Origin of the sequence: Pseudomonas sp. PDM16 (assembly GCF_014851865.1) — a bacterium.
Classification (GTDB): Bacteria; Pseudomonadota; Gammaproteobacteria; order Pseudomonadales; family Pseudomonadaceae; genus Aquipseudomonas.
In genome coordinates this window covers 618,145-733,487 of record NZ_JACVAM010000002.1, presented here as the reverse complement: position 1 = coordinate 733,487, position 115,343 = coordinate 618,145, and the positions used below count along the sequence as shown (strand labels likewise).

Sequence of the window (115,343 nt, the reverse complement as noted above, 5' to 3'; positions counted from 1 at the left end):
ATCATCCATTGTTCAAGGCCACGGCTGCGGCCAGGACCGCATCGACATGGCCGGCAACCCGCAGGTTGCGCCACTCCTGGCGGAGCACGCCGTTGGCGTCGAGCAGGAAGGTGCTGCGCACTATGCCCATGTATTCCTTGCCGTAGTTCTTTTTCAGCTGATAGACGCCAAAGAGGTCGCACAGCTCGTGCTCCGGGTCGCTGATCAGCTCGAAAGGGAAATCCTGTTTGCACTTGAAGCTTTCGTGCTTCTTCAGGCTGTCCATCGATACGCCGAAAACCTGGGTGTTGGCGGCCTGGAATTCAGCGTAGCGGGCTCGGAAGTCCAATCCTTCGGTGGTGCAGCCCGGGGTACTGTCCTTGGGATAGAAGTAGATCACTACCTGTTGGCCCTTGAGGGCGCTGAGGCTGACCTCCTGGCCACTGGTGGCGGCGGCACTGAAATCGGCGACCGGCTGGTCAAGGGAAACGGCCATCTCGGATTCCTTATGGGTTCTGCGGGCGCCAGGGTTCGATCAGCGCGTCCAGGTTGAGGGCGTCGGAGAAGTCGAGGAACTGGTCGCGCAGCCAGCTGATCTGGGTGCCGGGCGGCAGGGTCACGGTCAGCGTGGCGTTGAGCAGGGTGCCGCCGGTCTGCGGGGCCTGGTAGGTGTCGCAGGTGATGCTTTCCAGCTCCACGCGGTGGTCGCTGAAGAACTGGCACAGCTCGTTGAGGATGTCCGGGCGATAGGCGCAGCTGACATAGGCCACATAAGGCAGCGAATTGGGGCGAGCCTCTAGGGCGCCGCTGCGGATCATGTTGACGCTGAAGCTGTGGCGCTTGGCCAGGGCGGGGAGCACGCCCTCCAAACGAGCAAGAGCATCCCAGCTGCCGCTGATCTGCAGGGTCAGAGAACTGTACTCACCGTGGCGGGTAAGACGGCTACTGACCACACCGCAACGGTTTTCCTGGCTGGCCCGGCAAAGGACGCTGGTCAGCTCCATGGGGTTGGCGCCGAGGGCGCTGATGACGAGGAATTGTTCGCGAACCTGGGGGGTGGACATTCAGCTTCCCTGAAACGATGAGGTGCGGTGCCATGAGGCGCCAAGCAAAGATGAAAGGGTATCGAAAAGCGCCGCGCAGGGGAATGCTGGCGCTGCTCCGCTCGCTTGTACAACACAGGTGGCGCCAGTACCATTACCGCTCTCTTTTTCCGGCAGGAGCGGTTGCATGATTTCGGGCAGTATGGTGGCGCTGGTCACGCCCATGGACGCACAAGGCGGTCTGGATTGGGCTGCGCTGAGCAAGCTGGTCGACTTTCACCTGCAGGAAGGCACCAACGCCATAGTCGCCGTCGGCACCACCGGCGAATCCGCCACTCTGGATGTCAACGAGCACGTCGAAGTCATTCGCCGCGTGGTCGATCAGGTTGCAGGCCGCATCCCGGTCATCGCCGGTACCGGCGCCAACAGCACCCGCGAGGCCATCGAGCTGACCCAGAACGCCAAGAGCGTCGGCGCCGATGCATGCCTGCTGGTCACTCCCTACTACAACAAGCCGACCCAGGAAGGCCTCTACCTGCACTTCCGTCATATCGCCGAAAGCGTGGCGATCCCGCAGATTCTCTATAACGTACCGGGCCGCACTGCTTGCGACATGCTTCCGGAGACTGTAGAGCGCCTGTCCAAGGTCGCCAACATCATCGGCATCAAGGAAGCCACCGGCGACCTGCAACGCGGCCAGGAGATCCTTGATCGCGTCAGCACCGACTTCCTCGTCTACTCCGGTGACGACCCAACCGCCGTCGAACTGATGCTGATGGGCGGCAAGGGTAATATCTCTGTGACCGCCAACGTCGCGCCCCGCGCCATGGCCGAACTGTGCGCCGCGGCCATGGCTGGCGACGCCGCTACCGCCCGCGGAATCAACGAACGCATGATGCCGCTGCACAAGAACCTGTTCATCGAATCCAATCCGATTCCGGTGAAGTGGGCCCTGAATGAAATGGGCCTGATGCAGGACGGCATCCGCCTGCCGCTGACCTGGCTCAGCCCGCGCTGTCACGAACCGCTGCGTCAGGCCATGCGCCAGTCCGGCGTCCTGGCTTAATCGAGGAATATTTGCGCATGAAGCGACTGGCTGGACTCTCCGCCCTTGCCCTTATCATCTCCAACACCAGCGGTTGTGGTTGGCTCTGGGGTGACGAAGGCTACTTCCGTGACCGCTCTACCGATTACCTGGAGGCACGCCGCACTGCACCCATGCAGACGCCTCCGAATGTCGATGCCAAGCGCCTCGATCCCCTGCTGCCAATTCCTGCGCATGTGGCCGACAGCACCGCCACGCCACAGGAATTCGAAGTGCCGCGTCCGCAAGCCCTAGGCGCCACAGGTGAAGCCAGCGAGTTCAGCTTGCAGAAGAGTGGCGACTCCCGCTGGCTGGTCGCTCAGCGCGCTCCCTCGGAAGTCTGGCCGGTGGCTCGCTCCTACTTCGAGAACAGTGGCTTCCGCGTAGCGGAAGAACGCCCGCAGACGGGTGAGTTCATCACCGAATGGCAGGGCACGAAGGACCTGGCCCCGTCCATGGGCCGCCGACTCGGCAGCCTGATGTCGGACAGTGACAATCAAGTGCGTGTACGCGTGCGCATCGAGCCTGGCGTGGTGCGCAACACCAGCGAAGTATTCGTGGTCAGCGCCGAGCGTGAAGAAGGCAGCACCGCTGACGCGGCCTTCCCGGCCCGCACCGGCAACGCTAGCCTCGAAGCGTCGCTCCTCGACGGCATGCTTGCAGACCTCAGCAGCACCGCCGAGCACGGCTCCGTCTCGCTGCTGGCGGCACGCAACTACGACGCCCCCAATCGCGTCAACCTCTCGCAGGATGGCGCCGGCAATCCCGTTCTAAACCTCAGCACCGACTTTGATCGCGCATGGTCGAGCATCGGCCGCGCTCTCGAATTGGGCAACGTACGCGTCGATGACATCAACCGCAGCCTGGGCGTCTACTACGTCAACCTGGCGGAAGGCGCAAGCAACCCGAAAGAAGAGAAAGGCTTCATCAGCGGCCTGTTCAGCAGCGAACCCTCCCAGGAGGAGATCGACGCACGAGCCGAACGCTATCAGGTGCGACTGACCAGCAATGCAGGTGGAGATATCCAGGTCACGGTAGAGAAAGACATCAATACCGCAGCGCCTGAAGATGTAGCCCGCCGCGTACTGACACTGATCCAGCAAAATCTCGGCTGATCCCACAGGGGACCACAGCGAAGATCGATAGGCGAAACCCGACCGGGTTTCGCCTGTTTCGTTTGAACCAGGCGGAAATTCGACATGACCACCCCCACTACCCTTAGCCTGAAGAAAATCTACTCCGGCAAAGTCCGCGACCTCTACGAGATCGATGCCAAGCGCATGCTGATGGTCGCCACGGATCGGCTCTCCGCCTTCGACGTCATCCTCGAGCAACCCATCCCGGACAAGGGCAAGATCCTCACTGCCATCTCCAACTTCTGGTTCGACAAACTCAAGGATGTGGTGCCGAATCACTTTACCGGCGACCAGGTCGAGGACGTCGTCGCAGCTGCCGAGCTTCCTCTGGTGAAAGGGCGCGCGGTAGTCGCCAAGCGACTCAAGCCAGTCGCGGTAGAGGCCATCGTACGCGGCTACATCGTTGGCTCCGGCTGGAAGGAGTACCAGAAGAGCGGCACCGTCTGCGGTATTCAGCTACCCGCGGGCCTCAAGGAGGCAGCCAAGTTGCCTCAACCGATCTTCACACCATCGACCAAGGCTGCCGTCGGCGACCATGACGAAAACATCAGCTTCGAGCAATGCGAGGCCATCGTCGGCGCAGACCTCGCGGCCAAGGTACGCGACACCGCCATAGCCCTGTACAGTGCAGCGGTCGAATACGCGGCCACCCGAGGCATCATCATCGCCGACACCAAGTTCGAGTTCGGCGTCGACGAGGACGGCACTCTGACCCTGATGGACGAGGTGCTTACACCCGACTCGAGCCGCTTCTGGCCTGCTGACAGCTATGCCGAAGGCAGCAACCCTCCTAGCTTCGACAAGCAGTTCGTGCGCGACTGGCTGGAGTCCACAGGCTGGAACAAGCAACCACCAGCACCCGCAGTGCCAGCCGAAGTCGCCCAGAAGACCGCCGACAAGTACCGCGAAGCGCTGACTCGGTTAACCCAGTAAGGGAATGCAAAAACAACAAAAGGGAGCCACGGCTCCCTTTTTTCATAAGCGCAACGCAAGCGCCTGATCACACAAGAAAAAATAGCTGGACTAACGAACCTTAACTGGTATCATGCGCCCGCCTTGGGAAGATGCCGGAGTGGTCGAACGGGACGGATTCGAAATCCGTTGTGTCAGCAATGGCACCTAGGGTTCAAATCCCTATCTTCCCGCCATAGTTATCGCGCGAGCCCCTGAAATTCATAGAGTTTCGGGGGCTTTTGCATTTCAGGCCGGCCAACTGTCGAAGAAGTGTCGATAATCCGTAACTGGCCCCAGCCTAACCGCATCCTTCAAGTGATCCGGTGCCAGGTGCGCATGGTCATGGTCAACGAGGTATGGCCCAGAATTTTCTGCAGAGTCAGGATGTCGCCCCCATTCATCACGAAGCGGCTGGCGAAAGCATGCCGAAGCACGCGCGATGACTGGCCATTCGGCACTTGCGGACCAGACACGACCAACGTCTTGTCGAAGCGGTTTAAGAACTTGGATAAAGGACCATACGCCTTAAGGTGCTGCTGAATCCTGACTTCCAACTCTGGGGCAATTGGTATTCATCAGTTGCGCTTGCCTTTGGTGCTCATGAAGGCAACCAGGTGGTTACGCACTCGCTCCGACCTCAGTAACTGCACCCCCCTCCCCCAGTGTGCGCCAGTGACCATCGCGACATGCGGCCCCAACAGCGCTTATAGAATCGCTGAAAACAGCACATCGATCTGATCAGCAGTCAGATAGCTCAGCCCCCTATCCTGCAAACGAAGTGGCTTCACTCTCGCCAGCGGATTGGGATAGCCCCCTATCTGGTACCGCACATTGAACACTATCGGAGATAGGCGAGGCGCTTGAGCGCCTGACCGAATGGGAGTACTAGCCGGTAATCCAAGGCCCGCTAGAAGAGCGGCATGTTCGGTAAGAGCGTGCTATATGATTGCCGTTCGGCTGAACGGGTAGAGCGGCGCCATGGGAAACAAGCACACGCGTTGCTCAACCTGCGGGGGAGATTGGCCTAGTCCATGCAATCACTGCCAGGGATGCGGTCGCAAGCTGCACCCCTACCACCATCGTATTTTGCTCTTGGGCGTTCTCGGTTTGTTTGTCGTTGGCTGTACGCAAATCTCTGTCGATGATGTCCGGTGGCTGGAATGGCTGTTGATCAGCTATCAGACAGCCTATAGCGGGTCGTTGTAGAGCTACGCTTCCGCATGATGCCAAGGCCGAGGCTCTGCGATTCGAAGCTATCTGCAGAACCAGATGAATCAGGAAACCCCTAATTAGAGATAAAGCAAAGTCAATATGAAACCGAAGCATCATATAAATATAATTATATTTTTCGAGATTCTTATCCCCTTCCTGGCGACATTATGGCCAATCCTTGCTCAATCCAACCCCGGCTTCGGCAAGACTCTAATAGCAATGCTATTACTACACCTACTAGGGAGAATAATTAGTCGAAACATCCCAACAACATGCTACTCATGTTTCGAAAGAATAAAACCCAGGGGCACCTCAATAATCTATTACGAGTGCAAAGATTGTGGACTTAGGTACGCCAAAAGTCTTAATAGAAACCACTACAATCATGATTAGTATTGACACTTACGAACAGCAACTCGAAATTGACCGCACCCGGCGCGATATCAAGTGAAGCCAAGAGGCAGCAAGACCTGATTCAACTATACCTAGGCAAGAGACCGGCGTGAGCACGCACAGTAGCAAGGCTTGATGCGTGCTCGATCAGGAAAACATTCCTCCACTACAAGAACCCCAGGGAGCAAGCCCCTCTCAGCGCTCGAATGGTCTGTAGCGGCACTGGCCTGCATTAGCATTACAGTAGGGGCCATCTACTTCACTGACAGAAACCTCGCCCGATTGACACAGTCCATCAGGATCAACAGCACCCCATACCATGAGCCAAGAATAGGCTAATCAAGCTCATGAGTAGTCTTTATCGGCGGAACCTTTAATACTCCGCCCACCACCTTTGAATAAACATCTTTACGCAAATCATCTATCGAAGTAGAGCTAGGGCCAGAGCAGCGATTTTGCATGTCGTTGTTTGCAATAAAGCCCGCCGAACTAACACCACCAAATACATTTTGAATCCGATCGTTTTGGCATCGATGGTATTCACCAGAAACCCTACCACGTATTAATTCATCATATATCGTCTTACCGTCTGCAGCCGCAGAAATCACATAGCCATACTCAACCTCCGCCCCTCCTGACACAACCTCATAGAGAAAAGAAGCATTACGCGGCATCAGGAGTGCAGCACTTATAAAATTAACTTCACCATGAGAGTAGGTGATAGTCTCTGTTCGCTCAGGCAAAACTCTCTCATCATTCCGCAGCCGCTCTATGACCAATGTAACGACCTTAGGGCCACCAGAAGAAACCCACTCAACTCCACGAACCCTGCTACGCAGCATCTGGAGAAGATCATCACTAAGTATTCGATCTCCATTTTTGACCTGCATAAATACCCGAGTGGTCATTTCTTCTTTTCTAGCAGCAGCAAACTTAGGAAACGTTCTAGCCACTATTCCAAGCTCATCACGCCGAATATTCATTGTAGGAAGCAAAGACTCTATTCTTACCCCCTCCACAGAATTTGCACCAATCCGCTGAACATAGTCCATTAATTCCGAAATCGGCCGATTTGTAGCGCTATGCCCCTGAAGAACCTTGATTGCACGATTGACTATGAACTGCTGATGCACAGGAGACTTAAGCTCTGGAAAAAAATCAGTTCTATCATCAAGCTCAAACGGGACCGCACCAGAAGCATTTCCACTAATAACCAACTTCGTCAAAGCAGTGAAAAAATCGTTCATCTGATCTTCAGAGAAAACACCCGCAGCTTTCACGAGCGAAAGCTTTTTGAACACTTCCTGCGCTTGATAGCCACTTGAGACATCAGCAATCCTACCCTCTAAATAAGAGCGATAATAGCCTCGAGCTGCAGGATACTCATCGAACAACTTCTTAACCTTAACATCGCCTGTTGGACGAATAAGAACGGCATCAATCTGATAGACAGCACTAGCACTGTCACCCCTAGAAAGTGATACCGCTGCCTGATCCGCATGGTATACGGCCTGACCTTCTGGATTTTGTGGATAGGTGGCGCAGGCATTCAGAAGAATAGAAAATCCAAAAACTGATAAGGTCTTGCAGAAGTCCATAGAGACGCCCTAGCACTGAGCAAAAAAATTTTGTATTTTTAGAAATAACTCACTTAAACACTAATACATAGCAATTTATCCAGCCCCACATTAAACATCTACCTGAGACACATCAAAATCATAAGCCATGCCAGACATCTACGATGTCAGTGGCACAAGGCCAGTCTGCCTGAAAGCTCAGAGGCTATGTCTGAGCGCAATGGCTGTCTAGAGGGGCGTGTAAAAATGCGTCAAAACCACAGCAGGGAATATCGGTAGGAAGCGACCGAGCTTCCGTAGAGTAACTAGGAAAACTAGGCCTGGAGTGAGTAATACGGGGCCACAGGCAGAGTCAAAATCTACATATCCCCCTCATCTTTGACTTCATACCCCCCGTAGACCAATACCTTGGAAATACCCGGTAGCTGCACATGCCGCCGGCCACAGCCTTTGTTGCATGATGATTCACATGACAGAACTGTCATATTCGCCCCCTAGGCTCTGTTGCTCCCCAGCAAGCACGCGAGCCACGCCAATGATCTCTGCAGCCAAGGGGGCGCTAGGACGGCTGCCTGCCATTAGTCCATGGATATGGGCGCTACTGATCCTCCTATTCCTACTCTATCAGGCACACGAAAAGCGTCTGGATGAGCGGCTGTACTACTGGGTCGCAACCTCTTTGCAAGAGGGCCACCAACCACTAAGCGCTCTGGCTCAGTCCGCCTACCGAGTGCAGATAGAAGCCAAGCCTGTAGATGGCATCGGCAATAACCTCTCCGGCCTGACCTACGACGACCAGCGCGATCAGCTATGGGCAGTACTCAACAATCCCGAGACGCTGCTCGCCATGAGCAAGGACGGGGATGTGCTCGCGCGGTACCCCCTTGCCGGCTTTCAGGACGTAGAGGGAATTACCTACCTGGGAGATGACCTGTTGCTGCTCGCCGAGGAGCGCAGGCAGGCTCTGGTGATCGTGTCGCTCCCGGAAAGCCCTGGGCAGCTTACTAGACAGAACTACCCCTCCCTCACACTGAGCCTGGGCGACGGGGGTAACCAAGGTTTCGAAGGGGTTGGCTATGACAGGGAGGCGGACCGCCTGTTCGTCGTCAAGGAGCACTCGCCGCGTTCGCTCTATGAAGTGAGAGGCCTTAAATCCAGCCTGAATGGCGGCAGTTTTGCGTTGGAAATCATCGACCACAGCGAATGGATAGAGCGCAACGTATTCGCCACGGATCTATCCTCGGTTCACTACGATGAGAAGTCCGGCCACCTGGCGTTGCTCAGCGACGAATCCGGGCTACTGATTGAACTCAGCGACAGTGGCGAGCTGATCGGCTTCCAGTCCCTGCGCGCCGGCTTTGGCGGCCTCAGAAAGGAGATTCCCCAGGCGGAAGGCGTCACTCTGGACGATCAGGGGGATCTCTACCTGGTCAGCGAACCAAATCTGTTCTATCGCTTCGAGCGCACACCCTGATCAGCCAATCCCACCACTCGAGAATCAGACCCACTGATCGCTGCGCTTGCGTCGCACCCGCAGCATGGTCGGCAGGATCAATCCAGCCAACAGGCCGCCGCCGGCGATGCTGCCGCCATAGACCATATAGCGCATCAGGACCTGCTGGTTCTCCTCGCCCAACTGCGCCTGCACCTCGCGCAGCTCGGAACGTGCCTGACTCAACTCGATATCGAGCGTCGAACGAGCGGCCTGCAGCTCGTCAATGAGCGCCTTGCGCGAATCCAAGGTCTCCTGCATGCCCTGCACTCGGGTTTTCCAGCTGTTGTCGATGCCATCGAGCTGAGTGGTGAGCTCGGTTACCTTCTGCTCCAACTGAGGCAGGCGTTCGGCCTGACCCGGCACTTCCTGCAGATCTCGGCTGGGAATCCACACCGTGCCGCCGTCCTCGCCCCGCACCTGGCTGTAGTCACCCTGGGTACGCAGCACTTCAACCTTGTGCCCGGAGGTGAGCGTACCGACGATGCGGTAGCCGTCGGTGGGACCGCTACGCACATAGGTGTTCAGGCTGTCGCTCACCCAGCGCACGTTGTCAGCCTCCTCCGCCTGAGCCGGGCTACCCGCCATCAACATCCCACCCAACAGGCAGGCTCCGAGGGGGCGAGTGTTAAAGGGAGATACACGAAGCAGCGAGGAACGAAACAGAGACATAAGCAATCTTCACTTGGCGGTGGCACTTGGCACGGCGGATAGATGTTGCGCTGCCGTGCAGCCGATCGAATGGGGCTGGCCCGCGCTGGCGAATGCAGCCTTCGCTAAGGTGGCGAAGGACCATGCAGACTGCCGAAGCGAGCCGACAGCAGACAGACTGCCAGCAACCGGTCGAGTTCACTGATGGCCGAGAAACGGGATGGAAGGTAAATCATGGCTACGACGCCAGCCGTACGCCCATCTCGCACTGCCCACTTGCAGTACTCCCAGAGCGCCCCCTAGTCTTACCATCACTCTCGGTTTGGCGCGCTCGCCGCCCTCGTTATTCTCGACCAGCCCTCCTGTGCACTAAGGAAACGCTCATGCTCCGCTTCGCCACCCTCACCGCCGGCCTGCTGTTCTCAGTCAGCTCCTTTGCCCTATCCCTCTCCGACCTGACCCAGAGCGATGCCAGCGGCGGCCTCAAGGATGCCCTGACCCAGGGTGCGCAGGTTGCCGTGAAACAGCTCGGCAAGCCGGGCGGTTTCAGCAACAACGACGAGGTGCGCATCGAACTGCCTGGCAAGCTGGGCAAAGCCGCCAAGAAGATGAAGCAGCTCGGCATGGGAGCCCAGGTGGAGGAGTTGGAGGCCGGCATGAACAAGGCCGCCGAGACCGCCATGCCACAAGCTCAGGCGATTCTGGTGGACGCGGTGAAGAAGATGACCGTGGCCGACGCCAAGGCGATCCTCGCTGGCGGTGAGGATTCCGCCACCCAGTATCTGGACAAAAGCAGCCGGGAACAGATTCGCGCCAAGTTCCTGCCCATCGTCAAGCAGGCCACCGACAAGGTCGGCGTTGCCCAGCAGTTCAACAGCTTTGCCGGCCAGGCCGCCGCGTTCGGCGTGGTCGACGCGAAGAGCGCCAACGTCGAGAACTACGTGACAGAGCAGGCCCTGAACGGCCTGTTCAAGATGATCGCCGAGCAGGAAGCCAGCATCCGCCAGAACCCGGCCGGCGCAGCAACCAGCCTGGCGAAGAAGGTGTTCGGCGCGTTGTGATGACCGTATGCGAGCCACACGAACTGCGAGGCTGACGCCTCGCTTTCTCCCGATCGCTGTACGGAAAAGCAAAAGCCCGGCAAATGCCGGGCTTTTTTGTGGCCGGGCTTGTGGCCCTGCCGGGTGCCGGAACGAGCCGGCCTCGGGTAGTAACGCATCGTACCGGGCGGGTAGCCCCCACTACGGGCGTACGACACGTGGTGCCAGGCAGAAACTCCGCTGACACCTGGGGTGAGCGCCATGGACAGCGCTCGGTCATTGCAGGAGTCGCCTGACAGCCAGTACAGCATGTCAGGCGAATCTTTCAGCCAGCTTTCGCCAGCGACTCGATCAGCACACCATCGCCCCATCACGGCACAGCGAAGGTGCTGCTTGTTGGATCAACCGATGGTCATCAGGCTGGCGTTACCGCCGGCTGCCGCGGTGTTCACGCTCAACGCGTGCTCGATCAGCAGACGCTCCAGCGGAATGTCGGTCTCGCCCTTGTTCAGACCATGCACGCTAACGATGGCGCCCTTGCGCTGGGCAGCCCGCTGGCTGACTTCACGTAGCTGGTCGGAATCGCCGTGGTGCAGGATGGCGTCGAACTCGGCCTCCACACTGGTCCAGTCAGCCACCGTGGCGATGCGTTTCTGCACCTCCTTGGGCAGCTTGCCGATCAGCTCGCGCTGGGCTTCCGGCAGCACCGCATGGCTACCGACTGCCAGCGTGGCGGCCAGTTGGGCCAGCAGGTCACCGCGATCATCCGCCAGGCACAGCACGCGCTCACGCGGCAGCAGGGTGTAGGTGTTGCGCTCGCCGGTCGGACCGTTCAACACGTGGCTGGTGTAGCTCTGCGACAAGGCACCGAACTGCTCGAACAGCGCGGCCACGGCCGGCTCTTCCTTGGTCGCCCAAGTGGCGAAGGCGGCACGCGCCTTGTCCAGCTCAGCTGGCGCACCGAGGGCATGCACGTTGTCCCCCTTGAGCTGCTGGGCCACGGCGTCCTGCGGGCGGGTCGACAGCAGGCGGTACAGGTACAGCGGGCCGCCGGCCTTCGGACCGGTGCCGGACAGGCCCTCGCCACCGAAAGGCTGCACACCGACCACGGCGCCAACGATATTGCGGTTGACGTAGAGGTTGCCGACCTTGGCGCTATCCACCACCTGGGCGATGGTCTCATCGATACGGGTGTGCACGCCGAGGGTCAGGCCGTAGCCGCTGTCGTTGATCTGCTGCAGCAGGTTGCCCAGCTCGGCGCGCGGGTAGCGCACCAGGTGCAGCACCGGGCCGAAGATTTCGCGCTTCATTTCATCGAAGCTGTCCAGCTCGATCAGGGTCGGCAACACGAAGGTACCGCGCTTGATTTCGTCACCATCGGCGCGGGCAGCCTGGAACACCTTGCGGCCCTTCTCGCGCATCGCGTCGATGTGCGCCTCGATGCCAGCCTTGGCCTCGGCGTCGATCACCGGGCCGATGTCGGTGCACAGGCGCTCCGGCGAACCGATGCGGTATTCGGCCATGGCGCCCTTGAGCATCTCGATCACGCGGTCGGCCACGTCGTCCTGCACGCACAGCACGCGCAGGGCCGAGCAGCGCTGACCGGCGCTGTCGAAGGCGGAGCTGACCACGTCGATCACCACCTGCTCGGCCAGGGCCGAGGAGTCGACGATCATGGCGTTGAGGCCGCCGGTTTCGGCGATCAGCGGCACGGTGCGGCCCTGGGCGTCGAGGCGGCCGGCGATGTTGCGCTGGAGGATGCCGGCCACTTCGGTGGAACCGGTGAACATCACGCCACGCACGCGCTCGTCACCCACCAGGCGTGCGCCGACGGTCTCGCCACGGCCCGGCAGCAGCTGCACGGCGCCAGCGGGTACGCCGGCCTCGAGCAGGATGCGCACGGCTTGTGCGGCGATCAGCGGAGTCTGTTCGGCCGGCTTGGCCAGCACGGTATTGCCGGCAGCCAATGCAGCAGCGACCTGGCCGCTGAAGATCGCCAGCGGGAAGTTCCACGGACTGATGCACACCACCGGGCCCAGCGGGCGGTGGCTGTCGTTGCCAAAGGCGCGGGCCTGGGCGGCGTAGTAGCGGAGGAAATCCACCGCCTCACGCACTTCGGCGATGGCGTTGGCGAAGGTCTTGCCGGATTCGCGTACCAGCAGGCCCATCAGTTGCTGGATCTCACCTTCCATGCGGTCGGCGGCACGTTCCAGTACGGCGGCGCGCTCGGCAGCCTGGGTCGACTGCCAGATCTGCCCGCTGGCCTGAGCACAGAGGATCGCGCTCTTCACGTCAGCCTCGCTGGCTTCATGCACATGGCCGACCAGGTCGCGGTGATCAGCCGGGTTGCGCACCGGCTCGGCCGGACCCGGGTTCGGCGTGTCGCCACCAAGCATCGGCGCGGCGACGTAGCTGGTATTGGTCGACGACAGCAGCGCCGAGGACAGCGAGCCCAGACGATGTTCATTGGCTAGGTCGATGCCTTCGGAATTCAGGCGGGCATCGCCGTACAGGTCACGCGGCAGCGGAATACGCGGGTGCGGCAGGCCGAGGGTGCCTTCCTGCGCAGCCATGCGCTCGACCTGCTCGACCGGGTCCAGCACCAGCTCCTTCAGCGAGATGCTCTGGTCGGCGATGCGGTTGACGAAGCTGGTGTTAGCGCCGTTTTCCAGCAGGCGACGCACTAGGTAAGCCAGCAGCGTTTCGTGGCTGCCGACCGGGGCGTAGATGCGGCACGGACGGTTGAACTTGCCGTCGGCGACCTTGCCCACTACCTGCTCGTACAGCGGCTCGCCCATGCCATGCAGGCACTGGAACTCGTACTGGCCCGGGTAGTAGTTCTGCCCGGCGATCTGATAGATGGCCGACAGCGAGTGGGCGTTGTGGGTGGCGAACTGCGGGTAGATGGCTTCCGGCACGGACAGCAGCTTGCGCGCGCAGGCGATGTAGGAAATATCGGTGTACGGCTTGCGGGTGTAGACCGGGTAGCCTTCCAGGCCCTCGACCTGGGCGCGCTTGATCTCGCTGTCCCAGTAGGCGCCTTTTACCAGGCGGATCATCAGGCGGTGGCGACTGCGCTTGGCCAGGTCGATGACGTAGTCGATCACGTACGGGCAGCGCTTCTGGTAGCCCTGGATGACGAAGCCGATACCGTTCCAGCCGGCCAGCTCGGGGGCAAAGCACAGGCGTTCGAGCAGATCGAGAGAGATTTCCAGACGGTCGGCTTCCTCGGCGTCGATGTTGAGGCCGATGTCGTACTGCCTGGCCAGCTTGGTCAGGCCCAGCAGGATCGGGTACAGCTCGTCCATCACGCGGTCGTACTGGGCGCGGCTGTAGCGCGGGTGCAGGGCGGAGAGCTTGATCGAGATGCCCGGGCCTTCGTAGATGCCGCGACCGTGGGAGGCCTTGCCGATGGCGTGGATGGCCTGCTCGTAAGAAGCCAGGTAACGCTTGGCGTCTTCCTCGGTCAGCGCGGCCTCGCCGAGCATGTCGTAGGAATAGCGGAAGCCCTTACTCTCCATGTTGGAGGCGTTGGCCAGGGCCTCGCCGATGGTCTCGCCGGTGACGAACTGCTCGCCCATCAGGCGCATGGCCATGTCCACACCCTTGCGGATCACCGGCTCGCCGCTCTTGCCGATCAGGCGGTTGAGCGAGGACGACAGGCCGGCCTCGTTATGGGTGGCCACCAGCTTGCCGGTGATCAGCAGGCCCCAGGAGGCGGCGTTGACGAACATCGACGGGCTCTGGCCCAGGTGCTGGCTCCAGTTGCCGTTGGCGATCTTGTCGCGGATCAGGGCGTCACGGGTAGCCTTGTCCGGGATGCGCAGCAGCGCCTCGGCCAGACACATCAGCGCTACGCCTTCCTGGGAGGACAGAGAAAATTCCTGCAGCAGGCCCTGCACCAGGCCCTGGCGGCCACCGGCGTTCTTCTGGTTGCGCAGTTTCTCGGCAATGCCGAGGGCCATTTTCTGGGTGGCCTCGGCCTGCTCTTTCGGCAGGCGGGCCTGCTCCAGCAGCATCGGCAGCGCCTCGGTCTCCGGACGACGGTAGGCGCCGGTGATGGCGGCACGCAGCACAGATTGCGGCAGGATGCTTTCAGCAAAATCAAGGAAGACCTGCAGGCCCTGCTCGCCCAGATTTTCCACCGCCTCTTCGCCAACCGCCGCAGCAAGACCGGAATGCTCGGCCGGGGCCAGGCCACCTTCTACCTGCTCCAGATAGTTGAAGATCGCCTGCTTGATCAACCAATGGGGGGTGCGATCAAGGGATTGGGCAGCTTGCTTCAGACGTTCACGGGTGGCGTCGTCGAGTTTCACGCCAAGGGTGGTGGTGGCCATTTCTTATCCTGTTTCGGTTGATTGCGCTGCGGCGCGTGGCAGGAGAGTAAACCTCCGCAAGGAAAAGGTGCAACTAAGTGCAACCACTTATTCCGACGAGAGGTACAGCCTGTGCAACCTAATGATTGGCACTGCGTACAGACAACCTTAGACCTACCTCGCCAGCCTGCCGCTCAAACCGATGACACAGCAGAATGAAAAAGCCCGGCACAAGGCCGGGCTTTTTCATTCTGCAGACGCTTAACGCTCCACTTCCTTAACCCTGAACCAGGCCGCGTACAGCGCCGGCAGGAACAGCAAGGTGAGCGCCGTGGCGACGATCAGGCCACCCATGATGGCCACCGCCATCGGTCCGAAGAACACGCTGCGCGACATCGGAATCATCGCCAACACTGCCGCCAGCGCGGTCAACACGATGGGGCGGAAACGCCGCACGGTGGCCTCGATGATGGCGTGCCAGCGATCCAGGCCGGAGGCGATGTCCTGCTCGATCTGGTCCACCAGAATCACCGAGTTGCGCATGATCATCCCCGACAGAGCGATGGTGCCCAGCATGGCGACGAAGCCGAACGGCTGCTGGAACAGCAACAGGAACAGGGTCACGCCGATCAGCCCCAGCGGAGCCGTGAGGAACACCATGGCCGTGCGCGACATGCTCTTGAGCTGCAACATCAGCAGGGTCAGCACCACCAGGATGAACAACGGGATGCCGGCGTTGACCGACTTCTGCCCACGGGTCGAGTCCTCTACCGTGCCACCCACTTCCAGCAGGTAGCCGCTGGGCAGCTCGGCACGAATGGACTCCAGCGTCGGCAGAATCTGCTTGGTCAGGCTGGCCGGCTGCTCGTTGCCATAGATGTCGCCGAGGATGGTGACGGTCGGCAGGCGGTCACGATGCCAAATCACACCCTCCTCGAAGCCGTACTCCAGAGTGGCAATCTGCGACAGAGCCACGCTCTTGCCACTGCTGGTCGGCACCGCCAGGCTTGGCAGCAGCTCCAGCGCTTGGCGCTCACGCACGGTGCCGCGCAGGAGGATCTCGATCAGCTCGTTGTCTTCGCGGAACAGGCTGACGCTGGAGCCGGTCAGCGAGCTCTGCAGGAACTGCGACAGGTCGGCGCTGCTCACGCCCAGGGCGCGGGCACGCTCCTGGTCGATGTTGAGGTAGACAACCTTGCTCGGCTCTTCCCAGTTCAAGTGCACATTGGACACATGCGGGTTCTCGCGCACCTTGGCCGCCACCTGACGAGCGATGTCGCGCACCTCGTCGATGTGCTCGCCACTGACCCGCAACTGGATCGGGAAGCCCACGGGCGGACCGTTCTCCAGGCGCGAGACACGGGTACGGGCGAACGGGAAGTCCTCGTTCATCACCTCGATCAGCCAGGTACGCAGCCGCTCGCGGTCCTCGATGCTCTTGGCCAGGATGACGAACTGGGCGAAGCGGGTCGCAGCCAGCTGCTGGTCGAGCGGCAGGTAGAAGCGCGGCGAACCGTTGCCGACATAGGCCACGTAGTTGTCGATGCCCGGCTGGTCCTTGAGCTTGGCTTCCAGGCGCTTGACCTGCTCCTCGGTGGCCTTGAGCGACGAGCCCTCGGTGAGCTTGATGTCGACCATCAGTTCCAGGCGCCCGGAGGCCGGGAAGAACTGCTGCGGCACGAAGCGGAACAGCACGATGGAGGCGATGAACAGGCCGACGGTGACCAGAATCACCGTCTTGCGCCGGCGCACGCACCACTCCACCACTTCGCGCACGGTCTGGTAGAAGGTGGTCGAGTAGGGATCATGCCCTTCCGGGTTGCCGCCATGCTTCTTCGCATGCAGCTTGGCCAGGTCCGGCAGCAGGCGGTCGCCCAGGTACGGCACGAACACCACGGCAGCGACCCAGGACACCAGCAGAGCAATGCACACCACCTGGAAGATCGAGCGGGTGTATTCGCCTGTACCGGATTGCGCGGTGGCTATCGGCAGGAAGCCGGCGGCGGTGATCAGGGTGCCGGTGAGCATGGGGAAGGCCGTGCTGGTCCAGGCGAAGCTGGCCGCCCGGAATCGGTCATAACCCTGCTCCATCTTGATCGCCATCATCTCTACGGCAATGATCGCGTCGTCCACCAGCAGCCCCAGCGCCAGCACCAGCGCGCCCAGGGAAATCTTGTGCAGGCCGATGCCAAAGTAGTGCATCAGGGCGAAGGTCATCGCCAGCACCAACGGAATGGACAGCGCCACCACCAGGCCGGTACGCAGGCCGAGGGAGAAGAAGCTGACCAGCAGCACGATCACCAGCGCCTCGACCAGCACCTGGACGAACTCGCCCACGCCAGTCTTCACCGCCGCCGGCTGGTCGGATACCTTGTGCAGCTCCATGCCCACTGGCAGGGTCTGCTGCAGGCGGGCAAACTCGTGCTCCAGAGCCTCGCCCAGCACCAGGATATCGCCACCGGCCTTCATCGACACGGCGATGCCGATGGCGTCCTGGCTCATGAAACGCATGCGCGGCGCCTGCGGATCATTGAAGCCGCGATGCACCTCGGCCACATCGCCGAGACGGAAGGTGCGGTCGCCGACGCGGATGGGGAAATCACGAATCTCGTCGACCGACTTGAAGCGCCCCGATACGCGCATCTGCACGCGATCGGTTGGCGTCTCGAAGAAGCCCGAGTAGGCCACTGCGTTCTGCTCGTCCAGCGCCTGCTGCACGGCCGCCAGCGGCAGGCCGAGGGTCGCCAGCTTGACGTTGGACAGCTCGATCCAGATCTTCTCGTCCTGCAGGCCGAGCAGTTCGACCTTGCCCACGTCCTTGACCCGCTGCAGCTGCAGCTGCAGGCGGTCGGCGTAGTCCTTCATCACCGCGTAGTCGAAACCTTCGCCGGTGAGCGCGTAGATATTGCCGAAGGTGGTGCCGAATTCGTCGTTGAAGAACGGCCCGCGAATACCCGGCGGCAAGGTATGGCGAATGTCGCCGACCTTCTTACGCACCTGATACCAGAGCTCGGGAATATTCTTCGAGACCATGTCGTCGCGGGCCATGAAGGTGACCACCGACTCGCCCGGGCGCGAATAGGAGTTGATGAAGTGGTAGTCACCGGTCTCCATCACCTTCTTCTCGATGCGCTCGGTGATCTGCCGCGAGACCTCCTCGGCAGTGGCGCCCGGCCAGTCGACACGAATGACCATGGCCTTGAAGGTGAAGGGTGGGTCCTCGCTCTGGCCCAGCTTGGTGTAGGACAGCGCGCCGATCACCGCCAGCACCAGCATCAGATAGCGAACGATGCTGCGGTTACGCAGCGCCCATTCGGACAGGTTGAAGGACATGGCTTACTCCTTGTTCGCCAGCGCGACCAGACGGTTATCGCGATCCACCGGACGCACCTTCTGCCCATCGAGCAGCACATGCACACCGGCGGCGACAACCCAGTCGCCCTCCTTCAGGCCTTCCAGGATCGACACGCGCTCCTGGCCGTAGGCGCCGACGCGCACCGGAGTGCGCACGGCCTTGGATTCCTTGGGATCGATGACCCAGACGAAGGGCTTGTCCTTCTCCGCACTCAGCGCGGACAGCGGCACCGACAACGGCACCTCGCCATCGGCGGTGATCGAGACGCGGGCGCTCTGCCCTACTTCAGCCTTGACCTTGGGATCGCTGAAGGTGACGCGAGCAGCAAAGGTGCGCGACTGGGCGTCGGCGGCCGGCGACAGTTCGCGGATGCGTCCGGGGAACTGCTTGTCCGGCTGCGACCACAGTTCGATGCTGACCTCCTGGCCGATGCGGAAGCGCTCCAGGGCGTGCTCTGGCACGCTGATCAGTACTTCGCGCTCGCCATCGACAGCCAGGGTGAACACGGTCTGGCCGGCGGCCACCACCTGACCCACCTCAGCCAGACGGCGCGCCACCAGTCCATCCTGGGAAGCACGCAACACCGAGTAGCCGGCCTGGTTGCTGGCCACGTCGAACTCGGCCTTGATCTGTTTCACCCGCGCCTCGCCAGCACGGTATTGGTTCTCGACCGTGTCGTACTGCGACTGGCTGATCAGCTGGCGGGCCAGCAGGGTCTTGTAACGATCACGCTCGGAGCGCACCAGCTTGAGGTTGGCCTCAGCGGCGTTGACCTGAGCCCGGGCCGCCTCCAGTTGCAGCTTGACGTCCTGCGCATCCAGCTCGGCCAGCGGCTGGTCCTTGCGTACCCGATCACCGGCGTCCACCAAACGCTTGGCGATCTTGCCGCCGATGCGGAACGCCAGCTCCGGCTCGAAGCGCGCGCGAACTTCGCCAGGGTAGGTATCCACCGCATCCGCCGCCGGCAACGGGTGCACCACCATGGCCGGTCGCGCCGGTGCCTCGACGGTTTCACCGTTGCCACAGGCAACCAGCAGGGAGATCAACGACAGAGGCACAGCGAGGGACAGGGCATGACGGAGCATGGTGAACGACCTTTCGCAAAAAGATGCTTGGAATACTTATACTGGCCGGTATAGTAAAAATAGCGAACTCGCCAGTCCAGTATTAAAAAGCCAAATGTCCGACAAATCTTTTCAATCCTCCGGCGGCCCCGGACGGCCCAAGGATCCCGCCAAGCGCCTGGCCATTCTGGAAGCCGCCAAGCGGCTGTTCATGCAGAACGGCTACGACGGCAGCAGCATGGATGCCATCGCGGCCGAGGCCGGGGTTTCAAAGCTCACGGTGTATAGCCACTTCACCGACAAGGAGACGCTGTTTGCCTGCGCGGTGGAATCCAAGTGCTCGGAACAACTGCCGCCGCTGTTCTTCGAACTGCGCGCAGACATGGCTATCGACAAGGCGCTACTGGCCATCGGGCGCGGCTTCAACAGCCTGATCAACAGCGAAGAATCGATTGCGATGATGCGCCTGGTGATCACTCAGGCAGTGCAGAACACGCCGATGGCCGAACTGTTCTACAGCGCCGGCCCACACCGCATGCTGCTGGCCATGGAGCACCTGCTGGAACAGGCCAACGCCCTCGGCCAGCTACAGGTGGAACATCCGCAACGCGCCGCCGAGCACTTCTTCAGCCTGATCAAAGGGGGATGTAACTTCCGCCGCCTGATCGGCTGCAGCGAGCCGCCCAGCGGCCAGACAGCCGATGAGCACGTGCAGGAAGTAGTGAGGCTGTTCGTCCGCGCTTATCGCCCTTAAGGCTTCAGCGCCTTCTTCGGATAGATGTCGTAGCGACTGGACTTGCCCTCCAGCGCATAGCTCGGCTTGGCGCCGTCGATGACCGGTGCCTTGCGCGGACGCTTGACCACCACCCGGTGGGTCGCCAACACAAGAGCTGCCTCTAGCAATGCCGGCGCGTCCAGATCGTCGCCCACCAGCGGGCGGAACAGACGCATTTCCTTCTTCACCAGCGCGCTCTTGTCGCGGTGCGGGAACATCGGGTCGAGGTAGATCACCTGGGGCGGCTCACCCTGCCAGTTGCGCATCAGCTCGATGGCATTGCCGTGCAGCAGGCGCATCTGCGCGGCGATAGGCGCCACCTCGGCATCGCGCAGAGCGCGCTCCAGGCCGTCTTCCAGCAATGCGGCGATGATCGGCTGGCGCTCGCTCAGAGTCACATTGCAGCCCAGTGAGGCCAGGACGAAAGCATCTCGCCCCAGGCCAGCAGTGGCATCCAGCACAATGGGACGCACACCAGGCTGCACACCGACTGCCTTGGCAATCATCTGCCCGCTGCCGCCACCATACAGGCGACGATGGGCAACTGCCCCTTCGACGAAATCTACCCGTACCGGGCCTGGCGCCTGCGGCCCCAACTCGGTGAGCTGCAGGCCATCCGAGCCCAGTTGCAGGACAAAATCGGCCTCGCCCTCCAGCGGCAGGCCAAGGCGCTCGGCCCAGGCTCGCACCGCCTCGCCACAGACAGGCTGCAGAGCCTCGACTCGGATTCTGGTAGACCGTTCGTCACTCATAAGGAAAAAACGCTCAATCGAAGCGGCGCACGGCCGATAGCAGGGGGGATGCCCTATTCTGCCAGACGCGGCCAATACCGACCGCACCGAGTTGGATAATGATCGACAGCCTATCCGCCCCCCGTCCTTCCTCGCTGGACAAGCAGCTGGACGCCGGTCTGCGCGACTCACTCGACTACCAGATCCTGCGTCGCACCCTGATGCCCAAGAGTGAGCAGCCAGCCCCCGGTGAAGCCACCGCCGAGATCGAACAGACCGGAAAGGCCCAGACAGCAGCCCCGCTCAATGAAACCATCGAAGCTCAGTCCACCAGCTTCCAGCAGGTGCTGCAGCAACGCGAGCTACAGCTCAACGTCACCACCAACTCCAGACCACAGCAGGTCGACCCATTGGTACTCGACCTCGCCGGTAACGGTTTCACCACCCGAGGCCTGGGCGATGCGGTGCGCTTCGATCTGGACGCAGATGGCCGTACCGACAGCATCAGCGCCCCCAGCGGCGACGATGCCCTGCTGGCCCTGGATCGCAACGGCAATGGCCGCATCGACGATGGCCGTGAGCTGTTCGGCGACCAGCATGGCGCCGCCAATGGCTTTGCCGAGCTGAGCAAGTTCGACGACAACGGAGATGGCCGTATCGATGCACAGGATGCGGTGTTCGAGCGCCTGCGCCTGCTGCGCTTCGACGCCCAGGGCCAGCAGCAGATTCAGAGCCTCAGCCAGGCCGGCGTCAGCGCCATCGAGCTGCAGGCTCGCGACGTCAAGCAGACGGTCGGCGCCTATGACGAGATCGCCCAGCTCGGCCGCTTCGAGTTCAGCGACGGCCGCAGTGGCCAGGCCGCTGACCTGCTGCTGGCCAAGCGTTAGCGGCAGAGTCGGAACAGCCCCATATCCAGATGCAGGTGATCGCGATGGGCGGCGTTGTACTCCGGCCCCAGCGTGACCCTGAAGCTGTCGCAGGCCGCGTCACGCACCTCACGCAGGAAGAGCGCTTCCGCCCCCTCTCCGGCCCAGTGCCGCGCCACGCTGATACGTCGCCCATCCTGCAGGCGGAAACCGGCGATATCCAGCGCATTGGCCGTGGCGTGCTGGCTGCGACGCTGGCTGTTGCCGATATTGCGACAGGCGAAGCTGCCGAGGTGGTCGACTCGCGCCACCGGCTGACCGAACACCTTTCGCGCGGCTGGCTGCAGGCCGTGCTCCTCGAACAACGCGTAGGCCACGGCCAGCTTGCAGCTGGCCAGGAAGCTGGAACTGAACTGCACACCCGCACGTTGCACCCGCACAGCACTCTCCACAGCACAACCCGCCGCAGACTCACTGTTCGCCACTGCGGTGTAGCGCAGCACACTACTGTCCAGCGCCAGACGACACAGCTCAGGCTCCTGCTGCAGGCGCATCAGCTTGTAGCCGGTCAGCAGATTGGGCGGTTGGCGAACATCCAGCGGCGCCCACGGATTCCATGCAGGCGGCACTAACAACCAGCCCCTGTAGACGACCAGGGGCGCGCCGAACAGCGTCAACAGGGCCAGCACCCAGAATGCCCGAAGCATGCGATCAACCGAACAGATCGTTGATCTCGTCGAATGGTATGGCTTCACCCATCGCCACCAGACTCCCCCGCGCCAGTTCGCCGGCGGCAAGGAAGAACTCTCCGTAGGCCACGCGCGCCAGGTTGGAGCCGACACTGACCCGCTTTACGCCCAGCTCCGCCAGCTCGGCCAGAGAAAGGCGCAGGTTCGGGGAGCCGACCAGCACGTTGACCGGACGTGGCGCTACCGCCTGGACCACTGCCTTGATCTCGTCTCGGCTGCGCAGCCCGGGCGCGTAGAGCACATCTGCCCCCGCTTCGGCATAAGCCACCAGGCGGCGAATGGTGTCATCCAGATCGGCGCGGCCATGCAGGAAATTCTCAGCGCGGGCCGCCAGGGTAAAGGGGAAATCCAGGGCGCGAGCGGCAGCGACGGCGGCACGAATGCGCTCCGTGGCCAGCTCTACGGGGTAGATGGGGGTATCAGGGTGACCGCTGGCATCCTCGATGGAACCACCGACCAACCCAATCTCCGCGGCCAACCGAATCGTCGTCGCGCAATCTTCCGGCGTATCACCGTAGCCATTCTCCAGATCGGCCGCCACCGGCAACGGCGTTGCCTCGACGATAGCACGGGCATTGGCCAGGCACTCATCGCGGCCCACCGCGCCCTCAGCGTCGCGCCGTCCCAGCGAGAAGGCCAGGCCGGCACTGGTAGTGGCCAGCGCCTGGAACCCTAGATGGGCAAGCATCTTCGCCGAGCCAGTATCCCAGGGGTTGGGCAGCACCAGCAGCCCCTCGCCCAGATGCAGGGCCTGGAAGATTTCGCCACGCTCTCGCTGGGTACTCATGGTGCAGCTCCTTGCATCGAGTGAAAGGAATTAGCCTCGGTTTCTGTATGAAGGATATCGGCGCTCGGCGGTACGTTGTTAAAACGGCTCCGAATGCTCATCTGCAGCTAGTGAGCGCCGACTCCTCACCGATCGTTGCCTAGTTTCGTCCTGGCTCGACGGCTTCTCATAGAGAGCCTGGCCAAAAATGTGAGAACTGAAAACGTGGCCCCTGTCAGAGCAGACCGAGTTGCTCGACTTCCGGTTCAACCTGTGCAGTCGCCAGTGCCGGCAACCCTGGCAGACGCTGCGTCAGACAGGCATGGAAGCGCAGCGCCTGGACGGCGGCGAGGTGGTTATCCGGCGTGTGCAGGAAGACATAGGGTGCCAGGCCCTGTTCAATCCAGGCCGCCACCTTGTCCAGCCAGGGCTCGAGGAATGGCTGGTTGGCCTCGAGGTCTGGGCCGCCGATGAAGCGTACCTGCGGGTTGGCACTGAACGCCGTTGGCCGCAACGGCAGGCGCGGCTTCTTCGACTGCGCATGCAGCACGGCAGGATCATGCGAGGTGCAGGCGAATAGCGCCCGCGAGTCCAGGCAGATGCGCTCGACGCCACGCTCCTGCAGGCTGCGGTTGAGCAGGCGCTCATCCTCTTCCCGGGCGAAGAACGCGGGATGGCGCAGCTCGACGGCAATAGCGCGGCTGGAAAACTCGTCGAGCCAAGCCAGCAGCTCACCCAGGCGCGACGGGCCGAAGCTGGTCGGCAGCTGCAACCACAGGGGTGCAACTCGCTCGCCAAGTGGTGCCAGCAATTGCAGGAAGTCGGTGGTGGCGGCGAAGTGATCGCGCAGATCACCGTCATGACTGATATCGCGGGGCATCTTGGCACAGAAGCGAAAGCCATGTGGCATCTGCTCCGCCCAACGCTGCACGGTCAATGGCGCCGGCCTCGCATAGAAGGTGGTATTGCCTTCTACCGCGTTGAAGGTGACTACGTAGTGCGCCAGGGTATCCGCAGGACGAAGATCAGAGGGGTAGAAGCTGCCCCGCCAGGCTGGCTCGTTCCACGACGGGCAGCCCAGAAAATAGGGAAGCATCAGGCGTAAAGATCGAGACCGAGGACTTCGCTGGCGTCGCGTTCGTCGGTGTAGCCGGCGGTGTTGCCGTAGGCGGCCAAAGCCTGGCTGGCCTTGGCGCTGAATCCGCGTTGCTGCTGGGTGAGATTGTCCTGATAGCGTGCCGGCAGGCTATCGCTGCTGGCGTTGCTGGCCTGTACACGACGAGCCTGAGCGAGCTGCTCATAACCCTGGGTGGAGGATGGTGATACCGGCTGCTCGCGGCGCTGCTCGACCTCGCGCTGATCCTCACGCAGGGGCGTGACCGCGCTGCCCGCCCGGGAGCCGCGATCCAGAGGATATGTTGAGGAGAAGCCGTCGATACGCATCTATTACTGCTCGATATACGTGGGTGGCAATGTAGCGGCGCCCGATACAAATGGCAATTTGCTCACGCCGGCAGCGGACAGAAGGCCGCCGGAGCACAGCGGCATGCTCTGAATCAGGGCTTGGGCGCCTTCGGCGTGGCCACGTTGTCACGCAGGTACACCGGTTGGGCCTCATCGGCCGGCAGCGCCTGACCGCGAGCCCAGGCGAACGCCGCCAGGCTCAGCAGATCCTGGGCGTGCGGCAACATCGCCTCATCGCTACCGGCAGCAGCCAGGGCAATACGCGCCCCATAGGTTCCCCATCCTGTACCAGCTGCGAACCAATCGCCACTGGCGCCACGCGGCAACTCGGCACGCTCCGGCGCCAGCACAGCCTCGACGCCCTGAAGGCGCATCTCGCCCTGCTCGGCGGCGTAGCAGCCCCAGTACACCTCGTCCATGCGCGCATCGATGGCCGCAGCCACTTGCTGAGCGCCATGCTCACGCAGCGAACGCTGAGCCAGCACCGCCAGGTTCGAGACCGGCAGCACCGGCTTGTCCAGAGCGAACGCCAGGCCCTGGACCACGCCGATGGCGATGCGCACGCCAGTAAAGGCCCCCGGGCCGCGCCCGAAGGCGATGGCATCCACAGCAGTCAGGGCCACCCCGGCTTCGCCAAGCAGATCGCGGATCATCGGCAGCAGACGCTGGGCATGCAGGCGCGGCGCCACTTCGTAGTGGCTGAGCACCTTGCCGTCGTGCAGCAAGGCGACGGAGCAGGCTTCGGTGGCGGTATCCAGGGCCAGCAGCGTGGTCATCGGGGCATCCGGTCGGGCAGAAAAAGGGCGGCATTATAAACGCCAACGGCCCGCTATTGCGGGCCGTTGGACAGCACGATCAGCGATCAGCTAAGGGCAGCGAGCACCTTGGCGGTGATCTCGTCTACCGAGCCGACACCGGCGATAGCGCTGTACTTCGGAGTGCCTTCAGCAGCGGACAGCTTCTGGTAGAAGTCCACCAGCGGCTTGGTCTGCGAGTGGTAGACGGACAGGCGGTGACGCACGGTCTCCTCGGTATCGTCCTTGCGCTGGACCAGCTCTTCACCGGTCTCGTCGTCTTTGCCTTCAACCTTCGGCGGGTTATAGACCACGTGATAGACGCGGCCGCTGGCCTCATGCACGCGGCGACCGGCGATGCGCTGGACGATCTCTTCGTCGTCGACGGCGATTTCGACCACGTTGTCGATGGTCACGCCGGCTTCCTTCATGGCTTCGGCCTGGGGAATGGTGCGTGGGAAACCATCGAACAGGAAGCCGTTGGCACAATCCGGCTGAGCGATGCGCTCCTTGACCAGGTTGATGATCAGATCATCGGAGACCAGACCACCGGCATCCATCACGCTCTTGGCCTGTAGCCCCAGCTCAGTACCAGCCTTGACCGCGGCACGCAGCATGTCGCCAGTGGAGATCTGCGGAATACCGAACTTCTTGGTGATGAAACCAGCCTGGGTACCTTTGCCGGCACCGGGCGCCCCCAGCAGAATCACGCGCATCGAAGTGCTCCTCAAGAAAAGACAGGAAAGTCGTCGGATTCGCCTCGTGGGGCCAATCTCACTATTGGGTTTCGGCGTCACTGAGCGGCCAAAAGGAGGGCCACAATACACAGCGCTTCGGTGCCGCACAAGCCACCGAAAGTCGGGGGTGGCGGGGCCTCAGCCGGTGTTGCGCAAGCCCGCTGCGATCCCTGCGACACTGACCAGTAAAGCCTGTTCCAAAGGGCTATCCACCGGACTCTCACGCACTCTACAACGAGCCAGAAGCTCCGCCTGGAGCAGGTGTAGCGGGTCCAGGTAGATATTGCGCACGGTGATCGCCTCACGCGTCTCAGGGCTATGGGTGAGCAGCTCCGACTGATGGGTCAGGCCTAGTACCAGAGTGCGACACTGCGACAATAGGTCGCGTAAATGCGCCCCCAGTGGTCGCAACTCGGCCTCGACCAGGCGCTCGTCGTACAGCGTGGCGATAGCCAGGTCAGCCTTGGCCAGTACCATTTCCAGCATGTCGATACGCGTGCGGAAGAATGGCCAACGCTCGCGCATGTCCTCCAGCAGGGCCTTTCCACCGCCCTGAAGCGCCTTGTCCAGCGCGGTTTCCCAACCCAGCCAGGCGGGCAGCATCAGGCGCGTCTGGGTCCAGGCGAAGATCCAGGGAATCGCTCGCAGACTCTCCACTCCTCCGGCACGGCGCTTGGCTGGCCGGCTACCCAGCGGCAGGCGCCCGAGCTCCTGCTCGGGCGTGGCCTGGCGGAAGTATTCAACGAACTGCGAATGCTCACGTACCACCGCTCGATAGGCAGCTACACCTTCCGCGGCCAGGCGATCCATGGCAGAGCGCCAGGCCGGCTCGGGCGCGGGAGGTGGCTGCAGCGTGGCCTCGAGCACGGCGGCCAGGTAAAGGTTTAGGTTCTGCTCGGCCAACTGCGGCAGGCCGAACTTGAAGCGGATCATCTCGCCCTGTTCAGTGGTGCGGAAACGCCCGGACACGGAGCCCGGAGGTTGCGACAAAATGGCCGCATGAGCGGGGCCGCCGCCGCGCCCTACGGTGCCGCCACGACCATGGAACAGCAGCAACTCCACATCGTGTCGGCGGCAGATATCCACCAAGGCCTCCTGCGCCCGGTACTGGGCCCAGGCAGCAGCCGTGGTGCCGGCATCCTTGGCAGAATCGGAGTAGCCGATCATCACTTCCTGCGGGCCGTGCAGGCGTGCACGATAGCCATGCAGGCCAAGCAGGCGATCGATGGCAGGACCGGCGTTATCGAGGTCAGACAGGGTTTCGAACAGCGGCGCAACCCGCATCGGCCGCTGCAGTCCGGCCTCTTTAAGCAAGAGTTGCACCGCCAGCACATCAGACGGAGCACCGGCCATGGAGATAACGTAGGTGCCGAGCGAAGCCGCTGGCGCCGCGGCGATCACCTTGCAAGTGGCGAGCACTTCCGCGGTATCGGCGGACGGCCTGTGCTGCGCCGGCAGCAATGGGCGGCGGTTATCCAGTTCACGCTGGAGAAACTCGAGGCGCTGCTCCTCGTCCCACTCGGCGTAGTTGCCCAGGCCGAGGTAATCGGTGATCTCGCTCATGGCCGCGGCGTGACGGGCAGCATCTTGCCGGATGTCCAGACGAACCAGAAACAGACCGAAACAGGCCGCGCGACGCAGGCAGTCGAGAAGCTCACCCTCGGCGATCACGCCCATGCCAGAGGCGTGCAAGGATTGATAACAGAGCTCCAGCGGCTCCAGCAGCTCGCGATTGTCATGCAGCACTTCGGGACCGGGAGCCACCTCATCATCCAAGGCCGACTCCGCCCATGCACGGGTGGCACGCAAGCGATCACGCAGTTGCTTGAGCACCGCTCGATAGGGTTCTGGATGTAAGCCGACATGCACACGCAGCTCATCGCTGGCCTGCTGCATGGAAAGCTCGGCCGCCAGCCGCTCGATGTCACGCAGATAAAGATCGGCGGCCATCCACCGCGCCAACAGCAGCACCCTGCGGCTGACCTCGGCAGTGACGTTGGGGTTGCCATCGCGGTCGCCTCCCATCCATGAGGCGAAACGCACCGGTGCGGCTCCGAGCGGCAGGCGCAAGCCACAGGCGTGGAGCATGGCCTGGTCAGCCTTGCGCAGAAAGCTCGGCAGCGCCTGCCACAGGGAGTGTTCGATTACCGCGAAGCCCCATTTGGCTTCGTCCACGGGGCTTGGACGGCTACGGCGGATTTCCTCGGTATGCCAGGCCTCGGCGATCAACCTGCGAAGCTTGAGTTGCGCCTGGTCGCGCTCGTCCGGCAACAGGTCGACATGATCCAGTGCGGCGAGTTGCGCCGAGATGGCATCGTACTTCTGGATCAATGTACGCCGCGCTACCTCGGTGGGATGCGCAGTAAGCACCAGTTCGATATCCAGGCGGCCCAACTGGCGGGCCAATGCTTCCGGCTTGTGGCCTGCCGAGGCCAGGCGCTGCAGCAGCTCAGCCAGCACACGGTCATCGAAGGGTTGCGCCTCACCCACATGGCGACGGCGGATGCGGTGGTACTGCTCGGCAATATTGGCCAGGTTGAGGAACTGATTGAAGGCCCTCGCCACCGGCAGCAGCTCGTCGTCGCTCAGGGCATCGAGTGTCTCGAGCAACTGCTTCTCGCCGGCCGAAGACCCCTTGCGCCCGGCCTTCGAACCTTGGCGGATCAACTCGACCTTGTCGAAAAATCCCTCGCCGAGCTGATTGCGAATGGTGTCGCCGAGGAGCTCACCGAGCAGGTGAACTTCCTCCCGCAGACGCATATCGATCTCTGCCATGACGCTTCCCTCCGCCTCGGGGTAGAGCCGTCAGCTTGCACAGGGCGACTCATTCTTACAAGCACACGACGAACGGCCGCTAGCATCGTGCCAACGAGCTAGTCTGAACCCTGCAGGTGTCAAGAATGCCTGCGTCCGGGCAGCACGCCGTACCCGGGGCCCTTATCCGCCCACCACGAATGGGCAACCGAGGTGCATATGAAGATCCGTGAACTCACCCGCCATTGGGAGCAGAACGCCAAGGGTCGCCTGACCCAGAGCCAGTACCACATTCATCTCGACCTGGAATCGGCCGCCCGGCTCGCCGCTCTGTCCGAGATGTACCCGAAACGCAGTGCCGAGGAGCTGCTCGGAGAGCTGATCGGCTCGGCACTGGAGGAACTGGAGGCTAGCCTGCCCTACGTGAAAGGCAGCAAGGTGGTGGCTACCGACGAGCAGGGCGACCCGTTGTATGAGGACATCGGCCCAACGCCACGCTTCCTTGCCCTGGCGCGCAAGTACCTCCAGCAGTTGAGCCACCAGCGCGACAGCACTCAGCACTGAGCTCCCTGCTGACAGAGGCCCCTCAAGGGGCCTTTTTCATGCCTGTGAAAAATCTTGAACGTTCGTTTCCAGACGGCAGTCACAGTTCCAGGCCGGAGAAAACGATGGCAATTGGCGATCTTCTTCGCCAATCCACAGACATCCGGCAGGTAACTTGTCGATGGATTGCATGGAGCTTGAACCATGAACAACAGCCCGAGAACGCTTCTGCTCACCCTGGCACTGGGCAGCAGCCTGGTCCTAGCCGGTTGCGCCGGTAACCCACCTACCGAGCAGCTCGCCTCTGCCAGCGCGGTAATGAAAAGTGCCGAAGCCGCCGGCGGCGCCGAATACGCCCCCGCCGACATGAAAGCCGCACAGGACAAGATGAGCCAGGCCCAGTTGCTGATTCAGGATCAGGAATACGAGCAGGCTCGTCGCCTGATCGAGCAGGCCGAGGCAGATGCCCGCGTTGCCGAACGCCGCGCACTGGCAGGCAAGGCTCAGCGTAGCCTGGAAGACGCCCAGCAGGGCGTGCAACAGATTCGCGAGGAAGGATCGCGTACGCCGATCATCGTGCAGTGACCATGGAGGAGCGATGCTCATGAACCGCATGACCAACCTGTTTACCCTTTCCACACTGGCCCTGGTGCTCGCGGGCTGCGCCCACGATCCGAACCCCAACTTGGAGAAAGCCCGCGTCGGTTACGCCGAGCTGCAGGCCAACCCGCAGGCTCTAACCTTGGCCGGAGTGGAGACCAAGGAAGCCGGCGACATGCTCACCCGCGCCAACCAGGCCTACGAATCCGGCCAGGGCAGCGTGCAGGTGGACCACCTGGCCTATCAGGCCAACCGCCGTATCGATGTAGCCAAGGAAACCATCCTGCAGAAAAACGCCGAAGAGGCGCTGAAGACCGCCCCGGCCCAGCGCACCCAGGCCCAACTGGATGCGCGTAACCAGCAGGTGGACATCCTTCTGCAGCATCTGCAGGCCAAAGAGACTGAGCGTGGGTCGGTAGTGACCTTGGGCGACGTGCTGTTCGAGGTGGACCGCGCCCAGCTGACCGGCACCGGAATGCGTAACGTGCAGGAGCTGGGTAACTACCTGCTGCAGAATCCAGAGCGCCAGGTGGTAGTGGAAGGGTTCACCGACAGCACGGGCACCCGCGACCACAACCTGCGCCTATCCCAAGCCCGAGCCGACTCGGTACGCAGCGCCTTGGTGGCCATGGGTGTTGATCCGCGTCGTATCACCACTCACGGCCTAGGCCAGGACTACCCAGTGGCAAGCAACGCTACTCCTGACTCGCGCACCCTCAACCGTCGAGTGGAAGTGACCATCGCTCACGGTCAGGGCCCGGTGGCGCCCCGCGCCAGGCTGTAAATCGGAGCCGTAAAAATCTGATGCCGGGCAGCCCGGCATCGGATTTTTCGTTTCTGGCGAACCCGCGCCTACAGCGGCGGTGCGCAGGAAAGAGTCAGGATGGTAGTTTCCCCCTGGATCAGCGCCGGATCGCTGGCGAGCACCAGGGTCTTCTTCCCGCCGATTTTCAGGTTGACGAGGCCTTGCTGCAGGACCTGTTCGACGCCCTCGACCTCCACGCTGCTGGTGTAGCGGGCGAGCGCCGAGAAGCAGGCGCAGTCGCCTATCGGCTTGCTCAGCTCGACATCACCCTCGACCGTGACCAGGTTGCCCTGGGCGGCCAGGGGTGCAAGCCTCACCGCCGCGCAGTCGGCCAGTTCGTTGTTCAGGCGTATGCCTTCGGCCGAGCAGGCCAGCGGGCTCAGCAGGCACAGACCAACCAGCAGCCTAGTTCGCAACATAGGTACCTCCATTGGTCTCGCGACCCGCCACGTATTTGACCTTGATGATCAGGTGCCCACGTGTTCTGGCAAGGCTGCTCGACTTCAACACCGTGAAAAACCCAGGATCGACTTCGATGCAACCGTGGCTATAGCCTTTGGTCGAGTCATGCATATAGAAGCCACCGCGCCTGATGGCACATGCCTGGCGCGTCTGAGGATCCGCGGGTTCCATCCTGGCCCGGTTGTTTCCCCAGTTCGCCCAGAAGGGCTCGCAATCCCCCGCCGCACCGCCTCGCGGGATTCGCTGCATACCCCATGCAGGAGACAGATTGCACCGATTCTTGCCGTCGTCCCGCGCATCGCCCATGTCGCGGATAAAGACCTTGTACAGTCCCTCGGGCACCGGTCCCTTGTCCGGCACACACTGAAACTCCGGCCTCTGGAAGCCCGGCATGGCCGTGCTGGCCTTGAACCGGCCGACCCCGCCCCACCTCACTTCCTGCCCATCGAATTCCAGATCGATATTCATCGCCAACTCCCTGTCTGCTCTTGAGATACCGAACGCAGACTAAAGAGAAGCCAGGCCGCTGCAAACCCGTCTCCCTTGCGGCTGAGAAACAGGTCTCAGCCGCCGGCCAAGGTGTCAGCGCGATGGATTTCCGGGTGGGACAGCCCAGCAGTAGAACCGGTGCATCCACGCCACCGGGTTTCAGTGGCTACTGCTGCGGCGCCTGCGGGGTTTCCTGGCCGAGGCAGCGCACGGCCTGCTTCTTGTTGTCCACCAGTACGCCGGTCAGGCCCTTCTGCTGGGTATCAAACAGCACCAGCACGCCATCGATGCACTGCGCCACCTGATTGGCGGGCTTGAGTGAGACTTTGTAGTCCTCGCCGGCGACGGTCTTGAGCATGGTGAAGTCGGACAGCAACAGGGCATCCTGCTCCTTGGCGAAATGCAGGTACCCGTAGTACCAGAGCACGACCACGGTGCCAACGATGCTGGCGATGCCGGTAAGGATCATGGGGATGACGTTGCGTTCTTCGCTCATGGGGAGGGCTCGTTGTCCGAAGGGCGCACAGTTTAACCGCTGCCCGGCCGCCTGGCGCGGCCTGGATGTCGCACGGGTTACTCGCTCAGGAAAAAGGCAATGTTATTTGCCAGCCAAGGCGCCACGACACGTCATGGCAGGAAATGATGCCTGCAAGGTTAAACAGGCGCTTTCGGTCAGTGCACCTGAACTACTTGCCGCCGGCACGCACCTCTTCGCGAGCCTTGAAGGTAGCGCCATAGATGCGCTCGGCCAGACGCGAGAACGGCAGGCTCTGCACCCAGACGGTACCGGTGCCCTTGAGCGTGGCGAGGAGAATGCCCTCACCGCCGAACAGCATGCTACGCAGCCCGCCGGCCAGACCGATGTCGTAGTCAATGCCGCTGGTGAAGGCCACCAGGCAGCCGGTGTCCAGGCGCAGGGTTTCGTTGTTCAGTTCCTTGCGGATCACCGTGCCGCCTGCATGCACGAAGGCCAGGCCATCGCCCTCCAGCTTCTGCAGGATGAAACCCTCGCCGCCGAAGAAGCCGGCACCGATGCGCTTGTTGAAGCTGATGCCGATCTCGGTGCCATAGGCGGCGCAAAGGAAAGCATCCTTCTGGCAGATCAGCCGGCCGCCGACCTGGGCCAGGTCGATGGGCACCACGGTGCCCGGATAGGGTGCAGCGAAGCCGACCCGGTGCTGGCCATTGCCCCGATTGCTGAAGTGGGTCATGAACAACGACTCGCCAGTGAGCAGGCGCTTGCCGGCGCCCCACAGCTTGCCCAGCACACCGCTGGACGAGCCGTCGCCCATGCGCGTCTCGAAGCGTATGCCCTCGGTCATGTAGTTCATCACTCCAGCCTCGGCGATCACCGTCTCGCCTGGGTCGAGGATGATCTCCACGGTTTGGGCCGAGGCGCCGAGGATTTCGTAGTCGAGCTTGTGGCTGGGCATGGGCAACTCCGGACAAGAAGAGGCCTGACGGGCATGGCCCGGCAGCGACCGGGCCCAAGCAACGTCAGAGGATGTTGGCGTAGTCCGCTTCGATGCGGTCCAGGCTCAGATGGTTCAGGAAGTTGGAGAAACACATCCAGGCTGCCAGGGCGTTGAGGTCGCGGAACTGCGGCGGCAGGTATTTGGGCGGCGCCACCAGGCCCTCGTCAACCAACTGGCGCAAGGTACGCATGTCTTCCAGGGTGGTCTTACCGCAGAACAGCAGCGGGATCTGCTCCAGCTTGCCCTTGCGCACGGCGAGCTGGATGTAGTTGTAGATCAGAATGAAACCCTTCAGGTACGACAGGTCCTTGGTAAAGGGCAGGCCGTTTGGCGTTGAGCCGCGGAACACCCGACTGGCATTGCCGTAACTTTCCTCCAGGCCATAGCCTTGCTCCTTGTAGAACTCGAATACCTGCAGGAAGTCGGCGCCCTCCTCGGCCATGTGGATGGCGCGGGTGCGGTTGGTCAGCTTGCGCAAGCGATAGGGGTAGGAGGCGAAGGCAATCACCTCCATCAGGATGGCCAGGCCCTCCTGAGTCACGGTCGACGAGGGCGGGCCCTTGGCCAGGAAGGTACATACCGGCTGGTTGAGACCGTTCAACGTGGTGCCGACATGCACCATGCCCTCGTGCACTTCCAGCGCGCGCACATCGCGCTCGTTGAACATCGCATCGGCGCGCACCTTGATGTAGTCGGCACCGGCCGCCGCATCGGCGACAATGCCGTCGGATTCGAACACACGGATGGTGTCGTCACCGAACACCTTGGCCAAGCGCTCCTGCAGGATGCCCACGGCATCCTTGGCGGTCAGCGTCTTGGCTTCGTCCTCCAGGTCGCCGCGGGCGGCGATGTTGTTCAGGTAGCCGGAGAGCATCAGGCCGAGGTCGGCCAGAGTCGGGTCGCCAGCATGGAAGGCGTCCGAAGCGGCGCCGTACAGCTCCTGAGAAATCAGACCGAAATCGGCAGTGCCACGCGCCTCGAGCATGCGGATCACCATGCGGTATTCCTTGCACATACGCCGCATGATCTGCCCGACCGGGTTGAACTGCCCCAGGTGGCGGGTAATGTCGCGCTCGATGTTCTGGAACTCCAGCTTCTTCGCCGTGGCATCGAAGGCCAGCGGTCGGCTGTCATAGTAGCTACGGTCCACCACCGGCATCTCGCGCCCCTTGGCCTTGAGGAAACCCTGGCGAATGCTGTCGTCCCACTTGATGGCATCGAGCACGCGGATAGGCGTCTGTGCCTCGACCAACCGATCGGACAGGGAGCGGATGATCTCGTGGTAATCGTCCTGCGACTTACGGCGACTCATGACGGCCCCTTACTCGGCGCTGCGCTGGTAGCGTGCCACTTCGACGAATACATCGGCGTTGGCCTGATCGTCCAGATAGGCGAACACCCGATCCAGCGGGCTGGTCACCAGCACAGCCTCGCCTTCCGGCGTCTCGACGGAATTGCCCTGCAGCGCACCGTCGCCCATTTCCTGAAGGATGCGTTCGACATCGAGGTTGTAGATCACCAATTCGTTGCCGGTGGTCAGCTCGAAACCGGCGATGGCGAAATTGGCGCCCAGGCGCTTGGGCAGGCCGGCGGACATGTACCAGCGGCGGCCGTGGTGGGCCACGGTGAAGCCATACTCCTCGGCCACCTCGTCCTCGGAGCCCTCACTCCAGGCCTTGGCGCGGTACACGTTGGAGCCCGAGCGGGCGATGCTCAGGTACTGCTGATCGCCCCATTCATCCTTGCGCTCCCAGTCGCCGAGCAACGGTATCGGTGCCGCCTCGTTGGCCGGTATCGGGTCCTTGAACGTCACCAGGCAACCGCTCAACAGCAGGCAACTCAGGGCGGCTATTGCAACGCGCCAGGCTTTCATCAACGCACTCCTCGTGAGGTTCGATCGACTGCCGCACAAACGAAAAACCCCGCCTAGGCGGGGCTGGGATTCATGATCCTACGACCAGGTCCAGGAAGCGCTGCAGCACCGTGCGCTGGGCCCCCAGGTCGAAATCATCCACCCCATCGACAATGGCATGATATTCCATCCGCAAAACAAGCGTAGTCAACACCTGCGCATCCTCGTAGGGCGCCGTAGAGCCCATGGCGAGCACAGCTCGCTCGGCGAAGCGAAAGCGCAGGCTCTGATGGGCGAGGCACAATGGGCGCAGTACGGCATTGGTCAGCGCCTCCTGGCGGAAGGCCAGCTCGACCAGCAACTCGTCATCATGCTCGCGCATCTTGGCCTGGACGTGGGCCACCGTCAGGTCGATCACGTGGGCGACCAGTTCGCGACGAGCCGCCGGGTCGCCCTCGATGGCAGCGGCGATACGGCGAAAATCATCTTCCACACCAGCCCAGAGCGTCGCCAGGCTGGTCGAACTGCGCTTGACGAACAGCGCGAAGCTGTCAGCGATCAGATCCTGAATATCATTGAAGTAATAGGTGGTGGCCGACAACGGCACTCCGGCCTCGGCAGCCACCGCGCGGTGGCGAACGCCCCGCAGCCCTTCACGAACGATGATGCGCAGAGCAGCGTCGAGAATGCCCAGACGGCGCTGCTCACTGCCCTGGCGAATGGCCTTGCGACCACGATACTGCACGGATTCGGCTAACTCGCCAGCCAGATCGACCGGAGACTTCGAGGCAGAGCTGAGGTTCACTGCGGGACGTTCCTCGCAAAGACAGCGGACAAAAAACAGGGGCCTGTCATGACGACAGCCCCCTGTTTTCAAACAGCGAAGTGGCCATCTGCCACTTATCGCTAGACGTTGCCGGCGCAAGGCTCCGCGATCAAGCCTGCGGACGCATATGCGGGAACAGGATCACATCACGGATCGATGGCGAATTGGTCAGAAGCATTACCAGCCGGTCAATACCAATACCCTCGCCCGCGGTCGGCGGCATGCCGTACTCCAGGGCGCGAACGAAGTCGGCGTCGTAGTGCATGGCCTCATCGTCACCGGCGTCCTTGTCGGCCACCTGCTGCAGGAAGCGCGCGGCCTGGTCTTCGGCGTCGTTCAGCTCGGAGTAGGCGTTGGCGATCTCGCGGCCACCGATGAACAGCTCGAAGCGGTCGGTAACGCTCGGATCGTCGTCGCTGCGGCGGGCCAGCGGCGAGACTTCGAACGGGTAACGGGTGATGAAGTGCGGCTGCTCCAGCTTGTGCTCGACCAGCTCCTCGAAAATCATCACCTGCAGTTTGCCCAGACCTTCGAAGCCGAGGACCTTGGCGCCGGCCTTCTTGGCGATGGCACGGGCCTTGTCGATGTCATTGAGGTCGGCGGCGGTGATTTCCGGGTTGTACTTGAGGATCGAGTCGAACACCGACAGGCGCACGAACGGCTCGCCGAAGTGGAACACCTTGTCGCCGTACGGCACGTCGGTAGTACCGAGAACCAGCTGGGCCAGCTCGCGGAACAGCTCCTCGGTCAGGTCCATGTTGTCTTCGTAGTCGGCGTAGGCCTGGTAGAACTCGAGCATGGTGAACTCGGGGTTGTGCCGGGTCGAAACGCCTTCGTTACGGAAGTTGCGGTTGATCTCGAAGACTTTCTCGAAGCCACCAACCACCAGGCGCTTGAGGTACAGCTCCGGGGCGATACGCAGGAACATTTGCATGTCCAGGGCGTTGTGGTGGGTCTCGAACGGCTTGGCCGCGGCGCCGCCAGGAATGGTCTGCAGCATCGGCGTTTCGACTTCGAGGAAGTCGCGCTTCATCAGGAAGCTGCGGATGTGCGCGATCACTTGGGAACGCACGCGGAAGGTCTGGCGCACGTCTTCGTTGACGATCAGGTCGACGTAGCGCTGGCGGTAGCGCTGTTCGGTGTCGGACAGGCCGTGGTGCTTGTCCGGCAGTGGGCGCAGGGACTTGGTCAGCAGGCGCACATTGGTCATCTCGACGTACAGGTCGCCCTTGCCGGAACGAGCCAGGGTGCCTTCGGCGGAAATGATGTCGCCCATGTCCCAGGTTTTCACCGCGGCCAGGGTTTCTTCCGACAGGGTCTTGCGGTTGACGTAGACCTGGATGCGTCCGGTCATGTCCTGGATCACCATGAACGAGCCACGGTTGAGCATGATGCGCCCGGCAACCTTGACCGGAATGGCAGCGGCTTCCAGCTCTTCCTTGCTCTTGTCGACGTACTGTTTCTGCAGGTCGGCGCAGTAGTTGTCGCGGCGGAAGTCGTTGGGGAAGGCGTTGCCCTGCTCACGGATGGCAGCAAGCTTCTCTTTGCGCTGGGCAATCAGCTTGTTTTCTTCCTGTTGCAGTTCGTTCTGGTCGAGTTGTTGGTCGCTCATGTCGTCGTCATTTCCGTCACAGTGTCGTTGCCGCCCTCCTCGGGAGGGCGGAATCGAAAGGTATTACAGGCCTTGCTTGAGGCTGGCCTCGAGGTACTGGTCGAGGTCGCCATCGAGGACCTTCTGGCAGTCGCTACGCTCGACGCCAGTACGCAGATCCTTGATGCGCGAGTCATCGAGCACGTAGGAGCGGATCTGGTGACCCCAGCCGATATCCGACTTGGAGTCTTCCAGGGCCTGGGACGCGGCGTTGCGCTTCATCATCTCCAGCTCGTACAACTTGGCCCGCAGCATCTTCATGGCGGTGTCCTTGTTGGCGTGCTGGGAGCGTTCGTTCTGGCACGCCACCACGGTGTTGGTCGGTACGTGGGTGATACGCACCGCCGAGTCGGTGGTGTTCACGTGCTGGCCACCGGCGCCGGAGGAGCGGTAGGTGTCGATGCGCAGGTCGGACGGGTTGATCTCGATCTCGACCTTGTCGTCGATCTCGGGCGAGGCGAACACCGCGGAGAACGAAGTATGGCGACGGGCGCCGGAGTCGAACGGGCTCTTACGCACCAGGCGGTGCACGCCGATCTCGGTACGCAGCCAACCGAAGGCGTATTCGCCCTTGATATGCACGGTGGCGCCCTTGATACCGGCGACTTCGCCCTCGGACAGCTCGATGATGGTGGCGTCGAAGCCGCGCTTGTCGGCCCAGCGCAGGTACATGCGCAGCAGGATGTTGGCCCAGTCCTGGGCCTCGGTACCGCCGGAACCGGCCTGGATGTCCAGGTAGCAGTTGTTCGCGTCCATCTCGCCGCTGAACATGCGGCGGAATTCCAGCTTTTCGAGGATCTCGCGCAGGCGCTCGATTTCGGCAACGATGTCGCTCACCGCACCTTCGTCGTTCTCTTCGGCGGCCATTTCCAGCAGGTCGCGGGAATCAGCCAGGCTGCCGGTGAGGTCATCGATGGTTTCGACGATCTGCGCCAGCATGGCACGCTCACGGCCCAGGTTCTGGGCATACTCGGGATTGTTCCAGACGCTGGCGTCTTCCAGCTCGCGGTTTACTTCGACCAGGCGATCATGCTTCTGATCGTAGTCAAAGATACCCCCGAATCGACAGGGTGCGCTCGGACAGGTCCTTGATGCTGTTGAGGATCGGATTGATTTCCATGGTGGGCAGCACTCTCGGGCAAAGGCGCAGAACGGCCTACTTCGGCCCTGTCGGAGCGGCATTGCGCCTGGCTCGACTGGGCACGGCAAGGGCCGCGACCGCAAAGTTTCTGAAAAGCCGGCGAGTATACCCGACTCGCAGCGCCCTGGCAGCCCGCAGCCTGACCGGCGGGACGACCTCAGAACTTCAGACTGAGCCGCGCCGCCAGGGCATTATCGCGGGCATCCTCGGCGTAGTGGCCGGCGTAGGTCAGGCCGAGATAGCAGCGCTCGCTCAGCTCGTGATCCAGGCTCAGGTCCAGGCGCAGGGTGCTGCGCTCGAACTCGCGGCCCTGCAGGCGCAGCGCGTCGCCCTCCTCGCTCCAGGCACGGCTGGCCAGCTGGTCGCTACCAAGGTCCTGGCGCAGCGCCAGGCTGGCACGACCGACCCATTTGCGCTGCTGCACGTACCAGGGCGCCGCCAGGCGCCAACCAAGGGTGAGATAACCGCTCTCCTCGTCCGCCCCCGGCAGGCGCAGCCCGCGCTCACGCTGGCTGGGGGCATCCAGCTGTACATAGGCCAGGCCGGCGAAGGGCTCCAGGGTGAAGTCGCGGAAATCCAGGGCCAGGCTGCTCTCGCCGAACAGCTGCCAGCTGCGTGCCCGCTCGCCATGCTCCAGCTCGTGCCAGCCCTGCAACGCGCCGAGCTTGAAGCCCAGCTGGTTGTAGATGCGCGTGGCGGCGTACAGGCCCAGGTGTACGCTATCGCTGTCGGCGTGACCGGCATCGGCGTCCAGCCGAGTGCGGGACACACCGGCCAGCACCCCACCGATCCACTGCCCGCCCAACGGCCGATCCAGGCCCAGCATCAGCCCCTCGCCATCGCGCTCCAGCCCACCATCCCAGGAGCCATGAATGCCGTAGGCCCGCGACCAGAGCGGCCAGTCGCCCTCCTGCGCCTGCTTCTCGCGGAAGGCGAAACGTACCTGCTGCAGGCGATCCAGCGCCGCCTCGCGCGGCAGCCGACTGTCGTCCAGCAGCACGGCGCGCTGATCGAGCAACAGATCGTCGGCCAGCGCGGCCTGACCGATGAGTGTCAGCACCAGCGCGCCCAGTGTCGTTAGCCTTGCCATATCCGCCCTCCCGCTGGCCTGGCCGGAGTCTATCAGGGCAGTGGCTGCGCCGTGGTCACCGCCAGCCAGGGGCCGCGCGACTCGCCGGCCAGCGCACTCCAGTACCAGGCCGAGTGGTCACTGAAGCTAGCGCCGGCGGCATCCTCGATGTACTCGCAGACCCGCAGCGGGCCACCAGGGCCCTCGGCAACGAAGCAGCGCTGCACGCCGGAAGCAGCAACACGCCGCTCCAGTGCCTGCGCGCCGATGCGATAGCCGAGCCCGCGGAAACAGTCCGCCGCCGGGTGCAGCTTGCGTGTCGGGCGGGTGACATGACGCAGGCTGATGATCCGCTCGCCGTCGCTGAAGCGGCCGATGGCACCGGGAAACTGTGCGGCAAAACTCAGCTCCACCGGCGACAGCGCCAGCGGGCGCAGCTCGCGCCCGGCAAATTGCTGCGGCCACTCGTATGAACGAGCCAGGGACTGCGCTGGCTCCGCCTCCCCCTGCAACAGCGGCCAACCGCCCAGGCCGACGAAGACCAGCGCCAGCGCAGCCTGCCAGCGACCACGCGCCTGCCTGGCCAGCGCAGGCGTAGCCGGCACGAGGGGCGACCAGTGGCCGGCAGCGACGATGCGCAGCACCAGGGCGCAGACCGCGACGAACACCAGCAGGCCGATGCCTTCATGCATCCACGCCGGCCAACCCAGACGACCGGTCTCCTGCAGCACCAGCAGGCTGTTACGCAGGATATTGCCAACCAGCACCAGCGCGCCGAGCAGCGGGATGCGGCGCAGCAGCAGACGGTCCGGCAGACGTAGCCAGGCGGCACTGGCGAAGGCGGTGAAATACGCGACCCAGGCCATCTGGATACCGGAGCATGGGGCATCGACCATCACCAGTTGGCCGCCAACCTCCAGCGCGCTGCCCTGCCGCTCGACGAGCAGGCCGCCGCCGCGCAGCAGCCAGGCGCTGGCCTCGGCGGTGAGCAAGCGCAGCGGATAGCCGAGGTAGAACTGCAGCGACGAGAGCAACGGCAGCGCCAGCAGGCCGAGCCCGAACCAGGCCAGGCGCGGCTGCCCGGCACCGCGCAGCGCCATGGCCACGGCGAGCACCGCCAACACGCCGAGAGCGGCGCGTGGCAGCGGCGGCCAGGTACCCTGGCTCAAAGTCGCCAGAATGGCCAATACGGTGCCCGCCAGCAGCCAGCCCAGACGCGGAGCACCGAGGAAGCCCGCGCGCTCGCGCCACAGCACCAGCAACAAGGCGGCCAGCGCGACGATGCCGTAGGGGTCGTCCGAGCCATCGCCCAAGCGTCGCGCGCTCCACAGCCACAGCGGCCACAACGCCAGCGCCGCCAGCACCAGCCAGAGCCAGCCCGGCAGTTGGCGCAGCGCCTTCTCAAACGGCATGGCTACGGCGCCGGTTCGCCCAGAACATGCCCAGCGCGGCGATCAACAGCATGGCCCAGGCCGCCGGCTCCGGCGTGCTTGGCACCAGCGCGCCGATTGCCTGATTGCTCACGCCCTGGGGCAGAGGTAGTGGCTGCTGGACCTTGGCCGCCGCCCCCGGATTGGGATTGCGCACCTCTTCATCCACGGCGATGAACGAGGTGTAGGGCGTCAGCAGGCCGTACTTGAGGCCGAGGTCGAGAATCGCCTGGCTGTGCTGGTAACCACCCTCCAGGGTTTCCTGATCCACCAGGCTGGCAACCCGCCGGCGCGCCCACAGGTGGGTCAGTGCCTGGCTGCCCTTCTGCACGGCGCTCGCCACGATAGGCACCTCAGCGTGGAACGGCCCGCCGCTGCCATGCCCGTCCACCCGCAGATGCCCCTTAGCCGGCCCGCGCCATTTGCCGAACACCGCCAGTGGCCGCTCGGCGAACAGGTCCGGCAGCACCGCCGGCTCCACGTCGTACACGTCCAGACCCTCGAATGTCAGCTTGGGGCTGGCCAGCAACGGAGCATCGATCATCCGCCGCAGGCGCTCGGCCTCCAGCTCCGCCGACTCGGCATCCAGCACCACGAACGGCTCGCCCTGCCCCGCGCGAGCCAGCCCCTCGATCAACTGGCGATTGACCGAGCTGCCGATGCCGAAGGCGAACAGGTTGGCCTTATCCAGATTTTCGCGGACCAGTTGGAACGCCTCGCGCTCCACCGCCACGAAACCATCGGTGACCACCACAAAGCTGCGCGAGCGCTCGGCATCCACCGGTATCGCCAGGGCCTGGCGCAGCGCCGGCAACAGCTCGGTGCCACCGGAGCCCATCTGCGTGTCGAGCATCGCTAGCGCGGTATCGATGTTCTCCGGGCTGGCCGGCTGCGACTGCGGCGCCAGCATGCTACTGCTGCCGGAGAACAGCAGGACGTTAAAGCTGTCGGCCGGGCGCAACCCGCCGATCAGGTTGCGCAACAGTTGCTTGGTGGTGTCCAGCGGGAAGCCGTGCATCGAGCCGGAGATATCCACCACGAAGATGTATTCGCGCGGCACGATCAGGCTGCTGGGCGCATTGCGTGGCGGTGCCACCAGGGCCAGGAAGAAGTCCTCCTGCTCGCCCTCGCTCAGCAGCACGCCGCTCTGGAAGTCGGCACCGGACAGGCGATAGTCGAGCACGAAGTCGCGGTTGTTGGCCGGCCGACCGTCGTTGCCCAGGCTCAGGCGCAGCCGGTTGGCATCCAGGCGTTCACGCTGCAGCGGATGGCTGGGTGAGGCGACATCCGCCAGCGGGGTCGGCGCCATCAGGTCGATGGCGAGACTGAAGCCTGCATTCGACGGCGCGCCCTCACCCAGATGGGGCGTGCCGATCCACGGCTCGGCCTTGTGGCTCGCGGCACCCGGCTTGCCGTTGTAGCGCGGCCCGACCACCGTCGGGAAGACGAAACGGTATACGCCCTCCTCCGGCAGCAGCAGCTCGGTGTAGCGCAGCTCCACGTCGACTTCGTCGCCCGGCAGAATATTGGCGACCTGCATCTGGAACACGTTCTCGCGCTGCTGCTCCAGCAGCGCCGCAGTCTTGCCGGCGCTCTTGGCCTGCTGGTATTCCACCTTGGCCTTCTGCTTCTCGCGAATCTGCGCCCGCAGCTCGCGCTCGCCCAGGCGCACGGTCATGCCGTACACCGCCGCGCGGGTCGAGCCGGGGAACACGTAGCGCGCCTCCAGCGCCTGCTGGCCCTCGTTGCGATAGCGCTGCACTACCCGCACATCGGCCATCACGCCGAGAATGCGCACCTGAACATCGGTGGATTTCAGCGGCAGGGCGTCCACCACGCCATCGCCGCCTTCCACGGCGAAATATGGACTCTCGCCCTGCTCCTGCTGCGCCAGCACCAGGGTCGAACAACCCAGCAACACCAGCCCCAGGGCCGCGCGAACGGCCCGCCTGCAAACTCCCGGCAACATGTGCTTCTCCCACTCACGGTTACTGATGGCCGGGATGCTGCGAGCGCAGAGTGGGAAAATTTTGAAGATTGCATGGGCTTTCTATGGAATGCTGGCGAGACGGCCTGAACTAAGCTGAACCAGGCCTTTCCGCTACAGCCCGCGCCAGGGCGAACAGCCACCGTCACGCATTCGGAGTCGCCGTTCATGCGCCCAGCCTTCAGCCTGCGCAGCCATATCGCCCTGCTTATCGCCCTGTTGGTGACGTTGCTCAGTTGGCTGTTCGGCACCCTGATCGGCAACGACTCCAGTGATCGCATCCGCGAGGAAGTTGGCCGCGACCTCACCGAGGTCTCGCTGCAGATGATCGACCGTCTGGACCGCGACATGGCCAGCCGCGCCGCCTACCTGCAGGTACTCGGCAGCCTGAACGTACTGCACCAGCCGGACGACCCGAAGCAGATCCGCGAACTGCTCGACCGTCTGCAACAGGAAATTCCCAGCATCGCCTGGATCGGCTTCACCGATCCCAAAGGCATCGTGCTGGCCTCCAGCGGCGGCATTCTCGAAGGCGTCAGCCTGGCCCAGCGCCCGGTCTACATTCGCGGCTACAAGGAGCTGTTCATCGGTGACGTGCACGAGGCCGTTTTGCTGGCCAAGCTGCTGCCCAATCCGAGCGGCGAACCAATGAAGTTCGTTGATATCAGCCTGCCGGTGTATGGCCCGGACAACCAACTGGCCGGCGTGCTGGCCACGCATCTGTCCTGGGCCTGGGCCGACGAGGTGCGTCAGTCGCTGATGGAGCCGATCCAGAAGCGCCGCGCCGTAGAATTCCTGATTCTCAGCAGCGATCACACGGTGCTCCTGGGGCCCAAGACCATGATCGGCCAGAAGATCGACCTGCCGGAGCTGAGAAAACCACTCAACCCTGATGGCCAGTGGGCCGTGCAGCAATGGCCGGACGGTACGCACTACCTGACCGGCTTCGCCGCCAGCCAGGGCTACCAGAACTACGCCGGCCTGGGCTGGATCGTAGTGGCGCGCCAGGCCCTGGAAGAGGCTTACGCCCCGGCTCGCGAGATCGGCGAGCGCATCGTGCTCTGGGGCATCGGGCTGGCTCTGCTATTCGCCGCCCTCGGATGGCTGCTGACCGGCTATTTCACTCGACCGCTGCGGCACATCGCCGAGGCCGCCGACCACTTGAGCGCTGGGCAGGCCGCCGTGATTCCCGACCTCGATAGCCCTCGCGAGTTGGCCCTGCTCAGCCGCTCGATCCGTCATATGGTGGAAAGCCTGACCCACCAGCAGAACGCCCTTGGCCTGATGGAAGACAAGGCCTACAGCGACCCGCTCACCGGACTGGCCAATCGTTCGGCGCTGGAGAAATACCTGCTACTGGCACGCTCTCACGAACGGATACTGGCCCTGCTGTATCTGGACCTGGACGGGTTCAAGCCGATCAATGACAGCCTCGGTCACAAGGCTGGCGACCAACTACTCAAACATGTGGCCGTGCGTCTGCGTGGCTACCTGCGCGACGGTGATCTGGTGGCACGCCTGGGCGGCGATGAATTCGTGATGGTATTGCGGGTACCGGAAGACGAAGCTCTGGAACAGGCCCAGCAAGTGGCCAGCCGTGTGCTGCACGGCCTGCAGCAACCCGTGGTGATCGATGGGCACGAAGTGCGTATTGGTTGCAGCGTGGGCGGCGCCTTGTGGCCGCAGGACCATGCAACGCTGGAGGGAGCCCTGGAACTGGCCGACCAGGCGCTTTACCGCGCCAAGCAGACCGGGCGTAATCGGGCGGAGTTCCAGGCAAAGGCCCACAACCCCGCCTGATATCTCAATTGACCACCAGTTCCTGGCGCACCTGGGCTTCCAGCTCGGCCTTGAGCGACGGTTCCAATTTGAGCTGACGGGCCAGCTCTTCCAAGTAGGCGCGCTCCATGAAGTGCTCCTCATCCACCATCAGCACACTGGCGATGTACATCTCTGCAGCCATCTCCGGGGTAGTAGCGGCGCGCGCCACCTCGCCCGGATCGAGCGGCTTGTTCAGCTCGGCGTCCAACCAGCGCATCAGCTCCGGATCGTTGGCCAGCGCGCCGATCTGCTCCTCGATCAGTTGGCGCTCCTTGGCATCCACGTGGCCATCGGCCTTGGCCGCCGCCACCAGTGCCTTGAGAATCGCCTGGCTGTGCAGCTCGGCCTGGGGTGCTGGCAGGCGGTCAACGGTCTGCGGTTCGACGCGCGGCTGCGCGGTGCCCTGCTGCTGGGCCTGCCAGTTGCCGTAGGCCTTGTAGGCGATCACCCCGAGGGCCGCCAAGCCACCGTAGGTCAGCGCCTTGCCGCCCAGCTTACGGGCACTCTTGTTGCCCAGCAGCATGCCCAGTGCGCCAGCTGCCAGCGCGCCGCCACCAGCGCCCTTGAGCAGGGTGCCGAGGTCGCCACTACCGCCCTTGCTGCCACCGGCCACGCGGCCAAGCAAGCCACCCAGACCACCGGACGACGAGGAGCCGGACTTCTGCTGCAGCAGCTCCTGGCCGGATTTGAGCAATTGGTCGAGCAATCCACGGGTATTCATCTGAGCCCTCCTTCAGGGTTAGCCAATCCTTGGAAGAGACCGATTCTAATCGCGACAGTCGCTGCTCCGCTCGCGGCGCAGTGCATCCAGATATTGCGTGGGCCGCATAGCGTGATCCAACGCATGAATCGGCACGGAACTCGGCGGGTTCGCTCGCAAAGGGTGTGGGCCGTCACATTTGCCGGCCGGGTGATCTTTCAGGATCGCCCAACCCCGCCAAGCCCGGCGGCCAGAGCAGCCATTCATGCCCCAGCCCTTCTGGTTCCGACTACTCCCCCGCCGCCTCGTGCTCGGTGCGCTGGGGCTATTGGTCGGTCTGGGCGGCACGCCGAGCAACGCAGAGAGCCCCTCAGCCTCTGCGTTGGCCGAAGCGATCAGTGCCAGCCGTCTTCAAGCCTGGCAGCAACTGCTGGAGCAACCGCAGCAGGGCGACGAGCGTGCATTGCTGGAACGGATCAACCACTTCGTCAATCGCAGCGTGCTACATGGCGAGGATATGGATATCTGGGGTGAGGCCGAATACTGGGCCTCGCCGCTGGAGACGCTGGACAGGGGGCGCGGCGACTGCGAGGACATCGCCATCGCCAAGTACTTCGGCCTGGTTCGCCTCGGTGTTCCCAGCGAGAAGTTACGCCTGACCTTCGTCAAGGCCCTGGAGCAGAGACGCGCGCACATGGTGCTGGCGTACTACGCCGAAGAGAGCGCCGAGCCTCTGATCCTCGACAACCTCAAACCGCAGATCCTGCCCGCCGGCCAGCGCCGCGACCTGCTGCCGGTGTATGCCTTCAACAACCACGGCATCTTCCTCGGCAGCGCGCCGCAACGGCAGTCGAAGCAATCACCACAGCTGCTGGCCCGCTGGCAGGACGTCAGCGCGCGAGCGCTGGTCGAAGGCTCGGAATCACCCGGCACGCCACGCAGCTGAGACCTAGCGTGGCGCCAAGTGCGCCACCATCAGTTGCACGCTCTCGCGGCCCTGGTATTCGTTGACGTCCAGTTTGTAGGCCAACTCCACCCAGCGCACATTCGGATTCGGCCAGGTATCACGGTCGACGTTGAAGGCGATGCCGTCCAGGGTCTGACCGCCACACTCGGTCTTCAGCACCAGCTTGAGATGCTTCTCGCCCACCACGCGCTGGGTGACGATCTGGAACACGCCATGGAACAGCGGCTCGGGGAAATGCTGGCCCCAGGGCCCGGCATGGCGCAGCGACTTGGCCAGCTCCAGGTGGAACTCCTCGACGCCCAGCTGGCCGTCGGAGAGCAGGCGCCCGGTGAGGTCATCCTCGCTCAGTTGGCGGCGTACTTCGGCATCGAAGGCGGCGGCGAAGGCCCCGTAGTGCTCCTGTGGCAACGACAGGCCGGCGGCCATGGCATGGCCACCGAACTTGCTGATCAACCCCGGATGGCGCGCGGCCACGGCGTCCAGCGCATCGCGGATATGCAGGCCGGGCACCGAGCGTGCCGAGCCCTTGAGCAGGCCGTCACCAGCGTCGGCAAAGGCAATGGCTGGGCGGTGGTAACGCTCCTTGAGGCGCGAGGCGAGGATGCCGATCACGCCCTGGTGCCAGTCCGCCTCGAACAGACACAGGCCGAACGGCATGTCCTCCAGGCTGAGGTCCTTGAGCTGGGCCAGCGCCTCGCGCTGCATGCCCTGCTCGATGGCCTTGCGGTCCTTGTTCAGGTCGTCGAGCTGCTGGGCCATGTCCGCCACCAGCGCCTGGTCGTCGCACAACAGGCACTCGATGCCCAGGCTCATGTCGTCCAGACGACCTGCCGCATTCAGACGCGGACCAAGAATGAAGCCGAGATCGGTGGAGCTGATGCGCGCCGCCTGGCGCCCGGCCACGTCGAGAATGGCCTTGAGCCCTGGGCGCGCCCGGCCGGCACGGATGCGTGCCAGGCCCTGGTGCACCAGGATACGGTTGTTGGCGTCCAGCGGCACCACGTCGGCCACGCTGCCCAGCGCCACCAGGTCGAGCAGTTCACCCAGGTTCGGCTCGGCAATGCCGGCGCGGGCAAACCAGTCTACCTCGCGCAGCTTGGCGCGCAGCGCCAGCAGCACATAGAAGATCACCCCGACCCCGGCCAGCGACTTGCTGGGGAAGTCGCAGCCCGGCTGGTTGGGATTGACGATGGCGTCCGCGGCCGGCAGCTCCGGGCCTGGCAGGTGGTGATCGGTGACCAGCACCTTGAGACCCGCGGCCTTGGCTGCGGCCACACCCTCGACGCTGGAGATGCCGTTGTCCACCGTCACCAGCAGATTGGGCTTGCGCTCCAGGGCCACGGCGACGATTTCCGGGGTCAGGCCGTAGCCGTACTCGAAGCGATTGGGCACCAGGTAGTCGACATGCGCCGCGCCGAGCATGCGCAGGCCGAGCACGCCGACCGAGCTGGCGGTGGCGCCGTCGGCGTCGAAGTCGCCGACGTAGAGAATGCGCTGACGTTGTTCCAGGGCCTGCACCAGCAGCGCCACCGCGCCATCGATACCTTTCAGTTGCTGGTACGGAATCAGCCGCGCCAGCCCTTTATCCAGCTCTGCGGCAGACTGCACGCCGCGGGCGGCGTACAGACGGGTCAGCAGGGGCGGCAGCTCGCCCAAATCAGGCAGCGTGGCAGGTAGCGGGCGAAGATCGATGCGCATGAAGGAACCATGTTGATTCGTAGGATGGCTCCCTCTCCCGCTGGGAGAGGGCTGGGGTGAGGGTAATTCAGGCAACCCGGAGCGACTTGGTAGCCCCTCCCCCAGAATTGGAAGGGAAAACTCAACGCTCGCCGTGCAGCCACTCCAGCGGAATCTCGTGCTGGCCGCGCTCGTCGGTGACGTAGAGCAGGCCGTCGCTGATCATCACGCTCCAGCTCACCGAACGCGGCAGGTCGCGGGCTAGGTTCTCCAGTGCTTCCTGGTCGACACCGACCACGTTGATGTTCTTCAGGCTGCGCACACTGTCGAGCACTTTGTTCTGCCACACGCGCAGGCTGCCGTAGGCCACCAGGCTGAAACGCTCGGCACGGCGCGAGCACCAGGTGATGCGTTCGGCATCCGGCTGGCCGACTTCGATCCAGTGCAGCACGCGGTCGTCCAGGCTCTTCTCCCACAGCGCCGGCTCGTCGACGTCGGACAGGCCGCGACCGAACGCCAGTTGCTCGTGGTACCACAGGGCGTAGGCGATGAGACGCACGCACAGGCGCTCCTCGGTCTCCGATGGGTGCCTGGCCACGGTGAAGCGCAGGTTCTCGTAGACGTTGCGGTCAATGTCGGTGAGGTTGAGTTCGACTTTATAGGGCGTGGATTGCAGGGCCATGGACAGGCTTCTTGGCTGATCGGGAAGGCGGCAAGTCTACCCGATTCACCTAAGAACCTGTTCAAAGGCTCGCAAGCTGGAAGCATGCATGGACCAAGACAGGCGAGGAAGCGCAGTTACGAGCGACGAGCAAACATCCTGAGGCTGCCCTAACGCGGTACAGCGAGGCCTGGACAGGCTCTCAGCGCGGCTCCGCCCTGTACAACTCAACCCGATTGCGTCCGGCAGCCTTGGCGGCATAGAGCGCCTCGTCCGCCAGCGACAGCAGGCGATCGAGCTGGTAGTTCGCCTGCAGTGCCTCGGCGATACCGATGCTTACGCTGAGCTGACCCTCAGCGACGAATGGAAGCTCAGCAAACTCGTGGCGGATACGCTCGGCAAGAGAAAGAGCCGCGGCGGCATCGGCACCGGCCAGCAGACAGACGAACTCCTCACCGCCGATACGGGCGCAGAGATCATGCTGACGGGAACGATCCATCAGGATCTGGCCGAAATCGGCCAGAGCCTGATCACCAGCCGCATGACCGAAGCTATCGTTGACCCTCTTGAAGTGGTCCAGGTCGCACAGTAGAAGCACCGCGGGCCTGCGCAAGCGGGCGCAATCGGCTAGCAGGCGACCAGCCGCACCGACGAAAGCTCGGCGATTGCCGATGCCGGTCAGCGGGTCGCGCAGTGCTGCACTCTTGTAGAGCAGCTCGGCGCGCTCCTTGACCATCGACAGGGTGACGAAGGCTAGGCCGATGGCGTACAGCAGGGTCTCCAGCACCACGAGGGAAAAGAAAGGAGTGCTCTGCCCCTCGGGGTCGAACGGCAAGTCCCTGTCGAGAAAGGCCCGCACGACATAGAAGCCCGCATGCAACAGCATCAGAGCGAGAGTGGGCCGATAGTCCACCTCCAGCTGCAACCGGCTGCGCCACAACTCCCAGGCACCCAGAACCGCGTACAGCGCCATCAACAGCGACCCTACCGTGATACGGACCGACAGCGACTGGTGAAATGCCGGCAGCAGGCATAGACCAAGCCAGAGCAATCCGCCCGCGGCCATGCCCCATCTACTGGGTGGGTGCCCGACAAAGACCCGCAGGGCCGTCCAAGCCAGAGCTGCACTGAACAGGACCAGCAGATTGCTGAATACCACCGGAACCCAATCGAAACCCAGACCACGCAGCGTGCCGACCAGCGCCCCGAGAGAGCCTACCACCAGCGCCGCTGCCAGATAGCCCAGCGTACGGTCGCGCCCACGAGTCCAGGCGTGCAGCATCAGCACGCTGACCAGCAGGAGCACATAGATGTCCAGCATCACTAGGGTGGCGAGGTTCAGTTGCATGATGCGCCTATGCGGCACTCGGATAGAAAGAGCATGAAACTATATCTAAACGGTCGGTCAGAAACGGCGAACACTTTACGTCGCCCTTCTCGGCGATGCCAGAAAAAGCCTTCAAATTGCCATCATTCAGCGTGCCATTCGCTGCCACAAACATGCGACGACATTTCGCGCCCCCACTCGAAAGCCTCACGCATCCCGACAGCCGGCAGTGCCCGGCACAGTTCCTCGCCAAACCAGTCCATCAGCCCGGCCTATCGGCTAGGGCGTCGGCGCCGACTCAATGCAGCAAACAGCACGCCGCACAGGGCACCGAACAGGTGGTATTCGAAGGAAATGCCCTGGCTCGGCAGCAGGCCGAGCCACCAGCCGCCGTAGTAGAACAGCACCAGCAGGGCGATCAGCAAACTAGCCAGGCTGCGCTCGAACCAGGTGCGGGCCAGCAGCAGGCCCCACAGGCCGAACACCCAGCCACTGGCGCCCAGGTGCAGGCCTGGCCGGGCGAACAGCCAGACCAACAGGCCACTTCCGACGATGATAAAGGCGCTGGCGGCGAGGAACTGGCGCAGCGAACCGAGCAGCGCCAGCCAGCCCAGCAGCATCAGCCCCGGCAGGTTGTTGAGCAGATGCCACCAGCCGGCGTGCAGCCAGGGCGCGAAGAGAATGCCGGGCAGGCTGTCGACACGGCGAGGCAGCACGCCCCACAAATTGAAGGCGTTGCCGCTGAGGCTGTTGCCGACCTGCAGCACCAGCATCAGCGCGGCGATGCCGGCCAGCAGGCGCAGGCGCGGTACCAGCCAGGCCGTCACGCTTTCTCCGGCCCCTGCTCGGTAGGTGGCTGCGGCGCACCGAGGAACTGGCCCAGCTCACGCAGGCGCTGAGCCATATCACCCATGCGATTGTGCGTGCGCAGATCGATTTCGATCTTCTTGTCCATGGCGTTCATCAGCGGCAGGAAGCTGTTCTGCAGGGTGCCGGCCACGCTCTCCAGCAGGGTTTGCATGCCCGGCTGCGGCGGCGCCACCACTTCCACCTCGACCTGCGGCTGCAAAGTGCCAAGGCGCTGTAGACCGGCCAGCAGTTCGTTCCAGGGAATGTCCTGCTGTTTCTGCGGCTCGCGCTGCAGATTGCCGCCGAGGGCACGGAGACCCTCCACCAGGTCGTTGAGCTGGGCCACCACGCGGGCACCGACATCGCTGTCGCTGCCGCCCATGGCCTTGTTGCGCAGAAAGTCGCGCTTGATCTGCGCCCAGCGCTCGCTCTGCTCCGCCGTCATGTTGCCGCGCAGCTCGGCCAGCTTGAGCAGGTTTTCCTCGGCACCGGTGGTGAGCAGTTGCGACTCGCCCTGGTAGTGGTCGGCGATCAGCTGCAGCAGCTCGGCGTCGTTCATCACCGCGCTGATCTTCTCGGTCATCTTGTTCATGTTGCGGTAGCTGCCCTGCAGCTTGAACGGCGGCTCACTGCGGTACTGATCGGCCTGGGCGGCGCTGGCGATGTACTGCTGGTTGACCCGTCCGACCACGTCGCGCACCTGCATCAGGCGCTGCAGGGTGCTGACGATCTCGTTGATCTCGGCACCGCTGTAGCCGTGGCTCAGCTCGTTGGCGGAGAACGGCTTACCCTCGGCCTTGGCGACGAAGCGATAGACGTCGGCCATGTCGCGGGTGGCCAGCGGTGCCAGCACCGGGTTGGAGGTCAGGCCGTTCTCGATGTAGCTGAGGGAGAAGGCTTCCTGCATGCCACCCAGGGTGTCGCCGAGGTTATAGATGTCGGCGCGGTTGGCCAGCATGTCCGGGATTTTGAAGACGTCACCGGACTCGGTATACGGGTTGCCGGACATGATCACGCAGAACTTCTTGCCGCGCATGTCGTAGGTCTTGGTCTGCCCTTTCCACACGCCTTCGATACGTCGCGTTCCATCACACAGCGAGATGAATTTCTGCAGGAATTCCGGGTGGGTGTGCTGGATGTCGTCGACATACAGCATCACGTTGTTGCCCATCTCCAAGGCCAGGTTGAGCTTCTCCAGCTCCTGGCGCGAAGTGGCGTCCGGCGCCTGGGCCGGGTCGATGGAGCGCACCTCGTGGCCGAGGGCCGGGCCGTTGATCTTCATGAAGATCAGGCCGAGACGATGAGCCACGTACTCCATCAACGTGGTCTTGCCGTAGCCGGGCGGCGAGATGAGCATCAGCAGGCCCATCAGGTCGGTGCGCTTGTTCTCGCCGGCGGTGCCCATCTGCTTGGCCAGGTTGTCGCCGATAAAGCCCAGGTACACGTCGTTGATCAGCTTGTTGCGCACGAAGGAACTGAGCGGCTTGGCCTTGAACTCGGACAGGCGCAGCGCAGCGCGCTCGCGACCGATCACTTCCTGGCGTAGCGCCTGGTAACGCTGCAGGTCAGGCAGGAAGGATTCACGGTGGCGGCGCAGGCGAGCGAACAGGTCGTCCACCGCCAGCACCAGCTGACGCTCCTGGATGCGCGAGTGCTCACCCATCAGATTGGCAACGGTGAAGCGCAGATCCACTTCGGTGACGCGGCCGGGGAAGCCCTCGGCCAGCAGTGACAAGGCCACCGCCTCGGCGACATAGCCAGCCAGCGGCGCGAACTCATCTTGGGCGCAGAGGCCACGCAGCCAGTTGTCGGCCAGCGCCCATTGCGCCGCAGGGCGACCGTCAAGATTGGCCAAGGCTTGCTGGTAGTCGTCCCACATGCGCGCGCCCTGCAGGCGCAGCTTGAGACCCTCTTGCAGTTGCTTGGCGTACTTGCTGAAAACGAACTCGATACGCTCGGCAGCCAGTTCCTGCACCAGATACTCGGCGGCCTCGCCCACCACAGTGGCGGCCAGGCCCAAAGGCTGCTCGGCGAGGAAAGCCTGCAGCGCCTCGGCGATCTCGCCCTGCAGTTGTTGCAGGCCTTCGCGACGGCCGAACAGCTGCATGATGTGGCGGCTAGTGCGCGCCCGCTCCGGCCACTGGGTGGCGCTATCGGTATTGCGCTGCAGATACCAGAACAGGCAAGCCAGCGCACGCGCCTCGGCGCCGTAGCGCATCAACCCGGCGCTGTCGCGCAGCGGCAGCAGCTGGGCGAGGATGGCGGCGGCATCGTGGTCGTGGATGCCCTTCTCGTAGCCTTCCTTGTAACGCGGCGCGGCGAAGTCGCGGATCAGCCGGGCCAGCTCGTCCGGCTGCGCCAGCAGGGATTTCAGGCGTTCCAGGTCAAGGCCTTCGCGCCCCTCGTCGGCGGCAGTCAGTACTTCGCCCGCCAGGTATTCGGCGCGGTACAGGTGCTCGGATTCGGACTCCAGCGCCACCTGCCAGAACGGCTTGAGCGCCTCCAGCTCGGCATTGGCCAGCGGCTCGAGGAAGTCGGTGCCGGTCAGGTGCAGGTACAGCTGATCGCCGCGCGGCAGCAGGGTCAGGTCCAGCTCCTGAGTGTTGACGCTGAAGCGATGGCGCGGGCCGAGCTTGATGACGTTGCCGCCCTCTTCGAACAACTCGCTCTTGTCACGCAGCGCGCGCACGGCCTGGTCGCGGGCACCCTTGAGGCGCGCCTCGATATCGTCGGCCTTGACGCTGTCCTTCAGCTCGCGCAGGCGGCCGGTCATCTCGCGCAGCTTGAGAATCAGCGGGTCGGCAGCGAAGAAGGCGTTAAGCTCCTCGGCCTGGGTGAATTTGGCTGTGCGCCGGGCCAGGCTGTCGAGGATGCGCTTGGCCGCGTCCAGCACGCTCTGCGCCTTGCGCTGGCGTTCGTCGAGCAGTGCCTGCTTGTGCGCCTCGAAGGTCTCCAGCAATTCCTCGCGCTTGGCCAGGATGTCGCCGATGAACTGCTCGTGATCGCCGAACTGGCTCTCCAGCTCCTCCAGTTGCACCAGCAGACGGGCCAGCTGCTCGTCGCAGCGCTCCGGGTCCTGGGCCTGGCCGAGGGCGTTGGTGATGCCCTGGCTGAACAGTTTGAACTGGGCACCGAACTGCGCCACCGTCTCGCTCGAACCCAGACCCTTGCGCCGTTGTTCGGCCCGGGCCTTGGCCTGGTTGAGACGGGCGTAGATCTCGGAGATGGACTCGACGATGCGCGTGCGCTGGGTGGCATCGTCGATCTTCAGCGAGGCCATCAGGCCAGACAGCATGTCCAGGTCGGCGGCCATGGTCTGCAGCGCAGCCAGCGGTTCGGCCAGCTGGGCCACGGTCTCGGCCTTCTGCGCCTGCTCGTCGAGGCCCTGCAGGCGCACGACGAAGGGTTGCAGCGCGGCATCGCCGGCAAGGAAAGTGGCGGTGGCGGCGGAAGTGCGCTCCTGGGCGGCCAGCAACTCGGCTTCCATCGCATCCAGGCGCGGCAGATCGATATAGCGGTATTCGCGGATGGTCAGCAGCAGGCCGCGCTGGGCGGTGATGCCGTTGAGACCGTCGACGAAGCTCTGCGCCTGATCCCAGCTGTCCGGCAGCAGGCCATCGAGCAGCGTCTTGTGGCGACTCTCGGCATCGACCATGGCCTGGGCCGACTGCTTGCGGATGCTCTCGACCTTCTCGTATTCGTCCAGCACCAGCTCGGAGGTGGCGGCGATCTCGCGCAGCAGCGGCGCCAGGCCGGCCAGCGGCTCGCCGCTCAGCCAGTGATAGCTGTCGAACAGGCGGCGGGTGTTCTGGCACAGCAGGCTGTAGCGCTGCACCGATACCGAAGGCGCGTCGATCTCGCGGCACAGGTCGTAGAGATCGGAGACACCACGCACCAGCTCGGCATTGCCGATCTTACCGAGGAAGCCGCTGCGCGCCGGCTGGCGGGCGGCGAATTCATCGCTGCAGAACGGCGTCTGCCAGATCTGCATCGGGTGGATGCGGGTCGGCTCCTCGCCTTCGGCGGCGAAGATCACCGTGCGCCCGTCTTCCAGGCGCGCGTAGCCGTGGCCGAACAGCGGGTTCTGCAGCTGGCGATTGATCATGTTGTAGGTCAGCAGCACCGCCCGCCCCTGCTCGGGGTGGTAGAAGATGTACTGCACGTCCTCGCCATTGGGCGAGCGCACGGCGCGCTTGAAGCGCATGCCGGCCATCGACTGCTCGAAGGTCTTGTACTCGCCGTTCTGCAGGTAGTAACCGCCGGGGAAGATGATCCCGTGGTCTTCCGGCAGCTGCACGCAGGCCTGGCCGATGGCGTCGATGCGTTCCACCTTGCCGGTGAGGCCGTTGTACACCAGGTAGCGCCACTGCTCCTCGCGGTACGGCAGCACCTTGAGCAGCACCAGGCTGCCGAGGCGGGCGAACTCGACCTGGGCGTCGTCCAGCGACTGGGTCTTGTCCAGCACCTCCTCGCGGTAGATGCCCAGGCCGTCCTCGGTGTTGTTCTCGACCTTGATGGTGAGGTCGCCGCCGATGGTTTCGACGAACAGGGTGTCGAGGATGTTCAGGTGCGGATGGCGGCCTTCCACCACCATCTCGCGGGTGGCCTTGGTCCACTCAAAGTCGAACGGCGCCGGCAGCGCGATATCGCGCTCGCCGCGGTTGTCGATGTAGCGCACGTCCTTGCCGTCGAGGGAAATCGACCAGCGGAACACGCGGATATCGGTGATCCGCTCGCCGATCTGGAAGCTCGCCAGCAGCTTGCCGTCGCGGATGGCCAGCTGCAGCAGGCGGGTGTTCTTGTAGTAGCTGTACAGCTCGTTGAAGTCGTTGACGAAACCGGGCGCGGCCAGGAAGGTCCCCTCCAGCGGCACCGGTTCGGCCTCGTAGGCATCGCCCTCGCCCACCAGGCGATAGAGGGAGAACACGTCGGCGACGCCGGTCTCCTTCTTCAGGCCGAGGAAAACGTTGTAGCCGAACAGCAGGCAGTCGCCGACCTGGACGATGTCGCGGGCGATGCAGTTGTTCTCGGTGCGGATACGCACCCGCCCGACCACTTCCATCTGGCTGCTGCCGAACTCCTCCAGGCGCTGGCCGTTGAGGTTCTCGGTAATCTGCCGCAGGCGTTGCCCCTGATCCAGCAGGCGCTTGTGCAGCACCTCGTAGGCGCCGCCTTCGGCGACGGCCTTGTCCAGTACGTCCTGTGTTTGGGTTGCGGCTTGTGCGTCCGACATCGTGGCCTTCCTGGATCTGCGCTGTCTGCGGGCAATGGTGCGGGGGAATGAAGCTAACGGGCTGAGCGGAAATCTGTTGAGCGAATCGGCGAGAGCGGGCGACTGGACATCAGCCGCTCGCTATCACCTTCCCGAGCTCCGCATGCGTCGCGCTCGGGAGCTGGCGCTGCTCAGGCGCCGATTTTCTTGGCGACCTCGGCCAGCTTGTCGCGCATGGCCTGATCGATTTCTTCCGGTTTGACTTGGGAGATGATCTTCTTCAGCACGCGAACCTCGTTGTCGTCGATGGCACCGTCGCGCTCGGCGATGTCCAGCAGCGCGTCGAGCTCATGCACGTCCAGGCGGCCGTCATTGGCGAAGCACTGGATCGAGCGGAAAGTCATTTCCAGATAGTCCCTGGGCTCCAACATGGCATCTCTCCTTGGTCGGTAGTGGGCTCATGCCCGCGAAAACAACGGGAGCGAGTCTGCTCGCCCCCGTACAACTGGTTACCCGATCAGGCCTCGGCGGCCGGTGTCACGACTTCCAGGTCAGGCTTGCGCTCGGCCGGCTTGCCGTTGAGCAGGCGTGCCAGCACGTCCTGCACCACCGGGCTCTTGCCCACCACGCCCTCGATGGCCTTGCCCACCGAGAGCGACTTAGCGAAGGAGTTGAAGAAGTCGCCTTCGCCGCCGACGATCTCGATCTTCGCCTTGGCCAGCGCGGTGGCGAGCACCTCGGCCTGGTCCTTGGCGATCTCCTTGTTGGCGGCGATGGCAGCCATGGCTTCCTCGAAGCTCTTCTCCAGCTGCATACGGAACTCCTCGTGCTGGCGCGCGCTGTCGCTGAGGGCGTCGAGGGCACCGAACTTCTTGCCCAGACCTTCCGCTTCCGCGTTCAGGCGCTGCAGCAGCACATCGGCTTCCGACGTACCCAGATCCTTGGTCGCCTGGGCCTTGGCCGCACCGAGCTGCTGCTCGCCGCGGGCCTGAGCGCCCAGCTTCTCTTCCAGCACCTTGGCTTCGGCCAGGCCGTCCTTCTCCTTGGCCGAGGCCTGAGCCTCCAGCACCCGCGCTTCGGCCAGGCCTTTTTCCTGCTCGCCCTTGGCTTCGGCGATCAGCTGTTCGGCACGCACGCGGGCCGCCGCCAGACCGTCCTTCTCCTTGGCTGCCGCCGTCACTTCCAGCACACGGGCGTCGGCCAGGCCAGGCGCAGCGCGCTCGGCCTCGATACCTTCGGCCATGCGTTTCTTGGCTTCGGCCTGCTTGGCTGCAGCTTCCAGCTCGGCCTGGGCCAGGTTGTTGATCTCCACGGCCTTGTGCTTGGAGCGGGTCTCGTCGGCCTCGGCCTGCTTGACCTGGCGTACCAGCTCCTGCTCGGCCTGAGCCTGCGCCTGCAACACGATGACCTGCTTGGCACGCTCGGCCTCGGAGATTTCACGCACTTCCTTGATGCGCTCTTCTTCCTGGGCCACGGTCTTCTCGACCGCGACACGCTCGCGCACCACATTGGCGATGTTCTTGCGCTGCTCTTCCAGGGCCTTCTCAGCCTCGATGCGCTGCAGCTCGACCTCGCGCTCGCGGGCCACCACTTCCAGATCCTTGGCCCGGGTGACTTTCTCCACCTCGATGACCACGGCACGCTGGCGGTTCTGCTGGGCCACTTCGACTTCGCGCTGATGGTTCTCGGTGCGCACGTCGATTTCCTGCTGCGACTGGATGCGCGCCTGCTCGGCCTTGAGGCGTTCCTCTTCCTTGACCTTGATGGTCTCGGCTTCCTCACGGGCGCGAATGGTCTCGACCTCGCGCTTCTGCCGCGCTTCGGCGTCGGCCTGCTGGCGCTCGAGAGCCAGGGTCGCCTCGCGGGTCTCGACGTTCTTCTTCTTGATCGCCAGCTCTTCGTTACGCTCGAGGTCGTTGGTGATGACGTTCTGCGCGGCGGTCAGCTCGGTGATCTTGCGGATACCAGCGGCGTCGAGGATGTTGCTCGGGTCCAGCGAGCTCTTGGCAGTCTGTTCCAGGTAGTCGATGGCGACGTCTTCCAGCACATAGCCGTTGAGGTCGTTGCCGATGGTCTCGACGATACGGTCGCGGAAGTCCTGGCGGTTCTCGAACAACTGAACGAAGTCGAACTGCTTGCCAACGGTCTTCAGCGCCTCGGAGAACTTGGCGTTGAACAGCTCGTTGACCGCGCCGCGGTCGGAGGCGCGATCCACACCGATGGCCTTGGCCACCTTGAGCACGTCTTCCTGGGTCTCGTTGACGCGCAGGTAGAAGGCCACGGTGATGTCGGCGCGCATGTTGTCCTTGCAGATCAGGCCGTCCTTGCCACGGCGATCCACTTCCAGGGTGATCAGAGAGATCTTCATGAACTCCTTGAGGTAGATCACCGGGTACACCAGAGCGCCGGTGAAGTGCACCTTGGGCGTGGAGGACATGTCGTTGACAATCAGCGCCGTGCCCTGCGGGACCTTGATATAGAAGGCCTTGAACAGCACGAAGAAGCCGAAGATCAGCAGGAATACGACACCGACGCCGATCAGGAAGGGCATCACCAATTCGAGGCTCATTGCAATCAATCTCCTTTGATTCTGGGTGAGTTCAGGGATCAGAAGCCCTTGAACTCGTCCTCGGTAATGACCCGGTAGGCGTGCTCGCCTTCCAGGTACTCCAGCAACACGACACGGTCGCCACGTTTGAAACCACGCGCCTCATCGGCACGTACGCGCAGGATAAGGCCCGCGCCACCGTCTTCCAGTACCGCCTCGCCATGGCTCAGGGTCACCCGGCCACTGCGCACCACGGCAGTCTGCCCCAGCACCGACTTGCTGCTGGTGGCTTCCAGCTTGCGGAACAGCGGACGCAGCGGACGGCACAGGGCTGCCGTGATCGGCACGGCCAGCATCAGCGCACCGAACATCAACACCAGACCCAGCGGGTAGCGCAGGATGCCCAGCGGCAGGTGACGCAGCAGCAACAACTCGACGAAGTAGCTGGCGATCCAGGCGAAGAAGAACAACAGGGTCAGCACCAGCGTTACCGGCACGCCGTTGAGGCCCAGCTTGAGCAGCAGGCCGGCGAGCCCCTCGGGCTGGACCGATTCCAGCGCGGAGTCGGCCTCGATATCAAGTACGTCGACTTCGAGGATGCCCAGTGCGGCGACGCACCAGTAGAGCACCGCCAGGCACAGCAGGAAGCTGAAGATGACGGTGGGAAAAGCAAAAGTGCTGTGCAGGAAGTTTTCCATCGAATTCCTATCCCTGAATCAGGCGGCGGAGCGAACTCCGCCGCAATGCACAACGGTCAGGACTTGGCCTTGTCCTTCAGACGCGCCAGCACGCTTTCGGCGCTGGCGTTGTCGGCCTTGATGCCGGCCGCGCGCAGCTTGGCCTCCAGCGAATCGTCAACATTGGCCGCCTCGGCCAACTCGGCCGCCGCTTCCATCTTCGCCGCCCGCTCGGCCTGCTGCTGCTTGATCCGCTCCAGCGACTCAACCGCAGTGTGCAACTTGGCCTGAGAGCCGCCGTAGCGTTGGGCCACAGCCATCTGCGCTTTCTGCACGCTCTCGGTGGCCTTGACGGTATCCACCTGTTGCTTGAGACGCTTGATGTTGGCCTCGGCCTGAGTCACCGCCTTGCGCAGCTGAGCGACGCTGGCGGCATAGCTGTCGGCCTGCTCGCGCTCGCTGTTCAGCTCGACTTCCAGGTTGGCGATCTTCACCGCCACTTCCTGGGCCAGCGATTCATTGCCAGCTTCCAGGGCCTTGAGCGCGTACTGCTCGTATTCGGCGACCTTGGCCGAACTCTTCTCGGCACGATCGGCGGCCAGCTTCTGCTTGGCCATGATCTCGGCCAGCGCCTCCTTGGACTTGCGCAGCTCCAGGTCGGCGTCGCGGATTTCCTGGTCGAGGATACGCAGGGCCTGGCTATCCACCATAGCCTCGCCCACTTCGTTGGCGCCGCCGCGCAGGGCGGTCAACAGTTTGCTCCACACGTTCATGGCAATCTCCTTATGCACCGGCCTTGAGGAAGCCTTCATAGGCTTCGGTGGCCTGAATCACGTTGTCCGCCAGCATCTCGATTTCCTGCACCACGTTGGACAGAACCGAGGATGCACTCAGCGCGCCGAACATGGTGTAGCAGGCCTGCCCATCCGGCAGGGTTTCCAGACCAATCGAGGACAGAGGGAAGAGCTTGTGACTGCGCAGCACCTCCTCGTTGAACGCCGCGCCATCGCGCACGTCAGCGGCCGGCCAGAGCAGCGCCTCAACGATGATCTGCTCACCGAACACGGCGATGAACAACGGCAGGTCGCCGTACTCGTGCATGGTCACGTGCAGGCTGGCGTCGGCGCCCTGAATCAGCTCGACGGCCGCCTTACCGTCCTTGAACAGTTCCGTCGCGGACAGCGCATCGAACAAACCTTGTGCAGTCCAAACCTGAGGCATGGCACCTCCCTCCTTCTCCATAGAGGCCGACCCCGACAGAGGCTGGCGCAGTTTCCGCTCGAATGCCGCGAGCGCTTGCGCATGCTCGGGCAGTATCCACACCTCTTTCTTGATCAGACCCTGCTCGCGCAGGCGCTGACGAAAGAGACGCTGGTAGTGGGCTGATGATTTGCTTTCCATGAGCGAGAGATTAGGCAATCACATGTAATGAATCAATAACTCACATGTAATATTTTAAAACGCACGTATGATACCCAGGCGAGCGAACCAGAACCGATCGACAGGTCACTAGAAGGAATGGTTTGCAGAGAGACGCGATAGGAGGGGAAAGCCTTTCCAGGCCAGAGAGGGGACGCACATCCTTTCGCCCGTCGATTTAACCGCAGATACTTCACACACGAAAGCTCACGGCGCGCCAACCAGGTCGCACCCAACAGGAGTCACGATGATCCCCAGCAAACCCCTCGCCGGCCTGAAAGTAGTCGAGCTCGGCACCCTGATCGCAGGCCCGTTCGCCTCGCGCATCTGCGCCGAGTTCGGTGCCGAGGTGGTCAAGGTCGAGTCGCCGGATGGCGGCGATCCGCTGCGCAAGTGGCGCAAGCTGTACGAGGGCACTTCACTGTGGTGGTTCGTGCAGGCCCGCAACAAGCGCTCGATCACCCTCAACCTCAAGCATGAGGAAGGCCGTGAGGTGCTGAAGAAGCTGCTGAGCGAAGCCGACATCCTGATCGAGAACTTCCGCCCCGGTGTGCTGGAAAAGCTCGGCCTGGGCTGGGACGTGCTGCACGCGCTGAATCCCAAGCTGGTGATGGTGCGCCTGTCCGGCTTCGGCCAGAGCGGCCCGCTGAAGGACCAGCCGGGCTTCGGCGCGGTGGGCGAATCCATGGGCGGGCTGCGCTACATCACCGGTTTCGAGGATCGTCCGCCGGTGCGCACCGGCATCAGCATCGGCGACTCCATCGCCGCATTGTGGGGCGTGATCGGCGCGCTGATGGCGCTGCGGCACCGCGAGGTGAATGGCGGCAATGGCCAGGTGGTGGATGTGGCTCTGTACGAGGCGATCTTCGCCATGATGGAGTCGATGGTGCCGGAGTTCGATATGTTCGGTTTCATCCGCGAGCGCACCGGCAACATCATGCCCGGCATCACGCCCTCCTCCATCCATACCTGTGCGGATGGCAAACATATCCAGATCGGCGCCAACGGCGATGCGATCTTCCAGCGCTTTATGCGCGCCATAGATAGAGAGGATCTGGCGAGCGATCCGGCGCTGGCCGACAACGCCGGCCGCGACACCCGCCGCGATGAACTCTACGGCGTGATCGACCGCTGGGCCGCCAGCCTACCGCTGAGCGAAGTAGAAGCCGTACTGGTGCGCGCCGAGGTACCAGCCAGTCGCATCTACTCCGCCGAGGACATGTTCACCGACCCGCAATTCCTCGCCCGCGAAATGTTCCTCAGCGCCAGGCTGCCAGACGGCAAGCCGTTCAAGATGCCCGGAATCGTGCCCAAGCTTTCAGAAACCCCAGGCACAGTGGAATGGACAGGCCCGCAGCTAGGCGAGCATAACGACGAGGTACTAGGCGAGCTTGGCTACGACGCCGCCACCATCGCCAAACTGCGCGCCAGCGGCGCCATGTGATGAAGTAGAAATCCTCTGAAGGAGCCTGCCTGACAACGCGCCGGCACGCTCAGTCCAGCTGGTCGTCGCGAATCAGCACATAGCTGCGGTCGGCCTGATCGTAGACGTAGTACATCTCCACCTTCATGCCGCGCACCACCGCCACGTAGTCGCCAGGCTCGGCGACGAACCAGTCGTTGCTGTCGGCCTTGGCCGGGCTCTCTATGCGCGCAGTGACGAACAGCGCCGGATCGCTACCGTCGAAGTAGTCTTCCAGCTCGGCGGCGTCCCACTCGGACGGTGCCACGAAGGCCCCCTCGAACAGCACATGGCCGTCACCCAGTTCCAGTTCCTCGGCATCCGGATCGTTCTCGTCCGGGCGGTACAGGGTGCAGTCCAGGGCGTCTGGATGGTCTTTCAGTTTCATGTCTTGCTCCGTGGTGCGCGGTCGCGCAGATAGTCCAGCACTGCCGATTGTTCGCCGGCGAATTCGATACGCGCGGACTTGCTCTCGCGCTGGTAGACGTACATCGGGTCGTAGTACTCGCTGAGCAGCCCCTCGATCCAGCCACGGTGGGTATCCACCAGACCGTCGCGCTGCTGCTCGTCCAGCGCCTGCTGCAGGATGGCACGCAGACGCTGGTAGCGCTCGCCGCCGAGGCGCTTCTGGATGTTCTCCATGCTCTGCAGCATGCGCTGGGCGAACAGGGCAAAGCCGTTCTCCTCGCCATGCTCGCGAACGAACTCGGCGGCCAGGTCGATCACGTAGTCCTTGAGGATGCGTTCGACGCGACCCTCGACGCTGTCCTCCAGCCACACCATGGGGTACTGCTGCATGCCCTGGTGCAGCGCCAGCGGCAGCGAGCAGGTGCCGATCAGGCGACTCTCGTCCTCCAGCACGAACTGCTGCTGGCCGCGCGCGCGACGCTTGAGCAGGTCGACGGCCAGACGGTTCTCGAAGTCGATCTGCGAGGGCTGGCCGGTGGCGCGCTTGCCGAAACTGGAGCCACGGTGGTTGGCGTGGCCTTCCAGATCGATGCTGTTGTTCAGGGCGGCGACCACCTCGGTCTTGCCGGTGCCGGTCATGCCGCCGACCACCACGAAGTCGCACTCGGCCACGGCGCGGTCAAGCGTCTCGATCAGGAAGGTACGCATGGCCTTGTAGCCGCCGATCACCCGCGGATACTCGACCCCGGTTTCCTTCAGCCACTGCTGGACGATCTGCGAGCGCAGGCCGCCGCGAAAGCAGTACAGGTAACCCTCGGGGTGGGCCTTGGCGAAAGCCGCCCAGGCCTCGATGCGCGCGGCCTTGACCTTGCCGGAGACCAGCTGGTGGCCCAGCTCGATGGCCGCCTGCTGGCCGTGCTGCTTGTAGCAGGTGCCAACCTTCTGCCGCTCGATATCGGTCATCAGCGGCAGGCTGACCGTGTGCGGGAAGGCGCCCTTGGTGAATTCCACCGGGGCACGCATGTCCATCATCGGCAAGTCGCCCAGGAAGATTTCGCGGTAGTCGGCGGTGTTGTCGCGCATCACAGCACCTCTACCGCGTGACTCTGTCGCTCAACCAGTTGGCCGATGGCAGACAGTTGCAAGCCCAGTTCGGCCGCCACGGAGAGGAACTCGGCCTCGGCCTCCGGCGCCACGGCCACCAGCAGGCCGCCACTGGTCTGCGGGTCGCACAGCAGGTGCAGCTGTTCCTCGGAGATCGGCGTGATCTTCTCGCCGTAGCTGTCGAAGTTGCGCAGGGTGCCGCCGGGAACGCAGCCCTCGGCCAGGTAGTGTTCGACACCCGGCAGGCGCGGCACGCTGGCGTACACCACCTGGGCGGTCAAGCCGGCGCCATCGGCCATCTCCACCAGATGACCGAGCAGGCCGAAGCCGGTGACATCGGTCATCGCCTGCACGCCGGCCAGCTTGCCGAAGCGCGCGCCGGGCTTATTCAGGGTGCACATCCAGTCGCGCGCCAGGCCCACGTCCTGTTCGCGCAGCTTGGCCTTCTTCTCGGCGGTGGTGAGGATGCCGATGCCCAGCGGCTTGGTCAGGTACAGCTTGCAGCCGGCCGTGGCAGTGTCGTTGCGCTTCATGTGCTTCTTTTCGACCACGCCGGTCACGGCCAGGCCGAAGATCGGCTCCGGCGCATCGATCGAGTGGCCGCCGGCCAGCGGAATACCAGCGGCGTCACACACCGCACGGCCGCCACGGATCACCTCGCGGGCCACCTCGGCCGGCAGCAGGTTCACCGGCCAGCCTAGGATGGCGATGGCCATCAACGGATCACCGCCCATGGCGTAGATATCGCTGATCGCGTTGGTCGCAGCGATGCGACCGAAGTCGAAGGGATCGTCGACGATGGGCATGAAGAAGTCGGTGGTCGAGACCACGCCACGCTCCTCATCCAGGGCGTAGACCGCCGCATCGTCCTTGGAGGCGTTGCCAACCCACAGCTTGGGGTCGAGATTCTGCGCGCCGCTGCCAGCCAGGATCACCTCCAGTACCTTGGGGGAAATCTTGCAGCCGCAACCGGCGCCGTGGCTGTACTGGGTCAAACGGATCGGCTCGCTCATCGACAACGCTCTCGGCAAATCGGAAAACAGGCCGCGGATTCTAGCAAAGCTGTTCTTTGCCCCGGTCGCTCATATAATCGCCGGCTTTCTACTACCCTGACGAAGCTCAGGCCCAGCCTAGGCGGGCCGGCTCCCTCGAACCTTTTCCGCTATTGAACCGGAGAATCTTCATGCTCAAGCGCATCCTGGCCCTGACCGCCGGCCTGACCCTGTCCCTGTCCGCCCTGACCAGCCACGCCGCCGACGTGCTCAAGGTCAGCGCCATCCCCGACGAGGCCCCCACCGAGCTGCTGCGCAAATTCAAGCCGCTGGGCGAGTATCTGGAGCAGCAGCTGGGCATGAAGGTCGAGTTCGTCCCGGTAGCCGACTACCCGGCAGTGGTCGAGGCGCTGTCCACCGATCGTCTGGACATGGCCTGGCTGGGCGGCTTCACCTTCGTTCAGGTGCGCCTGAAGACCGGCAACGCCATCCCGCTGGTACAGCGCGAGCAGGATGCCCAGTTCACCAGCAAGTTCATCACCGCCAACCCGGACGTGAAGTCGCTGGCCGATCTCAAGGGCAAGACCTTCGCCTTCGGCTCCATCTCCTCGACCTCCGGCAGCCTGATGCCGCGCTACTTCATGCTCAAGGACGGCATCAAGCCGGAAACCTATTTCAGCCGCATCGGCTACTCCGGCGCGCATGACGCCACCGCTGCCTGGGTGCAGGCCGGCAAGGTCGACGGCGGCGTGCTCAATGCCAGCGTGTGGGACAAGCTGGTCGCCGCCGGCAAGGTCGATACCAGCAAGGTCAAGGTCTTCGCCACCACCCCGGCCTACTACGACTACAACTGGACCGTACGTGGCAGCCTCGACACGGCCCTGGCCGAGAAGATCAAAAAGGCCTTCCTCGCACTCGACCCGGCCAACCCGCAGCACAAGGCGATTCTCGACCTGCAGGCCGCCAGCCGCTTCATCGAAACCAAGCCTGAGAACTACAAGGGCATCGAGGACGCCGCCCGCGCCGCCGACCTGCTGAAATGAGCCTGCGCCTCACCGGCGCGACCCTGCAGCACGGCAACGCAGTCCACGCCCTGCGCGGCGTGGACCTGGCCATCGCCAGTGGCGAACGGGTCGCCATCATCGGCCCGTCCGGCGCCGGCAAGTCCAGCCTGCTCAATCTGCTCGCCGCCGCCCTGCGCCCCTCTACGGGTACGGTCGAGCTGCTTGGCGCACAGCCCTGGCAACTCGCCGCCGGTGCGCGCCAACGCCTGCGCACGCGCATCGGCCTGATCCACCAGGCGCCGCCATTGCCACCGCGGCAGCGGGTGGTCACCGCCGTGCTGGCCGGCAAGCTCGGTCAGTGGGGGCTGGGCAAGAGCCTGCTCAACCTGCTGCACCCCGTCGATATTCCCGGCGCCAGGGAAGTGCTCGCCCGCCTGGACCTCACCGACAAGCTGTTCGCCCAGTGCCAGCAGCTCTCCGGCGGCCAGTTGCAGCGTGTCGGCATCGCCCGCGCGCTGTACCAGGGCCCCGAGCTGCTGCTGGCCGACGAGCCGGTGTCGGCCATGGACCCGGTGCTGGCCGACCACACCCTGAGCGTGCTCTGCCGGCATGCCGAGGCCCACGGCGTGACCCTGGTCGCCAGCCTGCATGCGGTGGACCTGGCCCTGGCGCACTTCCCGCGCATCGTCGGAGTGCGCGACGGCCTGGTCGCCTTCGACCGTCCGGCGAATGAAGTCACCCAGGACTTGCTCGACGCTCTCTATGCCAACGAGCAGTTGGTCTCGCCGCAGGCGCCGGCGGCGACGCTGACCCTGCAGATTCCACGATGCTGAGAACCGACAGCCGCGACCCCGCCGCCCTGCCCCGTCTGCTGCTGACAGTGCTGGCCGTGGCCCTGTTATGGCCGGGCATCCAGCTCGCCGAGCTGAACCCCGGTGTGTTGCTGCAGGCCGACAGCCAGAGCGAGATGGGCCGCTTCGTCGCCGCCTTCTGGCCGCCAGCGCATAACGCCGAGTTCCTCGATCTGCTGCTACAGGCCACCCTGCAGACCCTGGCCATCGCCACCGCCGGCATGGCCCTGGCGCTGCTGGTGGCGATACCGGCAGGCCTGGCCGCCAGTCGCGGCCTGTCACTGTCAGCGGCCTCGCGCGGCGGCCGCCCGAGTGCACTGGGCCAGGCCCTGCGCTGGCCGGTACGCGGCCTGCTGATCTTTCTGCGCAGCGTGCCGGAGATCGTCTGGGCCCTGCTGTTCGTCCGCGCCGTCGGCCTCGGCCCCACCGCTGGCGTGCTCGCCATCGCCATCACCTACGCCGGCATGCTCGGCAAGGTCTATGCGGAAATCCTCGAGTCGGTCGACCAGCGCCCCATGCACGCCCTGCTGCAAAGCGGCAGCGGCCGACTCGCCGCCTTCGTCTATGGCCTGCTGCCGAATGCCGCCGCCGAGCTGACCTCCTACACCGTGTACCGCTGGGAATGCGCGATCCGCGCCTCGGTGGTGATGGGCTTCGTCGGCGCCGGCGGCCTGGGCCAGCAGATCGACCTGTCGCTGCGCATGTTCGCCGGTGGCGAGGTGGCCAGCATGCTGCTGACCTTCCTGCTGCTGGTACTGCTGGCCGATGCCCTCAGCCGCGTACTGCGCGGGAGACTGGCATGAGCCGGCTGGTCAATCTCGCCCTGCTGCTGGCGATCCTCGCGGCCGTGCTCGCTTCTTTCGCCTACCTGGGCCTGGAGCTTGCCGCACTGGGCGATTCGGACAACCTGCGGCACATGGCCAATTACGCCTCGCGCTTCCTGCAGCCGGACCTGAGCGGCGGGCATCTGCTGGCCATCGGCCGTGGCGCGCTGGAGACCCTGGCCATGTCGGCCCTCGGCACCCTGCTCGCCGCCGTGCTCGGCCTGCTCCTGGCGCTACCGGCAGCCGGGCGCTTCGGCAACCTCGCCCAGGGTCTGGTGCGCCTACTGCTCAATGGCCTGCGGGCGATTCCGGAACTGGTGTGGGCAGCGCTGATGGTGCTGGCCGCCGGCCTCGGACCCAATGCCGGCACCCTGGCCCTAGCCCTGCACACGGCCGGCGTACTCGGCCGGCTGTTCGCCGAAGCACTGGAGAACACGCCCACGGCGCCGGCCGAGGCGATCCGTCTGCAGGGCGGCGGCCAGGTCGCGGCCTTCTGCTACGGCACCCTGCCCAACCTGTGGCCGCAGCTCTTGGCCTATTCGCTGTATCGCTGGGAAAACAATATCCGCATGGCCAGCGTGCTCGGTTTCGTCGGCGCCGGCGGCCTGGGGCAGATGCTCTACGTCAGCCTCAGCCTGTTCCAGGAGGCACAGGCCAGCACGGTGATCCTGGCCATGCTGGTACTGGTGTTCGCCGTGGATGCGCTGAGCGGCTGGACCCGTCAGCGCTGGGTGCGCGCCTAGGCCTGGCAGGCTTCGGTTTCACCACCACTACAGTGCCCATGCAGCAGGCGATCACGGCCCTGCTGCTTGGCCTGATAGAGCAGGCGGTCCACTGCCTCGATGAAGACCAATGACGAATCGCCGACCTCCGGGATGATGGTGCCAACGCCGAGGCTGACGGTTACCAGTTGCGCGACGTTGGATTGCTCATGGGCAATACGCTCCTTGCGCACCAACTTGCGGCAGCGCTCGGCGATCTGCTTCGCCGACTCGCCGTCGGTCTCCGGCAGCACCAGCACGAACTCCTCACCGCCGAAGCGCGCCACACAGTCACGCGGGCGGGCCGCTACGCCGTGCAACACCTGGCCGATGCGCTTGAGGCAGTCGTCGCCCCGGATATGGCCATAGTGGTCGTTGAATTGCTTGAAGAAGTCGATATCCAGCAGGATCAGCGACAGTGGTCGGCGAGTGCGCTGAGCATTGCCCCACTCGATCTCGATGATCGAGTCGAACATGCGCCGATTGTTGATGCCCGTGAGACCATCCTTGTAGGAGTACTCCTCCAGCTGCTTCTGCAAGACCAGCAGCTGCTCCTCGGTCTTCTTGCGCTCGCTGATGTCGAACATGAAGCCAACCAGCGCCTCGGTCTCGCCGTTGGCGTCACGCATCACGTGCACCACGTCGCGAATCCACACGTAGTCGCCGTCCTTGGTCAGCGCGCGGTAGTCAGCCTCGTGGTCGATGCCGCACTGGGACTGGGCGATGCAGAAATTGACCACCCGCTCGCGGTCTTCCTCGTGGATGCGTTCGGCCCAGTCGTTGGCGCTGATCCAACTCTGCTGCGTCCAGCCCAGCAACGGCTCGATCTGCGGGCCGATGTAGGCGAAGGTCATGCTCTTCCAGTCGATCTTCCAGGGGATGGCCTTGGTCGACTCGAGCAGAGTCTTGTACACGGCGCTATCGGTTTCCACGGTTCAGGCCTCGGCTTGTGCAACGAGAGTCTCGCACGCACGCACGGCGCGGGCGTACAGCTGCATCAGATTGTCCGGCTGATCGTAGGCGATACGCTCACCGGCGCGCAGGTCACGACGCATGATGAAGATCATCTGCTCCAACACGGCCTGGGGGAAGTCCCCCGCCGGCCGGCCACAGACCTCTTCCAGACGACCGGCAATCACTGCCGTGTCGCTGACCAGCGGGCAGATACGGTAGCGATAGGTGCCACCGATGGCTTCCGGCGGCAGGTCCATGAAGCGTCCGGGAATCTGCCGGAAGAAGCTCAGCGGCAGGCGGTAGGCGTTGTGACCGAGGATCGGCAGATCGTCTGGCACCTGCGCTTCGTCGTCCAGCTCCTGCAGGTTGGTAGCCAGCGGTAACAGGCGATCCAGCTGGTACTGCTGCATGTGCGGATTGCCGACCCGCACCAGGTTGGCGATCAGCTCGCCCAGCGAAGCGTGGCCGATGATCGCCGCCCGCTTGGGCAGGCCACCCCAGGCGCCGTCCGCGCCATTGAGCAGGGCCTCGATCAGCGAGGCGTTCTCGAAGCCGCCACCGGCATGCAGGTGCACCACGATCTTCAGCGGTGCCGGCAGGAAGGCACGGGCCGCACCGACGAAGGCGCCGACCTGCAGCGGCAGGTAGGTGCCACGGTCGTCCTCGATGCTGATACCCTCGATGGGCTGCTCGGCGAGCATGGCCAGCACCTCGAACACGCCGTCCGGGTTCTCGGCGAAGGCGTCACAGCCATCGACGATGTTGATCAGGATGCGCGGCGCGCCACCGTGGTCACCACGGATGTTGTCCTGCAGCCACTGGATGCTGGCCGGCAGGCTGCGCAGCACGGTGGCCAGGTCGTACTGGCCGGCCATGCCCTCCTTGCTCAGGTAGATCTCGTGCAGGGTGTTGGGCACCTGGTAGTCACGCAGCTTGAGCTGCGATGGATCGGGCACGAAGTGGCCGGCGGCATCCACCAGGCCCATGGCGGTGAAGGCAAAGCAGCCAGTCGTGTCGATCTGGTGATCGCGCAGGTACATCATGAAGTCGTCGTCGACCTCCAGCTCGTTCGGGTAGGAATAGTCGAGCGTGCCAAGGAGGATGTTCCGGAAACCGAACTCGCGCAGCTTGGGCAGGATCGCCAATTTGTCCGCCAAGGTCTGGCCAATGCGCGCACCCACCGGGTTCTCACGCAGGGAAAGGTCGATCAGATAGGGCTCGATGTGTTGCAGCCGCTCGATCTGCTCCTGGGCGGTGGCAAGCAGTTGCTGGGCGTTCTGGCGGGCGGTAAGCGATTGAGTCATGAGGCAACATCCCTGTGTTGACGAGCGGAACCGATGCTCGGTTATACACAGGCGAATTGCGCAGTGGCAATTAGCTACACCCTCGCCCGACGAACAGGCGACCTAGAAGTCCACCTTGCCGCGTCCAGCCTTGATCGCGCCGCGCTTGCTCTTGCCTTCCAGGCGGCGTTTCTTTGAACCCAAGGTGGGCTTGGTCGGACGGCGCGCCTTCTCGGTCTTGCCGGCGCTGCGGATCAGCTCGGACAGGCGCTCCAGGGCATCGGCACGGTTCTGCTCCTGGGTGCGGTACTGCTGGGCCTTGATGATCACCACGCCGCCCTCGGTAATGCGGCTGTCGCGCAGTTCCAGCAGGCGTTCCTTGTAGAACGGCGGTAGCGACGAGGCCTGGCTGTCGAAACGCAGGTGCACGGCGCTGGAAACCTTGTTGACGTTCTGCCCGCCGGCGCCTTGGGCGCGGATGGCGGTCAGCTCGACCTCGTCATCGGGCAGGTGGACGCTGTTGGAGATCACCAGCATGGGAAATGGGCGCCGCAAAGAATGGGACGCCCAGCATACCGCACCACCGCTCGAAACCCCTGAGCCGCGATGACGGCATGGGCGACAGATAGCCGCCCCGCTTCGCCCGTCAAGACTCCTGGCAGTCGCCGGAGAAGTTGATCATCCACGGCACGCCGAAGCGGTCAGTGAGCATGGCGAAGCCTTCCGCCCAGAAGGTCTTCTGCAACTCCATTTCGACCGAGCCCTGGGCCGACAGAGCCCGATACACACGCTCGGCATGGGCCATGTCGTCAGCCTGGATGGAGATATGGCAGCCCTTGATGCCCTCGTAGGGGTGGCCCGGCATGGTGTCCGAGCCCATCAATAACTGACCATCACGATTGAGGCTGGCGTGCATCGTGCGGTTGCGGTGCTCCGGCGCCACATCGTCGCAGACCGGGCTGTCGCCGAAGGTCATCACCATCAGCTCGCCGCCCAATACCTCGGCGTAGAAGCGGAAGGCGTCGGCACACTGGCCGTCGAAAATCAGGTAGGCATGAATATGCATGTGCGGCTCCTTACTCGGTGGCCATGCGGGCGCGCAGTCGGTCTTCCTGCTCGCGCAGTTCCGGGGTGAATTCCTCGCCGAAGTCCTCGGCCTCGAAAACCTGGCGAATCTCGATTTCCGAATCACCGGGCATCGGGTTCGGGCAACGCTTGACCCACTCGATGCACTCGGCCAGCGACGCCACTTCCCACAGCCAGAAGCCGGCAATCAGCTCCTTGGTCTCGGTGAAGGGTCCGTCGACCACACTGCGCTGGCTGCCGGAGAACTGCACGCGCACACCTTTGCTGCTCGGGTGCAGGCCCTCGCCGGCCTTCATCACACCGGCCGCCACCAGTTCTTCGTTGTATTGGCCCATGGCCGCCAGCAACTCCTCACTGGGCATCACGCCGGCTTCCGAATCGGCGGTGGCTTTGACTATCACCATGAAACGCATCGTCCTTCTCCTCGTCTTTGGCGGAAGCGCCGGTCGGCGCTCCAGGGTCCCCCGACATGGGGTACTGCTCTCTGGTCGAGCGGCGCCCCGGCATTTCGACAAGCCACGGTAATTTTTTTGCCGGTGCAGAGGCCGCGTGCGTCATCCGCACCGATGACACCGACGCGGTGCGCACAGCGCACCCTACGTCCACAGCTGCGCTACGGGCACCAGTGGATCTGCAACGGTGCCTGTAGAAAGGCTCGAATTGGCATATCGGTCGCCGGACCAGGCTGCAGAACCCGGTTCAGCGTAGCCAGCTTGGTCGTGTCCTGTATCGCCAGCAGCGACAGGCGTGCGGCGGTCAGCGGCGGCAGGGTCTGGGTCAACCGTTGACGGGGCTCGGTCGGTGCCTGCATCGGCAGCACGCTACGCGGGCACGTTGGACTCAGGGCCTCGACCAGCAACGGGCTTTGCGGGAACAGCGAGGCGGTGTGGCCATCATCGCCCATGCCCAGCACCAGCACATCGATGGTCGGCAGCGCGGCCAGCGACTGTTCGGCCAGGCGTGCGGCCTCCTCCAGGTTTTCCGCCGGGTGGTACAGGCCGAGCATCGTCGCCGGGGCCGCCAGCCCCTGCAGCAGGTGGCGGCGCACCAACGCCTCGTTGCTGTCGGCATGGCTTGGCGGCACCCAGCGCTCATCGGCCAGGCTCACCTGGACCTTGGCCCAGGGCAGCTCTTGGCGAGCCAGGCATTCGAAGAACGGCACCGGGCTGCGCCCGCCGGACACCACCAGCAGCGCCCGGCCCCGTTCGCTCACGGCAACGCGCAGCGCCTCGGCCACCTGCAGCGCCAGCGCCTCGGCCAGGGCCTGGCCGTCGGCATAGGCCTGCCCCTCGACACCCTCGGGCAGAATCAGATCGGCCAATGCATTCATCGCAAGGCACTCAGGCTGGCGGTGAAGGCGCTGGCGCCCTGCTCCGCCGGGCTGAAGGCGGCGCGCATGAAGGCAAACAGCTCGCGGCCGCAGCCGATCTCCGCCGGCGGCGGCGTGGCCAGCTGGCGGGCCTCCCACTCGGCCGCATCGACCAGCACCCGCAGCTCGCCGCTGCGGCCGTCGATGCGGATCGGGTCGCCGTCGCGCACCTTGGCCAACGGGCCGCCGTCGAAGGCCTCGGGGCAGATGTGGATGGCCGCCGGCACCTTGCCGGAGGCGCCGGACATGCGCCCGTCAGTGACCAGCGCCACCTTGTGCCCACGGTCCTGCAATACACCGAGGAACGGCGTGAGCTTGTGCAGCTCGGGCATGCCGTTGCAGCGCGGGCCCTGGAAACGCACCACGGCGACGAAGTCGCAATCCAGCTCGCCAGCCTGGAAGGCCTCGGCCAGCGACTGCTGGTCGTGAAACACCCGTGCCGGCGCCTCGATCACATGGCGCTCCGGCGCCACGGCGGAGAGTTTCATCACCCCGCGGCCGAGGTTGCCCTGCAGCAGGCTGAGACCGCCCTCGGCGGAGAATGGCTGCGCCACCGGGCGCAGGATGCTGGCATCCAGGCTGGCCGCAGCGCCCTCGCGCCAGACCAGGCGTTCGCCATCGAGGAACGGCTCCCGGGTGTAGCGACGCAGGCCACGGCCGACCACGGTGGCGACGTCTTCGTGCAGCAGGCCGGCATCGAGCAGTTCGCGAATCAACACGGCGGTACCGCCGGCGGCGTGGAAGTGGTTGATGTCAGCCTTGCCGTTCGGATAGACGTGGGCCAGGGTCGGCACCACTTCGGACAGCTCGGCCATATCCTGCCAGGTCAGCTGGATGCCGGCGGCCTGGGCGATAGCCGGGATATGCAGGGTGTGATTGGTCGAGCCGCCGGTGGCATGCAGCGCCACCACCGAGTTGATCAGCGCGCGCTCGTCGATGATCTCGCCGAGCGGCAGGTACTGCCCTCCCTGGCGGCTGAGGCGCACCACCTGCTGCGCCGCCTCGCGGGTCAGCGCATCGCGCAGCGGCGTGTTCGGGTTGACGAAGGAGGCGCCGGGCAAATGCAGCCCCATCACCTCCATCAGCATCTGGTTAGTGTTGGCGGTACCGTAGAAGGTGCAGGTGCCGGGGCTGTGGTAGGCGGCCATTTCCGAGGCGAGCAGCTCGTCGCGGCTGGCCTTGCCCTCGGCATAGCGCTCGCGTACCTCGGCTTTTTCCTTGTTGGACAGGCCCGAGGGCATCGGCCCGGCTGGCACGAAGACGGTCGGCAGGTGACCGAAGCGCAGTGCGCCGATCAGCAGGCCGGGGACGATCTTGTCGCACACGCCCAGGCACAGCGCAGCGTCGAACATGTTGTGCGACAGCGCCACGGCGGTGGCCATGGCGATGGTCTCGCGGCTGGCGATGCCGATCTCCATGCCCGGCTCGCCCTGGGTCACGCCATCGCACATGGCTGGCACGCCACCGGCCACCTGGCCGACCGAGCCGACTTCGTGCAGCGCCTGGCGGATTAGCGGCGGGAAGCTCTCGTAGGGCTGGTGGGCCGAAAGCATGTCGTTATAGGCAGTGACGATCGCCACGTTGGCCGCATCGGGCAGGCGCAGGGTCTGCTTGTCCACGCCGCTGCAGCCGGCCACACCGTGGGCGAAGTTGGCACACTGCAGCTTGCCGCGCTGCGGGCCCTTGTCGGCGGCTGCGGCGATCATAGCCAGGTAGCGCTGGCGGGTGGCGCGGCTACGCTCGATCAGGCGCTCGGTGACTTCGAGAACGCGGGGATGCATGGGAAAACTCCTGGTGCGTTGCAATACCGACACTGTAACGCCGCACGCGGTTGAAATCTTTCGTCGGAATTTCCCGGCTGCCGCTGAACGTGGCCGGCGATAAGTTAGCGACCTGCTTTTTTTACGGGACAACTCATGGACTCCATCACCCAGGCGGTCCTCGGCGCCAGCATCCAGGGCGCCCTGCTCGGCCGCTGGCAAGGCCGGCGCGCCCTGCTCTACGGCGCCATGCTCGGCACCCTGCCCGACCTCGACGTGATCATCGACTACGGCGACGCCGTGGCCGACATGACCTACCACCGCGGCTTCAGCCACTCGTTGCTGGTGCTCAGTCTGCTGGCCGTGGCGATTACCCTGCTGGCACGCTGGCTGCGGCCCAACCCGGCCTATTCCACGCGACGGCTGTTCTTTGCCGTGTGGCTGGCGCTGATCACCCATCCATTGCTAGACGCCTTCACCAGCTACGGGACCCAGCTGTTCTGGCCATTACAGACACCACCAGTGGCCTGGTCATCGATCTTCATCATCGACCCGCTGTACACCGTGCCGCTGTTGGTGGCGGTGATCGTCGGCCTGGTCCGTGGCCTGCGCGACCGGCCGCAGTGGTTAGCTATCTCGGCGCTGTGCCTGTCCAGCATCTACCTGGCCAGCACCCTGGCCGGCAAGTGGATGGCGGAACAACGGGTACAGGACGTGCTGGCCGAGCGCGGCATCCAGTCCGATGTGCTGTTCAGCACACCGACACCGTTCAACAGCCTACTGTGGCGCGTCACGGTGGTGGACGGCGCGGACTACCACGAGGCGCTGGTGAGTTGGTTCGACGACCGACCGCCCCGGCTCGAGCGCATTCCCCGTGGTGCCGAACTGGCCGAGGTGCTACGTGACTCGCCGCAGCACCAGCGTCTGGAATGGTTCACCCACGGTGTGCTGCGCTACGACCAGGTCGGCAACGAGCTGATCGTCACCGACCTGCGCCTGGGCATGACCGGTTTCCATCCGTTCCGTTTCATCATGGCCGAACGACGCGGGGAGCGCTGGCAGGCACTACCCTGGGTCGACCGCCTGCCGTTCAGCCGGGGTTCGGCGGAGCACATGCTGGTGCTCTGGCAACGCATCTGGAATCAGCGCCAACCAGTGGAACTGCTGGCCTGGGCCAGCGCTCTGCAAGGCAAACCCTGATACCTCTCACCCTGCTGTCTCTGAACTAGGCTTGACGAACACTCAGCCGTTGGAGACAGCAGCATGAACATCCGCCAGAAAATGATCGCCTGCGGCGCCATCAGCGTGGTCGCCGCCGCCCTGCTCGGCGGCGTCGGCTACTGGGGGCAGGTACGCCTGGCGGAGGTGCTAGCCAGCAGCGAGCTGAGCGTCAGCGCCCTGCGCAATCATCTGGAGGGCGACATGATGCACGACGCCCTGCGCGCCGACGTGCTGGCCGCCTTCTATGCCCCACCCGGCGACACTGCAGCAGCCAAGCAGGTCCGCACCGACCTGCAGGAACACAGCCAGTGGTTCCAACGCACCATGGCGGCCAACGCCGCGCTGCCGCTGAGCGAGGAGATCCGCCAGGCCATCGGCCAGTCGCAACCGGCGCTCAATGCCTACATCGCCCAGGCCGAGCGCATCGTCGGCCTGGCCTTGAGCGACCCGCAGGCGGCACGCGCCGAGATGCCTGCCTTCGAGCAGAGCTTCGGCGAGCTGGAGGAGAAGAACGAGGCACTCAGCGAGTTGATCGAACAGCACGCCGCCCAGGTGCGCAGCGACAGTGAGGTCGCCACCCAGCACGCCGCCTGGCTGCTGATTGGCGGCATCCTGCTGGTGTGCCTGCTGCTCGCCCTGCTCACCAGCCACCTGATGAAGACCGTGCTGCGCCCACTCGGCAAGACCATCGCCGTAGCCCGAGCCATTGCCCAGGGCAACCTGCGCAGCATCATCCAGATCGACAGCAACGACGAGGCCGGCCAGCTGCAGCAGTCCCTGGCCGAGATGCAGAACAACCTGCGGCAGATGATCGAGACCATCCGCCGCGAGAGCGAGCAGTTGCAGAACACCGCGCAGAACCTCAGCGGCGCCTCGCAGAGCATCGTCCACAGCGCCCGCGAGGAATCGGACAACGCCACCAGCATGGCCGCCGCCATGGAGCAGATGATCCACAACATTGCGCAGATCGCCGACCACGCGCGCAACGCCCAGGACATCTCCTCACAGTCCGAACAGCTGGCCAGCAACGGTGGCCAGGTGATCCTCGGTGTGGTCGACGGTATGAGCCGCATCGCCGAGGCGGTCAACGAGTCATCCAGCACCATCACGGCGCTGGGCCAGTCGTCCGAGGAAATCCACTCGATCATTCAGGTCATCAACAGCATCGCCGAGCAGACCAACCTGCTCGCGCTCAACGCTGCCATCGAGGCGGCGCGTGCCGGCGAGGCAGGTCGCGGCTTCGCCGTGGTCGCCGATGAGGTGCGCAACCTGGCTGCACGTACGGCGCAGTCGACCCAGGAAATCACCGGCATGATCGAGCGCATCCGTAGCAGTACCGTCCAGGCGGTGAACAGCATGCAGGCTGGGGTGACACGGGTGAACGACGGGGTCAACCTGGCACGCCAGGCTGGCGAGTCGATCAGTGAGATTCGTGGTGGCGCTCAGCGCGCCGCCGAGGTGGTGGAGGAGATTTCCCACACCATCGGCGAACAGAGCAAGGCGTCCAGCGAGGTGGCCCAGCGCGTCGAGCAGATTGCCCGCATGTCGCAGCAGAACAGCCACACGGTGGACGAGCTGGCCGCCGCCGCGCAGCGCCTGGACAGCGTGGCGCGCAGCATGCAGGGCTCGGTACTGCAGTTCCAGACCTGAGCCGACCCCGTAGCGCCGCACGCACCGAATACCGATGCGGCCTGCAAGGTGCGCCTGGCGCACCCTACAGGAAGCAGCCAGTCAGCCCTGACTGGCGACGGGCGCCGCGCCTGCTACCAGCTTGATGCGGTAGCAGACCCAGAGCAGCAACAGCCAGACCGGGATCGCGTACACCGACACCTGGATGCCTGGGATCATCAGCATCACGCCGAGGATGAACAGCACGAAGGCCAGGCACAGGTAGTTGGCGAAGGGGAACCAGAACGCCTTGAAGCTCGGCTGCACACCCTTGGCGACCATGGCCTTGCGGAACTTCAGGTGAGCCAGGCTGATCATCGCCCAGTTGATCACCAGGGAGGCCACCACCAGCGACATCAGCAGCTCCAGCGCGCTCTTCGGCGCCAGGTAGTTGACCACCACGCAGAGCAGGGTCACCGCCGCCGACAGGGCAATGGCCAGTACCGGCACGCCACGCTTATTGACTTTCATCAGCGCCTTGGGCGCGTCGCCCTGCTCGGCCAGGCCGTAGAGCATGCGGCTGTTGCAGTACACGCCGCTGTTGTAGACCGACAGTGCGGCGGTCAACACCACGAAGTTGAGTACGTGCGCCGCGGTGTCCTCGCCGATCAGCGAAAAGATCTGCACGAACGGGCTGCTGGCGTAGGCGTCGCCACCGGAGGTCAGGGTCTTCACCAGATCATCCCAGGGGTGCAGGGACAGCAGGATGGTCAGCGCGCCGATGTAGAAGATCAGGATGCGCCAGACCACCTGGTTGATCGCCTTGGGGATCACCGTCTTCGGCTGGTCGGCCTCGGCGGCGGTAATACCCACCAGCTCCAGGCCACCGAAGCTGAACATGATGATCGCCATCATCATCACCAGCCCGGACACGCCGTTGGGGAAGAAGCCGCCGTGCGTCCACAGGTTGCTGATGCTGGCCTGCTCGCCACCGGAGCCGCTGAACAACAGCCAGCCACCGAGCAGGATCATGCCGATGATCGCAACCACCTTGATGATGGCGAACCAGAACTCGGTCTCGCCGAAGGCCTTCACGTTGACCAGGTTGATCAGGTTGATCAGCACGAAGAACGCGGCCGCCGTGGCCCAGGTGGGGATTTCCGGGTACCAGTACTGCACGTACTTGCCCACGGCTGTGAGCTCGGCCATGCCCACCAGCACGTAGAGCACCCAGTAGTTCCAGCCAGAGAGGAAGCCGGCGAACGGCCCCCAGTAGCTATGGGCGAAGTGGCTGAAGGAGCCGGCAACCGGCTCCTCGACGATCATCTCGCCGAGCTGGCGCATGATCAGGAAGGCGATGAAGCCGCCGATGGCGTAACCCAGGATCATCGACGGGCCAGCGCTCTGCATCACCCCGGCGGAACCGAGGAACAGGCCGGTGCCGATGGCGCCACCGAGGGCGATCAACTGGATATGGCGGTTCTTGAGGCCACGCTTGAGCGGGCCGGTGTGCAGCGGCTCGGACATCAGCGAGCGCTCCAGGTCAGGCGGAAAGAAAGGCGGGGCATGAGGCACCTGTCTGTCGAAGTACGCCGCCGGACTCGTGATCCGGCGACAGGGGTATGGGCGATTGGCCGTGGCCCGCAAGCCAGGGAGGCCGGGGCGCGGCGAGTATACACCCGCACGGCGCGACTCCGGCAGGCGCTGCGCTTAGCGGCCCAGGCGCTCCCGCGCCATCTGATCGGCAATGGCCGAGGTGGTCGCGCCTTCGGCCTTGGCGCGCTGGAATATCTCGTCCAGGGTCGCTTCGATGCCCTCGATGTGCGCCTTCAGCTGCTCGGCGCTACCACCGGTGCGCTCGTAGCACACGTCGATGATGCCGCCGGCGTTGATCGCGTAGTCCGGCGCGTACAGGCAGTCGCGACGGCGCAGCTGCTCGGCCAGCTCCGGGCTGGCCAGCTGGTTGTTGGCGGCGCCGGCGATGATCGGCGCACGCAGCGCCTCCAGGGTCTGCGGGTTGATGATGGCGCCCAGGGCGCAGGGGGCGAAGACGTCCACGTCGAGGCCGAAGATCTCCTGCTGACCCACGGCGCGGGCGCCCAGCTGCTCCACGGCGCGACGCTGGTTGGCTTCATGGATATCGGTCACCCACAGCTCGGCGCCGGCGTCCTTGAGGTGCTTGGCAAGGCCGAAGCCGACCTGACCAACGCCCTGGATGGCCACCTTGAGGCCGTTGAGATCGTTGCGACCGAGGCGATGGCGCACCGCCGAGCGAATGCCGACGAACACGCCATAGGCGGTAGCCGGCGACGGATCGCCGTCACGGGTGCCGCCGCCAAAGGCCTCGCGCTGGCCGGCACCCGCTACGTGGCGGGTGCGCTCGGCCATGATCTGCATCTCGGCCACGCCAGTGCCGGAGTCGGCGGCGGTGATGTAGCGCCCGCCGAGGCTGTCGACGAAGTCGCCCATGGCCTGGAACAGCGCCTCGCTCTTGCCGGTGCGCGGGTCGCCGATGATCACCGCCTTGCCGCCGCCCAGCGGCAGGCGCGCCAGGGCGGATTTATAGGTCATGCCGCGGGACAGGCGCAGCACGTCGCGCAGGGCCTCCTCGTCGCTGGCGTAGTTCCACATGCGGCAACCGCCCAGGGCCGGGCCCAGGGTGGTGTCGTGCACGGCGATGATGGCCTTGAGGCCGCTGGCCTGGTCGTGGCCAAAGACCACCTGCTCGTGGTGGTCGAAGTCGATATGGGTAAAGACGGGCATGGGAATTCCTTGAATCTGGGTCGAAAAAAGCCGCCCTCTCCCATCAGGGAGAGAGAGGGCGGCAATGGGGTGACAGGGTTAGGCGGCCGGCGAGAACAGCTGGACGGCGGAGATCTCGCTGAGCAGCAGGCGGGCCTTGAGTTGCTCGGCCTGCTCGCGGGTCTTGGCCAGGGCCTTGTCCTTGACGTGGCCATAGCCGCGGATCTGCTCCGGCAGCTCGGCCAGGGCCACCGCAGTGCGGTAGTTGTCCGGGCGTTGCTCCTTGAGCAGCAGCTCCACCAGCTCCTCGTACTCGCCGATCAGCTCACGCTCGACCTTGCGCTCGGCGCTGTGGCCGAAGGGGTCGAGCAGGCTGCCACGGAGGAACTTGAAGCGCGCCAGCACGGCGAAGGCCTTGAGCATCCAGGGGCCGAAGGTGCGCTTGATCGGCGCGCCGGTGCGCGAGTCAGGCTTGGCCAGCCAGCTCGGCGCCAGGTGGAACTGCAGGCGGAAGTCACCTTCGAACTGCGCTTCCAGGCGCTGGCGGAAAGCCGGCTCGCTGTACAGCCGAGCCACTTCGTACTCGTCCTTGTAGGCCAGCAGCTTGAAGTAGTAGCGCGCCACGGCGCGGCTCAGGGCCTGATCGGCACCGCTGTCGGCCTGGCGCACACGGGTCACCAGGTCCAGGTAGCGCTGGGCGTAGGCGGCGTCCTGATAGGCGGTGAGACGGGCCATGCGGTCGGTGACAATCTCCTCGAAACTCTCGCAACGTGGCGCCTCGGGGTTCTTCGGCTTGGCCAGCTGCTCCACGGCGGACAGGTCATGGCCGGCGCGGCGCCCCCAGAGGAAGGCCTGCTGGTTGAGCTTGATCGACACGCCGTTGAGCTCGATGGCCTTGTCGATAGCCTCGGCGGACACCGGCACCAGGCCCTTCTGGTACGCATAGCCGAGCATGAACAGGTTGCTGGCGATGGTATCGCCGAGCAGCGCGGTAGCCAGGCGGGTAGCGTCGACGAAATGAGTTTTGCTCTCGCCCACCGCCTCTACCAATGCCTCGTGCATGGCCGCGCCGGGCACCTGGGCGTCCGGATTGCGGGTGAACTCGGCAGTGGCCGCCTCGTGGCTGTTGACCACGGCGTTGGCGATCTTGTCGTTGAGCTTGGCCAGGGATTCCTCGCCAGCCGCCACCACCAGGTCGCAGGCCAGCAGCAGGTCGGTCTCGCCGGCGGCGATGCGCACGGCGTAGATATCGTCCTGCTTGGCGGCGATGCGGATGTGGCTGATCACCGGGCCGAACTTCTGCGCCAGGCCAGCCTGGTCGAGCACGGTGCAGCCCTTGCCTTCCAGGTGCGCGGCCATGCCCAGCAGCGCGCCGACGGTGGTCACGCCGCTGCCGCCGACACCCGGCAGGAGGATGTTCCAGGGCCGTGAAAGATCCGGCTGGCGCGGCTCCGGCAAGGCCACGAACAGCGCCTTGGCACCCAGCGCCTCAGGCTTGCGCAGGCCGCCGCCGTGCACGGTGACGAAGCTCGGGCAGAAGCCTTCGACGCAGGAGAAGTCCTTGTTGCAGGCGTTCTGGTCGATCTCGCGCTTGCGCCCCAGCTCGGTCTCCAGCGGCAGCACGGAGAGGCAGTTGGACTTCACGCTGCAGTCGCCACAGCCCTCGCACACAGCCGGGTTGATGTAAGCACGCTTCTGCGGATCAACCAGCTTGCCGCGTTTACGGCGGCGACGCTTCTCGGTGGCGCAGGTCTGGTCGTAAAGGATCACCGAAGTGCCCTTGACCTCGCGCAGCTCGCGCTGCACGGCATCCAGTTCACGACGATGGTGGAAGGTGACGATCGGGGCAAAGGTGGCGCGGGTCGGGTACTTGTCCGGCTCGTCCGAGACCAGGGCGATGCGTTTCACGCCCTCGGCGAACACCTGCTGGCTGAGCTGGTCGATGCGCAGCTCGCCGTCGATCGGCTGGCCGCCAGTCATGGCCACCGCATCGTTGTAGAGGATTTTGTAGGTGATGTTGACACCTGAGGCGACCGCCGCCCGCAGGGCCAGCTGGCCGGAGTGGAAGTAGGTGCCGTCGCCGAGGTTCTGGAACACGTGCTGGGTTTCGGTGAACGGCGCCTGGCCGATCCAGGTAGCGCCCTCGCCACCCATCTGGGTGAAGGTATCGGTATGCCGGTCCATCCATTGGGTCATGTAGTGGCAGCCGATGCCGCCCAGGGCGCGGCTGCCTTCCGGCAGCTGGGTGGAACTGTTGTGCGGGCAACCGGAGCAGAAGTGCGGGGTGCGCTTGGTGTCGTGCTTCGGTGCGGCCAGCGCGGCTTCCTTGGCGGCGAGGAAGGCCAGGCGCTCGTCAATGGTGGCGCTGGTGTAGATCGGCGCCAGGCGCTTGGCGATCACCCGGGCGATCATCGCCGGAGTCAGCTCGGCCAGGTTCGGCAGCAGCGAGTTGCCCTCCTCGTCGAATTCACCAACTACACGTGGGCGCTTGCCGACCGGCCAGTTGTACAGCTGGCCGGTGAGCTGGTCTTCGATGATGCTGCGCTTCTCCTCGACCACCAGGATCTCGTCCAGGCCTTCGGCGAACTGATGCACCGATACCGGCTCCAGCGGCCAGCTCATGCCAATCTTCAGCACACGCAGGCCGACCTTGGCGCACAGCTCGTCGTCCAGGCCCAGGTCGTTCAGCGCCTGGCGCACGTCCAGATAGGACTTGCCGGTGGTGATGATGCCGAGACGCGGGTTGGGCGAGTCGAGCTTGATCTGGTCGAGGTGGTTGGCCAGAGCGAAGGCCCGGGCGGCGTAGATCTTGTACTGGTTGAGGCGCTTTTCCTGGGCCAGGGGCGGGTCCGGCCAGCGGATGTGCACGCCGTCTTCCGGCAGCTGGAAGTCGGTCGGCAAATTGATCTTCACGCGCAGCGGATCAACCTCCACCACGGCCGAGGAATCGACGTTCTCGGCGATGGTCTTCAGCGCCACCCAGCAGCCGCTGTAGCGCGACAGCTCCCAGCCGATGATGCCGTAGTCGAGGATCTCCTGGACGTTGGCCGGGTTCAGTACCGGCATCGACGCAGCAATGAAGGCATGCTCGCTCTGGTGCGCGATGGTTGAAGACTTGCAGCCATGGTCGTCGCCGGCCAGCACCAGCACGCCGCCCTTCTCGGCCACGCCGGCCGAGTTGCCGTGTTTGAAGACGTCGCCGCAACGGTCCACGCCCGGGCCTTTGCCGTACCACATGGCGAACACACCGTCATAGCGTGCACCGGGGAACAGGTTGGCCTGCTGGCTGCCCCACACGGCGGTGGCGCCCAGCTCTTCGTTGACGCCGGGCTGGAAGTGAATGTGGTTTTCCTGGAGGAACTGCTTGGCCTCCCACAGGCTCTTGTCCAGGTTGCCCAGGGGTGAACCCCGGTACCCGGAAATGAAGCAGGCGGTATTCAGGCCGAAGGCGGCATCACGCTGTTTCTGCAGCATGGGCAGGCGGGTCAGGGCCTGGGTGCCGGTGAGGTAAAGCTGACCTGTGGCTACACGGTACTTGTCGTCCAGGCGGATTTCGGCCAGAGACATGGTGCGCTCCTTTTATTGTTGTGGTGAGCGGCGCGACTTCTCTTGGAGGTCGCCATTAGCCCAGCCGCGGGATCGCCGCAGCAGGACGCATGGCCAAAACTATGACCGAGGGGTTCTGGGATTTTCTTTCTTTTTTCGGGCTACCAGCGGGATACTGCGCATGAGTTATCCCTTCATGACCAATAAAGAGAAAAAATCATGCAGGAAAATCTGAGCTCCATTGACCGCCGCATTCTTCGCCTGCTGCAACACAACGCCGACCTCTCCGCTGCCGAAATCGCCGAGAAGGTGGAGTTGTCGCAATCACCCTGCTGGCGACGCATCCACCGCATGCAGGAAGAAGGGCTGATCGAGCGCAAGGTCGCCCTGCTCAACCCGAAGAAGCTCGGCCTGGGCATCACCGTATTCGTCGACATCAAGCTATCGGCCCACGGCCGCAGCAACCTGGAAGAGTTCGAGCAAGCAGTGGTCGGCTACCCGCAGGTGCTGGAGTGCCACACCATGGCCGGCGGCTCGGACTACCTGCTCAAGGTGGTGGCCAAGGACATCGCCGACTACGAACGCTTCCTGCGCGATCATCTACTGCAACGCCCGCATGTGCACGAGGCGCACTCGCATATCGCGATGAGCGAGGTGAAGAGGACTACGGAGTTGCCGTTGGATTGAGAATGCCCCCTTCGGCGGAGGACGGAGCCGAGCGTTTGGGACATGCGAGATGACTGCTATCAACCAATACGCTCATCTAGCGCCTACGAGCTCAGGAAATTCAAAGCGAACTTGGCCTGAATCTGCTGCCTATCACTGCTGGATACGAACTCCGGTCGCATCGTGCTTACGCTTAAGATCTAGATCGATCTCTGCAACGAACTTATCTGGTTTCCCGGCTAGCGTTTGTCCTGTCAACTGATGCACGGCAACTACTGTTTCTGCCCGAATAGCTTGGTTGCTGACAAGTTGAACGGTCAGCACCAGATTTGACAGGTTGAGAAAGTCTTCCAGTAGCTTGAACTGAGACTCAAGCTCTCTCTCAATGCCCTTGATAGCAGCCACACTGTTAAATGTGGTCTCAGCATGGTCGATCTCTGCACTAGTTAGGTGCCCCTTAACGGGGATGAGTTCGAGCTGCTTACGGAAGTCAGAGATCTGCCCCGCATACTCCTGCGCCCCAAGCTGAAGCCATATGCCCAAGCCCTGGAGCTTGCCGTAGGAACTTGGGTACCAAGCCCTTTCTGTGACCTTTCTGCCGTTCTCGTCGACGCCTACCTTGGTTGTCTGGTACTCCCAGATCACCTCTAGACTGTTGCTCTTCCAGCGCTCGACCAGTTTGTGCCAGATTTGCCGAGGGAGAGCGCTCTCTACCTCATACACTCGAGCTTGCAGTTCCCTGTGCCGCATGTGCACAGCCTTACCCTGCTCAATGAAAGCCTGCCTTTGCTCGAGCAGGGCCTCTACCTTACGACGGCGGCTGGCTTGCCTCTCGGAGGCGTCAAGCATCTTGAAGCTTGCTCTGAGCGATTCGTCATCCAAGCTAAGGTGCTTATGGGCACAACAGTGGCCAATCAGAACCACTGCACCATCTTTGCAGGCAACGATGTAGCCTTTCTGGTGCTGCTGGGAGCACCGCTTGCCATGCTTTTCATACTGACAGCTGACCTCAGGCTGATAGAGGTTGTAAGGCCACACGCCACGGCTGAAATTCTCTTTGTTCAGTAGCAGATCCAAAGCGATGTCAAAGCGTCCTTGAATGTCGGAAAAGGTCTTGAACTCCGAAAAGTCTGTCAGTGACATCATCAATTACTCCTAGATTGCAATCGGGCTAGAGATGGGAGCGGCACGAAATACTGTATATAAATACAGATAAATAGGAAAAAGGGATAGGTTTATCCCAAGCCACTGTGCTGAACGAGCCATCCCCTTTCGCCCTTACGGCGAGTCACTTTCTCTTGTTTGGCCAAGAGAAAGTAACCAAAGAGAAGGCCACCCCCGGCATCCGGCCCCGCCTGCGGCGGGGTTCCCTCCTCCGGTGCTGCTCCGGGGGCCGGCTTACAAGGGCCGTCCTGGCCCTTTAAGCCTCTCGCCGCATCCATGCGGCTCGTCCCCCTGAGCAACACCTCCACTCGACCTACTGACGGGGATCGGTTCCGAGTTGCTTGATGGTTCTTTTAAGCGCTGCGCGCCCGCCCGGAGTTAGCAGGAGTCGCTTTCGTAGGGTGGTCTCGCCGCAGGCAGCCCACCACACCGGAACGGTGTACTGCCCTTCGGGCGAGTAGCACCCTACAGAAGCGACACCGCGTCCCCAGGCAACTCCCCGCCCCTTCAGGAGGGTGAGCGGAATCGTTGTGGAAGGGGTTGAGCGGCATGGATGCCGCGAGAGGCGCGATGGGCCAAGGATGGCCCTTCGCGCCGTGCCCCTGGAACGGCGATGGAGCGAACAAACCCGGAGCGAAGCGCAGGGCCGGATGCAGGGGCAAGCGTTTTTGCTTACTTTTTCCGCGACTGGAAAAAGTGAGCCGCCCAGCAGGGCGGAACCAATGCAACATCAAAATGCGGAAACGAGCAGCGGCATGGAAGCGCCACACCACAGCTCAGGAGCTAAAGCGCCCTCTCCCTAACCCTCTCCCGTAAACGGGAGAGGGGACAAGAGCTAGAACACTGCATCTGGCTGAACTTCGGGGGCAGCGGCCTTGAAGGCGTCCAGCGTCTGGCAACGATCTTCCATCTCTAGCAGACGAGGGAATGCCTCCAGCGAGCAGGCAAACCGCCGAGCGTTATACAGCTGTGGAATCACGCAGGCCTCCAGATAGCCCGGCCGGTTGCCCAGAGACAGCCCACCCTTGAGCCCACCCAGCCCCTGCTCCACCGCCGCCAGGCCCTTCTCCACCCAATGGCGATACCAGGCGTTCTTCGCCTCATCGTCGACACCCAGCTCACCGCTGAGGTACTGCAGCACCCGCAGGTTGTTCAGCGGGTGGATATCGCAGGCGATATGCAGGGCGAGCGCCCGCACCTGGGCGCGATGGGCCGGATCGCCAGGCAACAACGCCGGCACCGGGAAAACCTCGTCGAGGTATTCGAGGATGGCCAGCGACTGGGCAATGCGCGCCCCGCCGTTGGCGTCGTCCACCAGCAGCGGCACCAGTTCCTGCGGGTTCAGCTCACAGTACTTGGCCGCGTGCTGCTGGCCGCCGTCCTTGACCAGGTGCACCGACTCCTGGCGGTAGGCCAGACCCTTGAGGCCCAAGGCGATGCGCACCCGGTAGGCGGCGCTGGAGCGCCAGTAGCCGTAGAGCGTCAGCTCACTGCTCATAGCGCTCCACCGCCTGGTCGATGGCGCCGAAGATGCTCTGGCCGGCGGCGTCGAACATCTCGATGCGCACCCGGTCACCGAACTTGAGGAAGGGCGTCTTGGCCTCGCCCTGCTCGATGATCTCCAGCATGCGTTTCTCGGCCAGGCAGCTGGAGCCGGCGCTGCGATCATAGTTGGACACGGTGCCGGAGCCGATGATGGTGCCGGCGCCCAGCGGGCGGGTCTTGGCCGCGTGGGCCACCAGGGTCGGGAAGTTGAAGGTCATGTCCGTGCCGGCATCCGGCTGGCCGAACAGCACGCCGTTGATGTGCGAGACCAGCGGCCGGTGCACCTTGCCGTCCTTCCAAGCCTCGCCCAGTTCATCCGGCGTCACCGCCACCGGCGAGAAGCTCGACGATGGTTTGCTCTGGTAGAAGCCGAAGCCCTTGGCCAGCTCGCCGGGGATCAGGTTGCGCAACGACACGTCGTTGACCAGCATCAGCAGCTGGATGCGTTCGGCCGCCTGGGCCGCCGTGGCGCCCATCGGCACATCGTGGGTGATCACCGCGATCTCCGCTTCCAGATCAATACCCCAGGCCTCGTCAGCCATCTGGATCGGTGCGTGTGGCGGGATGAAGCTGTCGGCGCCACCCTGGTACATCAGCGGGTCGTGCCAGAAGGATTCCGGCATCTCCGCGCCACGGGCCTTGCGCACCAGCTCGACGTGGTTGACGTAGGCGCTACCGTCGGCCCAGTGGTAGGCGCGCGGCAGCGGGCTGTGGCAATCGGCTTGATCGAAAAAGAAGGCCTCGTCGATCAGCCCATCGTTGAGGCGCTGATAGACCGACTCCAGCAGCGGGCGCTTGACCTCCCAGTCGTCCAGCGCTGCCTGCAGGGTGGCGGCGATCTGCGGCACCTTCACGGCGCGGGCCAGATCGCGGGAGACGACCACCAGTTCGCCATCGCGGCCCAGGTTCAGTGATGAGAGTTTCATGCTTCAGCCTCGTTAGGCGCGCTATGCGCACCAGAGAATTCGTTGATCGGGTGCAGGCGGCCAAACGGCCCGCGCACCTCTACTTCAACCCCGGCGCACGCCAGGAGTTCACGTATTCGGGGACGTCCACCGCGGCGGCGGCCTCGGCCACCTCCAGCGCGCGGCGGGTGTCGATCATCACCGCCACTTCCTCGGCGAAGGTGGCCGGGTCTTTTTGCGCCTTCTTCAGTGCCTTGGGATGCGGGCCGTGGGGGAAGCCGCAGGGGTGCAGCGTCACCATCCCAGCCTCGATGTTGTCGCGGCTGAAGAAGTTACCCCGGTGGTAGAACAGCACCTCGTCGTAGTCGTCGTTGTTGTGGAAGAACGGCACCTTGAGCGCGCCGGGGTCGCTCTCGACCGGACGCGGGGTGAAGGTGCAGACCACGAAGCCGTTGGCGACGAAGGTGGTGTGCGCCGATGGCGGCAGGTGGTAGCGGTGGCTCATCAGCGGGCGGATGTCGCGCCAGTTCAGACGCACCACGGTGTTGTCGCCATGCCAGCCCAGCGCATCCAGCGGGTTGAACGGATAAGTGACGGTGCTGATCTGGTTGCGCCGCTTGATCCTGATCTGCCAGCTGCGCTCGTCCTGCTGGGCCTTGAAGGCGTCATCAATGCGCGGATGGTCGAGCACCGCCGGGTCGAAGATCGCCTGCGGGCCGAGCAGGCCCTTGTCCGGTAGCTGATAGGCGCCGTCGCAGTTCTCGATCAGCAGGAAGTGGCTGGGCGCGCTCGGCTCGATACGCCAGGCGGTGCCACGCGGGATCAGCAGGTAGTCGCCGTCGCGGTATTCCAGATGGCCGAAGTCGCAATAGAAGTGCCCGGCGCCGTCGTGCACGAACAGCAGCTCGTCACCGTCGCTGTTGCGCACCAGATGGCGCATGGCGCCGTGGGTCTTCCACACGCGCAGCTTCACGTCGGCATTGTGCAGGGTCAGCGGCGCCTCCAGCGGGCAGTCGCGCTCGCTGGATATCTTGTTGAAGTTGAAGGCGTGCGGGCGCAGCGGCCCTTCCCAGTCGACCCAGCCGGTCGGCGGGTGCTTGTGGTGCAGGTGGGTCACCGGGCCGAAGAAGCCCTCGCGGCCCATCTCCCGCTCGTAGGTGCCTTCGGGAAAGTCGCAGTGGGCCTGGCGCGAGTGCTCGCCCTCGCGCAGGGGGAAGCTGATCCATTTGCGGCTCATCGCGGAGCTCCTGTCATGTATCGAGTTTCGTAGCGAGCGCAGGCCTGGCTGGGCGCCGCTTCGCGAAGGTGCGCAGTTGACATGCCGGTCAACGAGCAACCTGAGCGGAGCCGCAACACCGCCAGGGCAAGCGCAGTAGAAAATCGGTACATGACTACTCCTCGGAGATCACGCCACGACGCAACTGGTCCTCTTCGATCGATTCGAACAGCGCCTTGAAGTTGCCCTCGCCGAAGCCCTGGTTGCCCTTGCGCTGGATGATCTCGAAGAAGATCGGGCCGATCACCGTGTTAGTGAAGATCTGCAGCAGGATGCCGTCATCACCCGGAGCACCATCGATCAGGATGTTCAGGTCGCGCAGGGTAGCGGTGGGCTCGCCGTGGCCGGCGACGCGGCTGTCGACCTTCTCGTAGTAGGTGTCCGGCGTGGTCATGAAGTCCACGCCATTGGCGCGCAAGCGGCGCACCGTCTCGTAGATATCGTCGGTGCTCATGGCGATGTGCTGGATGCCCTCGCCGTGGTACTCGCGGATGAATTCCTCGATCTGCGACTTGTCATCGGCCGATTCGTTGATCGGGATGCGGATCTTGCCGCAGGGCGCGGTCATGGCGCGGGAGAACAGGCCGGTGAGCTTGCCCTCGATGTCGAAGTAGCGGATCTCGCGGAAGTTGGCAATGCGCTCGTAGAAGCCAGACCAGACGTCCATCTGCCCGCGTTTGACGTTGTGGGTTAGGTGGTCGATCTGCTGCAGGCCAACGGCGTTGTCGCCCGGCTTGCGGCCTTCGAGGTATTCGAAGTCGACGTCGTAGATGGTCTTGTCGCCGTAGCGATCCACCAGATACAGCAGCGAGCCGCCAATGCCTTCCACGCAGGGGATGTTCAGCTCGCCGAAGTTGGCATGGCTGCCGACCAAGGTCGCGCCCTGCTCTTCCACGTAGGCGGCGGCCTGGGCGGCGTTCTTCACGCGGAAGGCCATGGCGCAGGCGCTGGGGCCGTGCTTTTCGCCGAAGACGCGCACGTGGCCGCTGGGGCTGCCGTTGAGCACGAAGTTGATGTCGTTCTGCTGGAACAGCCAGACCTGCTTGGAGCGGTGCTTGGCCGTTTCGGTGAAGCCCATGGCGCTGAACAGCTGACGCAGCTGCTCGATGCCCTCGGCGGTGGGTGCAGTGAATTCGACGAACTCGAAGCCGTCGGTGCCTATGGGGTTGTGCTGCTCGATCTTGGCCACGGCGTTCATCCGGCCTCCATGATTGTTGTTGTGGGCAGTCGCCCGCCTTTGCGGCGGTGCGGATGGATGCCCTCATCACAACTTCTGCGCAGCCGCCCCGCAAGGCGGAGGTAGGCCCGCCACCTCTCGACGAGGCAGCCTCTCCGGCAAGATTTCCTTACAGCTGACTCCACCCAAGATATCTACGCGAGATCACCAGACAACTCGTAAATATTTTCTGCCAGGGTGGTTCATCCGGCTGCCACATTCGGTAGAGGCCTGCCCGTCATCAGAAGTTCGCCCAGCGGCTGCGGCTTGCCGATGTGGTAGCCCTGAGCGAAATCGATACCCATCGTGCGGAGCACGGACAGGATCTCGGCGCTCTCGACGAATTCGGCAATCGTCCTCTTGCCCATGACATGGCCGATCTGGTTGATCATCTCCACCATCGCGCAGTCGATGGGGTCGCTCAGCAGGTCGGCCACGAAGCTTCCGTCGATCTTCAGGAAATCCACCGGCAGGTGGCGCAGGTACATGAAGGACGACATGCCCGCACAGAAGTCGTCCAGCGAGAAGCGGCAGCCGAGGGCCTTAAGCTCATTGATGAAGTGGGTGGCGTCCACCAGGTTGGCGATAGCGGCAGTCTCGGTAATTTCGAAGCAGACGTTCTGCGGGTCCACGGGCTGATCAGCCAGGCGTTCGCGAATGAAGGCCAGGAACTCGTGGTCACCAATGCTCGCCCCCGACAGATTGATGGCGCAGCACAACTGTGGCTCCTGCGGATACTCGGAGGCGAAGCGCGACATGGCTTCCAGCGTGCTGGCCACCACCCAACGGTCTATCTGCGGCATCAGGCCATAGCGTTCTGCCGCGGGGATGAACAGCGCCGGGCTGACCAGTTCGCCCTGCTCATCCTGCATGCGCAGAAGTATCTCCAGATGCCCTCCGCTCTCTTCACCCTGCAACGACACTATCGGCTGGCCGAACAGGCGGAAGCGCTGCTCGGCCAGTGCCGAGTGAATGCGTTGCACCCAGCCCATTTCCCCGACCTTGCGGGACAACTCGGAGTCATCCGGCTGGGACGCATGCACCCGGTTGCGCCCCCGCTCCTTGGCCGCATAGCAGGCCATGTCCGCGGTGCGCAGCAGCTCCGCCAGGCTTGCCTGACCCGGTGGCACCTGCACTAGGCCGATGCTCGCGCTGATAGAAAACAGCCGACCACCCCAAGCGAAGCGCAGGTCCTGCACGGACTGGCGCAACGACTCGGCCACCCGCAGAGCCGCCTCCGGCGGGCAGTTCTCCAGAATCACACCGAACTCGTCTCCCCCCAGGCGCGCCAGGGTGTCGCCTTCGCGCAGGTTCTGCTGCAGTGCCTCGCAGACCTGGCGCAACAGCTCATCTCCGGCGGCGTGACCGCAGGTGTCGTTGACCAGCTTGAACTGGTCCAGATCGATGAACATCAGCGCGTGGCGTCCGGGCTGGCGGAGCATCCGCGCCAGCAGCTGAGCCATGCGGTATTCGAACTCACGGCGGTTGGCGAGACCGGTGAGCGCATCATGGCTGGCCTGCCAGGACAGGCTGGCGACGAACTGGCGCTCGCGGGTCATGTCGTGCAACACCATCACCACGCCACTGACCAGGCCACGGTCGCGAATGGGCGCGCCCACCAGGTTGATCGCCACCTTGCTGCCATCCGGACGCACCATCAGTTTGGCGAAATCCCCGGCCTCGGCCGGTTCGCCCGCCAGGATGCGCTGCAACGGCGTCTGCTCTTGGGAGAGAGCCTCTTCGTCGACGATGGAGAACAGCCGTTCGAACGGCGTGCCCTCCGCCTGCCCTGCGGCGCAGCCGGTGAGCTGCTCGGCCGCGGCGTTCATGTAGGCGATGCGACCGTCACGGTCGAGACTGATCACCGCGTCGCCAATGGAAGCCAGAATGGTCTGAGCCCGCTGTTTGACCGCCTCCAGGGCACGGTCGGCCTCCTCCCTCTGGATCAGAAGGCGGCGGGTACGCAGCAATGCCAGGCTGATCAACAGTGCACCGGTCAACAGATTGCCCAGTACCAGCCACAACACTACCGCGCGTGATGCCTCGCCGAGTATCTGGGAGAAAGCCTCGGCGGCCGGCGTGGCGCCACGGTTGATCGCCTCGATGCGGACGCGCCAGCCACCCACCTGCGCTTCGGTAGGCTGGCTGCGCTCGCGTACTTCCACGACCTCGTCGGCCAGCGCGGTGAGTTGGAACACATACTGGTCACCCACCTTCCACTGGTCGATGGCCCGGCTCAGATAGCTGATGTCACGGAAATAGAGGAACAGCCAGGTCATCACCGCCACATCGTCGGGGTGATTCTTGCCTTGCAGGATGCCGGCGCGCGCCGCTGCCAGATCAGGTTCGGCACGATCCAGCGCCATGCGGAAGGCATGATCACCAAGCGGAACGGCAATGGCCTCGCGATAGCCGGCCAGATAACCCGCCTCCCCCGTGCGCGCGTACAACCCCAGGTAATAGATGCCGTCCTTGAGGCCCTTGGACCACAGGCTCTCGCCGGCGACGTAGCCGCGCACGGCAGAATGCAGGTAGAGGCTGCCGCAGGCCAGCAGCGCCTGCACCACGACCACCACCACGAACGGCCATACCAGGCGCAGCAATCTGGCGCGGATATGCGTCTCAGGCGTGCTCATCTCCTCAAGCATCTGAACCTTGTCTCCATGGATACGCCAAGCGGGCGCGACGAACCCGCGTCAGGAAATGACGCTTACTCCATCAGGTATAGTTCGCCATGAAGCAAATGTCGGAAACGCCGGCCATCGACACCTAGACGGCAACCCAGGTGGAGATACCCAGGGGGCCTTACTGCGGAGTTGGCTGGCCGCTGTTCGTGCATCTTGAGCGGCCATGCCCCGGCGACAGCCAGGCAGCGGTACAGCAACTCGACGCTCAGCCTGGAGCTCAACGGCGGCGGAACAATGGGCGAGGTTCGATCACCGAGCGGCCATACAGCACGCTCATACCGGCCAGGCCCTTGAGTGCATCCTCAGCGGACTTGTCGGCGCGTACGGCAAAGGCGTCGAAGCCGCATTGGCGCATGTGACTGAGCTGGTCACGCAGCACATCGCCTACTGCACGCAATTCGCCAACCCAGCCCAGGCGCGTGCGCACTACGTAGGCCTGGCTGTAGCCGCGACCATCGCGGAAGCTGGGGAAGTCCACGGCAATCAGCGGCAGATTCGGCAGCAGTTCGGCGAGGGCTTCCGCGTCGTCGTCCGGCGCCAGCCACAGGCCATGTGCCGGGTCGCGCTGCTGCAGCCACTGCGCCAGCGGCAGGATCAGCGGCGCGCCTTCGGGTGCAGGCTCATCGTTACGCAGCAGGTGCCAGGGATCGTTGTCGACGATGTGAGCCTGGCCGTCAAGCAAGCGGATCAGGTTGTTCATGCCGGTTGCTCCTGGGCGCGGTAGACGCGCTGCTTGAACGGCTCCAGGCCGATGCGCGCGCAGGTATCCGCAAAGGGCTCGCCCTCGCCGCGCTGCTGCAGGTAGGTCTCGATGATCCGTTCGATCACTGCGGGCACTTCGTCGGCGCCGAACGACGGGCCGATCACCTTGCCCAGCGCAGCGCCGTGGCCCTGCGCGCCGCCGAGGGTGATCTGGTACCACTCGCTGCCGTTCTTATCCACGCCGAGGATGCCGATATTGCCGATGTGGTGATGGCCGCAGGCGTTCATGCAGCCGGAAATGTTCAGGCTCAGCTCGCCGATGTCGTGCAGGTAGTCGAGGTCCTCAAAACGCTGCTGGATGCCCTGGGCAATAGGGATCGACTTGGCGTTGGCCAGCGAACAGTAGTCGCCGCCTGGGCAGGCGATGATGTCACTGAGCAGACCGATGTTCGGCGTCGCCAGGCCAGCCTCACTCGCCAATTGCCAAAGGCGGTACAGGTCGGCCTGGCGCACGTCCGGCAGGACCAGATTCTGCTCGTGAGCGACGCGTATCTCACCGAAGCCGAACGCCTCGGCCCAGTCGGCCACCGCCACCATCTGCGCAGAGGTAACGTCGCCCGGCGGCAAGGCTGCACCCGGCTTGGTCGACAGCACCACGCTGGCGTAGCCCGAGACCTTGTGCGGATGCACGTTGCGCGACAGCCAGCGCTCGAAGGCCGGATCGTGCAGCACCGCATCGGGATAGATGACGCCCTCCTCCAGCATCGCGTACTGCGGCGGCTGGAAGTACGTGGCCACGCGCTGGTATTCCTCGACGGTCAGCTCGGCCGGGCCGTCCTTGATCTGCAGCCACTCCGCTTCCACCTCGCGGGCAAAGGCCTCGATGCCCAGCGCCTTGACCAGGATCTTGATCCGCGCCTTGTACTTGTTGTCGCGCCGGCCGTGGCGGTTGTACACGCGCAGGATGGCTTCGACGTAACTGAGCAGGTGGCGCCACGGCAAGCCGTCGCGGATCCGCACACCGATGATCGGCGTACGCCCCAGGCCACCGCCAACCAATACGCGCAGCAGCAGTTCGCCGTCGGCATCGCGGTACACCTGCAGGCCGATGTCGTGCACCTGCACCGCCGCACGGTCCTCGCCAGCGGCACACAGGGCGATCTTGAACTTGCGCGGCAGGAACAGGAATTCCGGGTTGACCGTTGACCACTGGCGGAGGATTTCCGCCAGCGGGCGCGGGTCGAGCAGCTCGTCAGCGGCAACCCCGGCGAAAGCCTCGGTGGTGACGTTGCGCACGCAGTTGCCGGAGGTCTGGATGGCATGCATCTCCACCGCCGCCAGCTGTTCGAGGATGTCCGGCACCTGGGCCAGGTCGATCCAGTTGAACTGGATGTTCTGCCGCGTGGTGAGGTGACCGTAGCCACGGTCATGCACGCGGGCGATGTGCGCCAGGGTGCGCAACTGTCTGGACGACAGCGTGCCGTAAGGAATCGCCACCCGCAGCATGTAGGCATGCTTCTGCAGATACAGGCCGTTCTGCAGGCGCAGCGGCAGGAACTCTTCTTCGCTCAGCTCGCCGCTGATGCGCCGCTCGACCTGGTCGCGAAACTGGGCGACCCGTTCGCGCACCAGCGCGTGGTCGTATTCATCGTAGTGGTACATGGCGCGCCCTCCCGCGGCGGAATGCTGCGCACTATGGGCAAGGGCCAGCCGCTAAAACAGCGGCAGATAAACCGGAAAAAAGCGGATCAGACGGATACCCAAGCGAGAGCGGAACGCCAACGGGCGGCCGTTGCGCCAGGTAACGGGAGACGCCAGACGGTTGGACGAAAATCTCGGCTCAGCCTCGAAGGAAGCGCGGCGCCCATGGGCACCGCGGCGTGGCACATCAAGCATCCACCAGCTGTATGTTGCTGTCGTTCAACTGGTCCGCCACCACGCCCAGCAGGAATATCTTGCTGTGCTCGTGCACAGTCAGCAGCGTGCCGGTCTCGCCGGCGGCGGTCGTGTGCTCGCTGACCGTCATGGCGTTGAAGGTACGCGGGGTACCGATGAAGGACAGCAGGTCTTCCTGCGGGTTGAAGTCGAGCACCGTGTCCAGGCCGATATGGGCGTACAGGTAGCCGCCCCAGTCCTGCCAGTAGTTGAGCGTGAACTCGAAGGTATCGTTGCCGGCGCCGCCGCTCAGGTAGTCGTTACCATCCGGATGGTTGTAGCTCATGCCGCCGTTGAGACGGTCGTTGCCATCGCCACCGTAGAGGTGGTCGCTACCGCCATTGCCGAACAGGCGGTCGTCGCCCTCGCGCCCGTACAGTCGATTGTTGCCCTGGTCGCCGGCCAGGCCGTCGCTGAAGCGGCTGCCAGACAGGTTCTGGATATTCAGCAATACGTCGCCGGCTGCCTCACTGCCGCCCACCTGTGCGCCCAACGCAATCAGGCTCACACCCACGCCTGAAGATGCGCCACTGTAATCGGCAGTATCTTCGCCTTCGCCACCGTCGAGGTAGTCTGCCCCCTCACCACCCCGCAGGATGTCGTTGCCCCAGCCACCGAACAGGCGATCATCCCCGGCATTGCCCGAAAGACGATCATCGCCGCCGGACTGCCAGCGTGAATCACCGTAGATCACGTCGTTGCCGCTACCGCCGCTGATGCGATCGGCACCGCCTTCGCCGTGCAGCACATCGTCGCCACCACCGCCACTGATCACATCGTCGTCATAGCCACCATACAGCCAGTCGCGACCGCCGCTGCCGATCAGCTGGTCATTGCCGAAGCCGCCCCAGGCATAGCCGGCAGCCTGCAGCAACAGCGAGTCATCCCCGTCTCGGCCGAACAACAGGGCCAGCCCCTCGCCGCCCTGCAGTGTCTCGCCAGCATCACCCCCGACGACCTCCTCGACCGCCACGCCGACCGGCACCCAGGCGCCGTACATGTGCAGCTGGGTGTCGTCGTCATCCCTGAAGAAGAAGCCACCCGCATCTGCCTGGCTCATCCAGAAATTGGGGCCATCCGGATCGTTCTGGGAAAACAGGAAGGCCTGGGCATCGGCCAGTGGCATGTCCGCCCCTTGGCTGGTGAGGGTCAGCGTCGGTGCATCCCAGGGTGTGAAGTCGGCGTCATCCAGCCCGCCTACCCGCGGCAGCGGTAGTGAGAACGTCACCCCTGCGCTGGCATCCAGCATCACGCTGCCCTGACCCGCTCCATCGAGCCCGGCAAGATAGGCAACCAGCGCGGCATCGCTAAGCAGCAGTTGCCCCTGCACCTGCTGGCCAGCCGCGAAGCCATATGCGCTCGGGTCGATACGCAGGTAGCCGTTGCTGTCGTCGAAGAAGTCGTCCTCCACCAGACCGTGAAAGGTCCAGCCCACCGATGTTGCGCCTGCCATGTCGATCTCCCGTTGTCATGAAACTGATCCGGGTCGGCGCATGATCCGTAATGCACCCGGCTGAACCACTTCATGCTCGCTTGCGACAGATGGCCGCAGGCCAATACCAGCGTATTGGACCGGAGGCCCGGCACAGTTGATCGGAGCCGCCCGACGGAAGGTGGATGGAATCATCTGATACGGTTTTTTCAGTAAAACCTGAGACTGTTATCGGCTCAGTTCGGCGCGCACAGTTCGCTCAGCCTGAATTACCGCCCGAAGAGGCCCACCATGAGCGAGCGCATCCCGGCGCAGATCATCGAGACCATCGACTCTCGCCAACCCATTCGCCTGACGCCTTCCCAGGCCGGCGGACCGATCCACACCCGCAGCTTCACCGGCCGCTTCCGCAACTTGCGGCTGTACGGCGCGGGGCTGCTGTTCCTGATCTTCTTCGGCACCGCCTGGTTGAACTGGGAAGGCCGCCAGGCCGTGCTGTGGAACCTGGCCGAGCACCGTTACTACATCTTCGGCGCTACCTTCTGGCCGCAGGATTTCATCCTGCTCTCGGCGTTGCTGATCATCGCCGCGTTCGGCCTGTTCACCATCACGGTGTTCGCCGGCCGCGTGTGGTGCGGCTACAGCTGCCCGCAGAGCGTGTGGACCTGGGTGTTCATGTGGGTGGAGAAAGTCACCGAAGGCGAGCGCAACCAGCGCGTCAAGCTCGATGCCGCCCCCTGGGGCGTGAACAAGCTGCTGCGCCGCAGCACCAAACACCTGCTGTGGCTGGCGGTGAGCCTGCTCACGGCGCTGACCTTCATCGGCTACTTCACACCGATCCGCCCACTGGCGGTCGAGCTGTTCAGTGGCCAGCTGGAAGGTGCCGCGCTGTTCTGGATCCTGTTCTTCACCGGCGCCACCTACCTCAATGCCGGCTGGCTGCGCGAGAAGGTCTGCGTGTACATGTGCCCCTATGCGCGCTTCCAGGGGGTGATGTTCGACCAGGACACCCTGATCGTCACCTACGATGCGGCGCGCGGCGAAGGCCGTGGCCCGCGCAAGAAGGACAGCGACTACAAGGCAGAAGGCCTCGGTGACTGCATCGACTGCACCATGTGCGTCCAGGTCTGCCCCACCGGCATCGACATCCGCGACGGCCTGCAGGTGGACTGCATCGGTTGCGCCGCTTGCATCGACGCCTGCGACAGCATCATGGACCGCATGGGTTACGACCGCGGCCTGATCCGTTACGGCTCCGAACGCGAGATGCAGGGTGGCTATACCCACCTGCTGCGCCCTCGCCTGATCGGCTATGCGACAGCACTGGTGCTGATGATCGGCGCCTTCGCCTGGGCCTTGCAGGATCGCTCGCTGGTGTCGCTGGACGTGGCCAAGGACCGTGGCATGTACCGCGAGAACGCTGCCGGGCAGATCGAGAACGTCTACCGCCTGAAGGTGATCAACAAGACCCAGCGACCGCAGCGCTACTTCCTCGGCCTGGTCGACGGCCAGCCGTTCAGCATGAGCGGCCCTGGCGACCTCAGCCTGGCCGCCGGCGAGATACTGGAAGTACCGGTAAGCGTGGCCCTGATACGCGAGCCGCTGGCTAGCAACCCGACACCGGTCGAGTTCGAGGTGGTCAACCAGGCCGACGTCAGCGAGCGCAGGGTGTCCGACAGTACCTTCCTCGCTCCGCGCGGGCGTTGACGATGGCCGACGCCCGGCCAATGCCCGTAGACTGTGGCCCGACGCTGGCCACAGTCATGGACAAGATGAAGCGCTACGAGCAATTCGCCGACCAGATTGCCGAACTGATCCGCCGCGGCGTACTCGCCCCCGGCGAGAAGGTGCCCTCGGTGCGCCACGCCAGCCGTACCTACGGGGTCAGCCCCTCCACCGTGTTCCAGGCTTACTACCTGCTGGAGGACCGCGGGCTGATCCAGGCCCGTGCCCGCTCGGGCTACTTCGTCCGCGAGCTGGCCCGCCACCCGTTGGCCGAGCCGCAGGTCGGCGCCACTCCGGCCACCAGCACCGAGGTGGACGTCAGCGAGCTGGTGTTCTCCGTGCTCGGCTCGCTGAAGGACCCACACACGGTACCCTTCGGCTCCGCCTTCCCCAGCCCGGACCTGTTTCCCCTACCGCGCCTGGCCCGCTCCATGGCCCATGCCCTGCGCGACATGCCCGGCCATGCGGTGATCGCCGACATGACCGCCGGCAACCCCGACCTGCGCCGGCAGATCGCCCTGCGCTACATGGTCGCCGGCGTACGCCTGCCGCTGGAAGAACTGGTGATCACCAACGGCGCGCTGGAAGCGCTGAACCTGTGCCTGCAGACGGTGACCCAACCCGGCGACCTGGTGGCCATCGAGTCGCCGGCTTTCTACGCCACCCTGCAGGTGCTGGAGCGTCTCAAGCTCAAGGCCGTGGAGATTCCCGTGCACCCGCGCGAGGGCATCGACCTCGGGGTGCTGGCCGAGCGCCTGGCACAACTGCCGATCAAGGCCTGCTGGTTCATGAGCAGCCTGCAGAACCCCATGGGCGCCAGCCTCTCCGACACCAGGAAGGCCGAGCTCTACGAGCTGCTGCACCAGCACCAGGTGCCGCTGATCGAGGACGATGTCTACGCCGAGCTGTACTACGGCGCCCATCCGCCCCGGCCAATGAAGAGCTTCGACCGCGACGGCCTGGTCATGCACTGCGGTTCGTTCTCCAAGAGCCTGGCGCCGGGTTATCGCGTTGGCTGGGTGGCCGGCGGCCGCTACGCCGAACAGATCAGCCGGCTCAAGCTGATGACCACTATTTCCCCGTCCGTGCCGGCCCAGGCGGCTATCGCCGACTACCTGCAGCACGGCGGCTACGACCGCCACCTGCGCAAGCTGCGCATCGCCCTGGAGACCCAGCAGGCGGCCATGCTCGCCTCCGCCGCCCGCCATTTCCCCGCGGAGACGCGGGTCACCCGCCCGAGCGGCGGCTACTTCCTGTGGTTCGAGTTTCCCGAACAGGTGGACTCGCTGCAGCTGTTCCAGCTGGCGCTGGCCCAGGGCATCAGCCTGGCGCCGGGGCCGATCTTCTCCGCCACCCGTGGTTTCCGCCATTGCGCCAGGCTGAACCATGGCCACCCCTGGGATGCCCAAAGCGAACGGGCGATGGAGCTGCTGGGTCGCATCATCGCGTCGTTCTAGAGCCTGTGGCTATGCTGCAGGTAGGCAGCAAGCGGGTTGCGGGCAATAATGGCACCGCGCCATACAGCACAAGGACCGATGACCATGAGCGACGACAGCGAACCCGTCAGCGTCGGCGAAACTCTCAGTGAACAAGACCGCCTCGCGCAACTGGAGAAGGCCGGCAAGCTCAACCGCCTGCTGATCTTCGGCCTGGCCGGCGCCCTGGTGCTCAACCTGATCGCCTGGGTGCTGGTCGCCATTCTCGGCGGCTCCGATTCGCCCGACGAAGAGGAGCAGACGGCCATGGCAAGCATGGCCAGCGTCGAAGCGCTGCAGAAGGAGATCGGCGCCTTGCAGCTGCTGATCGCGCCCCTGCAGCAGCAGATCAAGGATCAGCAGAAGCTCATCCTGCTCCAGGCCCAGCAGCAGGCCACGCCCTCCCCTGCTCCCGTTGCACCCGAGCAAGACAGTACGGAGACCCGCAAGCAGGACCGCGACAACGTCCGCATGCTGGCGCGCACCCTCATCGGCCAGGAACACAACTACCAGCACACCCTCAACGCGCTGAAGAACGGCATGCGCGAACTGGCCGGCATGACCCCGGGATCACGCAGCTGGCTGGACTTCTACGAGGAGTCCCTCGCCAAACCGATGGCAGACAGCCAGGCGCGGGTCAAGGCTCTGCAACAGTGGTCGGGAGAACAGAGTGCGCCCTGAGCACTGTCTTAGACAGGTGAAACGCCCTGCGCCGGGCCGCAGTGAATAGCACCGGGAGGAAGCGCCGTCGGGACTTTTGCGTCACCGCGCTTCTTCCGTACACTGCGGGGCATAGAACAAGGGATTGCCAACATGCCTCACCCCCTGTGCCGTACCGGCATCATCCTGGGTCTGCTCTGCTCCCAGGCGGTCCACGCCGCGCCCGAAAACGACCCACTCCTCGACACTCCGGTAGCCGCCCAACAGGCTGGCGAGCGCTCGGCACGTGGTGTACTGCGCGCTCGCGATCAGGCCGTGCTGTCCAGCGAACTGGCGGGGCGTATCGTCGACATGCCCTTCGCCGACGGCCAGGACTTCAAGCAGGGTGATGTGCTGGTACGCTTCGACTGCGGCGCCTACCAGGCCCAGCTCAACGCTTCACAGGCCGCTGCCCGGGCCGCCAGAGAAGAGCTGAACAACAAGAAGCAGCTGGCATCGCTCAACTCGGTCGGGCGGTTCGAAGTGGCATTGGCAGAGGCTCGCCAGGCTCAGGCCGCTGCGGAATCCCAGGTTTACCAGGTACAGGTCAAGCGCTGCAGCGTCACCGCCCCCTTCAGTGGCCGCGTGGTACAGCGCAAGGTCCAGCGGCACGAGAGCGTCGCCAGCGGCACGCCTCTGCTGGAGGTAGTGGACAATCGCACCCTGGAGGTCCACCTGCTGGTTCCCTCCAGCTGGCTTTCGCGACTCGCCCCCGGCGAGCGCTTCGAGTTCACTCCGGACGAGACCGGCCAACCGCTGCAGGTTGAAATCAAGCGCCTGGGTGCCCGCATCGATGAAGGCAGCCAGACACTTCTGCTGATCGGCAGCCTGCCCGAAGGCACCAGCGGCCTGCTGGCCGGCATGAGCGGCAGCGCGCGTTTCCCAGGGTCGCCATGACCGCGCAGGTACCGGGGCTGGCGGAGCGCATCTTTGCCCAGTTCCTCGCCCTGGAGCGACAGGCACGTGCCGCCAGGGACATCGACAGCCTGGCCTATGTGCTGGCCAATGACGCCCAGGGCCTGTTCGGTTACCGGCATGCAGCCCTGCTGATCGCCGGCAAGGTGCGCGCACTGACGGGTATCAGTGTGGTAGAGCCCAACGCCCCCTTCGTGGCATTTGTCGAGAATGCGGCCGCCCAGCTGTTTGCCCAGGAGCTCTCGGCGCAGGCCCATGTGGTCGAGCGCCAGTCGCTCAGCCAGCAGGCGCAGAGCGACTGGCAGAGCCTGTCAGCGGCATCGGTCTACTGGTTACCGCTGCTCGATCGACAACAGAAGCCTTTCGGCGGCTTGTGGATAGCACGCGAGCAACCCTGGAGCGAAGCGGAGCAGGCTCTGCTGGCGCAACTGGGTGACAGCTACAGCCACGCCTGGCTGGCCTTGCAACCGCGCAAGCCTTGGCGCCTGCGCTGGCCGCGCAAAAAGGTGCTCGCCGTGGCTGCCGCTGTTTCGTTGCTGCTGCTTGCACCGATTCGCCAATCGGTCCTGGCACCGGCTGAAGTGGTGCCGAGGAACGGCCAGGTCGTGACGGCGCCACTGGATGGCGTTATCGCCGAGTTTATGGTCAAGCCCAACCAGTCCGTGAGCAAGGGCGAGGTACTGCTGCGCTTCGATGCCACCAGTATCAAAGCCCAGGCCGATGTTGCCGAGCGCAGTCTCAACGTGGCCGAGGCCGAGCTTAAAACCAATACCCAGCGCGCCTTCAGCGATGCCGAATCCAGCTCGCGCATCGATCTTCTCGCCGCACGCGTGGAGCAGAAACGTGCCGAACGCGACTATGCGAGTCAGCTCCTTGCCAGGACCGAAGTACGCGCCGAGCGCGACGGCATCGCCGTGTTCGCAGATGCCCAGCGCTGGACCGGAAAACCCGTGCAGACGGGTGAGCGGCTGATGGAGATCGCCGACCCACGCCAGGCCGAGCTACGCATCGAACTGGCCGTCGGTGATGCACTGGACTTCAAGCAGGGCGCGGAGGTAGCGCTGTTTCTCGACAGCGACCCGCTCAACCGCCACACAGCACGCCTGCAACGCAGTGCCTACGAGGCACAGCAGACGGCCAGCGGGCAGCTGGCCTACCGCCTCGATGCCGAGTTCGAGGAGGCCCCGCCGCGTATCGGCCTGCGCGGAACGGCGAAGATCTTCGGCGAACGCGGCCCCCTGGCCCTCTACCTGCTGCGCCGGCCACTCGCCGCGCTGCGTCAGACGGTCGGGCTGTAAATGCAGCTGCCACCGCTGCGCGCCGATCTGCAACTCTCCCAGGCAGGCCCCACGCTTGATGGAGCGCCGCAATGGACACTCGCCGACCCGCTACGGGGGCGCTATTTCAAACTGGGCGTACCGGCCATGCGTCTGCTGCGACATTGGCATCTGGGCGATGCCGAGCAGGTACTCCGAGCGGCAAACGGCGAACCAGGCATTGCCCTGAGCAATGACGACCTCGAAGAGCTACTGCGCTTTCTGCGCGGCCATGACCTGATCGCCGCCCAGGATGGGGATCAGCGCGCCAGCTACGCGAGCAAGGCCGCCCAACAACGCCATGGGTTGTGGCACACCCTGCTGCACCAGTACCTGTTCTTCCGTATTCCACTGTGGCGGCCGGACGCCTTCCTCGACCGCACCTGGCCCTGGCTGCGCCGCTACGGCCCCAACCTGCTGCGCTTCGGGCTACCACTGCTGCTGTGTCTCGGCGTGTTCCTCGCGGCCCGTGACTGGGAGCGTTTCCTGGCCACCTTCCCTCATTTATTCAGCCTGGGCGGAGCGATTTCCTTCGGTATAGCCCTGACGTTCGCCAAGCTCTTTCATGAGTTCGGCCACGCCTACATGGCCAAGCGCGCCGGTTGCAGGGTGCAGAGCATGGGCCTGGCGTTCATGGTCCTGCTGCCAATGTTCTATACCGACGTCAGCGACGCGTGGCGTGTCAACGACCGACGCTCGCGCCTGCTGATCGGGGCGGGCGGTGTACTGGCCGAGCTGTTGCTGGCGTGCATCGCCCTGCTTGCCTGGTCGCTGCTGCCCGAGGGGCCAGCTCGCACGGCGGCCTTCATGCTGGCCAGCGCCACCTGGATCACCACACTGGCCATCAATCTGAACCCCTTCATGCGTTTCGACGGCTATTTCCTGCTCAGCGACCTGTGGGGTGTCGACAACCTGCAGGGGCGCGGCTTCGCGCTGTGCCGCTGGCATCTGCGCGAGAGTCTGTTCGGTTATGGTGAACCGGCACCCGAGCCGTGGTCGCCAAGCATGCGTCGCCGGCTGCTGTGGTGGGGCTATGGCGCTTGGCTGTGGCGGGCGGCGCTGTTTCTCGGCATCGCCCTGGCGGTGTACCACATGTTCTTCAAGGTATTGGGCATCTTCCTGATGCTGGTCGAGCTGGTGTGGTTCATCGGCCTGCCGATCTGGCGGGAGATGCAGGAATGGCGCAAGCGACGTAACCAGGCTCACCCCGGCAAGCTGGTCCTGCTCGGTATCGGTATGCTGGCTCTGCTAGCCGTTCTACTGGTGCCATGGCGCAGCTCCGTGGAGGTGCCAGCCATGCTCGAAGCCTCGCGCAGCACCGCCCTGCATGCGCCCTTGGCGGCGCAGCTGAAAGCCGTGCACGTTCAGGACGGCCAGACCGTCGCCAAGGGAGCCTTGCTGCTGGAGCTCGAGTCCCCTGATCTGGACCGGCGGCAGGTGGTGGTACGCAGCGAGATCAACACACTGCAGCTGCAGTTGCGTCGCCAGGCCGGGCGCAGCGAAACCATCGCCGATCTCGGGGTACTGGAACAGCAGCTGGCCGAGGCCCTCGCCGAGTACCGAGGCCTGGCAGCACAGCGCGAGCGCCTGCAGATTCGGGCACCGAATGGCGGAGTAATACGCGACCTGCTCAACGGCCTGCGACCGGGCCGCTGGTTGTCACCGCAAAACGTGCTGGTTCGCGTCATCGAGCCAGGATTGCGCCTGCGTGGCTACCTGCGCGAGGAGGAGCTCTGGCGAGTGGAGCCCGGCGCCGAAGGCTTCTTCTTCGCCGACGACCCCGCCCGCACAGCACCACAGGTCCGCCTGGAGGAAGTCGACGCGACCGCTGCCGCCCACCTCCAGCTAGAGGCCTTGGCCTCCGACCAACAGGGCCCGATTGCCGTGCGCCGCAATGCTGCGCAGGAAAGCGAACCGCTTCAGGCCCAGTACGGCGTCCATCTGCAAGTGATGGAAGAAATCCCCGCCCCGCACCAGCCCCTGCGCGGCGTGGTGATCCTGGCTGGCCAGGGCGAATCGGTACTCGGCTTCGTCTGGCGCCGAGTGGCCGCTCTGGGCGTGCGCGAAAGCGGCTTTTAAGCCATCACTAAACGTCACTCTGCGGCGAATCACCACACGTAGAGTTGCGCGGACATCCGATTGTCGGGATAGTTCCCAATATCCAGCTTTCGATCCAGCCACGGTAGTACAAGGAGGTTCCGTGAAGTTTCTCGACCTGTTCAGGCGTCCAGCGAACCCCCTCCCCGCCCAGCGTGCGCCCTTGGCTGCAGCGCTCGAGCCGAGGATGCTGTTCGACGGAGCCGTCGCCGCAACAGTGGCAGAAACCGTCTCCTCCACTGATCACCAGCCCACCGAAACGGCAAAGGCCCAGACTACCGACGATGCCGCGCTCAAGACCGGCGATGCCGCAACGCCACTCGCCGCGACAAGCGACCAACGCCAGGAAGTGGTGTTCATAGATGGCAAGGTTACCAACCGCCAACAGCTGATCGATAGCATCAAGCCCGGAGTGGAAGTGGTAACTCTGGACAGCAGCAAGGACGGACTGCAGCAGATTGCTGACTACCTGGAAAGTCGCAGTGGTCTCGATGCCATACATATTCTCAGCCACGGCGACGTTGGGAAAATCAGCCTTGGCAATAGCTGGCTCGATAGTGCTGCTCTCGAAACGCAGAGCGGTTTGCTGGCCGAAATCGGCCAGTCGCTGGCACGCAATGGCGACATTCTGCTGTATGGCTGTGAAGTGGGCGCGGGTGAGGCAGGCCTTGATTTCATCGGCCGCCTGGCGAACGTAACCAAAGCCGATGTTGCGGCATCCGCCGACTTGACTGGTGCATCGTCCCTGGGTGGAAACTGGATACTGGAAGCACGACACGGCAAGGTCGAGACGAAGGGTCTGGAAGGGCTATCCAGCTACAACAGCCTACTTGCCATACCCGCCGATGAGTATTTCGACGACAACCCCACTCAAGAAATCCGCGGCACGAACACCTTCGTTCTGGATGGGTTCAGGTACACCGTTACTGGGCCTGCCGGGACTGCCTACGATCATTATCTAAACAACGTGCAATACGCACCCGCCGGAGAGGGGCTGGCGCTCGGGGGACCGACAGACAACTACCTCAGATTTGATACCAATGGCGAGGGGGCAACGAGCATCACGATCGAAGTCGCAGATGGCAGCGCCTTCCGCCTGATGAGTCTGAGCTTCTTCGTCGAGGACGCCACTTCCTCGGGCGGTCCATCGGGTTCCTTCACTATCACCCCGGCAGGCGGTTCAGCGCTTACCTACTCGACTGACACCACTTATCAGGACGTCGACTTTTCGAATAACACAGGCTTCTACAACATCACGAGTATTACCTTCTCGAGCCTCCCGGGAGAAATGATCTACCTCGACATCGATGACCTGAATGTCGATGCTCCAATCACAAACACAGCGCCTTCGGTGGCCAACGCAATCCCCAACCAGAACGCCACAGAAGATGCCGCCTTCAACTTCCAGTTCGCGGCAAACACCTTCAGCGATGTGGATGCCGACACCCTGACCTACAGCGCACAGCTGGCCGGAGGCGGCGCCCTGCCTGCCTGGCTCAGCTTCAATGCCGCCACGCGCACCTTCAGCGGCACACCGACCAATGCAAACGTTGGCACCCTCAGCATTGATGTAATTGCTAATGACGGTAACGGCGGAACGGTAACCGACACCTTCAACATTATTGTGGTGGACAACACCAACGATGCCCCGACCATCACCGCCACAGGCAACAACCCCACCTACACTGAAAACGGCAGTGCGGTTGATCTGTTCAACAGTGTCAGCATCAACACCATCGAAGCCGGCCAGAGCATCACCCGCATGACCCTGAGCGTCACCAACCTGGCCGATGGCAGTGATGAGCTCCTGCGCATCGACGGCACCGACATCGCCTTGCTCAACGGCAACAGCGGCACGACGGCAAGCAATGGCATCAGCTACTCGGTCAGCGTCTTCAGCGGTACGGCAACCATCGCCCTGAGCAGTGCCGGAGGCCTCAGCGCGGCAACCGCGCAAACCGTGGTCGATGGCATGGCCTACCGCAACAGCAGCGACGCCCCGAGCACCGCAACGCGTGTCATCACCCTCACCAGCATCAGAGACAGCGGTGGCACGGCCAACGGTGGCGTCGACACGACGGTAACCTCAATCTCCGCCTCGGTATCCGTGGTTGCCGTCAACGACGCACCAATCGTTATCTCCAGCGGTGGTGCCAGCACGTTCACCGAAGGGGGTGGCGGCACGGTGATCGACTCTGGGCTGACCCTGAGCGACCCGGACAACGCCACCCTGGCCAGCACCAGGATAACCATTGCTGGCAACTTCCAGTCTGGCGACGTGCTGAGTTTCAGCAACGATGACAGCAGCATGGGCAACATCGTTGCCACCTATAACGCCGGCACCGGTGTGATGACACTGACCTCGGCGGGTGCCACGGCTACCCTCGCCCAGTGGCAGGCTGCCCTGCGTTCGGTGACGTACAGCAATGGCAGCGATGCCCCCAGCACTGCCAACCGCACGATCAGCTTCGTCGCCAACGATGGCCAGAACGACAGTACGGCCGCCACCAAGATCGTCAGCGTGACGGCCGTCAATGATGCCCCGCAGATCACGGCCCCTGTGAGCATCGGCGTCACCGAAGACATGCCTGGCGCCATTACCGGGATCAGCTTCAGCGATGTCGACGCTGGTAGCGCCAATGTCACCGTCACCCTGACGATCGGCTCCGGGAGCCTGTCCGCAATCGGCAACGGCAGCGTCACTGTTGGCGGTACTTCGTCGGCACTGACCCTGACCGGCAGCATTGCCAACATCAACAGTTTTATCGCTGGCAGCAACCTCAGCTTTACCACCGCGGCCAATGCCACCGCCGATGTGACCCTGACAGTGAGCATCAACGACGGCGGCAACACCGGCAACGGTGGTGCACAAAGTGCCAACGAAACCATCACGCTACAGGTTACAGCGGTCAACGACGCACCGACGATCACAGCACCGGGCTCCATCGCCATCACCGAAGATATTCCCGGCGCATTGACCGGTATCTCGTTCAGCGATGTCGATGCGGGCAGCGGCACTGTGACGGTGACCTTCTCGGTACCCAGCGGCACCCTGAATGCCACCAGCGGCAACGGCGTCTCAATTGGCGGTACCTCCAGCGAGCTGACCCTGACGGGCAGCCTTGCCGACATCAATGCCTTCATCGCGGCATCCGGGGTCAGCTTCACCACCGCCAGTAACGCCACTGCCAACGTTACCCTGACAGTCATGATCGACGATGGCGGCAACACCGGCAGCGGTGGCGCGCAGACCGATACCACCAACGTGACGCTCACGGTCACTGCCGTGAACGACGCGCCGGTGAACACCGTACCCAGCAGCCAGACCATGCTGCAGGACGGCACCCTGGTGTTCAGCACCGGCAACGGCAATGCGCTGTCGATCGCCGACGTGGACGTCGGCGGCGGCACCATGCGCGTCACCCTCACCGCCAGCAACGGCCTGCTCACCCTGGGCAGCCTCAGCGGCGTGAGCTTCCTGGTCGGCAACGGTACCGGCGACGGCACCATGGTGTTCGAAGGCAACCTCAGCGCCATCAACAACGCCCTGGCCGGCCTGTCGTTCGCTCCCACCGGCGGCTACTACGGCCCCGCCGCGGTGCAGATCACCACCGACGACCTCGGCCAATCGGGCAGCGGCGGTGGCCAGACCGATACCGACACCATCCTGATCAACGTCGCCCAGACCAATCCATTGATCACCGGCGTGGCGAGCAGCAGCCCGGACGGCGCCTATAAGGTGGGCGATACCGTCAATATCACCGTCACCTTCGATCAGGCCGTCAACGTCAGCGGCGGCACACCGACCTTGCTGTTGGAAACCGGCGCCATCGACCGCAATGCCGTCTACGTGGGCGGCAGCGGCACCGACACGCTGACCTTCGCCTACGTGGTGCAGGCCGGTGACCAGAGCACCGATCTCGATTACGCCGGCTCCGCCGCGCTGTCGCTGAACGGTGCCTCCATCGCCAGCGTCAGCCTGGGCAATCCGGCGTTCACCACCTTGCCGGCGCCCGGCGCGGCGGACAGCCTGGGCGCCAATACCGCGCTGGTGATCGATGGCGTCGCGCCCGTCGTCAGCTCGGTCAGCGTGCCCGCCAACGGCACCTATGCGGCCGGCCAGAACCTCGACTTCACCGTCAACTTCAGCGAGAGCGTCACCGTCGATACCAGTGGCGGTACGCCGCGCCTCGCCGTCACCCTCGATACCGGTGGCACCGTCTATGCGAACTACGTTTCGGGGTCGGGTACTAGCGCCTTGGTATTCCGTTTTACTGTCGCCAGCGGCCAAGCCGATGCCAACGGTATTACCGTTGGCAGTGCTATTCAGGACAACGGCGGCAGTATCCGCGACGCTGCCGGCAATGTCGCAACCATAGCTCTCAACAATGTGGGCGCGACCAATGGCGTGCTGGTGGATGCCGCAGACCCTGCAATCGTCAATGTCGCAGTGCCCCCAGCCGGTTCCTACGCGGCGGGCAGCGTGCTGACCTTCACGGTCAACCTCAGCGAGGCCGTCACGGTGGACACCAGCGGCGGTACACCACAACTCCAACTCGACATCGGCGGACGCAGCGTCCAGGCAGACTATGTTTCTGGTAGCGGCACCAGCGCACTGGTGTTCAGATACACCGTGCAGGCCGGCGATACCGACAGCGACGGCATTACTATCAGCGCGCTCTCCAGCAACGGCAGCATGCTGCAGGACTCTTCCGGCAACGCCCTGAGCCCGAATCTGGTTGGCGTCGGCAACACCGCCGGCGTACTCATCGACACCACGCCACCTGCCGCCTCCAGCATCATCCGCGTCGATGCTTCGCCAACCGGCGCCAGCTCGGTTAGCTACACCGTCACCTTCAGTGAAAATGTAACCGGTGTGGACGCGAGCGATTTCAGCCTGCTTGCCACCGGTTCGGCCAGCGGCACCATCGCCTCCGTCACCCAGCTCAATGGCCAGACCTACGTCGTGATGGTGAACGGCATCACGGGCAGCGGTAGCCTGGGGCTCAACCTACGGGCTGGCAGCACCGGCATCGCCGACAGCGCCGGCAACGCCATCATGGGTGGTCTGGTCGGTCAGGCTTACGCCATCGACCGCCCGCTCCCGGCTGTCAGCTCGGTGGCCGTCCCGGCCAACGGCACCTATGTGGCAGGCCAGCATCTCGATTTCACCGTCAACTTCAGCGAGAGCATCATCGTCGACAACAGTGGCGGGGCTCCGCGCATCGCCGTCACCCTGGATACGGGCGGTACGGTATATGCCAGCTATGTCTCCGGCTCGGGCAGCAACGCGCTGGTCTTCCGTCTGACCATCGCCGAAGGTCAGCTCGACAGCAACGGCATCGACCTGGGCGACAGCATTCAGCTCAATGGCGCCACGCTGAAGGATGCCTCGGGTACCAATGCCTCCACCACGCTCTCCGGTGTTGCCGCCACCGGCGGTGTAAGGGTGGACGCGCAGGACCCGACCGCCTCCATTGCCCCGCTCGGAGCCTCGCCCACCTCTGCGGAGACCGTGAGTTTCCTGGTGAGCTTCGACGAAAGCGTCACCGGCGTGGATGCCGGCGACTTCAACCTGCTCAGCAGCGGCACGGTCAGGGGCACCCTGCAGTCCGTGGTGCAGATCGATGCCCGGACCTATCAGGTCACAGTTACCGGTGTCTCCGGCAGCGGCTCGCTACAGATCATGCTGAATGCCTCAGGCAGTGGCATCAGCGACATCGCCGGCAATCGCCTCGGCAGCAACGTGATCAGCGGTGGTTACGAGATCATCCAGCCCAAACCCCAGCCCGAGGGCGATCCGGAGTTCCGTGCCAACCCGCCGCCGGTCGCTCCCGTGGAGCCGACCCCGCTGCCGCAGGTCGTGGTTCCCGTCGCTCCGCCGCCCTCGGCCACCACTTCCCCGCTGCTGCCGCCTCCGCTGTTCGAGGTACCGACGCTCGGCAGTGGCATCCCGACGCTGGGCAATATCTTCATCAACCAGGGTGCAATGGCGCCCAGCTTCATTGCCCAGGTATTCGCCAACTCGGCAGATGCCGGCGGTGATGGCTCGGGGGCTGGCTTCCTCGGCTTCGGAGGCGGGGATGCCGGCATATTCGGCTCCAGCAGCCTGTCCAGTATCTTCGGCAAGGAGGTTCTGCAAGAGACCGAGGAGCAGAACATCTTCAAGCAGCGCGGCAATGGCGGTGAGGGTGCTGTCTTCGGCGCGCCGCCACTGAGCCAGCAGCTGCATCAATTGCACGAAGGCGAACAGCGTCAGATTCGCGAGCTCGCCATGGCGCTGGGCCAGATCCACCTCAACGGCCCGCAAGCCTGAGCAACCATGAATAACAATGCACGCAAGAGCCGTAACCAGGGGGCGGCCCAAGGATGAACAAGAGCCAGAAACTATTCGCTGTCAGCCTGCTGGCACTCGCCGTCAGTGGATGTGCCGTGACCAGCAAGCCGATCGAGCTGGGCGAAAGCGAGCAGCGGGCCCGCAGCGACCTGCAGAGTATGTTCAAGGACCAGGAACCGCTCAGCGGACCGCTGACCGTGCATGCGGCCATGGCACGGGCGGTGAAGTACAACCTCGAGGCGCGGCTCAAGGTGATGGAGGAAGCCATGGCCCAGCGCCAGGTCGATCTTGCCACCTTCGATATGCTGCCGCGCATGGCGCTGTCCGCCGGCTACGCGGGCCGCAACAATGTCAGCGCGTCCAGCAGCCAGAGCGTCGAAACCGGTACCCAGTCCCTGGAGCCCTCCACCTCGCAGGATCGTGACCGCGGTGTCGCCGACCTGACCATGGTGTGGAACGTGCTCGACTTCGGCGTCGCCTATGTCAGCGCCAAGCAGCAGGCCGACCAGCGCCTGATCGTTCAGGAGCGCCGCCGCAAGGTCGTCCATACCATTACCCAGGACGTACGCTCCGCCTACTGGCGCGCCGTCGCGGCCGAGCGGCTGCTCAAGCAGATCGATGCTCTGATGGCCCGCGTCGACCAGGCCCGCGCCAACAGCCAGCAGATGAGCAGCCAGCGTATCGGCGACCAGGTACAGGCGCTCAGCTACCAGCGCTCGCTGATCGAGGCGACACGCCAGCTGGAACAGCAGCGCCGCGCGCTGTCGCTGGCCAAGACCGAGCTGGCCACCCTGATCAACCTGGCCCCTGGCACCAGCTTCACGCTGGCCGAAAGCGGTGACTACCAGGTCCCGGAATTGAAGGTGGAGCTGGCCCAGCTGGAGCAGTTGGCCCTGGCCAACCGCCCCGAGCTGCGTGAGCAGGACTACCAGACTCGCATCAGCGCCGCCGAGACCCGCAAGGCCATGCTGCGCCTGCTGCCCGGCCTCGAGTTCTCAGCGGGCGGCCACTACGACAGCAATAGCTTCCTGGTCAATCAGAGCTGGGCCGATTACGGCGTGAAGGTCACCTGGAACCTGTTCAACGTGTTGTCTGCCCCGGCAGCCATCGATGTGGCCAAGGCCGGCCAGCAGGTGGCCGATGCACGGCGCCAGGCCATGTCCATGGCCGTGCTGGCACAACTGTACGTCGCCAATGCCAACTTCCACGAGTCGCAACGCCAGTTCCAGACGAGCCAGCAGCTGGCCGATCTGGACGGCCAGATCGCCGAACAGATGCGCAATCGGCACAAGGCGCAGAACATTGGTGAACTGGAGCTGATCCAGGCCGAGCTCAATACCCTGCAGGCGGACCTGCGCCGCGACCTGGCCTATGCCGAGCTGCGCAACAGCTACGGGCAACTGTTCGCCAGCGTGGGCGTCGACCCACTACCCCGCGAGCTACCGTCCACGCAGCTGAGCGACATTGCCCAGGCCCTCAGCGACAGCGAGAGCCGCTGGCAGGCCGGCGACATCCAGCTACCACAGTGAGCCGAGGCGCCCCGCCGGGGCATCTTGCGTAGCCGGCCACCGCCTGAGCTGTCTCAGCGTGGCCGGAGGCCGCTAACACTCCAAGCCACACCCTCCTTCCGCCAGCCCTACCCTGCTCACGCCGAAGCCGGAGCATACGCCCCCAGCATCGTTCAGTGCTGCAGGTGGCCGTACAGCTTGGCGTACAGGCCCCCTTCGGCGATCAACTGCTGGTGGTCGCCATCCTCGGCGATGCTGCCACCATCGAACACCAGCACCCGGTCGGCCTGCTTCACCGCGCTCAGGCGGTGGGCGACGATCAAGGTAGTACGCCCAGCGAGGAAACGGCCCAGCGCCTCGTGCAAGGCATACTCGGTGGCCGCATCCAGGGCCGAGGTAGCCTCGTCGAGAATCACCACCTTGGGTTCGGCCAGCACCATGCGGGCAATGGCCAGGCGTTGACGCTGACCACCGGACAGGCGCACGCCGGAGCGGCCGACCATGCTGTCCAGGCCATCCGGCAAGGCGCGGATGGTGGCCGCCAGCTGGGCGATCTCCAGCGCCTGCCAGCAGGCCTCGTCGCTGCGTTCACGCCCCATGCACAGGTTGGCGCGCACCGTGTCGTTGAACAGTGCCGGATGCTGCAGCACCACCGCCACATGCTCGCGCACACGCTCCAGACCGGTCTCTTCCAGACTCGCGCCGCCGAAGCGGATGGTTCCGGCCTGGGCGGTATAGAGGCCGAGCAGCAACTGCACCAAGGTGCTCTTGCCACCGCCGCTGGCACCGACCAGGGCGACCTTTTCACCGGGGGCGATGGACAGGTCCAGGCCCTGCAGCACCGGGTCGTCACGGTAGGCGAACGTCAGCCCGCGCACATCGATACCCACCGTCTCCCGGCCCTTGAACGGATCGACGCTGCCCTCATGCTGCGGTTCGTCGGCACGCGCCAGCAGCTCGTTGATCCGCGCCATGGCACCACCGGCCGCATAGTAGGCGTACTGCAGGCTGAGCAGTTGTTCCACCGGGCCGATCATGAACCAGAGGTAGCTGAACACCGCGAGCATCTGGCCGATGGACAGGTCCGAGAGCAGCACAGTGAGCATGGCGGCGGCACGGAACATGTCGATGCCGAACTGGAACAGCAGGCCGCTGGTGCGCCCGGCGGCGTCACTCTTCCACTGCGAAGCCACGGCGTAGTCGCGGACCTCGCGGGCGCGCTGGCCGAGACGGCCGAGGAAGAAGCCCTGACGGTTGCCGGCACGCACTTCCTGAATGGCCTCCAGGGTCTCGGTCAACGCCTGGGTGAAGCGCGAGGTACTGTCGTTCTCCAGCTTCTTCAGATGCTTGACCTGCTTGCCCAGCTGCACAGTGGCATAGATCACCAGCGGGTTGAACAGCAGGATCAGCAACGCCAGCTGCCAGTGCATCCAGATCAGGATGGCAGCGGTGCCGGTCAGGGTCAGCAATGCTACCAACACCTTGCTCAGCGTCTCGCCGATGAACTTGTCGAGGGTATCCAGATCGGTGACCAGGTGCGCGCTGACAGTACCGCCCCCCAGGTTCTCGTACTCACCGAGGGCAATGCGCTTGAGTCGCTCGATCAGGCGCACACGCAAGCGATAGATCACATCCTTGGACAGGCGCG

91 protein-coding genes, 1 tRNA gene and 1 pseudogene (1 of these 93 running past the window's edge) are annotated in these 115,343 nt (G+C 64.0%); 30 read left to right on the top strand and 63 right to left on the bottom strand.

What is annotated here, in order from left to right; translation table 11 throughout:
* Position 1: 1 nt before the first annotated feature.
* Entirely contained in the window at positions 2–475 is a 474-nt protein-coding gene (locus IB234_RS09915; RefSeq protein WP_192316999.1) for a peroxiredoxin, read from the bottom strand.
* Positions 476–485: 10 nt separating this feature from the next.
* Positions 486–1,043: a glycine cleavage system protein R gene (locus IB234_RS09910; RefSeq protein ID WP_192316997.1), complete on the bottom strand. Its 558-nt coding sequence runs from the start codon at positions 1,041–1,043 to the stop codon at positions 486–488.
* Between the two features lie 166 nt (positions 1,044–1,209).
* Between IB234_RS09910 and dapA the strand changes: the two genes are divergently transcribed.
* From dapA to IB234_RS09890, 4 genes are all read left to right on the top strand, one after another.
* Positions 1,210–2,088: a 4-hydroxy-tetrahydrodipicolinate synthase gene (dapA, locus tag IB234_RS09905; protein WP_192316995.1), complete on the top strand. Its 879-nt coding sequence runs from the start codon at positions 1,210–1,212 to the stop codon at positions 2,086–2,088.
* A 17-nt stretch (positions 2,089–2,105) separates the two neighbouring features.
* Positions 2,106–3,221: an outer membrane protein assembly factor BamC gene (gene bamC / locus IB234_RS09900; RefSeq protein ID WP_192316993.1), complete on the top strand. Its 1,116-nt coding sequence runs from the start codon at positions 2,106–2,108 to the stop codon at positions 3,219–3,221.
* 84 nt (positions 3,222–3,305) lie between these two features.
* Positions 3,306–4,175 carry a phosphoribosylaminoimidazolesuccinocarboxamide synthase gene (locus tag IB234_RS09895; RefSeq protein WP_192316991.1) on the top strand — a complete coding sequence of 290 codons (870 nt, stop codon included), beginning with the start codon at positions 3,306–3,308 and terminating at the stop codon, positions 4,173–4,175.
* Between the two features lie 125 nt (positions 4,176–4,300).
* Positions 4,301–4,390, top strand: a tRNA-Ser gene (locus tag IB234_RS09890).
* A gap of 117 nt (positions 4,391–4,507) precedes the next feature.
* On the opposite strand, the gene IB234_RS24135 is transcribed toward IB234_RS09890, so the two are convergent.
* Both IB234_RS24135 and IB234_RS09880 read right to left on the bottom strand, forming a co-directional pair.
* Positions 4,508–4,597 carry a hypothetical protein gene (locus IB234_RS24135; RefSeq protein ID WP_263864192.1) on the bottom strand — a complete coding sequence of 30 codons (90 nt, stop codon included), beginning with the start codon at positions 4,595–4,597 and terminating at the stop codon, positions 4,508–4,510.
* Positions 4,598–6,136: 1,539 nt separating this feature from the next.
* On the bottom strand, positions 6,137–7,399 hold the full coding sequence (locus IB234_RS09880) for a hypothetical protein (protein WP_192316989.1): 1,263 nt from the start codon (positions 7,397–7,399) through the stop codon (positions 6,137–6,139).
* Positions 7,400–7,913: 514 nt separating this feature from the next.
* On the opposite strand from IB234_RS09880, the gene IB234_RS09875 reads away from it, so the two are divergent.
* Entirely contained in the window at positions 7,914–8,852 is a 939-nt protein-coding gene (locus IB234_RS09875; RefSeq protein ID WP_192316987.1) for an SdiA-regulated domain-containing protein, read from the top strand.
* A 24-nt stretch (positions 8,853–8,876) separates the two neighbouring features.
* On the opposite strand, the gene IB234_RS09870 is transcribed toward IB234_RS09875, so the two are convergent.
* Positions 8,877–9,542, bottom strand: coding sequence for a TIGR04211 family SH3 domain-containing protein (locus IB234_RS09870; RefSeq protein WP_192316985.1), 666 nt, complete (start codon positions 9,540–9,542; stop codon positions 8,877–8,879).
* 362 nt (positions 9,543–9,904) lie between these two features.
* Here IB234_RS09870 and IB234_RS09865 point away from each other — a divergent pair, with 362 nt between their 5' ends.
* On the top strand, positions 9,905–10,582 hold the full coding sequence (locus IB234_RS09865) for a DUF4197 domain-containing protein (protein WP_192316983.1): 678 nt from the start codon (positions 9,905–9,907) through the stop codon (positions 10,580–10,582).
* Between the two features lie 380 nt (positions 10,583–10,962).
* Here IB234_RS09865 and putA read toward each other — a convergent pair whose 3' ends face one another.
* From putA to IB234_RS09850, 3 genes are all read right to left on the bottom strand, one after another.
* On the bottom strand, positions 10,963–14,898 hold the full coding sequence (putA, locus tag IB234_RS09860) for a trifunctional transcriptional regulator/proline dehydrogenase/L-glutamate gamma-semialdehyde dehydrogenase (RefSeq protein WP_192316981.1): 3,936 nt from the start codon (positions 14,896–14,898) through the stop codon (positions 10,963–10,965).
* A 240-nt stretch (positions 14,899–15,138) separates the two neighbouring features.
* Positions 15,139–18,210, bottom strand: coding sequence for an efflux RND transporter permease subunit (locus IB234_RS09855; RefSeq protein ID WP_192316979.1), 3,072 nt, complete (start codon positions 18,208–18,210; stop codon positions 15,139–15,141).
* Between the two features lie 3 nt (positions 18,211–18,213).
* Entirely contained in the window at positions 18,214–19,317 is a 1,104-nt protein-coding gene (locus tag IB234_RS09850; protein ID WP_192316977.1) for an efflux RND transporter periplasmic adaptor subunit, read from the bottom strand.
* 94 nt (positions 19,318–19,411) lie between these two features.
* Between IB234_RS09850 and IB234_RS09845 the strand changes: the two genes are divergently transcribed.
* Positions 19,412–20,050, top strand: coding sequence for a TetR/AcrR family transcriptional regulator (locus IB234_RS09845; RefSeq protein WP_192316975.1), 639 nt, complete (start codon positions 19,412–19,414; stop codon positions 20,048–20,050).
* Here the strand turns inward: IB234_RS09845 and IB234_RS09840 are convergent.
* On the bottom strand, positions 20,047–20,823 hold the full coding sequence (locus IB234_RS09840) for a class I SAM-dependent methyltransferase (RefSeq protein WP_192316973.1): 777 nt from the start codon (positions 20,821–20,823) through the stop codon (positions 20,047–20,049). The two genes, IB234_RS09845 and IB234_RS09840, sit on opposite strands and share 4 nt — an antisense overlap.
* 98 nt (positions 20,824–20,921) lie before the next feature.
* On the opposite strand from IB234_RS09840, the gene IB234_RS09835 reads away from it, so the two are divergent.
* On the top strand, positions 20,922–21,689 hold the full coding sequence (locus IB234_RS09835; RefSeq protein ID WP_192316971.1) for a hypothetical protein: 768 nt from the start codon (positions 20,922–20,924) through the stop codon (positions 21,687–21,689).
* On the opposite strand, the gene IB234_RS09830 is transcribed toward IB234_RS09835, so the two are convergent.
* The 7 genes from IB234_RS09830 to ppc form a co-directional block, all read right to left on the bottom strand.
* Positions 21,686–22,375: an extensin family protein gene (locus tag IB234_RS09830; RefSeq protein WP_192316969.1), complete on the bottom strand. Its 690-nt coding sequence runs from the start codon at positions 22,373–22,375 to the stop codon at positions 21,686–21,688. The genes IB234_RS09835 and IB234_RS09830 overlap by 4 nt on opposite strands.
* 4 nt (positions 22,376–22,379) lie before the next feature.
* Positions 22,380–23,204 carry an isocitrate lyase/PEP mutase family protein gene (locus tag IB234_RS09825; RefSeq protein ID WP_192316967.1) on the bottom strand — a complete coding sequence of 275 codons (825 nt, stop codon included), beginning with the start codon at positions 23,202–23,204 and terminating at the stop codon, positions 22,380–22,382.
* A 214-nt stretch (positions 23,205–23,418) separates the two neighbouring features.
* Positions 23,419–24,279, bottom strand: coding sequence for a DUF72 domain-containing protein (locus IB234_RS09820; protein ID WP_192316965.1), 861 nt, complete (start codon positions 24,277–24,279; stop codon positions 23,419–23,421).
* Positions 24,279–24,626, bottom strand: a complete 348-nt coding sequence (locus tag IB234_RS09815; protein WP_192316963.1) for a hypothetical protein — start codon at positions 24,624–24,626, stop codon at positions 24,279–24,281. The genes IB234_RS09820 and IB234_RS09815 overlap by 1 nt, the downstream gene beginning before the upstream one ends.
* A gap of 113 nt (positions 24,627–24,739) precedes the next feature.
* A complete protein-coding gene (gene tsaB / locus IB234_RS09810) occupies positions 24,740–25,423 on the bottom strand; it encodes a tRNA (adenosine(37)-N6)-threonylcarbamoyltransferase complex dimerization subunit type 1 TsaB (RefSeq protein WP_192316961.1) in 684 nt (227 codons plus the stop codon).
* A gap of 86 nt (positions 25,424–25,509) precedes the next feature.
* Positions 25,510–26,157 carry an adenylate kinase gene (gene adk / locus IB234_RS09805; protein ID WP_192316959.1) on the bottom strand — a complete coding sequence of 216 codons (648 nt, stop codon included), beginning with the start codon at positions 26,155–26,157 and terminating at the stop codon, positions 25,510–25,512.
* A 159-nt stretch (positions 26,158–26,316) separates the two neighbouring features.
* On the bottom strand, positions 26,317–28,953 hold the full coding sequence (gene ppc / locus IB234_RS09800) for a phosphoenolpyruvate carboxylase (RefSeq protein WP_192316957.1): 2,637 nt from the start codon (positions 28,951–28,953) through the stop codon (positions 26,317–26,319).
* Between the two features lie 198 nt (positions 28,954–29,151).
* Here ppc and IB234_RS09795 point away from each other — a divergent pair, with 198 nt between their 5' ends.
* Positions 29,152–29,496 (top strand): pilin assembly protein, encoded by a 345-nt coding sequence (locus IB234_RS09795; protein ID WP_192316955.1) that lies wholly within the window; start codon positions 29,152–29,154, stop codon positions 29,494–29,496.
* 36 nt (positions 29,497–29,532) lie between these two features.
* Here IB234_RS09795 and IB234_RS24130 read toward each other — a convergent pair whose 3' ends face one another.
* Positions 29,533–29,667: a hypothetical protein gene (locus IB234_RS24130; RefSeq protein ID WP_263864188.1), complete on the bottom strand. Its 135-nt coding sequence runs from the start codon at positions 29,665–29,667 to the stop codon at positions 29,533–29,535.
* 12 nt (positions 29,668–29,679) lie between these two features.
* On the opposite strand from IB234_RS24130, the gene IB234_RS09790 reads away from it, so the two are divergent.
* Both IB234_RS09790 and IB234_RS09785 read left to right on the top strand, forming a co-directional pair.
* Entirely contained in the window at positions 29,680–30,060 is a 381-nt protein-coding gene (locus tag IB234_RS09790; RefSeq protein ID WP_192316953.1) for a DUF4398 domain-containing protein, read from the top strand.
* Between the two features lie 19 nt (positions 30,061–30,079).
* Positions 30,080–30,859, top strand: coding sequence for an OmpA family protein (locus tag IB234_RS09785; protein ID WP_192316951.1), 780 nt, complete (start codon positions 30,080–30,082; stop codon positions 30,857–30,859).
* A 68-nt stretch (positions 30,860–30,927) separates the two neighbouring features.
* Here the strand turns inward: IB234_RS09785 and IB234_RS09780 are convergent, their stop codons facing one another.
* From IB234_RS09780 to IB234_RS09725, 12 genes are all read right to left on the bottom strand, one after another.
* Positions 30,928–31,299, bottom strand: a complete 372-nt coding sequence (locus IB234_RS09780) for a DUF2195 family protein (RefSeq protein WP_192316949.1) — start codon at positions 31,297–31,299, stop codon at positions 30,928–30,930.
* The gene (locus IB234_RS09775) at positions 31,286–31,810 is read right to left on the bottom strand and encodes a DUF2778 domain-containing protein (protein ID WP_192316947.1); all 525 of its coding nucleotides are present in this window, start codon (positions 31,808–31,810) and stop codon (positions 31,286–31,288) included. Before IB234_RS09775 ends, IB234_RS09780 begins: the two co-directional genes overlap by 14 nt.
* Before the next feature lie 187 nt (positions 31,811–31,997).
* Positions 31,998–32,327 carry a hypothetical protein gene (locus IB234_RS09770; RefSeq protein WP_192316945.1) on the bottom strand — a complete coding sequence of 110 codons (330 nt, stop codon included), beginning with the start codon at positions 32,325–32,327 and terminating at the stop codon, positions 31,998–32,000.
* A 190-nt stretch (positions 32,328–32,517) separates the two neighbouring features.
* A complete protein-coding gene (locus tag IB234_RS09765; protein WP_192316943.1) occupies positions 32,518–33,264 on the bottom strand; it encodes a TIGR00266 family protein in 747 nt (248 codons plus the stop codon).
* 64 nt (positions 33,265–33,328) lie between these two features.
* Positions 33,329–34,618, bottom strand: coding sequence for a flavohemoglobin expression-modulating QEGLA motif protein (locus IB234_RS09760; RefSeq protein WP_192316941.1), 1,290 nt, complete (start codon positions 34,616–34,618; stop codon positions 33,329–33,331).
* A gap of 9 nt (positions 34,619–34,627) precedes the next feature.
* Entirely contained in the window at positions 34,628–35,179 is a 552-nt protein-coding gene (locus tag IB234_RS09755) for a hypothetical protein (protein WP_192316939.1), read from the bottom strand.
* A 70-nt stretch (positions 35,180–35,249) separates the two neighbouring features.
* Positions 35,250–35,963: a TetR/AcrR family transcriptional regulator gene (locus tag IB234_RS09750; RefSeq protein WP_192316937.1), complete on the bottom strand. Its 714-nt coding sequence runs from the start codon at positions 35,961–35,963 to the stop codon at positions 35,250–35,252.
* Between the two features lie 130 nt (positions 35,964–36,093).
* The gene (lysS, locus tag IB234_RS09745; RefSeq protein ID WP_192316935.1) at positions 36,094–37,596 is read right to left on the bottom strand and encodes a lysine--tRNA ligase; all 1,503 of its coding nucleotides are present in this window, start codon (positions 37,594–37,596) and stop codon (positions 36,094–36,096) included.
* A gap of 63 nt (positions 37,597–37,659) precedes the next feature.
* A protein-coding gene (gene prfB / locus IB234_RS09740; RefSeq protein ID WP_192316933.1) for a peptide chain release factor 2 occupies positions 37,660–38,755 on the bottom strand; the annotation gives its coding sequence in 2 pieces (ribosomal slippage) (positions 37,660–38,682 and positions 38,684–38,755; 1,095 coding nt in all).
* 178 nt (positions 38,756–38,933) lie between these two features.
* Positions 38,934–39,866 (bottom strand): autotransporter domain-containing protein, encoded by a 933-nt coding sequence (locus tag IB234_RS09735; protein WP_192316931.1) that lies wholly within the window; start codon positions 39,864–39,866, stop codon positions 38,934–38,936.
* 32 nt (positions 39,867–39,898) lie between these two features.
* Positions 39,899–41,257 carry an exosortase Q gene (gene xrtQ, locus IB234_RS09730; RefSeq protein ID WP_192316928.1) on the bottom strand — a complete coding sequence of 453 codons (1,359 nt, stop codon included), beginning with the start codon at positions 41,255–41,257 and terminating at the stop codon, positions 39,899–39,901.
* Positions 41,247–43,244: a VIT and vWA domain-containing protein gene (locus IB234_RS09725; RefSeq protein WP_192316926.1), complete on the bottom strand. Its 1,998-nt coding sequence runs from the start codon at positions 43,242–43,244 to the stop codon at positions 41,247–41,249. The genes xrtQ and IB234_RS09725 overlap by 11 nt, the downstream gene beginning before the upstream one ends.
* Before the next feature lie 186 nt (positions 43,245–43,430).
* Here IB234_RS09725 and IB234_RS09720 point away from each other — a divergent pair, with 186 nt between their 5' ends.
* Positions 43,431–45,062: a GGDEF domain-containing protein gene (locus IB234_RS09720; protein WP_192316924.1), complete on the top strand. Its 1,632-nt coding sequence runs from the start codon at positions 43,431–43,433 to the stop codon at positions 45,060–45,062.
* Positions 45,063–45,066: 4 nt separating this feature from the next.
* On the opposite strand, the gene IB234_RS09715 is transcribed toward IB234_RS09720, so the two are convergent.
* Positions 45,067–45,804 carry a tellurite resistance TerB family protein gene (locus IB234_RS09715; protein ID WP_192316921.1) on the bottom strand — a complete coding sequence of 246 codons (738 nt, stop codon included), beginning with the start codon at positions 45,802–45,804 and terminating at the stop codon, positions 45,067–45,069.
* 244 nt (positions 45,805–46,048) lie between these two features.
* On the opposite strand from IB234_RS09715, the gene IB234_RS09710 reads away from it, so the two are divergent.
* Positions 46,049–46,729, top strand: a complete 681-nt coding sequence (locus tag IB234_RS09710) for a transglutaminase-like cysteine peptidase (RefSeq protein ID WP_192316919.1) — start codon at positions 46,049–46,051, stop codon at positions 46,727–46,729.
* Positions 46,730–46,732: 3 nt separating this feature from the next.
* Here the strand turns inward: IB234_RS09710 and recJ are convergent, their stop codons facing one another.
* The 10 genes from recJ to IB234_RS09660 all read right to left on the bottom strand — a co-directional run bounded on the left by recJ (position 46,733) and on the right by IB234_RS09660 (position 61,102).
* On the bottom strand, positions 46,733–48,448 hold the full coding sequence (gene recJ, locus IB234_RS09705) for a single-stranded-DNA-specific exonuclease RecJ (RefSeq protein ID WP_192316917.1): 1,716 nt from the start codon (positions 48,446–48,448) through the stop codon (positions 46,733–46,735).
* Positions 48,449–48,569: 121 nt separating this feature from the next.
* Positions 48,570–49,109, bottom strand: coding sequence for a YaeQ family protein (locus IB234_RS09700; protein ID WP_192316915.1), 540 nt, complete (start codon positions 49,107–49,109; stop codon positions 48,570–48,572).
* Between the two features lie 181 nt (positions 49,110–49,290).
* Positions 49,291–50,436 carry a GGDEF domain-containing protein gene (locus IB234_RS09695; protein ID WP_192316913.1) on the bottom strand — a complete coding sequence of 382 codons (1,146 nt, stop codon included), beginning with the start codon at positions 50,434–50,436 and terminating at the stop codon, positions 49,291–49,293.
* A 251-nt stretch (positions 50,437–50,687) separates the two neighbouring features.
* A complete protein-coding gene (locus tag IB234_RS09690; protein ID WP_192317800.1) occupies positions 50,688–51,188 on the bottom strand; it encodes a rhomboid family intramembrane serine protease in 501 nt (166 codons plus the stop codon).
* A gap of 50 nt (positions 51,189–51,238) precedes the next feature.
* On the bottom strand, positions 51,239–56,497 hold the full coding sequence (locus IB234_RS09685) for a DNA repair ATPase (RefSeq protein WP_192316911.1): 5,259 nt from the start codon (positions 56,495–56,497) through the stop codon (positions 51,239–51,241).
* A 170-nt stretch (positions 56,498–56,667) separates the two neighbouring features.
* The gene (locus tag IB234_RS09680; protein WP_192316909.1) at positions 56,668–56,907 is read right to left on the bottom strand and encodes a hypothetical protein; all 240 of its coding nucleotides are present in this window, start codon (positions 56,905–56,907) and stop codon (positions 56,668–56,670) included.
* A gap of 86 nt (positions 56,908–56,993) precedes the next feature.
* The gene (locus IB234_RS09675) at positions 56,994–59,045 is read right to left on the bottom strand and encodes a flotillin family protein (RefSeq protein WP_192316907.1); all 2,052 of its coding nucleotides are present in this window, start codon (positions 59,043–59,045) and stop codon (positions 56,994–56,996) included.
* A gap of 38 nt (positions 59,046–59,083) precedes the next feature.
* A complete protein-coding gene (locus IB234_RS09670) occupies positions 59,084–59,722 on the bottom strand; it encodes an OB-fold-containig protein (RefSeq protein WP_192316905.1) in 639 nt (212 codons plus the stop codon).
* A 56-nt stretch (positions 59,723–59,778) separates the two neighbouring features.
* Positions 59,779–60,474, bottom strand: a complete 696-nt coding sequence (locus tag IB234_RS09665; protein WP_192316903.1) for a PspA/IM30 family protein — start codon at positions 60,472–60,474, stop codon at positions 59,779–59,781.
* Between the two features lie 10 nt (positions 60,475–60,484).
* On the bottom strand, positions 60,485–61,102 hold the full coding sequence (locus tag IB234_RS09660; protein ID WP_192316901.1) for a YjfI family protein: 618 nt from the start codon (positions 61,100–61,102) through the stop codon (positions 60,485–60,487).
* A 265-nt stretch (positions 61,103–61,367) separates the two neighbouring features.
* Here IB234_RS09660 and IB234_RS09655 point away from each other — a divergent pair, with 265 nt between their 5' ends.
* Positions 61,368–62,564 (top strand): CaiB/BaiF CoA transferase family protein, encoded by a 1,197-nt coding sequence (locus tag IB234_RS09655; protein WP_192316899.1) that lies wholly within the window; start codon positions 61,368–61,370, stop codon positions 62,562–62,564.
* A gap of 49 nt (positions 62,565–62,613) precedes the next feature.
* Here IB234_RS09655 and IB234_RS09650 read toward each other — a convergent pair whose 3' ends face one another.
* Genes IB234_RS09650 through selD form a run of 3 tightly spaced genes read right to left on the bottom strand, consistent with a single transcriptional unit; the run spans position 62,614 to position 65,107 of the window.
* Complete coding sequence (locus IB234_RS09650; RefSeq protein ID WP_192316897.1) at positions 62,614–62,970, bottom strand: hypothetical protein; 357 nt, start codon at positions 62,968–62,970, stop codon at positions 62,614–62,616.
* Positions 62,967–64,073: a tRNA 2-selenouridine(34) synthase MnmH gene (mnmH, locus tag IB234_RS09645; RefSeq protein ID WP_192316895.1), complete on the bottom strand. Its 1,107-nt coding sequence runs from the start codon at positions 64,071–64,073 to the stop codon at positions 62,967–62,969. Before mnmH ends, IB234_RS09650 begins: the two co-directional genes overlap by 4 nt.
* Entirely contained in the window at positions 64,073–65,107 is a 1,035-nt protein-coding gene (gene selD, locus IB234_RS09640) for a selenide, water dikinase SelD (protein WP_192316893.1), read from the bottom strand. Before selD ends, mnmH begins: the two co-directional genes overlap by 1 nt.
* A 170-nt stretch (positions 65,108–65,277) precedes the next feature.
* Here selD and IB234_RS09635 point away from each other — a divergent pair, with 170 nt between their 5' ends.
* From IB234_RS09635 to phnE, 4 genes are read left to right on the top strand one after another with little or no spacing between them, the layout of a single operon-like run.
* Positions 65,278–66,129: a putative selenate ABC transporter substrate-binding protein gene (locus IB234_RS09635; protein WP_192316891.1), complete on the top strand. Its 852-nt coding sequence runs from the start codon at positions 65,278–65,280 to the stop codon at positions 66,127–66,129.
* On the top strand, positions 66,126–66,923 hold the full coding sequence (locus IB234_RS09630; protein ID WP_192316889.1) for a phosphonate ABC transporter ATP-binding protein: 798 nt from the start codon (positions 66,126–66,128) through the stop codon (positions 66,921–66,923). The genes IB234_RS09635 and IB234_RS09630 overlap by 4 nt, the downstream gene beginning before the upstream one ends.
* On the top strand, positions 66,917–67,744 hold the full coding sequence (locus tag IB234_RS09625; RefSeq protein ID WP_192316887.1) for a PhnE/PtxC family ABC transporter permease: 828 nt from the start codon (positions 66,917–66,919) through the stop codon (positions 67,742–67,744). Before IB234_RS09630 ends, IB234_RS09625 begins: the two co-directional genes overlap by 7 nt.
* The gene (gene phnE, locus IB234_RS09620; RefSeq protein ID WP_192316885.1) at positions 67,741–68,508 is read left to right on the top strand and encodes a phosphonate ABC transporter, permease protein PhnE; all 768 of its coding nucleotides are present in this window, start codon (positions 67,741–67,743) and stop codon (positions 68,506–68,508) included. The genes IB234_RS09625 and phnE overlap by 4 nt, the downstream gene beginning before the upstream one ends.
* On the opposite strand, the gene IB234_RS09615 is transcribed toward phnE, so the two are convergent.
* The 7 genes from IB234_RS09615 to edd all read right to left on the bottom strand — a co-directional run bounded on the left by IB234_RS09615 (position 68,505) and on the right by edd (position 74,999).
* Positions 68,505–69,458: a sensor domain-containing diguanylate cyclase gene (locus IB234_RS09615; RefSeq protein ID WP_318651995.1), complete on the bottom strand. Its 954-nt coding sequence runs from the start codon at positions 69,456–69,458 to the stop codon at positions 68,505–68,507. The two genes, phnE and IB234_RS09615, sit on opposite strands and share 4 nt — an antisense overlap.
* Positions 69,459–69,461: 3 nt before the next feature.
* Positions 69,462–70,784, bottom strand: a complete 1,323-nt coding sequence (locus IB234_RS09610) for a homocitrate synthase (RefSeq protein WP_192316883.1) — start codon at positions 70,782–70,784, stop codon at positions 69,462–69,464.
* A 102-nt stretch (positions 70,785–70,886) separates the two neighbouring features.
* Complete coding sequence (gene arfB, locus IB234_RS09605) at positions 70,887–71,300, bottom strand: alternative ribosome rescue aminoacyl-tRNA hydrolase ArfB (RefSeq protein ID WP_192316880.1); 414 nt, start codon at positions 71,298–71,300, stop codon at positions 70,887–70,889.
* A 109-nt stretch (positions 71,301–71,409) separates the two neighbouring features.
* The gene (locus tag IB234_RS09600) at positions 71,410–71,829 is read right to left on the bottom strand and encodes a VOC family protein (protein WP_192316878.1); all 420 of its coding nucleotides are present in this window, start codon (positions 71,827–71,829) and stop codon (positions 71,410–71,412) included.
* Positions 71,830–71,839: 10 nt separating this feature from the next.
* Entirely contained in the window at positions 71,840–72,262 is a 423-nt protein-coding gene (locus IB234_RS09595; protein ID WP_192316876.1) for a YciI family protein, read from the bottom strand.
* Between the two features lie 200 nt (positions 72,263–72,462).
* Complete coding sequence (pgl, locus tag IB234_RS09590; RefSeq protein ID WP_192316873.1) at positions 72,463–73,179, bottom strand: 6-phosphogluconolactonase; 717 nt, start codon at positions 73,177–73,179, stop codon at positions 72,463–72,465.
* Positions 73,176–74,999: a phosphogluconate dehydratase gene (edd, locus tag IB234_RS09585; protein WP_192316871.1), complete on the bottom strand. Its 1,824-nt coding sequence runs from the start codon at positions 74,997–74,999 to the stop codon at positions 73,176–73,178. The genes pgl and edd overlap by 4 nt, the downstream gene beginning before the upstream one ends.
* A 135-nt stretch (positions 75,000–75,134) precedes the next feature.
* Between edd and IB234_RS09580 the strand changes: the two genes are divergently transcribed.
* From IB234_RS09580 to IB234_RS24380, 3 genes and pseudogenes are all read left to right on the top strand, one after another.
* Positions 75,135–76,178, top strand: a complete 1,044-nt coding sequence (locus IB234_RS09580; RefSeq protein WP_192316869.1) for a metal-dependent hydrolase — start codon at positions 75,135–75,137, stop codon at positions 76,176–76,178.
* Between the two features lie 63 nt (positions 76,179–76,241).
* Positions 76,242–76,994, top strand: a pseudogene (locus IB234_RS24385) (HAMP domain-containing protein); the annotation flags it as partial.
* Positions 76,986–77,849, top strand: coding sequence for a methyl-accepting chemotaxis protein (locus IB234_RS24380; RefSeq protein ID WP_412547917.1), 864 nt, complete (start codon positions 76,986–76,988; stop codon positions 77,847–77,849). The pseudogene IB234_RS24385 and the gene IB234_RS24380, both read left to right, overlap by 9 nt.
* Positions 77,850–77,930: 81 nt before the next feature.
* On the opposite strand, the gene IB234_RS09570 is transcribed toward IB234_RS24380, so the two are convergent.
* The 3 genes from IB234_RS09570 to IB234_RS09560 form a co-directional block, all read right to left on the bottom strand.
* Positions 77,931–79,334: an amino acid permease gene (locus IB234_RS09570; protein ID WP_412547908.1), complete on the bottom strand. Its 1,404-nt coding sequence runs from the start codon at positions 79,332–79,334 to the stop codon at positions 77,931–77,933.
* Positions 79,335–79,517: 183 nt separating this feature from the next.
* Positions 79,518–80,570: a Glu/Leu/Phe/Val family dehydrogenase gene (locus IB234_RS09565; protein ID WP_192316865.1), complete on the bottom strand. Its 1,053-nt coding sequence runs from the start codon at positions 80,568–80,570 to the stop codon at positions 79,518–79,520.
* A 78-nt stretch (positions 80,571–80,648) separates the two neighbouring features.
* Complete coding sequence (locus tag IB234_RS09560) at positions 80,649–84,116, bottom strand: indolepyruvate ferredoxin oxidoreductase family protein (RefSeq protein WP_192316863.1); 3,468 nt, start codon at positions 84,114–84,116, stop codon at positions 80,649–80,651.
* Between the two features lie 198 nt (positions 84,117–84,314).
* Between IB234_RS09560 and IB234_RS09555 the strand changes: the two genes are divergently transcribed.
* Positions 84,315–84,782 carry an Lrp/AsnC family transcriptional regulator gene (locus IB234_RS09555; protein ID WP_137971706.1) on the top strand — a complete coding sequence of 156 codons (468 nt, stop codon included), beginning with the start codon at positions 84,315–84,317 and terminating at the stop codon, positions 84,780–84,782.
* 132 nt (positions 84,783–84,914) lie between these two features.
* Here IB234_RS09555 and IB234_RS09550 read toward each other — a convergent pair whose 3' ends face one another.
* The 9 genes from IB234_RS09550 to IB234_RS09510 all read right to left on the bottom strand — a co-directional run bounded on the left by IB234_RS09550 (position 84,915) and on the right by IB234_RS09510 (position 97,644).
* Positions 84,915–85,904 carry a hypothetical protein gene (locus tag IB234_RS09550; protein WP_192316861.1) on the bottom strand — a complete coding sequence of 330 codons (990 nt, stop codon included), beginning with the start codon at positions 85,902–85,904 and terminating at the stop codon, positions 84,915–84,917.
* A gap of 856 nt (positions 85,905–86,760) precedes the next feature.
* Entirely contained in the window at positions 86,761–87,423 is a 663-nt protein-coding gene (maiA, locus tag IB234_RS09545) for a maleylacetoacetate isomerase (protein ID WP_192316859.1), read from the bottom strand.
* Complete coding sequence (locus IB234_RS09540; RefSeq protein WP_192316857.1) at positions 87,413–88,396, bottom strand: fumarylacetoacetate hydrolase family protein; 984 nt, start codon at positions 88,394–88,396, stop codon at positions 87,413–87,415. The genes maiA and IB234_RS09540 overlap by 11 nt, the downstream gene beginning before the upstream one ends.
* 79 nt (positions 88,397–88,475) lie before the next feature.
* Positions 88,476–89,612: a homogentisate 1,2-dioxygenase gene (locus IB234_RS09535; protein WP_192316855.1), complete on the bottom strand. Its 1,137-nt coding sequence runs from the start codon at positions 89,610–89,612 to the stop codon at positions 88,476–88,478.
* Positions 89,613–89,766: 154 nt separating this feature from the next.
* Complete coding sequence (gene hppD / locus IB234_RS09530) at positions 89,767–90,849, bottom strand: 4-hydroxyphenylpyruvate dioxygenase (RefSeq protein ID WP_192316853.1); 1,083 nt, start codon at positions 90,847–90,849, stop codon at positions 89,767–89,769.
* Between the two features lie 221 nt (positions 90,850–91,070).
* Complete coding sequence (locus tag IB234_RS09525) at positions 91,071–93,515, bottom strand: EAL domain-containing protein (RefSeq protein ID WP_225580462.1); 2,445 nt, start codon at positions 93,513–93,515, stop codon at positions 91,071–91,073.
* 256 nt (positions 93,516–93,771) lie between these two features.
* Positions 93,772–94,254, bottom strand: a complete 483-nt coding sequence (locus IB234_RS09520) for a DUF934 domain-containing protein (protein ID WP_192316851.1) — start codon at positions 94,252–94,254, stop codon at positions 93,772–93,774.
* Positions 94,251–95,918: a nitrite/sulfite reductase gene (locus tag IB234_RS09515; RefSeq protein ID WP_192316848.1), complete on the bottom strand. Its 1,668-nt coding sequence runs from the start codon at positions 95,916–95,918 to the stop codon at positions 94,251–94,253. The genes IB234_RS09520 and IB234_RS09515 overlap by 4 nt, the downstream gene beginning before the upstream one ends.
* A 226-nt stretch (positions 95,919–96,144) precedes the next feature.
* Positions 96,145–97,644: a calcium-binding protein gene (locus tag IB234_RS09510; RefSeq protein WP_192316846.1), complete on the bottom strand. Its 1,500-nt coding sequence runs from the start codon at positions 97,642–97,644 to the stop codon at positions 96,145–96,147.
* Between the two features lie 270 nt (positions 97,645–97,914).
* Between IB234_RS09510 and ccoG the strand changes: the two genes are divergently transcribed.
* The 8 genes from ccoG to IB234_RS09470 all read left to right on the top strand — a co-directional run bounded on the left by ccoG (position 97,915) and on the right by IB234_RS09470 (position 113,716).
* Positions 97,915–99,330 carry a cytochrome c oxidase accessory protein CcoG gene (ccoG, locus tag IB234_RS09505; RefSeq protein WP_192316844.1) on the top strand — a complete coding sequence of 472 codons (1,416 nt, stop codon included), beginning with the start codon at positions 97,915–97,917 and terminating at the stop codon, positions 99,328–99,330.
* Between the two features lie 65 nt (positions 99,331–99,395).
* Complete coding sequence (gene mapR, locus IB234_RS09500) at positions 99,396–100,805, top strand: GntR family transcriptional regulator MpaR (protein ID WP_192317794.1); 1,410 nt, start codon at positions 99,396–99,398, stop codon at positions 100,803–100,805.
* A gap of 84 nt (positions 100,806–100,889) precedes the next feature.
* Positions 100,890–101,504, top strand: a complete 615-nt coding sequence (locus tag IB234_RS09495) for a hypothetical protein (protein WP_192316842.1) — start codon at positions 100,890–100,892, stop codon at positions 101,502–101,504.
* Positions 101,505–101,636: 132 nt separating this feature from the next.
* The gene (locus tag IB234_RS09490) at positions 101,637–102,419 is read left to right on the top strand and encodes an efflux RND transporter periplasmic adaptor subunit (protein ID WP_192316840.1); all 783 of its coding nucleotides are present in this window, start codon (positions 101,637–101,639) and stop codon (positions 102,417–102,419) included.
* On the top strand, positions 102,416–103,735 hold the full coding sequence (locus IB234_RS09485; RefSeq protein ID WP_192316838.1) for an efflux RND transporter periplasmic adaptor subunit: 1,320 nt from the start codon (positions 102,416–102,418) through the stop codon (positions 103,733–103,735). The genes IB234_RS09490 and IB234_RS09485 overlap by 4 nt, the downstream gene beginning before the upstream one ends.
* The gene (locus tag IB234_RS09480; RefSeq protein WP_192316836.1) at positions 103,736–105,832 is read left to right on the top strand and encodes an efflux RND transporter periplasmic adaptor subunit; all 2,097 of its coding nucleotides are present in this window, start codon (positions 103,736–103,738) and stop codon (positions 105,830–105,832) included.
* Positions 105,833–106,037: 205 nt separating this feature from the next.
* Complete coding sequence (locus IB234_RS09475; RefSeq protein WP_225580461.1) at positions 106,038–112,166, top strand: DUF4347 domain-containing protein; 6,129 nt, start codon at positions 106,038–106,040, stop codon at positions 112,164–112,166.
* A gap of 53 nt (positions 112,167–112,219) precedes the next feature.
* The gene (locus IB234_RS09470; protein ID WP_192316832.1) at positions 112,220–113,716 is read left to right on the top strand and encodes a TolC family protein; all 1,497 of its coding nucleotides are present in this window, start codon (positions 112,220–112,222) and stop codon (positions 113,714–113,716) included.
* Positions 113,717–113,868: 152 nt separating this feature from the next.
* Here the strand turns inward: IB234_RS09470 and IB234_RS09465 are convergent, their stop codons facing one another.
* On the bottom strand, positions 113,869–115,343 hold the 3' portion of the coding sequence (locus IB234_RS09465) for an ABC transporter ATP-binding protein (protein ID WP_192316830.1). Its footprint extends 304 nt past the window's final position; the window shows 1,475 of its 1,779 coding nt (coding positions 305–1,779); its start codon lies beyond the right edge, outside the window — the gene reads right to left on this strand; it ends in the stop codon at positions 113,869–113,871.

Bases quoted from the DNA above. Each gene is read 5' to 3' on its own strand.
- IB234_RS09915 (WP_192316999.1), bottom strand. From the start codon at position 475: ATGGCCGTTTCCCTTGACCAGCCGGTCGCCGATTTCAGTGCCGCCGCC.
- IB234_RS09910 (WP_192316997.1), bottom strand. From the start codon at position 1,043: ATGTCCACCCCCCAGGTTCGCGAACAATTCCTCGTCATCAGCGCCCTC.
- dapA (WP_192316995.1), top strand. From the start codon at position 1,210: ATGATTTCGGGCAGTATGGTGGCGCTGGTCACGCCCATGGACGCACAA.
- bamC (WP_192316993.1), top strand. From the start codon at position 2,106: ATGAAGCGACTGGCTGGACTCTCCGCCCTTGCCCTTATCATCTCCAAC.
- IB234_RS09895 (WP_192316991.1), top strand. From the start codon at position 3,306: ATGACCACCCCCACTACCCTTAGCCTGAAGAAAATCTACTCCGGCAAA.
- IB234_RS24135 (WP_263864192.1), bottom strand. From the start codon at position 4,597: ATGAATGGGGGCGACATCCTGACTCTGCAGAAAATTCTGGGCCATACC.
- IB234_RS09880 (WP_192316989.1), bottom strand. From the start codon at position 7,399: ATGGACTTCTGCAAGACCTTATCAGTTTTTGGATTTTCTATTCTTCTG.
- IB234_RS09875 (WP_192316987.1), top strand. From the start codon at position 7,914: ATGATCTCTGCAGCCAAGGGGGCGCTAGGACGGCTGCCTGCCATTAGT.
- IB234_RS09870 (WP_192316985.1), bottom strand. From the start codon at position 9,542: ATGTCTCTGTTTCGTTCCTCGCTGCTTCGTGTATCTCCCTTTAACACT.
- IB234_RS09865 (WP_192316983.1), top strand. From the start codon at position 9,905: ATGCTCCGCTTCGCCACCCTCACCGCCGGCCTGCTGTTCTCAGTCAGC.
- putA (WP_192316981.1), bottom strand. From the start codon at position 14,898: ATGGCCACCACCACCCTTGGCGTGAAACTCGACGACGCCACCCGTGAA.
- IB234_RS09855 (WP_192316979.1), bottom strand. From the start codon at position 18,210: ATGTCCTTCAACCTGTCCGAATGGGCGCTGCGTAACCGCAGCATCGTT.
- IB234_RS09850 (WP_192316977.1), bottom strand. From the start codon at position 19,317: ATGCTCCGTCATGCCCTGTCCCTCGCTGTGCCTCTGTCGTTGATCTCC.
- IB234_RS09845 (WP_192316975.1), top strand. From the start codon at position 19,412: ATGTCCGACAAATCTTTTCAATCCTCCGGCGGCCCCGGACGGCCCAAG.
- IB234_RS09840 (WP_192316973.1), bottom strand. From the start codon at position 20,823: ATGAGTGACGAACGGTCTACCAGAATCCGAGTCGAGGCTCTGCAGCCT.
- IB234_RS09835 (WP_192316971.1), top strand. From the start codon at position 20,922: ATGATCGACAGCCTATCCGCCCCCCGTCCTTCCTCGCTGGACAAGCAG.
- IB234_RS09830 (WP_192316969.1), bottom strand. From the start codon at position 22,375: ATGCTTCGGGCATTCTGGGTGCTGGCCCTGTTGACGCTGTTCGGCGCG.
- IB234_RS09825 (WP_192316967.1), bottom strand. From the start codon at position 23,204: ATGAGTACCCAGCGAGAGCGTGGCGAAATCTTCCAGGCCCTGCATCTG.
- IB234_RS09820 (WP_192316965.1), bottom strand. From the start codon at position 24,279: ATGCTTCCCTATTTTCTGGGCTGCCCGTCGTGGAACGAGCCAGCCTGG.
- IB234_RS09815 (WP_192316963.1), bottom strand. From the start codon at position 24,626: ATGCGTATCGACGGCTTCTCCTCAACATATCCTCTGGATCGCGGCTCC.
- tsaB (WP_192316961.1), bottom strand. From the start codon at position 25,423: ATGACCACGCTGCTGGCCCTGGATACCGCCACCGAAGCCTGCTCCGTC.
- adk (WP_192316959.1), bottom strand. From the start codon at position 26,157: ATGCGCGTGATTCTGCTGGGGGCGCCCGGTGCCGGCAAAGGTACCCAG.
- ppc (WP_192316957.1), bottom strand. From the start codon at position 28,953: ATGGCAGAGATCGATATGCGTCTGCGGGAGGAAGTTCACCTGCTCGGT.
- IB234_RS09795 (WP_192316955.1), top strand. From the start codon at position 29,152: ATGAAGATCCGTGAACTCACCCGCCATTGGGAGCAGAACGCCAAGGGT.
- IB234_RS24130 (WP_263864188.1), bottom strand. From the start codon at position 29,667: ATGCAATCCATCGACAAGTTACCTGCCGGATGTCTGTGGATTGGCGAA.
- IB234_RS09790 (WP_192316953.1), top strand. From the start codon at position 29,680: ATGAACAACAGCCCGAGAACGCTTCTGCTCACCCTGGCACTGGGCAGC.
- IB234_RS09785 (WP_192316951.1), top strand. From the start codon at position 30,080: ATGAACCGCATGACCAACCTGTTTACCCTTTCCACACTGGCCCTGGTG.
- IB234_RS09780 (WP_192316949.1), bottom strand. From the start codon at position 31,299: ATGTTGCGAACTAGGCTGCTGGTTGGTCTGTGCCTGCTGAGCCCGCTG.
- IB234_RS09775 (WP_192316947.1), bottom strand. From the start codon at position 31,810: ATGAATATCGATCTGGAATTCGATGGGCAGGAAGTGAGGTGGGGCGGG.
- IB234_RS09770 (WP_192316945.1), bottom strand. From the start codon at position 32,327: ATGAGCGAAGAACGCAACGTCATCCCCATGATCCTTACCGGCATCGCC.
- IB234_RS09765 (WP_192316943.1), bottom strand. From the start codon at position 33,264: ATGCCCAGCCACAAGCTCGACTACGAAATCCTCGGCGCCTCGGCCCAA.
- IB234_RS09760 (WP_192316941.1), bottom strand. From the start codon at position 34,618: ATGAGTCGCCGTAAGTCGCAGGACGATTACCACGAGATCATCCGCTCC.
- IB234_RS09755 (WP_192316939.1), bottom strand. From the start codon at position 35,179: ATGAAAGCCTGGCGCGTTGCAATAGCCGCCCTGAGTTGCCTGCTGTTG.
- lysS (WP_192316935.1), bottom strand. From the start codon at position 37,596: ATGAGCGACCAACAACTCGACCAGAACGAACTGCAACAGGAAGAAAAC.
- IB234_RS09735 (WP_192316931.1), bottom strand. From the start codon at position 39,866: ATGGCAAGGCTAACGACACTGGGCGCGCTGGTGCTGACACTCATCGGT.
- xrtQ (WP_192316928.1), bottom strand. From the start codon at position 41,257: ATGCCGTTTGAGAAGGCGCTGCGCCAACTGCCGGGCTGGCTCTGGCTG.
- IB234_RS09725 (WP_192316926.1), bottom strand. From the start codon at position 43,244: ATGTTGCCGGGAGTTTGCAGGCGGGCCGTTCGCGCGGCCCTGGGGCTG.
- IB234_RS09720 (WP_192316924.1), top strand. From the start codon at position 43,431: ATGCGCCCAGCCTTCAGCCTGCGCAGCCATATCGCCCTGCTTATCGCC.
- IB234_RS09715 (WP_192316921.1), bottom strand. From the start codon at position 45,804: ATGAATACCCGTGGATTGCTCGACCAATTGCTCAAATCCGGCCAGGAG.
- IB234_RS09710 (WP_192316919.1), top strand. From the start codon at position 46,049: ATGCCCCAGCCCTTCTGGTTCCGACTACTCCCCCGCCGCCTCGTGCTC.
- recJ (WP_192316917.1), bottom strand. From the start codon at position 48,448: ATGCGCATCGATCTTCGCCCGCTACCTGCCACGCTGCCTGATTTGGGC.
- IB234_RS09700 (WP_192316915.1), bottom strand. From the start codon at position 49,109: ATGGCCCTGCAATCCACGCCCTATAAAGTCGAACTCAACCTCACCGAC.
- IB234_RS09695 (WP_192316913.1), bottom strand. From the start codon at position 50,436: ATGCAACTGAACCTCGCCACCCTAGTGATGCTGGACATCTATGTGCTC.
- IB234_RS09690 (WP_192317800.1), bottom strand. From the start codon at position 51,188: ATGCTGGTGCTGCAGGTCGGCAACAGCCTCAGCGGCAACGCCTTCAAT.
- IB234_RS09685 (WP_192316911.1), bottom strand. From the start codon at position 56,497: ATGTCGGACGCACAAGCCGCAACCCAAACACAGGACGTACTGGACAAG.
- IB234_RS09680 (WP_192316909.1), bottom strand. From the start codon at position 56,907: ATGTTGGAGCCCAGGGACTATCTGGAAATGACTTTCCGCTCGATCCAG.
- IB234_RS09675 (WP_192316907.1), bottom strand. From the start codon at position 59,045: ATGAGCCTCGAATTGGTGATGCCCTTCCTGATCGGCGTCGGTGTCGTA.
- IB234_RS09670 (WP_192316905.1), bottom strand. From the start codon at position 59,722: ATGGAAAACTTCCTGCACAGCACTTTTGCTTTTCCCACCGTCATCTTC.
- IB234_RS09665 (WP_192316903.1), bottom strand. From the start codon at position 60,474: ATGAACGTGTGGAGCAAACTGTTGACCGCCCTGCGCGGCGGCGCCAAC.
- IB234_RS09660 (WP_192316901.1), bottom strand. From the start codon at position 61,102: ATGGAAAGCAAATCATCAGCCCACTACCAGCGTCTCTTTCGTCAGCGC.
- IB234_RS09655 (WP_192316899.1), top strand. From the start codon at position 61,368: ATGATCCCCAGCAAACCCCTCGCCGGCCTGAAAGTAGTCGAGCTCGGC.
- IB234_RS09650 (WP_192316897.1), bottom strand. From the start codon at position 62,970: ATGAAACTGAAAGACCATCCAGACGCCCTGGACTGCACCCTGTACCGC.
- mnmH (WP_192316895.1), bottom strand. From the start codon at position 64,073: ATGCGCGACAACACCGCCGACTACCGCGAAATCTTCCTGGGCGACTTG.
- selD (WP_192316893.1), bottom strand. From the start codon at position 65,107: ATGAGCGAGCCGATCCGTTTGACCCAGTACAGCCACGGCGCCGGTTGC.
- IB234_RS09635 (WP_192316891.1), top strand. From the start codon at position 65,278: ATGCTCAAGCGCATCCTGGCCCTGACCGCCGGCCTGACCCTGTCCCTG.
- IB234_RS09630 (WP_192316889.1), top strand. From the start codon at position 66,126: ATGAGCCTGCGCCTCACCGGCGCGACCCTGCAGCACGGCAACGCAGTC.
- IB234_RS09625 (WP_192316887.1), top strand. From the start codon at position 66,917: ATGCTGAGAACCGACAGCCGCGACCCCGCCGCCCTGCCCCGTCTGCTG.
- phnE (WP_192316885.1), top strand. From the start codon at position 67,741: ATGAGCCGGCTGGTCAATCTCGCCCTGCTGCTGGCGATCCTCGCGGCC.
- IB234_RS09610 (WP_192316883.1), bottom strand. From the start codon at position 70,784: ATGACTCAATCGCTTACCGCCCGCCAGAACGCCCAGCAACTGCTTGCC.
- arfB (WP_192316880.1), bottom strand. From the start codon at position 71,300: ATGCTGGTGATCTCCAACAGCGTCCACCTGCCCGATGACGAGGTCGAG.
- IB234_RS09600 (WP_192316878.1), bottom strand. From the start codon at position 71,829: ATGCATATTCATGCCTACCTGATTTTCGACGGCCAGTGTGCCGACGCC.
- IB234_RS09595 (WP_192316876.1), bottom strand. From the start codon at position 72,262: ATGCGTTTCATGGTGATAGTCAAAGCCACCGCCGATTCGGAAGCCGGC.
- pgl (WP_192316873.1), bottom strand. From the start codon at position 73,179: ATGAATGCATTGGCCGATCTGATTCTGCCCGAGGGTGTCGAGGGGCAG.
- edd (WP_192316871.1), bottom strand. From the start codon at position 74,999: ATGCATCCCCGCGTTCTCGAAGTCACCGAGCGCCTGATCGAGCGTAGC.
- IB234_RS09580 (WP_192316869.1), top strand. From the start codon at position 75,135: ATGGACTCCATCACCCAGGCGGTCCTCGGCGCCAGCATCCAGGGCGCC.
- IB234_RS24380 (WP_412547917.1), top strand. From the start codon at position 76,986: ATGCAGAACAACCTGCGGCAGATGATCGAGACCATCCGCCGCGAGAGC.
- IB234_RS09570 (WP_412547908.1), bottom strand. From the start codon at position 79,334: ATGTCCGAGCCGCTGCACACCGGCCCGCTCAAGCGTGGCCTCAAGAAC.
- IB234_RS09565 (WP_192316865.1), bottom strand. From the start codon at position 80,570: ATGCCCGTCTTTACCCATATCGACTTCGACCACCACGAGCAGGTGGTC.
- IB234_RS09560 (WP_192316863.1), bottom strand. From the start codon at position 84,116: ATGTCTCTGGCCGAAATCCGCCTGGACGACAAGTACCGTGTAGCCACA.
- IB234_RS09555 (WP_137971706.1), top strand. From the start codon at position 84,315: ATGCAGGAAAATCTGAGCTCCATTGACCGCCGCATTCTTCGCCTGCTG.
- IB234_RS09550 (WP_192316861.1), bottom strand. From the start codon at position 85,904: ATGTCACTGACAGACTTTTCGGAGTTCAAGACCTTTTCCGACATTCAA.
- maiA (WP_192316859.1), bottom strand. From the start codon at position 87,423: ATGAGCAGTGAGCTGACGCTCTACGGCTACTGGCGCTCCAGCGCCGCC.
- IB234_RS09540 (WP_192316857.1), bottom strand. From the start codon at position 88,396: ATGAAACTCTCATCACTGAACCTGGGCCGCGATGGCGAACTGGTGGTC.
- IB234_RS09535 (WP_192316855.1), bottom strand. From the start codon at position 89,612: ATGAGCCGCAAATGGATCAGCTTCCCCCTGCGCGAGGGCGAGCACTCG.
- hppD (WP_192316853.1), bottom strand. From the start codon at position 90,849: ATGAACGCCGTGGCCAAGATCGAGCAGCACAACCCCATAGGCACCGAC.
- IB234_RS09525 (WP_225580462.1), bottom strand. From the start codon at position 93,515: ATGCTTGAGGAGATGAGCACGCCTGAGACGCATATCCGCGCCAGATTG.
- IB234_RS09520 (WP_192316851.1), bottom strand. From the start codon at position 94,254: ATGAACAACCTGATCCGCTTGCTTGACGGCCAGGCTCACATCGTCGAC.
- IB234_RS09515 (WP_192316848.1), bottom strand. From the start codon at position 95,918: ATGTACCACTACGATGAATACGACCACGCGCTGGTGCGCGAACGGGTC.
- IB234_RS09510 (WP_192316846.1), bottom strand. From the start codon at position 97,644: ATGGCAGGCGCAACATCGGTGGGCTGGACCTTTCACGGTCTGGTGGAG.
- ccoG (WP_192316844.1), top strand. From the start codon at position 97,915: ATGAGCGAGCGCATCCCGGCGCAGATCATCGAGACCATCGACTCTCGC.
- mapR (WP_192317794.1), top strand. From the start codon at position 99,396: ATGAAGCGCTACGAGCAATTCGCCGACCAGATTGCCGAACTGATCCGC.
- IB234_RS09495 (WP_192316842.1), top strand. From the start codon at position 100,890: ATGAGCGACGACAGCGAACCCGTCAGCGTCGGCGAAACTCTCAGTGAA.
- IB234_RS09490 (WP_192316840.1), top strand. From the start codon at position 101,637: ATGCCTCACCCCCTGTGCCGTACCGGCATCATCCTGGGTCTGCTCTGC.
- IB234_RS09485 (WP_192316838.1), top strand. From the start codon at position 102,416: ATGACCGCGCAGGTACCGGGGCTGGCGGAGCGCATCTTTGCCCAGTTC.
- IB234_RS09480 (WP_192316836.1), top strand. From the start codon at position 103,736: ATGCAGCTGCCACCGCTGCGCGCCGATCTGCAACTCTCCCAGGCAGGC.
- IB234_RS09475 (WP_225580461.1), top strand. From the start codon at position 106,038: ATGCTGTTCGACGGAGCCGTCGCCGCAACAGTGGCAGAAACCGTCTCC.
- IB234_RS09470 (WP_192316832.1), top strand. From the start codon at position 112,220: ATGAACAAGAGCCAGAAACTATTCGCTGTCAGCCTGCTGGCACTCGCC.